The 115,343-nt window shown below is 52.6% G+C and carries 87 protein-coding genes (1 of these 87 running past the window's edge); 38 read left to right on the top strand and 49 right to left on the bottom strand.

Features of this window, described 5'->3' with window-relative positions:
• The first annotated feature begins 32 nt into the window (after positions 1 to 32).
• The 12 genes from G604_RS0105465 (at position 33) to G604_RS0105520 (ending at position 24,536) form a co-directional block, all read left to right on the top strand.
• A complete protein-coding gene (locus tag G604_RS0105465) occupies positions 33 to 3,242 on the top strand; it encodes a SusC/RagA family TonB-linked outer membrane protein (protein WP_028909680.1) in 3,210 nt (1,069 codons plus the stop codon).
• A gap of 24 nt (positions 3,243 to 3,266) precedes the next feature.
• A complete protein-coding gene (locus G604_RS0105470; RefSeq protein ID WP_028909681.1) occupies positions 3,267 to 4,901 on the top strand; it encodes a RagB/SusD family nutrient uptake outer membrane protein in 1,635 nt (544 codons plus the stop codon).
• Positions 4,902 to 5,108: 207 nt separating this feature from the next.
• Positions 5,109 to 7,652 (top strand): AraC family transcriptional regulator, encoded by a 2,544-nt coding sequence (locus G604_RS0105475; RefSeq protein ID WP_028909682.1) that lies wholly within the window; start codon positions 5,109 to 5,111, stop codon positions 7,650 to 7,652.
• Between the two features lie 116 nt (positions 7,653 to 7,768).
• Positions 7,769 to 10,276 (top strand): ATP-dependent chaperone ClpB, encoded by a 2,508-nt coding sequence (clpB, locus tag G604_RS0105480; protein WP_028909683.1) that lies wholly within the window; start codon positions 7,769 to 7,771, stop codon positions 10,274 to 10,276.
• A gap of 272 nt (positions 10,277 to 10,548) precedes the next feature.
• Positions 10,549 to 11,796 carry a GTPase HflX gene (hflX, locus tag G604_RS0105485; protein ID WP_028909684.1) on the top strand — a complete coding sequence of 416 codons (1,248 nt, stop codon included), beginning with the start codon at positions 10,549 to 10,551 and terminating at the stop codon, positions 11,794 to 11,796.
• Entirely contained in the window at positions 11,789 to 13,645 is a 1,857-nt protein-coding gene (locus G604_RS0105490; RefSeq protein WP_028909685.1) for a DUF4954 family protein, read from the top strand. Before hflX ends, G604_RS0105490 begins: the two co-directional genes overlap by 8 nt.
• 40 nt (positions 13,646 to 13,685) lie before the next feature.
• A complete protein-coding gene (locus G604_RS0105495) occupies positions 13,686 to 16,583 on the top strand; it encodes a M16 family metallopeptidase (protein ID WP_028909686.1) in 2,898 nt (965 codons plus the stop codon).
• A gap of 35 nt (positions 16,584 to 16,618) precedes the next feature.
• Positions 16,619 to 18,274: a fumarate hydratase gene (locus G604_RS0105500; protein WP_028909687.1), complete on the top strand. Its 1,656-nt coding sequence runs from the start codon at positions 16,619 to 16,621 to the stop codon at positions 18,272 to 18,274.
• A 431-nt stretch (positions 18,275 to 18,705) separates the two neighbouring features.
• Entirely contained in the window at positions 18,706 to 21,030 is a 2,325-nt protein-coding gene (locus tag G604_RS0105505) for a TonB-dependent receptor (RefSeq protein ID WP_028909688.1), read from the top strand.
• Complete coding sequence (gene pnuC / locus G604_RS0105510) at positions 21,030 to 21,587, top strand: nicotinamide riboside transporter PnuC (protein ID WP_036904707.1); 558 nt, start codon at positions 21,030 to 21,032, stop codon at positions 21,585 to 21,587. The genes G604_RS0105505 and pnuC overlap by 1 nt, the downstream gene beginning before the upstream one ends.
• Complete coding sequence (locus G604_RS0105515) at positions 21,584 to 22,309, top strand: hypothetical protein (RefSeq protein ID WP_051220242.1); 726 nt, start codon at positions 21,584 to 21,586, stop codon at positions 22,307 to 22,309. Before pnuC ends, G604_RS0105515 begins: the two co-directional genes overlap by 4 nt.
• 79 nt (positions 22,310 to 22,388) lie before the next feature.
• The gene (locus G604_RS0105520) at positions 22,389 to 24,536 is read left to right on the top strand and encodes a TonB-dependent receptor plug domain-containing protein (protein WP_028909691.1); all 2,148 of its coding nucleotides are present in this window, start codon (positions 22,389 to 22,391) and stop codon (positions 24,534 to 24,536) included.
• 54 nt (positions 24,537 to 24,590) lie between these two features.
• On the opposite strand, the gene G604_RS0105525 is transcribed toward G604_RS0105520, so the two are convergent.
• From G604_RS0105525 to G604_RS0105550, 6 genes are all read right to left on the bottom strand, one after another.
• Entirely contained in the window at positions 24,591 to 25,484 is an 894-nt protein-coding gene (locus G604_RS0105525) for a DNA/RNA non-specific endonuclease (RefSeq protein WP_028909692.1), read from the bottom strand.
• Between the two features lie 203 nt (positions 25,485 to 25,687).
• The gene (gene dnaA / locus G604_RS0105530) at positions 25,688 to 27,103 is read right to left on the bottom strand and encodes a chromosomal replication initiator protein DnaA (RefSeq protein ID WP_028909693.1); all 1,416 of its coding nucleotides are present in this window, start codon (positions 27,101 to 27,103) and stop codon (positions 25,688 to 25,690) included.
• A 362-nt stretch (positions 27,104 to 27,465) separates the two neighbouring features.
• On the bottom strand, positions 27,466 to 28,380 hold the full coding sequence (locus G604_RS0105535; protein ID WP_316928667.1) for an MlaD family protein: 915 nt from the start codon (positions 28,378 to 28,380) through the stop codon (positions 27,466 to 27,468).
• Between the two features lie 44 nt (positions 28,381 to 28,424).
• The gene (locus tag G604_RS0105540) at positions 28,425 to 29,696 is read right to left on the bottom strand and encodes an N-acetylmuramoyl-L-alanine amidase (RefSeq protein WP_028909695.1); all 1,272 of its coding nucleotides are present in this window, start codon (positions 29,694 to 29,696) and stop codon (positions 28,425 to 28,427) included.
• 56 nt (positions 29,697 to 29,752) lie between these two features.
• On the bottom strand, positions 29,753 to 30,178 hold the full coding sequence (gene folB, locus G604_RS13650; protein WP_051220243.1) for a dihydroneopterin aldolase: 426 nt from the start codon (positions 30,176 to 30,178) through the stop codon (positions 29,753 to 29,755).
• A 104-nt stretch (positions 30,179 to 30,282) separates the two neighbouring features.
• Positions 30,283 to 32,877, bottom strand: coding sequence for an adenosylcobalamin-dependent ribonucleoside-diphosphate reductase (locus tag G604_RS0105550; RefSeq protein ID WP_028909696.1), 2,595 nt, complete (start codon positions 32,875 to 32,877; stop codon positions 30,283 to 30,285).
• 394 nt (positions 32,878 to 33,271) lie between these two features.
• Between G604_RS0105550 and G604_RS0105560 the strand changes: the two genes are divergently transcribed.
• From G604_RS0105560 to G604_RS0105575, 4 genes are all read left to right on the top strand, one after another.
• Complete coding sequence (locus G604_RS0105560; protein WP_028909698.1) at positions 33,272 to 33,943, top strand: DUF2975 domain-containing protein; 672 nt, start codon at positions 33,272 to 33,274, stop codon at positions 33,941 to 33,943.
• 9 nt (positions 33,944 to 33,952) lie between these two features.
• Entirely contained in the window at positions 33,953 to 34,159 is a 207-nt protein-coding gene (locus tag G604_RS0105565; RefSeq protein ID WP_028909699.1) for a helix-turn-helix domain-containing protein, read from the top strand.
• Between the two features lie 117 nt (positions 34,160 to 34,276).
• The gene (locus G604_RS0105570) at positions 34,277 to 36,310 is read left to right on the top strand and encodes a M13 family metallopeptidase (RefSeq protein ID WP_028909700.1); all 2,034 of its coding nucleotides are present in this window, start codon (positions 34,277 to 34,279) and stop codon (positions 36,308 to 36,310) included.
• A gap of 157 nt (positions 36,311 to 36,467) precedes the next feature.
• Positions 36,468 to 37,205 carry a nitroreductase family protein gene (locus tag G604_RS0105575; RefSeq protein ID WP_028909701.1) on the top strand — a complete coding sequence of 246 codons (738 nt, stop codon included), beginning with the start codon at positions 36,468 to 36,470 and terminating at the stop codon, positions 37,203 to 37,205.
• 123 nt (positions 37,206 to 37,328) lie between these two features.
• Here G604_RS0105575 and G604_RS0105580 read toward each other — a convergent pair whose 3' ends face one another.
• The 6 genes from G604_RS0105580 to G604_RS0105605 form a co-directional block, all read right to left on the bottom strand.
• Complete coding sequence (locus tag G604_RS0105580; protein WP_028909702.1) at positions 37,329 to 38,876, bottom strand: MFS transporter; 1,548 nt, start codon at positions 38,874 to 38,876, stop codon at positions 37,329 to 37,331.
• 36 nt (positions 38,877 to 38,912) lie between these two features.
• Positions 38,913 to 39,881 (bottom strand): 5-dehydro-4-deoxy-D-glucuronate isomerase, encoded by a 969-nt coding sequence (kduI, locus tag G604_RS0105585; protein WP_028909703.1) that lies wholly within the window; start codon positions 39,879 to 39,881, stop codon positions 38,913 to 38,915.
• Between the two features lie 43 nt (positions 39,882 to 39,924).
• Positions 39,925 to 41,373, bottom strand: a complete 1,449-nt coding sequence (locus tag G604_RS0105590; protein ID WP_028909704.1) for a PTS galactitol transporter subunit IIC — start codon at positions 41,371 to 41,373, stop codon at positions 39,925 to 39,927.
• 170 nt (positions 41,374 to 41,543) lie between these two features.
• Positions 41,544 to 44,039 carry a bifunctional UDP-N-acetylmuramoyl-tripeptide:D-alanyl-D-alanine ligase/alanine racemase gene (locus tag G604_RS0105595; protein ID WP_028909705.1) on the bottom strand — a complete coding sequence of 832 codons (2,496 nt, stop codon included), beginning with the start codon at positions 44,037 to 44,039 and terminating at the stop codon, positions 41,544 to 41,546.
• Positions 44,040 to 44,043: 4 nt separating this feature from the next.
• Positions 44,044 to 44,904 (bottom strand): GSCFA domain-containing protein, encoded by an 861-nt coding sequence (locus G604_RS0105600; protein WP_028909706.1) that lies wholly within the window; start codon positions 44,902 to 44,904, stop codon positions 44,044 to 44,046.
• 27 nt (positions 44,905 to 44,931) lie between these two features.
• Positions 44,932 to 47,424, bottom strand: a complete 2,493-nt coding sequence (locus G604_RS0105605; RefSeq protein WP_028909707.1) for a YfhO family protein — start codon at positions 47,422 to 47,424, stop codon at positions 44,932 to 44,934.
• A gap of 71 nt (positions 47,425 to 47,495) precedes the next feature.
• Between G604_RS0105605 and G604_RS0105610 the strand changes: the two genes are divergently transcribed.
• Together G604_RS0105610 and G604_RS0105615 are read left to right on the top strand one after the other, a co-directional pair.
• A complete protein-coding gene (locus G604_RS0105610) occupies positions 47,496 to 48,182 on the top strand; it encodes a 5'-methylthioadenosine/adenosylhomocysteine nucleosidase (RefSeq protein ID WP_028909708.1) in 687 nt (228 codons plus the stop codon).
• 31 nt (positions 48,183 to 48,213) lie between these two features.
• Positions 48,214 to 48,696, top strand: a complete 483-nt coding sequence (locus tag G604_RS0105615; RefSeq protein ID WP_028909709.1) for an S-ribosylhomocysteine lyase — start codon at positions 48,214 to 48,216, stop codon at positions 48,694 to 48,696.
• A gap of 75 nt (positions 48,697 to 48,771) precedes the next feature.
• Here G604_RS0105615 and G604_RS0105620 read toward each other — a convergent pair whose 3' ends face one another.
• Together G604_RS0105620 and typA are read right to left on the bottom strand one after the other, a co-directional pair.
• Complete coding sequence (locus G604_RS0105620; RefSeq protein ID WP_028909710.1) at positions 48,772 to 49,491, bottom strand: porin family protein; 720 nt, start codon at positions 49,489 to 49,491, stop codon at positions 48,772 to 48,774.
• 112 nt (positions 49,492 to 49,603) lie between these two features.
• A complete protein-coding gene (gene typA / locus G604_RS0105625) occupies positions 49,604 to 51,406 on the bottom strand; it encodes a translational GTPase TypA (RefSeq protein ID WP_028909711.1) in 1,803 nt (600 codons plus the stop codon).
• 205 nt (positions 51,407 to 51,611) lie between these two features.
• Between typA and rpsO the strand changes: the two genes are divergently transcribed.
• A complete protein-coding gene (rpsO, locus tag G604_RS0105630; protein WP_028909712.1) occupies positions 51,612 to 51,881 on the top strand; it encodes a 30S ribosomal protein S15 in 270 nt (89 codons plus the stop codon).
• 56 nt (positions 51,882 to 51,937) lie between these two features.
• Here the strand turns inward: rpsO and folK are convergent, their stop codons facing one another.
• The 6 genes from folK to G604_RS0105660 form a co-directional block, all read right to left on the bottom strand.
• Positions 51,938 to 52,348: a 2-amino-4-hydroxy-6-hydroxymethyldihydropteridine diphosphokinase gene (folK, locus tag G604_RS0105635; RefSeq protein ID WP_028909713.1), complete on the bottom strand. Its 411-nt coding sequence runs from the start codon at positions 52,346 to 52,348 to the stop codon at positions 51,938 to 51,940.
• A 4-nt stretch (positions 52,349 to 52,352) separates the two neighbouring features.
• Positions 52,353 to 53,519: a tRNA preQ1(34) S-adenosylmethionine ribosyltransferase-isomerase QueA gene (gene queA, locus G604_RS0105640; protein ID WP_028909714.1), complete on the bottom strand. Its 1,167-nt coding sequence runs from the start codon at positions 53,517 to 53,519 to the stop codon at positions 52,353 to 52,355.
• Positions 53,520 to 53,580: 61 nt separating this feature from the next.
• Positions 53,581 to 54,270 (bottom strand): tRNA pseudouridine(55) synthase TruB, encoded by a 690-nt coding sequence (gene truB / locus G604_RS0105645; protein WP_028909715.1) that lies wholly within the window; start codon positions 54,268 to 54,270, stop codon positions 53,581 to 53,583.
• A gap of 4 nt (positions 54,271 to 54,274) precedes the next feature.
• Positions 54,275 to 55,105, bottom strand: a complete 831-nt coding sequence (locus G604_RS0105650) for an undecaprenyl-diphosphate phosphatase (protein ID WP_028909716.1) — start codon at positions 55,103 to 55,105, stop codon at positions 54,275 to 54,277.
• 3 nt (positions 55,106 to 55,108) lie between these two features.
• Complete coding sequence (locus G604_RS0105655; RefSeq protein WP_028909717.1) at positions 55,109 to 55,360, bottom strand: DUF3098 domain-containing protein; 252 nt, start codon at positions 55,358 to 55,360, stop codon at positions 55,109 to 55,111.
• An 84-nt stretch (positions 55,361 to 55,444) separates the two neighbouring features.
• Positions 55,445 to 56,323 (bottom strand): cell division protein FtsX, encoded by an 879-nt coding sequence (locus G604_RS0105660; RefSeq protein WP_028909718.1) that lies wholly within the window; start codon positions 56,321 to 56,323, stop codon positions 55,445 to 55,447.
• A gap of 336 nt (positions 56,324 to 56,659) precedes the next feature.
• Between G604_RS0105660 and G604_RS0105665 the strand changes: the two genes are divergently transcribed.
• Positions 56,660 to 57,442: a radical SAM protein gene (locus tag G604_RS0105665; RefSeq protein ID WP_028909719.1), complete on the top strand. Its 783-nt coding sequence runs from the start codon at positions 56,660 to 56,662 to the stop codon at positions 57,440 to 57,442.
• Between the two features lie 188 nt (positions 57,443 to 57,630).
• Here the strand turns inward: G604_RS0105665 and lpxA are convergent, their stop codons facing one another.
• From lpxA to G604_RS0105690, 5 genes are all read right to left on the bottom strand, one after another.
• Positions 57,631 to 58,413 (bottom strand): acyl-ACP--UDP-N-acetylglucosamine O-acyltransferase, encoded by a 783-nt coding sequence (gene lpxA / locus G604_RS0105670; protein ID WP_028909720.1) that lies wholly within the window; start codon positions 58,411 to 58,413, stop codon positions 57,631 to 57,633.
• Between the two features lie 24 nt (positions 58,414 to 58,437).
• Complete coding sequence (locus G604_RS0105675; protein WP_028909721.1) at positions 58,438 to 59,829, bottom strand: efflux transporter outer membrane subunit; 1,392 nt, start codon at positions 59,827 to 59,829, stop codon at positions 58,438 to 58,440.
• Positions 59,830 to 59,842: 13 nt separating this feature from the next.
• Entirely contained in the window at positions 59,843 to 63,163 is a 3,321-nt protein-coding gene (locus G604_RS13655) for an efflux RND transporter permease subunit (protein ID WP_036904713.1), read from the bottom strand.
• Positions 63,164 to 63,252: 89 nt separating this feature from the next.
• Positions 63,253 to 64,461 (bottom strand): efflux RND transporter periplasmic adaptor subunit, encoded by a 1,209-nt coding sequence (locus tag G604_RS0105685; protein ID WP_028909722.1) that lies wholly within the window; start codon positions 64,459 to 64,461, stop codon positions 63,253 to 63,255.
• Between the two features lie 199 nt (positions 64,462 to 64,660).
• Positions 64,661 to 66,103, bottom strand: a complete 1,443-nt coding sequence (locus G604_RS0105690; protein ID WP_028909723.1) for a CCA tRNA nucleotidyltransferase — start codon at positions 66,101 to 66,103, stop codon at positions 64,661 to 64,663.
• A 179-nt stretch (positions 66,104 to 66,282) separates the two neighbouring features.
• On the opposite strand from G604_RS0105690, the gene G604_RS0105695 reads away from it, so the two are divergent.
• The 8 genes from G604_RS0105695 to G604_RS0105730 all read left to right on the top strand — a co-directional run bounded on the left by G604_RS0105695 (position 66,283) and on the right by G604_RS0105730 (position 74,117).
• Positions 66,283 to 66,780 carry a helix-turn-helix domain-containing protein gene (locus G604_RS0105695; RefSeq protein WP_028909724.1) on the top strand — a complete coding sequence of 166 codons (498 nt, stop codon included), beginning with the start codon at positions 66,283 to 66,285 and terminating at the stop codon, positions 66,778 to 66,780.
• 61 nt (positions 66,781 to 66,841) lie between these two features.
• Positions 66,842 to 68,038: a C10 family peptidase gene (locus G604_RS0105700; RefSeq protein WP_028909725.1), complete on the top strand. Its 1,197-nt coding sequence runs from the start codon at positions 66,842 to 66,844 to the stop codon at positions 68,036 to 68,038.
• 44 nt (positions 68,039 to 68,082) lie between these two features.
• Positions 68,083 to 68,607 (top strand): hypothetical protein, encoded by a 525-nt coding sequence (locus tag G604_RS0105705; protein WP_155941863.1) that lies wholly within the window; start codon positions 68,083 to 68,085, stop codon positions 68,605 to 68,607.
• Between the two features lie 274 nt (positions 68,608 to 68,881).
• The gene (locus G604_RS13660; protein WP_051220245.1) at positions 68,882 to 69,478 is read left to right on the top strand and encodes a DUF1599 domain-containing protein; all 597 of its coding nucleotides are present in this window, start codon (positions 68,882 to 68,884) and stop codon (positions 69,476 to 69,478) included.
• On the top strand, positions 69,475 to 71,523 hold the full coding sequence (locus G604_RS0105715) for a BT_3928 family protein (protein ID WP_081657670.1): 2,049 nt from the start codon (positions 69,475 to 69,477) through the stop codon (positions 71,521 to 71,523). Before G604_RS13660 ends, G604_RS0105715 begins: the two co-directional genes overlap by 4 nt.
• Positions 71,524 to 71,599: 76 nt before the next feature.
• Complete coding sequence (locus G604_RS15705; protein ID WP_028909728.1) at positions 71,600 to 72,562, top strand: SPOR domain-containing protein; 963 nt, start codon at positions 71,600 to 71,602, stop codon at positions 72,560 to 72,562.
• 55 nt (positions 72,563 to 72,617) lie between these two features.
• Positions 72,618 to 73,211 carry a GTP cyclohydrolase I FolE gene (gene folE / locus G604_RS0105725; protein ID WP_028909729.1) on the top strand — a complete coding sequence of 198 codons (594 nt, stop codon included), beginning with the start codon at positions 72,618 to 72,620 and terminating at the stop codon, positions 73,209 to 73,211.
• 156 nt (positions 73,212 to 73,367) lie between these two features.
• Positions 73,368 to 74,117, top strand: a complete 750-nt coding sequence (locus G604_RS0105730; RefSeq protein WP_028909730.1) for an exodeoxyribonuclease III — start codon at positions 73,368 to 73,370, stop codon at positions 74,115 to 74,117.
• Between the two features lie 4 nt (positions 74,118 to 74,121).
• Here G604_RS0105730 and G604_RS0105735 read toward each other — a convergent pair whose 3' ends face one another.
• From G604_RS0105735 to G604_RS0105840, 21 genes are all read right to left on the bottom strand, one after another.
• On the bottom strand, positions 74,122 to 75,570 hold the full coding sequence (locus G604_RS0105735; protein ID WP_028909731.1) for a tetratricopeptide repeat protein: 1,449 nt from the start codon (positions 75,568 to 75,570) through the stop codon (positions 74,122 to 74,124).
• Positions 75,571 to 75,580: 10 nt separating this feature from the next.
• Entirely contained in the window at positions 75,581 to 77,680 is a 2,100-nt protein-coding gene (locus G604_RS0105740; protein ID WP_036904717.1) for a hypothetical protein, read from the bottom strand.
• Entirely contained in the window at positions 77,677 to 80,193 is a 2,517-nt protein-coding gene (locus G604_RS0105745) for a hypothetical protein (RefSeq protein WP_155941864.1), read from the bottom strand. The genes G604_RS0105740 and G604_RS0105745 overlap by 4 nt, the downstream gene beginning before the upstream one ends.
• Positions 80,194 to 80,200: 7 nt before the next feature.
• Positions 80,201 to 80,755 carry a DUF3575 domain-containing protein gene (locus G604_RS0105750; protein ID WP_028909734.1) on the bottom strand — a complete coding sequence of 185 codons (555 nt, stop codon included), beginning with the start codon at positions 80,753 to 80,755 and terminating at the stop codon, positions 80,201 to 80,203.
• A 4-nt stretch (positions 80,756 to 80,759) separates the two neighbouring features.
• The gene (locus tag G604_RS0105755) at positions 80,760 to 81,932 is read right to left on the bottom strand and encodes a fimbrillin family protein (protein WP_196801093.1); all 1,173 of its coding nucleotides are present in this window, start codon (positions 81,930 to 81,932) and stop codon (positions 80,760 to 80,762) included.
• 13 nt (positions 81,933 to 81,945) lie between these two features.
• The gene (locus tag G604_RS0105760; protein ID WP_081657672.1) at positions 81,946 to 83,226 is read right to left on the bottom strand and encodes a fimbrillin family protein; all 1,281 of its coding nucleotides are present in this window, start codon (positions 83,224 to 83,226) and stop codon (positions 81,946 to 81,948) included.
• A 43-nt stretch (positions 83,227 to 83,269) separates the two neighbouring features.
• Entirely contained in the window at positions 83,270 to 84,634 is a 1,365-nt protein-coding gene (locus G604_RS0105765) for a fimbrillin family protein (protein WP_196801094.1), read from the bottom strand.
• A 15-nt stretch (positions 84,635 to 84,649) separates the two neighbouring features.
• The gene (locus tag G604_RS0105770) at positions 84,650 to 85,810 is read right to left on the bottom strand and encodes a hypothetical protein (protein ID WP_155941865.1); all 1,161 of its coding nucleotides are present in this window, start codon (positions 85,808 to 85,810) and stop codon (positions 84,650 to 84,652) included.
• Positions 85,811 to 85,824: 14 nt separating this feature from the next.
• Positions 85,825 to 86,748 carry a DUF3575 domain-containing protein gene (locus tag G604_RS0105775; protein ID WP_410524367.1) on the bottom strand — a complete coding sequence of 308 codons (924 nt, stop codon included), beginning with the start codon at positions 86,746 to 86,748 and terminating at the stop codon, positions 85,825 to 85,827.
• A gap of 330 nt (positions 86,749 to 87,078) precedes the next feature.
• The gene (locus G604_RS0105780; RefSeq protein WP_028909740.1) at positions 87,079 to 87,915 is read right to left on the bottom strand and encodes a PstA family ABC transporter permease; all 837 of its coding nucleotides are present in this window, start codon (positions 87,913 to 87,915) and stop codon (positions 87,079 to 87,081) included.
• 79 nt (positions 87,916 to 87,994) lie between these two features.
• Positions 87,995 to 88,873, bottom strand: coding sequence for a phosphate ABC transporter permease subunit PstC (gene pstC, locus G604_RS0105785; protein WP_028909741.1), 879 nt, complete (start codon positions 88,871 to 88,873; stop codon positions 87,995 to 87,997).
• 46 nt (positions 88,874 to 88,919) lie between these two features.
• The gene (locus tag G604_RS0105790; RefSeq protein ID WP_036904722.1) at positions 88,920 to 89,900 is read right to left on the bottom strand and encodes a PstS family phosphate ABC transporter substrate-binding protein; all 981 of its coding nucleotides are present in this window, start codon (positions 89,898 to 89,900) and stop codon (positions 88,920 to 88,922) included.
• Between the two features lie 119 nt (positions 89,901 to 90,019).
• The gene (locus tag G604_RS0105795) at positions 90,020 to 90,757 is read right to left on the bottom strand and encodes a phosphoadenylyl-sulfate reductase (protein ID WP_051220246.1); all 738 of its coding nucleotides are present in this window, start codon (positions 90,755 to 90,757) and stop codon (positions 90,020 to 90,022) included.
• A 2-nt stretch (positions 90,758 to 90,759) separates the two neighbouring features.
• A complete protein-coding gene (gene cysN / locus G604_RS0105800; protein WP_081657675.1) occupies positions 90,760 to 92,043 on the bottom strand; it encodes a sulfate adenylyltransferase subunit CysN in 1,284 nt (427 codons plus the stop codon).
• 144 nt (positions 92,044 to 92,187) lie between these two features.
• Complete coding sequence (gene cysD / locus G604_RS0105805) at positions 92,188 to 93,117, bottom strand: sulfate adenylyltransferase subunit CysD (RefSeq protein ID WP_316928668.1); 930 nt, start codon at positions 93,115 to 93,117, stop codon at positions 92,188 to 92,190.
• Positions 93,107 to 93,574 carry a bifunctional precorrin-2 dehydrogenase/sirohydrochlorin ferrochelatase gene (locus G604_RS0105810; RefSeq protein WP_028909746.1) on the bottom strand — a complete coding sequence of 156 codons (468 nt, stop codon included), beginning with the start codon at positions 93,572 to 93,574 and terminating at the stop codon, positions 93,107 to 93,109. Before G604_RS0105810 ends, cysD begins: the two co-directional genes overlap by 11 nt.
• Positions 93,575 to 93,622: 48 nt before the next feature.
• A complete protein-coding gene (locus G604_RS0105815; protein WP_028909747.1) occupies positions 93,623 to 96,016 on the bottom strand; it encodes a sulfurtransferase TusA family protein in 2,394 nt (797 codons plus the stop codon).
• An 11-nt stretch (positions 96,017 to 96,027) separates the two neighbouring features.
• On the bottom strand, positions 96,028 to 96,441 hold the full coding sequence (locus G604_RS0105820; protein WP_028909748.1) for a M67 family metallopeptidase: 414 nt from the start codon (positions 96,439 to 96,441) through the stop codon (positions 96,028 to 96,030).
• Positions 96,429 to 97,256 (bottom strand): HesA/MoeB/ThiF family protein, encoded by an 828-nt coding sequence (locus G604_RS0105825; protein ID WP_036904724.1) that lies wholly within the window; start codon positions 97,254 to 97,256, stop codon positions 96,429 to 96,431. Before G604_RS0105825 ends, G604_RS0105820 begins: the two co-directional genes overlap by 13 nt.
• Positions 97,253 to 97,465 carry a sulfur carrier protein ThiS gene (gene thiS / locus G604_RS0105830; protein ID WP_028909750.1) on the bottom strand — a complete coding sequence of 71 codons (213 nt, stop codon included), beginning with the start codon at positions 97,463 to 97,465 and terminating at the stop codon, positions 97,253 to 97,255. Before thiS ends, G604_RS0105825 begins: the two co-directional genes overlap by 4 nt.
• Positions 97,466 to 98,408: 943 nt before the next feature.
• Positions 98,409 to 99,056 carry a response regulator transcription factor gene (locus G604_RS0105840; RefSeq protein WP_028909751.1) on the bottom strand — a complete coding sequence of 216 codons (648 nt, stop codon included), beginning with the start codon at positions 99,054 to 99,056 and terminating at the stop codon, positions 98,409 to 98,411.
• A 223-nt stretch (positions 99,057 to 99,279) separates the two neighbouring features.
• On the opposite strand from G604_RS0105840, the gene G604_RS0105845 reads away from it, so the two are divergent.
• From G604_RS0105845 to G604_RS0105855, 3 genes are all read left to right on the top strand, one after another.
• Entirely contained in the window at positions 99,280 to 100,152 is an 873-nt protein-coding gene (locus G604_RS0105845) for a phosphate ABC transporter ATP-binding protein (RefSeq protein ID WP_081657679.1), read from the top strand.
• 69 nt (positions 100,153 to 100,221) lie between these two features.
• Complete coding sequence (locus tag G604_RS0105850; protein ID WP_081657676.1) at positions 100,222 to 102,330, top strand: TonB-dependent receptor; 2,109 nt, start codon at positions 100,222 to 100,224, stop codon at positions 102,328 to 102,330.
• A gap of 10 nt (positions 102,331 to 102,340) precedes the next feature.
• A complete protein-coding gene (locus tag G604_RS0105855; RefSeq protein ID WP_028909754.1) occupies positions 102,341 to 103,546 on the top strand; it encodes an MFS transporter in 1,206 nt (401 codons plus the stop codon).
• 175 nt (positions 103,547 to 103,721) lie between these two features.
• On the opposite strand, the gene G604_RS0105860 is transcribed toward G604_RS0105855, so the two are convergent.
• The gene (locus G604_RS0105860; RefSeq protein WP_028909755.1) at positions 103,722 to 104,228 is read right to left on the bottom strand and encodes a toxin-antitoxin system YwqK family antitoxin; all 507 of its coding nucleotides are present in this window, start codon (positions 104,226 to 104,228) and stop codon (positions 103,722 to 103,724) included.
• A 498-nt stretch (positions 104,229 to 104,726) separates the two neighbouring features.
• On the opposite strand from G604_RS0105860, the gene G604_RS13665 reads away from it, so the two are divergent.
• From G604_RS13665 to tsaE, 7 genes are read left to right on the top strand one after another with little or no spacing between them, the layout of a single operon-like run.
• Positions 104,727 to 105,938 carry a zinc-dependent metalloproteinase lipoprotein gene (locus tag G604_RS13665; protein WP_051220248.1) on the top strand — a complete coding sequence of 404 codons (1,212 nt, stop codon included), beginning with the start codon at positions 104,727 to 104,729 and terminating at the stop codon, positions 105,936 to 105,938.
• 10 nt (positions 105,939 to 105,948) lie between these two features.
• On the top strand, positions 105,949 to 107,196 hold the full coding sequence (locus G604_RS0105870) for a 3-phosphoshikimate 1-carboxyvinyltransferase (RefSeq protein ID WP_028909756.1): 1,248 nt from the start codon (positions 105,949 to 105,951) through the stop codon (positions 107,194 to 107,196).
• Positions 107,197 to 107,203: 7 nt separating this feature from the next.
• Positions 107,204 to 107,593 (top strand): hypothetical protein, encoded by a 390-nt coding sequence (locus G604_RS0105875; RefSeq protein WP_028909757.1) that lies wholly within the window; start codon positions 107,204 to 107,206, stop codon positions 107,591 to 107,593.
• A 44-nt stretch (positions 107,594 to 107,637) separates the two neighbouring features.
• Positions 107,638 to 108,453 (top strand): metal ABC transporter permease, encoded by an 816-nt coding sequence (locus tag G604_RS0105880; protein WP_028909758.1) that lies wholly within the window; start codon positions 107,638 to 107,640, stop codon positions 108,451 to 108,453.
• The gene (locus G604_RS0105885) at positions 108,446 to 111,454 is read left to right on the top strand and encodes a tetratricopeptide repeat protein (protein ID WP_028909759.1); all 3,009 of its coding nucleotides are present in this window, start codon (positions 108,446 to 108,448) and stop codon (positions 111,452 to 111,454) included. Before G604_RS0105880 ends, G604_RS0105885 begins: the two co-directional genes overlap by 8 nt.
• A gap of 11 nt (positions 111,455 to 111,465) precedes the next feature.
• A complete protein-coding gene (locus G604_RS0105890) occupies positions 111,466 to 113,034 on the top strand; it encodes a bifunctional response regulator/alkaline phosphatase family protein (protein ID WP_028909760.1) in 1,569 nt (522 codons plus the stop codon).
• 34 nt (positions 113,035 to 113,068) lie between these two features.
• Positions 113,069 to 113,479 carry a tRNA (adenosine(37)-N6)-threonylcarbamoyltransferase complex ATPase subunit type 1 TsaE gene (gene tsaE, locus G604_RS0105895; RefSeq protein ID WP_028909761.1) on the top strand — a complete coding sequence of 137 codons (411 nt, stop codon included), beginning with the start codon at positions 113,069 to 113,071 and terminating at the stop codon, positions 113,477 to 113,479.
• 92 nt (positions 113,480 to 113,571) lie between these two features.
• Here tsaE and trxA read toward each other — a convergent pair whose 3' ends face one another.
• On the bottom strand, positions 113,572 to 113,886 hold the full coding sequence (gene trxA, locus G604_RS0105900) for a thioredoxin (protein ID WP_028909762.1): 315 nt from the start codon (positions 113,884 to 113,886) through the stop codon (positions 113,572 to 113,574).
• A 28-nt stretch (positions 113,887 to 113,914) separates the two neighbouring features.
• Positions 113,915 to 115,343, bottom strand: partial view of a DNA polymerase III subunit alpha gene (dnaE, locus tag G604_RS0105905; protein ID WP_028909763.1) — the final stretch only. 2,294 nt of this gene lie beyond the right edge of the window; only the last 1,429 of its 3,723 coding nucleotides appear in the window; the start codon falls outside the window, past its right edge; its stop codon occupies positions 113,915 to 113,917.

Here is a 115,343-nt window from a genome sequence, read left to right on the forward strand (position 1 = left end):
TATTATTATTGTTGTAATAAACGAGAGAATTTATGGAAAAAAGACTAACAATGTTTTTAGCGGGTATTGCTCTCAGTACGGGAGTGACGCTGGCACAAACACAGATTAGCGGTACCGTAACGTCCTCTGATGACGGTCAGCCCGTGGTGGGCGCCTCCGTCATGATCGATGGCACGAAGACAGGTACCGTGACCGACATTGACGGTCACTTCACCCTCGACGCCAAGCCGGGAGCCAAGTTGGTCATCAACTACATCGGCATGCAGCCGAAGACCGTGAAGGCCGGCGGCAACATGAAGATCGTCATGACGCCGGACAACAAGACGTTGGATGAGGTCATGGTCGTCGCTTACGGTACGCAGAAGAAGAGCTCCTTCACGGGTTCCGCCGCCGTGCTGAAGTCGGATGATATCGCTAAGGTCGCCGATTCCAACCCTGTCCAGGCACTTACCGGTAAAGTCTCCGGTGTGCAGATCAACACGGCTACGGGTCAGCCCGGTGCGGAGAGTTTCAACATCCGCATTCGTGGTATCAGTTCTATCAATGCCGGTAACAACCCGTTGATCGTCCTCGATGGCGCTCCCTTCGATGGTGATATGAACGACATCAACCCCAATGATATTGCTTCCATGACCGTATTGAAGGATGCCGCTTCCGCAGCCCTCTATGGTGCCCGTGGTGCCAATGGTGTGGTCATCATCACGACCAAGACGGGCCGTGAGGGTGCTACAAATATCACCTTCGACGCGAAGTGGGGCGGAAACAGCCGTGCCGTTCGCGATTATAAATATGTGAAGAGTCCGGCCACGTATTATGAGACATGGTATAAGGGTCTTTACAATTACGCCGTAAGCAACAAAGGCTATTCTGGAGACCAGGCATACGCATGGGCCAACAAGCATCTCTGCACTAATGATGACTATGGATTGGGCTATCAGGTCTATAGTGTACCCAACGGTGAGTATCTCATTGGTAAAGATGGCAAGTTGAACAGCAATGCTACCCTGGGTCATGTTGTTGACTACAACGGCAGCAGCTATCTCCTCACTCCGGATGACTGGACGGACGCTACCTATCGTACAGGTCTTCGTCAGGAATACGCTTTGACGGCAACGGCAAGTTCTGATCGCGGCAGTTTCTACGGATCCGCCAACTATCTGAGCAATGAAGGTATCACGGCCAATTCCGACTACAAGCGTTTCACGGGTCGTATGAAGGCTGACTACCAGCTGCGTTCTTGGTTGAAGATCGGTGGTAACTTCAGTTACTCTCATACGAACACGAACTACCTGAGCGTTGATGATGATGGCGCATCTACGTCGTCCGGCAACGTCTTCGCCCTGACAACGGTGGCTCCGATCTATCCGTTGTATGTTCGTGATAAGGATGGAAATATTCTCTATAATTCCACCGCACACATTCAGGTATACGACTATGGTGATGGCTCTGTCAACGGTCAGGTCCGTCCTTATATCTCTCAGGCCAACCCGTTGAGTTCAAACCAGTTGGATACGCATAATGCCAACGGCAATACGTTCAACGCCACCGGTTTCGCTGAGATCCGCTTCCTGAAGGACTTCAAGTTCACTTCTACGAACAGCGTACTGGACGCAGAGACACGTACCACGCTGACCACCAACCCCTACTATGGTCAGTATGCTGCTTCCAATGGTCAGGTAACGATTGATCACTCCCGTCGTTGGTCTTACAACTATCAGCAGTTGCTCGACTGGCATCATCTCTTCGGCAAACATGATGTAGACGTCATGTTGGGTCATGAGTATTATCGTACAAGATATTATGATCTTGACGCTTACAAGACCAACATGTATTCTTTCGATGTTCCCGAGTTGGATGCTGCCGTGAAGATGGGTAATGCCGATTCTTACACGAACGATTACAACACAGAGGGTTGGTTCGGTCGTGCACAGTATAACTATGCCGAGAAATACTTCGGCTCTCTGTCCTATCGCCGTGACGCTTCTTCCCGTTTCGCTCCCAAGAACCGCTGGGGTAACTTCTGGTCCTTCGGTGCTGCCTGGCTGATCAACAAGGAAAAGTTCTTCCATGCCTCCTGGGTTGATGAGTTGAAGCTGAAACTCTCCTATGGTGAGCAGGGTAACGATAACATCACTGATCTTTATGGTCGTGACCAGTATCTCTACACCAATACTTATAATGTCGTTACTTCCAATGGTGAACCTGCCCTTACTCCGAAGACCATGGGTAACCGTGACGTCACGTGGGAGAAAGGCGGCAACTTCAATGTCGGTACCGACTTCTCGCTCTTCAAGGGCCGTCTGACCGGTAGCGCTGAGTATTTCTACCGTAAGACTTCGGATATGCTGTTCTACTTCCCGCTTCCGACCTCTTATGGCTATACCGGCTATTACGCCAATATCGGTGATATGCGCAACAGCGGTTTCGAGTTCGATCTCGACGGTGCTCCCATCAAGACCAAGGATCTGGAGTGGCGTATCAACTTGAACCTGACGACTTACGGCAACAAGATCACTCGTCTGCCCGAAGAACGTAGAACGATGACAGTAGATGGCATTAGTGGTTTCTCTTCCGGCAACTACTTCTACGGTGAAGGTAAATCCATCTATACCTGGTACATGCCGAAATATGCCGGCGTAGATCCGGAGACGGGTGAGGCCCTCTATTATAAAGATGTGACCGATGCCAACGGCAATGTGACGGGTCAGGAAAAGACTGCCGATTATTCCGAGGCAACAGAGCACCTCTGTGGCACGGCACTGCCTGATGTCTATGGTGGTTTCGGAACGAGCGTTTCCTGGAAGGGTCTTGACGCTTCCGTCAACTTTACTTACCAGCTCGGTGGTAAAGTGTTTGATTCTTCTTATGCTGAATCCATGGAGCTGACGCGTGGCCGTATCTTCCATGAGGATATGCTCAACGCTTGGAGCGAGACGAACAAGTCCAGCAATATTCCGCGTATCCAGTTTAATGACTCCTATACGGCAGCAACATCTGACCGCTTCCTGACAAGCGGTTCCTATCTCTGCCTGCAGGACTTCACCGTGGGCTATACACTGCCGAAAGACTGGACCTTTAAGATCGGACTGAGCAAGGTTCGCTTCTATGTACAGGGCAACAACCTCTTCCTCTGGTCCAAGCGTCAGGGACTTGATCCCCGTCAGTCCGTGACAGGTGAGACCAACGCTACCTACTATTCTCCGATCCGTACCGTTTCCGGCGGTATTTCAGTGTCCTTCTAAGTTAATTATTAAGGAATATATCTTATGAAAATATTAAAGAATTCTTTCTGTGCTGTCGCCCTCGCCGCCCTCTCCTTGGGATTGGCAAGTTGCGAGGATGAGACAGTACCGAGCTATATGGCTACACAGGAGCAGGTGTCCTCTTCCGCCAGTGCCACTCGTTCTCTGGTCAATGCTCTGCCTGCCTATTTCAACCATTATACGAGCTCCTATGTGGACAACAACGGCTGGCATGCTCCCTTCGGTTATGGCGCTATGATGATCATGCGTGACCTGCAGACCAATGACCGTTGCATTGGTAACAAGTATAACGGCCACTTCGTCAGATATGCCTATGACAAGTATATGGGTAAGCGCTATACGTATGCCGCATATCCTTGGGGATATTACTACGGATTTGTGCTGGCTACGAACAAGGTGCTGGGATCTATTGATATCAATAACTGCACGGATGCCCAGAAGGGTTATTACGGTGAGGCCCTGGCCTTCCGTGCCCTCTGCTATCTGGACCTGGCACGTATGTATGAGTTCCTGCCCAACGACAAGACCTCTTCCACGAACAGCGATGGCAACAAAGTTGAAGGTCTGACGGTTCCTATCGTCACGGATACGCTGAGTGAGAATGCCGCCCGCAACAATCCGCGTGCTACTCGTGCGGAGATGGCTAAGTTCATCCTCAATGACCTTGACGGTGCTGAAAAATATATCGGCAACTTCTCGGATGGTTCTAAGACGTTTGCTCATCTCGACTGTGTCTATGGTCTGAAGGCCCGCCTCTATATGTGGCTGGAGGACTACGACAATGCAGCCAAATACGCAAAACTGGCTATCGACAATTCTGATGTCGCTCCGATGGACAGCGTTGCCTGCCTCGATCCGCAGAAGGGCTTCAATCAGCTTGACAAGTGGATGTGGGGATCACAGATGACGTCCGAGGATGATGTCGTTAGCACGGGTATCATCAACTGGACTTCCTGGGCTTCCAATGAGACGACATTCGGTTACGCCGGCGCCGGCGCCAGCTGCCTGATTGACTCCCTGCTGTACTCTAAGATCAGCGACACGGACTTCCGTAAGAAGGAGTTTGTGGGTCCGAAAGGTCCTTATGAGGGTGATGGCCTTTCCTATAACAAGACCTCTGTTTATTTGGATTATGGTATAACTGATTTCAGTTCTCTGCTTAGTCCCTACAGTTCTCTGAAGTTCCGTCCTGCCAATGGCGACGGTGACTCCTATCAGACGGGTGCTGCTTCTGCCTTCCCGATCATGCGTGTAGAGGAGATGTATTTCATCTATGCTGAGGCACTGGCTCACAAAGACCCGGCTGCCGGTAAAGAGGCCCTCGTCAGCTTCATGCGCAACTATCGTGACAAGCAATACACCTGCAGCGCGACCAGTAAGGATGACGTCATCAACGAGATCATTCTTCAGAAGCGTATCGAGCTCTGGGGTGAGGGTCAGACCTTCTTCGATATCAAGCGTCTGAACATGTCCGTGGACCGTACTTACGCTCATTCCAACTGGCTGGCTCTGGCTCAGTTTAAGACCAATGGTCGTCCGGCTTGGATGAACTGGGTGATTCCTCAGAGTGAGGAGAATAACAACAGTGCTGTTGCGAAGTTCAACAACCCGGATCCGTCCGACGTGTATACCAAGTAAGCACAGCTGATCATATATAATAAGGTGCATCTCACTGATGGCTCAGTGGGGTGCACCTTTTTTGTTGACGTAAAAGACCGTCATTGATACTGAAGGAAAAAGATGGAAATGAAATTTATTTGCAATTATATACAACAAAAATGTTCCGTTTCCATATTTTTTGACTAACTTTGCAAAGAATCTACGAATTTACTGGAACTATTTTGAATGAAGCAGAACTTAATCTTTCATGACTTTTTGTGGGGATTCATTGTACCCGTAGCTTGGGGAGCCTTGTCTCTGTGCACTTCCTGCCAAAGAGACGAGGCCGATGACATCGTGGCCGGCTATAATGACTCCGTGACATGGAAAAATACCAACATCACTACATATACCTTAGCCCGACAACTCGAAAGCCGGTATGACAGTGCCCGACATCTCGGCGACACGAAAAACGCCATCGCTGCGGGACAGCGCCTCATCAACCTCCACAAAAAGATGCTCGACGATCTGGGACGCGAACAGTATGAACGCTACAGCACCCTCTACCATCTTCAGGATAAAGAACAACGGATCCTTAGCCTCTCCACGGCCAACCAATTCAACTTCCTGGCCATCTTCCTGCTCTTCAGCGGATTGGTTACCACGGCCTATCTCACCCCCATCGTCATCCGCTCCAGAAAGTCGACGATAGCTTATAATAAGAAGATGTCCCACTATATCACCAACAGAGTCAAAGAGGACAACCAAAACATCCGACACTTCATCAAGGAGTCACAACTCTACCTGAACAGCGACGCCTCCTACCGCGATATCGCTCAGGGACTGGGCATCACGCAGAAACGTCTGCTCGAGATCATGCCTACCAACGAGATACGTTCCCTCATCTGTAACCTGAGACTGCAACATGCGTGCAGCCTCCTTCATGAATGCCCTGACAAGACCATACAGGCCATCGGCGAAGAAAGCGGATTCGGTAGTCTGCGCACGTTCCAATATGCCTTTAAAAGAAAATATGAGTTGACACCCGATGAATACCGACGCAAGAAAGGGACAGAGAAACTTTCCGGAAAAATACGTCAAAAGGAAACGGTGGGCCTCGCCCTGATCCTCCTCTTCGCCGTTTGCTGCGTCGGATGCCGCAACAGCCATCCTTACGTCCAAAAAATCCGTAACCTCGACTACGACTCCCTGACCTATATCCTGGACCGAGACTCTGCCGTTGTAGAACCCCAGATTAGAAAAGCGGAGACGATGGGAACGATCAGCCACGCCGAGGCTGCACTGCTGGAAGCTAACCGCATCTATCTCAGCGACGGTGACTTCGACAAGGGCATGCAACTCCTGGAGAACAATTACCATAGTGAGACCGTCAAGAAAAATCCTAAACTGAAAATCCATTATATCATAGCACTGGAAAGTATCGCCTTCCTCAACGAAGAATACTCTACCTGTATATACTATTGTAATGAAGGCATCAACTACGCCCGCAAATTCAACAACGATACCCTCTACCAGTATTTCTCCTTCGATATAGGCTCCGCCATGTTTAAGACCAAGATGAGAGACCGCGGCATCGATCTCATGAAACGGTCCCTGATGAATATCTCCCGGAATTATCATGAAGAAAATATCGATAACCTTGTCTATCAGTATGGCGTCCTGGCCAACTGCCTGAAGGAGTGGGGACGGTATCGGGAAGCGCTGGAAATGCGACGCCGGCAGTTCACGACCATTCAAGAACTCACAATTCAGGATGATATTCCCTACCAGACCGCATTCCCCGCCGCGGAGAGAGCAAGTATCGACCTGTCCATGGCCAATATCTATGTCTGTCTGGGCAACCGCAAGGAAGGGAAGAAATACCTGGCGCGCTTCTTCCGTAACCCCGCATCGCAACAGAGCCGCGTGAGATTCGAACTCAACGAATATTATTTCAGGACCGGACAGTATCAAAAGATGTTGGAGAACATACAGCGGATAGAAACGGACAGGTCGATCTCACATATTCCCGACAACACGCTCGCGCAATGGCGCGAATTCTGTTTCCTCGCCGCTCAGAAACTGCATAACGACACGCTGGCCCTGAATTCCGCCGATCAGCTCCTTGCCTTGCAAAAGAATATGATGAAGACCTACCGTACATGCCAATACGCACACTGGGCGTCGCAATACCGGGCTTTCGACAGAGACCTGACCCAACAGAAACTGATCAGACAACAGGCTTCGACACGTTCGGTAGCCATCATTCTGCTCATCGTTCTGCTCATCGCCGGCAGTATTCTGATCGTCAACACCCACTATAGAAGGTTGGAACAGAAACGGGGACGGCTGTTGCAACAATTCATCCATGAGACGGAAGTGTACAAGAATAAACAGACCGAACTGATCAACAACAACAAAACAGAAGGCACTCATCAACCCGTCCTAACGACTGCCGGAACTCTCTCTCACGACAGTATCTTGAAATTCCTGATCGACTCACAGTGCTATCACAACTCAAAAGTAACCACGAAGGAACTGGCTGAACTCATGCAGGTATCCCAAAAATCAATACGGGAGATTCTTCCTCCGAGTGAACTGCGGGATGTCGTCAACAAACTGAGGCTCCGTGACGCCTGTGCCCTACTCTATAACCAGCCCGAATATACCATCCGGGCCGTCAGCGACGAGTGCGGCTTCGGCAGCCTCCGCACGTTCCAGTATGCCTTCAAGAACGAGTACGGCATGAGTCCCGCCGATTACCGCAAGTCGGCGTTGGAGGAATCGTAAAAGGTCATTCTGTCATATTTGCCCGTCATTTTGTCATTTCTCCCCTTCTTGGTCCATCCCTTGCTTTCTCTTGGGCAGAAAACAAGAATATTAACTAATCAGAAAGGAGAACGAATATGACATTCGACAAATTTACGATCAAGGCGCAGGAGGCCGTGCAAGAGGCTGTCAATACCGCTCAACGGGCGGGGCAGCAGACCATCGAGCCGGTTCACCTGCTCAAAGGTATCCTTGTGAAAGGCAAGGATGTCACCAATTATATCTTCCAGAAACTGGGTGTCAACGAGACGTCCGTCAACGCCGCCCTCGACCAGGAGATCGCTCATCTGCCCCGTGTGAAGGGCGGCGAGCCTTACTTCTCCGGCGACAGTAACACGGTGCTGCAGAAGACGCTCGACATCTCCCAGAAGATGGGCGATGAGTTTGTGTCCATAGAGCCCATGCTCATGGCCATCCTCGCCTCCAACACCTCCGCCGGACGGATCCTCAAGGATGCCGGCATGACGGAGAAGGAGACGATGATGGCTATCCAGGAGCTCCGTCAGGGACAGAAGGTGCAGAGCCAGAGTGGTGACGAAAACTACCAGGCTCTCGACAAATACGCCAAGAACCTCGTCGCTGAGGCCCGCGCCGGTAAACTCGACCCGGTCATCGGCCGTGATGAGGAGATCCGCCGCGTATTGCAGATCCTCTCCCGTCGTACGAAGAACAACCCGATCCTTATCGGTGAACCGGGTACGGGTAAGACAGCTATCGTCGAAGGCCTCGCTGAGCGGATCGTCCGTGGCGATGTGCCCGAGAACCTGAAGGACAAACAAGTCTACTCCCTCGATATGGGTGCGCTGATTGCCGGCGCTAAATATAAAGGTGAGTTTGAGGAGCGCCTGAAGAGCGTTATCAAAGAGGTGACGAATGCCAATGGCAACATCATCCTCTTCATCGATGAGATCCATACGCTCGTCGGTGCCGGTGCCGGTGAGGGCGCCATGGATGCCGCCAACATCCTCAAGCCGGCCCTCGCCCGTGGTGAGCTGCGCGCCATCGGTGCCACAACCCTCAACGAGTATCAGAAATACTTCGAGAAGGATAAGGCCCTCGAGCGCCGCTTCCAGACCGTCATGGTCAACGAGCCTGACGAGACGGACGCCATCTCCATCCTTCGTGGTCTGAAGGAGCGCTATGAGAACCATCATAAGGTTCGTATCACCGATGATGCCTGTATCGCTGCCGTCAAACTCTCCGAGCGCTATATCTCCGACCGCTTCCTCCCCGATAAGGCCATCGACCTGATGGATGAGGCTGCCGCTAAACTGCGCATGGAGCGTGACTCCGTGCCGGAGGACCTCGATGAGCTCGACCGTAAGCTCAAACAGCTCGAGATCGAGAAGGAGGCTATCAAACGGGAGGGCGACCAGCAGAAGATCCAGCAACTCGACAAGGAGATTGCCAATCTCCGCGACCAGGACAAGAGCTACCGCGCTAAATGGGAGGCTCAGAAAGCCCTCGTCAATAAGATCCAACAGGACAAGCAGGAGAAAGAGAATCTGAAATTTGAGGCCGAGCGTGCCGAGCGGGAGGGCAACTACCAGCGTGTCGCTGAGATCCGCTACGGTAAGCTGCAGCAGCTCGACGCCGATATCAAGGCCACGCAGGAGAAGCTCGCGAAGACGGCCGACGGTGAGAAACTCGTCCGTGAGGAAGTCACCGCTGACGATATCGCTGAGGTCGTCAGCCGCTGGACGGGAATACCCGTCACCCGTATGATGCAGAGCGAGCGCGAGAAACTCCTCCACATGGAGGATGAGCTCCACAAGCGCGTCATCGGCCAGGATGAGGCCATCCGTGCCGTCAGTGATGCCGTACGCCGCAGCCGTGCCGGTCTGCAGGATCCGAAGCGCCCGATCGCGTCCTTCATCTTCCTCGGCACTACCGGTGTCGGTAAGACGGAGCTGGCAAAGTCACTCGCCGACTACCTCTTCAACGATGAGTCGATGATGACGCGTATCGATATGAGTGAGTACATGGAGAAGTACAGCGTCTCCCGCCTCATCGGTGCACCACCGGGGTACGTCGGCTATGATGAGGGTGGTCAGCTCACCGAGGCCGTACGCCGTAAACCCTACAGCGTCGTGCTCTTCGATGAGATCGAGAAGGCCCATCCCGATGTCTTCAACCTGCTCCTGCAGGTCCTCGACGACGGTCGCTTGACCGACAACAAGGGACGGACGGTAGACTTCAAGAATACCATCATCATCATGACGAGTAACGCCACGCGCGAACAGCTCTCGAAGATCATGCGCCCGGAGTTCCTCAACCGTATCGACGACATCATCACGTTCAAGCCGCTGACGAAGGAACAGATCGGACAGGTCGTGGAACTGCAGATGAACCGCGTGAAGAAGATGACGGAACAGCAGGGTATCCAGTTTACGTGGACACCGGCAGCCATCAGCTACCTCGCCGATAAGGGTTACGATCCTGCCTTCGGTGCCCGTCCGGTCAAGCGTGCCATCCAGGACTATGTCCTCAATGACCTCAGCCGGAAGATCCTCGCCGGCAGCGTCGACCGCAGCAAGCCCATCACCATCGACTGCAAGGATAACCATTTGGAATTTAGAAATTAACTGTAGGGGGCGGCCCTTGTGGCCGTCCTAACAACGAAAAAAAGCGCCTGACATCACGTCGGGCGCTTTTTTAGATTTTGAATGTTTCAGCAGTTTGTGTTTTATGTAGTTATGATCTTTTGAAAATCAGTTTTTTCGTTTAACTGATGCAAAATTACGCAAATCCTTGATATAAATCAAATATTTCTCTAACAAAAGTCCGAAAAATAACGTAAACGTTTACGAATATCTCCGAGATTTTTACTAACTTTGCATCAAATATACAACACTAGATGAAAGAATTTGTCATATCAGAAGCCAAGGCCGAGACCGCCATTCTCGTGGGACTCATCACGAAGGAACAGGACGAGGCCAAGACGAAAGAATATCTCGATGAACTGGAGTTCCTCGCTGATACCGCCGGCGCCGTCACCGTCAAGCGGTTCACGCAGAAATGCGGCGGACCGAACATGACGTCGTATGTCGGCAAGGGTAAACTCGAGGAAATCAAGGAATATATCCGGCAGAAGGAAGACGAGGAAGACCCCATCGGTATGGTCATCTTCGATGATGAGCTCTCCGCCAAACAGTTGAAGAACATCGAGGAGGCCCTCGGCGTGAAGATCCTCGACCGTACTTCCCTCATCCTCGACATCTTCGCCATGCGTGCGCAGACGGCCAACGCCAAGACGCAGGTGGAACTGGCACAGTACCGCTACATGCTCCCGCGCCTGCAGCGCCTGTGGACGCACCTCGAGCGTCAGGGCGGCGGCTCCGGCAGCGGCGGCGGCAAAGGCTCCGTAGGTCTTCGTGGTCCGGGTGAGACACAGCTCGAGATGGACCGCCGTATCATCCTCGGACGGATGAGCCTGTTAAAGAAACGCCTCGAGGAGATCGAGAAACAGAAGAACACGCAGCGCAAGAACCGCGGCCGTCTCATCCGTGTGGCCCTCGTGGGTTATACGAATGTCGGTAAGTCGACGATCATGAATATGCTCGCCAAGAGTCAGGTCTTCGCGGAGAACAAGCTCTTCGCCACCCTTGACACCACCGTGCGCAAGGTGACGATCGAGAACCTGCCGTTCCTCCTCGCCGATACCGTCGGGTTCATCCGTAAGCTCCCCACCGATCTCGTCGACTCGTTCAAGTCTACGCTCGACGAGGTCCGCGAGGCCGACTTACTGCTCCATGTGATCGATATCTCCCACCCCGATTTCGAGGAACAGATCGATGTCGTCAACGACACGCTCAAGGAGCTCGGCTGCGCCGACAAGCCGTCGATGATTGTCTTCAACAAGATCGACAACTATCATTGGACGGAGAAAGAGCCCGACGACCTCACGCCGGAGACGCGTGAGAATATCTCCCTCGAACGGCTGAAAAAGACGTGGATGGCGAAGCTCGGCGGCGACTGCCTCTTTATCTCCGCCAAGAAGAAAGAGAACATTGAGGAGTTCCGCAAAGTACTTTATAAGAAAGTACGGGAACTCCATGTCCAGAAATATCCGTATAACGACTTTTTATACCAGGACTATGAATGATTACAGACCGCTGAGTCAGCAGGAGATTGACATCCTCAGGGCGAACGACTGCTGGGCCGAGGACTGGACGGCCGTGGAAGTCGCCGAAGAGTTTCAGCCCGACTTCATGCACCGTGTGATGCTCTACGGAGATATCCGCATCGGTGCCTTCGAGAAGAATGTGGAGGTGAGCAAAGATTTCTACAAGCATACGGGCATCACCAATGCCACACTGCGTAATGTCACCATCGGCGACAACTGCCTCATCGAGAATGTCGGCAACTTCATCAACAACTATACCATCGGTGACGACTGTTACATCTCCAATATCTCCACCATGGAGACGACGGAGGGAGCAACGTACGGCCAGGGCAACCTCATCTCCGTCCTCAACGAGGTCGGTGAGGGGAATGTCGTACTGTTCAACGATCTCAACGCCCAGCTGGCAGCCTTCATGGTCCGTTATTTCCACGATAAGGACCTGAAGACGGCACTCTGGCGCCTCATCCGCGAGAGTATCCGTACGACACAGCCCGACCGCGGCACACTGGGGAACAACGTGAAGGTCATCAACACCAAGGAGATCACGAACACGCTGATCTACGACAACTGTGAGGTCAACGGCGCTTCCCGCCTCAGCGACTGTACCATCCTCTCCAATCCCGCCGCCAGCGTGTATATCGGCACGGGGGTGATCTGCGAGAACTCGATTATCAACAACGGATCCTCCATCATCAACAGCGTGAAGATGCAGGACTGCTTCGTCGGTGAGGCCTGCCAGATCAGCAACGGCTTCACGGCATCGGCCAGCGTGTTCTTCGCCAACTGTTTCCTCTCCAACGGCGAGGCCTGCGCCGCGTTCTGCGGACCGTTCACGGCAAGCCACCACAAGAGCAGTCTACTCATCGGCGCCGAATTCTCATTCTATAACGCCGGCAGCGCCACGAACTTCTCCAATCACGCCTATAAGATGGGACCGCTCCACTGGGGCATCCTCGAGCGCGGAACGAAGACGGCCAGTGGCGCTTACCTCCTCATGCCCGCCACCATCGGCGCCTTCTCCGTCTGCTTCGGCAAGCTCATGCACCACCCCGACACGCGGTGGATGCCGTTCTCTTACCTCATCGGCAGCAGTGACACGATGTTCCTCGTCCCCGGACGGAATATCACGACGGTGGGCCTCTACCGCGATATCCGCAAATGGCCGAAACGCGACATGCGGCCGGCAGAGTCACAGGCGAGCATCGTCAACTTCGAATGGCTCACGCCGTTCACCGTCGGTGAGATGCTGCAAGGCAAGAAGATCCTCGAGAAGCTCCGCGAGGCCTCCGGCGATAATGTCAGCCTGTACAACTATCACGAATATGTCATCAAGGCCAGTGCCCTGCGAAAAGGCCTTGACAACTACGATATGGCCCTGCGCATCTATATGGGTGCCGTCCTCAAGCGCCGTCTGAAAGATGACCCCGCCCTCACACCGCCGACGGAAGAGACGGGAAAGGGACCGTGGACCGATCTCGCCGGACTGCTCCTCCCGGTCTCCGAGGAACAGCGTGTGGTAGAGGATATCAAGAACGGCACACTCGACACCATCCCCGATATCCTGCGCCGCTTTGAGGAGATCCACCGCCATTACCGTGACTATCAGTGGGCGTGGAGCTATCAGCTCATCCTCGACTACTATGGTCTCGAGACGCTCTCCCTTCAGGACGCCGAGCAGATTCATGCCGACTATGTCGCTGCCCGCCGCCGTTGGATCAGTGAGATCCGCAAGGATGCCGAGAAAGAGTTTGCCATGGGTGACGTCGAGGAAGACGTGCTCACGAACTTTGTCAAGCAGCTCGACGCGGAGAAAGAGTACGAGAATTAAACCGAACAACGATAAAAAACAGAAAACTAATCAGAACTGTATGAGATTAAAGAGATTTTTCTTTGCAGGCTTGATGGCAGCGGGCGTCGCGCTCTCTGTCCAGGCCTACAATTATGAGACCGTACCGGGAGACCCGATGCAGGCACGCATCTACACGCTCCCCAACGGACTGAAAGTGTACATGAGTGTCAACAAGGAGAAGCCGCGCCTGCAGACGTATATCGCCGTGCGCACGGGCTCACGCAACGACCCGAAAGAGACGACGGGCCTGGCCCATTATCTGGAGCATTTGATGTTCAAAGGTACCAAACAGTTTGGTACGTCCAACTACGAGAAGGAGCGCCCGCTCCTCGACTCCATCGAGGCGCGTTTCGAGAAATACCGTTATATCGTCAATGCCCAGGAGCGTAAGCGCTGGTATCACCAGATCGACTCCCTCTCCCAGTTGGCCGCTCAGTATAACATCCCGAATGAGTACGACAAGATGATGACGGCCATCGGCAGCGAGGGCAGCAATGCCTACACGTCGAATGACCAGACCTGTTATCAGGAGGATATCCCGAGCAACGAGATCGAGAACTGGGCGAAGATCCAAAGCGACCGTTTCCAGAATATGGTCATCCGCGGCTTCCACACGGAGCTCGAAGCCGTCTACGAGGAGTATAACATCGGCCTCGCCAATGACGGCCGGAAGGAGTGGAACGCCTTGAACAAGATCCTCTTCCCCACCCATCCGTACGGCACGCAGACCACGATCGGCACGCAGGAGCACCTGAAGAATCCGAGTATCGCGAACATCAAGAATTACTTCCATAAATATTATGTGCCGAACAATGTCGCCATCGTCCTCGCCGGTGACTTCGATCCCGACAAGACCATCGCCCTCATCGACAAATATTTCGGTTCATGGAAGAAGAGCGATAACCTCTCCTATCCGCAGTACGCCCCCGTCGCTGACCTGAAAGCCCATAAGGACACGACGGTCGTCGGTCAGGAGGCCGAGAATATTATCATCGGCTGGAAGTTCGACAAGGCGGCATCCCTGCAGAACGATACGCTGCAGGTCATCGCCGATGTCCTCGCCAACGGCAAGGCCGGTCTCTTTGACGTCGACCTCACGCAGCCGATGAAGATCATGGAAGCCGGCGCTGCCAGCGATGACCTCCGTGACTACTCCGAGTTCTATCTAGAGGGCGTGCCACGCCAGGGACAGAAACTCGAAGAGGTGCGTGACCTCCTCCTCGCCGAGATCGACAAACTGAAGAAGGGCGATTTCGACGATAACCTCGTCAGTGCCGTCGTTGCCAATAAGCGCCTCCAGTTCCTCCGTGGCCTCGACAAGAATGTCAACCGCGTGGAAGTGATGAAGGACGCGTTCATCAATGGTAAGGACTGGCGCCAGGAAGTAGGAGGTCTCGACCGCATGGCAAAGATGACGAAGGCACAGATCGTCGCTTTCGCCAACAAATACATCGGTGACAACTACGCCTGCGTCTACAAGCGCCAGGGCAACGACACGACGATCCATAAGATTGAGAAACCGCAGATCACGCCGATTCCTACGAACAACGACAAGCACAGTGACTTCCTCCAGGCCATCGTCAACAGTAATCCCGCGCCGATCCAGCCGCGCTTCCTCGACTTCAACAAAGACCTGACCAAGGGAAAGATGAAAGATGGCTCTACCGTACTCTACAAGCAGAACACGACGGACGACCTCTTCAACCTCAGCTTCGTCTACCCCGTGGGATCAGAGAACGACAAGCGCACCGAAACTGCCGCCGACTATCTCAACTTTGTCGGTACGGCAACACGCTCTGCCGCTGACATCCAGAAAGCCTTCTATCAGCTCGCCTGCGACTACAACGTATCGGTCAGCGGCGACGAGACACGCATCAACCTCAGCGGTCTGAATCAGAACTTCCCGAAGGCCCTCGCCCTGCTGAAGGACTATATCTACCATGCCAAGGCCGACACCGCCAGCTATCACAAGTTCGTCGGTGTCCTCGAGAAGAGCCGTAAGGACGCGAAGGCCAACCAGCGCATGAACTTCTACGCCCTGCGCCAGTATGGTATCTACGGTCCTTACAACAGTATGCGCAACGCCATGAATAATGACGAGCTCGCCAAGGCGGATCCGCAGCAGCTCCTCGACATGCTGAAAGGACTCGGCAGTTACACCTTATTATATTATGGTCCCTCGACGCTGAAAGCCCTCACGACGACCGTCAGCAAGAACAACTTCAACGGCCGCCGCCTCGCTTGCTTCGACAAGTGTCAGCGTTACACCGAGGAGGCAACACCGAAGACAGAGATCTATCTCGCTCCCTATGACGCGAAGAATATCTATATGATCCAGTATCATAATGATCATAAGACGTGGAAGCCAGAGGAGACGGCTGTCGCTGACCTCTTCAACGAGTATTTCGGTGGCGGCATGAACGCCATCGTCTTCCAGGAGCTCCGTGAGGCCCGCGGCCTCGCCTACTCCGCCGGCGCCTACTATAACCTGCCGTCGCGCAAGGGAGACTACGAGGATTTCTGGACGTATATCATCACGCAGAATGATAAGATGATGGACTGTGTGAATGAGTTCAATAATCTCCTCACGACGATCCCCACACGTCCCGCCGGTTTCGACCTCGCCCGTCAGAGTCTCATGAAGAGTCTCGCTACGGCACGCACGACGAAGTTCAGCATCCTCAACGCTTATCTCCGTGCTCAGAAACGTGGCATCGACTACGATCTCAACAGTCGCGTCTACGAGGAGTTGCCGAAGCTGACGCTCGATGACGTGCTCCGCTTCGGTAAGGAGAATATCTCCGGCAAGCCCTACCGCTATCTCATCCTCGGCAATGAGAAAGACCTCGACATGAAGGCCTTGGAGAAGATAGGTCCGGTGAAGCGCCTCACCACCGACGAGATCTTCGGGTTATAATACAAAAACTAAATATTAGACATTAACTATTGATTATGGCTAAAGCAGTTGATTTTAAGTACGCTCCGATGTTTCAGGTCGGTAAAGACGACACGGAGTATCGCCTGGTCTCCAAGGAAGGAGTTTCCACAGGCATGTTTGAAGGTAAGGAAATCCTGAAGGTATCCCCCGAGGCACTGACGTTGCTCGCTCAGGAAGGCTTCCACGATGTGGAGTTCTGCCTGCGCCGCAAGCATAACGAGCAGGTCGCCGCCATCCTCAAGGACCCCGAGGCTTCCGAGAACGACAAGTATGTCGCCCTGCAGTTCCTCCGCAACGCCGAGACGGCTGTCAAGGGTATCCTCCCCTTCTGCCAGGATACCGGTACGGCCATCATCCACGGTGAGAAAGGCCAGCAGGTTTGGACCGGCTTCGACGATGAAGAAGCTCTGAGCCGTGGCGTCTACAACACGTTCACCACCGACAACCTCCGCTATTCCCAGAACGCTCCGCTGACGATGTATGACGAGGTCAACACGAAGTGTAACCTCCCCGCACAGATCGATATCGAAGCTACCGAGGGCGAGGAGTATCGTTTCATCATGGTCGCCAAGGGCGGTGGCTCTGCCAACAAGACCTATTTCTACCCGATGACAAAGGCTACGATCCAGAACGAGGGCACACTGCTGCCGTTCCTCGTAGAGAAGATGAAGAGCCTCGGCACTGCTGCCTGCCCGCCGTATCATATCGCCATCGTCGTCGGTGGTACGAGTGCAGAGAAGAACCTGCTCACCGTCAAGCTCGCCTCCATCAAGTATTACGACAACCTTCCCACGACCGGTGACGAGACGGGCCGCGCCTTCCGTGACCTCGACCTCGAAGCCAAACTCCTCGACGAAGCCCACAAGATCGGCCTCGGCGCACAGTTCGGTGGTAAGGCCTTCGCTCACGACATCCGTGTCATCCGTCTGCCGCGTCATGGCGCCAGCTGTCCGATTGGTATCGGCGTAAGCTGCTCCGCTGACCGTAACATCAAGGGAAAGATCAACCGCGATGGTATCTGGTTGGAGAAGATGGATACGAATCCCGGAGAGCTCATCCCCGAGGAATACCGCAAGCCGGGTGAAGGCGCTAAAGGCGTAGAGATCGACCTCGACAAGGGTATCGACGCCGTCCGCGCTGAACTGACGAAATATCCGGTCTCTACACGTGTAAGCCTCACCGGTACGATCATCGTTGCCCGTGATATCGCTCACGCCAAACTGAAAGCCCGCCTCGACAAGGGTGAGGATCTGCCGCAGTACTTCAAGGATCATCCTATCCTCTACGCTGGTCCTGCCAAGACACCGGAAGGCTATCCCTGTGGTTCTATGGGACCGACGACAGCCAACCGTATGGATCCCTACGTTGATGAGTTCCAGGATCACGGCGGCTCTCTCGTTATGATCGCCAAGGGTAACCGTACACAGGTTGTTACCGACGCCTGCAAGAAGCATGGCGGCTTCTACCTCGGTACGATCGGTGGCATCGCCGCCGTTCTCTCCAAGGAGTGCATCACGAGCATTGAGTGCGTAGAGTATCCCGAGCTCGGCATGGAGGCTATCTGGAAGATCACCGTCAAGGACTTCCCGGCCTTCATCCTCGTTGATGACAAGGGCCACGACTTCTTCAAGGAGCTGAAGCCCTGGACGCCGTGCAACTGCAAGAAGTAAAAAGCCTCACCCCCATGGAAATTGTAGGTGGCCGCCATGTTGCGGCCACGCAAGGAAAATGGGGAATATATGATGACATGATTACTTTTCCCGCTCATTGTGGGTGCGTGGCCGCAACATGGCGGCCACCTACTCATTGCGGGTACGTAAATACTAAGACACGCCCTTCCTTCCCTATTTTAGAGAAGAAAGGGCGTGTCTTGTTGGAAAGAGTGCGGAACATGATAAATCATGTCCCATACATTTCCTACTTCTTTTTCGTTTATTTCAGAAAAATTGTTTAATTTTGCACGCGGTAACGGGAAACGCCCGCTGCCAGGGGTGCTGAAGCCGTTGCTTCTGCTGAGAACATACCCTCTGTACCTGACACGGACAATGCCGAGACAGGGAAAAGCCAGCCCCCATAATATAAATAATTAGTTATTGTATTCATGGACAAATCGATCATGATGCTCGCAGCCCTCTCGATGGCTGCCGCCGCATCGGACGCCAAAGGTCATGAGCCTTTGGACTCTCTTCGTACTTACCAACTGCAGGGCGTACAGGTCACGTCCACGCGCGCCTCGAAGAAGACGCCGATGGCCTTCGCCACCCTTAACCAACAACAGATCCGTAACGTCAACTTCGGACAGGACATCCCGTATATCCTCTCCCTGACGCCTTCCGTCACCACCACTTCCGACGCCGGCAATGGCATCGGCTACACGTCTATCCGCGTGCGTGGCATTGATCCCTCCCGCATCAACGTCACAGCCAACGGCGTGCCGGTGAATGATGCCGAGAGCGCCCAGCTCTATTTCGTCGATATGGGAGATTTCGCCTCCTCCGTACAGAGCATGCAGATCCAGCGTGGCGCCGGTACGTCAACGAATGGTGCCGGTGCCTTCGGCGCTTCCATCAACATGCTGACGGAGAATATCGGTACGAAGCCGTTCTTCGGCCTCGACTTCAGTGGAGGTTCCTACTACAGTCATAAGGAGACCGTACGTTTCGGTACGGGCCTCATCAAGGATCACTGGGGCCTGCAGGGCCGTCTGTCGAATATCGGCTCAAAGGGTTATCTCGACCGTGCATGGACGAAGCTGAACTCTTATTTCCTCCAGGGCGGCTATTTCTCCGACAACACGATGGTGAAGTTCCTCACGTGGAACAGTGTGGAGAACACCTATCACGCCTGGAACTACACGTCCAAATATGAGCAGAGCCTCTATGGCCGCCGTTATAACTCCTGCGGCGAGTATACCGACGACAATGGCAACAAGGCTTACTATCCCGACCAGACAGATAACTACTGGCAGCAGAACTACCAGGCTATCTGGAACCAGTTCTATGGCACACACTGGAACAGCAATGTCACGCTCCACTATACCCATGGCTATGGCTATTACAACGAGTATAAGGTGAAAAAGGACTACCGTGACTACGGCCTCTCCGACGTGAAGCTGAAGAACGACCTGACACGTAAGAAGATCATGGAGAATGACCTCTACGGTATCGTCGCCAGTCTGAACTACGACAACAAGCGCAACTACCAGGCTACCCTCGGTGGCGGCTGGAACAAGTATGTCGGTGACCACTGGGGTCAGGTGCTGTGGACGAAGGACAAAGCCGTCAAGACGTTCTATCCCGGTTATGAGTATTACCGCAACCGTGCATGGAAGAGCGACTTCAACATCTTCGGCAAGGCTTCCTGGACATTCCTCCCCGGCCTCAACGCCTATGTCGACCTGCAGTACCGCCATGTCGGTTACCGCATGCAGGATCCGCGCGACTATTATATCGATGAGGACCGCACGCTCGGCTACTGGGCTCATGACGACTTCGACTTCTTCAATCCGAAGGCCGGACTGAACTATCAGATCGACAACCACAACCGTGTCTATGCCTCCTATGCCGTAAGCCACAAGGAGCCGACACGTAATGACTATCAGGACAATGAGATTCAGCATCTCAAGGCTGAGAAGTTGCAGGATGTCGAGCTCGGTTACAAATATGAGAGTGAGAAGTTCACGGCCGGTGTCAACCTTTATTATATGTACTATGATCACCAGTTCGTGCTGACGGGCGCGCTGAATGATATCGGTGAGATGATCGCCAGCAATAAAGGCAAGAGCTCTTACCGTGAGGGTATCGAGTTCGAGGGTGCCTGGAAGCCCGTCGACTGGTTCCGTTGGGATCTCAACGCTACGTTCTCCCGCAGCATCAACAAAGACTGGGTGCAGAGCACGGTGAAGGTCGACGACCAGAACAAGCCCGTCTACGATGACAGTTGGAATAATGTTGACGGTGGTGAGGTGAACCTCGGCAACACGCATACCGCTTTCTCTCCTGACGTGATTTTCAACAATATCTTCACGTTCACCTACAAGGGTTTCAACGCCTCCATCCAGAGCCAGTATATCGGTGAGCAGTATCTCACGAACACCGACTTCAAGGAGATGACATGCCACGATGAGAACGGCAACGAGACGCACGAGACGCTGATGTTGAAAGACCATTTCACGACGAACATCGACCTTGCTTATCGCTTCGATCTCAAGCCGTTAGGCATCAAACAGGCAACGGTAGGCATTACGTTCTACAACATCTTCAATACGAAGTATGACAACAACGGCTGGGGCGCACCGCAGATCGCCAAGACGAAGGACGGCAGCGTCATCGCCTTCAACGACTGGGGCAAACGTGACCAGGAAGCCGCCGGTTTCGCGCCGTCCGCTCCGTTCAATGTCATGGCCCATCTGAGTATTGACTTCTAATGCTGGACATCTTAGGAACGATCATCGGCCTTGTGTATATCTATCAGGAATACAAGGCTTCTATCTGGCTGTGGGCCACGGGTATCATCATGCCCGTGGTCTACATGTTCGTGTACCTCGATGCCGGCCTCTATGCCGACTTCGGGATGCAAGTGTATTATGCCCTTGCCGCCATCTACGGTCTGCTCGTATGGAAGTTTGGCCGGAAGCACGGTCAGCAGAATGAGGAGATGCCCATCACCCATGTGCGCCGCAGCCTCCTCCTGCCCTCTCTCATCCTCTTCGTCGTTGCCTGGGGCGTGATCTATCTGATCCTAATCCGATGGACAAACTCCACGGTTCCCGTCCTCGACTCTTTCGGCAATGCCCTAAGCATTATCGGCCTGTGGTGGCTCGCCCGGAAATATCTCGAGCAGTGGTGGCTTTGGGTTATCGTCGATGCCGAATTGGCCATGCTCTATCTCTATAAGGACCTGCCGTTCACGGCCGGCCTCTATGCCCTTTACACCGCCATCGCCATTGCCGGATATTTTAAATGGAAGAAAGATATCAAATGATTGCCCCAACAAAGCCCGATGCCGTCATTCTTGCCGACGGCTCTTTTCCTACACACCCCATCCCCTTACATCTGCTCCATAACGCACGGCAGCTCATCTGTTGTGATGCCGCCCTCTTCACGCTTTGGCAGCACGACCGCCGCCTCGTGGAAGAGAAAGTCCGTGAGGGCCGTCTGCAGGCGATCGGTGACGGCGACAGTCTCCGTGCCCTCCGTGACCGTATCCCACAGGACTTCTTAGCGCTCCTAGCTCCCGTTCTCCATGAAGAGAACGAACAGGAACACAACGACCTGACGAAAGCCACGCGGCTACTCTGCACGCAAGTTCTCCCGGAGAGACCGAACGCCACTGCTGAAGGCGGAAACGAACAGAGAATCACGGTGGCTTATCTCGGCACGACGGGCAAACGGGAGGACCACACCCTCGGAAATATCTTCCTCCTTCCCTGGCACCAGCACCACTACCCCATCACGGGAACAATGTATACCGATTACGGCTATTTCACGGCGTGGCATGGTGATGCCTGTCTGAAGACCTTCGTCCATCAACAGTTGAGTATCTTCAACCTCAGTTGTACGCAAATGACCTCCGATGGTCTCCGTTGGCAGGCTTATCCTTTCACGGAACTCTGGCAGGGCACGCTCAACGACTGTCTCGGCGATGAGGTCCGCATTCATGCCGATGGCGATTATGTCGTTTATCAGACTTACGAGGCAAAATAGATCCAACTGCAGGGGCCTTCCCTTGTGACGGCCCCTGCAAAGGATCAAAGCATATATTTTTTCACCAATAATAATAGTAATGTATAACACAGTAAAGACCCCGGAGAAATTGGTCTTCAAACATTTCTCCAACAAAAGCTACTCCCTCTTTGCCGCCCTCGGCAAGGAAGTGCTCATCGGCGTCCTCGCCATCCCCATGCTCTCCTCCGCACAGGCTGCGGAAGGCAAGGCCATGGACAACGAGACGATGCATGCCGACAGCCTCGTCCACAACGGAAAGGACATCGGGGAGGTAGTCGTCACGGCCTCACGGGCCCCGCTGACGCTCGCGCAGCAAGCCCGTACCGTCACTGTGCTGACACAGCGTGACATCGCTGCCCTGCCGGCGCAGAGTATCAACGACCTGCTGAAATATGCAGCCGGTGTCGATGTCCGTCAGCGCGGTCCTATCGGCGCGCAGACCGATGTCAGTGTCCGTGGCGGCAATGACGAACAGGTAGCCATCCTTCTCAATGGCATCTCCATCAGTGATCCTCAGACGGGCCATAACGCCTTTGATATCCCCGTCAATCCTTCCGACATCGAACGTATCGAAGTCCTCGAAGGACCTGCCGCCCGCGTCTACGGCACTTCTTCTCTCTTAGGCGCCATCAATATCGTTACCAAGAAAAACCTCTCTTCCGACCGCATTTCTACGTCCGCGTCTCCTTCGGCCACACAATGGCAGGGTGACGGCTATCTCGAAGGTGGCAGCCACGGCTATCTCTCCGCCGGCGCCCGTGTCGCCGTCGCCAACAGCCAGTGGCAGCACTCCCTCTCCACCGGATACAGTCGCAGCGATGGCTATACCCGTTCGAAAGGCGGCCATCTGAGTACCGACTACAGTGGTCTGCATTCTTTCTATCAGGGTTCTTACTCCGATCCCAACGTCATCGTCAGCTGGCATGCCGGTCTGAGCACGCGCGGCTGGGGCTCGAGCACGTTTTACAGTAAGAATTTCGATAACCAATACGAACATACCTTCAAGTCCTTCACAGCCATCCAGGCTGAGACACGCCAGGGCCGCATCCATCTCCGTCCCGCCATCTACTGGAACCATCAGTATGACCGCTTCGAACTCTTCCGCGGGGATGACGCCGTAACGGGCATGACACTTGCCAACGGCAACACGTTGAAGATCCCCTTCAACTACCACCGTGCTGATATTTTCGGTGCCAATCTCAACAGTTGGTTCGACTGGGCCCTCGGCCGTACCGCCATGGGCCTGGAACTGCGCAACGAGGATCTCGTGAGTACAAACCTCGGTGAGGCCCTCCACAAAGCGAAGCCTATCCACGGCACCGACCGCTATTATCGTTACGGACTGGACCGCACGAATATCCAACTGGCACTGGAGCATAACATCTTCCTCGGCCCTCTGACGGTATCGGGCGGTATCATTGCCGTGAAGAACTCATGGGCCGACATGCCGATGAAAGTCTATCCGAGTGCCGACCTCAGTCTGCAACTCTCACCAGTATGGAAACTCTACGCTTCTTACAACTCCTCCCTCCGCATGCCCTCAGTGACGGAGCTCTACTATTCCGTCGGTGGCTTCAAGGCCGACGCCCATCTGCAGCCCGAGGAACTGAATGCTTTCGAGGCCGGCATGAAGATGACGGCCAACGGCATCAGCGGGAATATGAGCGCATTCTATAACCATTATAAGAACCTCATCGACTGGATCGTTGACGGTACGAAAGATGAGAACGGCAACCTCGTTGCCAAATCCGTCAACTTCGGAAAGATCAACGCCTATGGTTTCGAAGGAACAATCGCCTTCGACTTCCTGCGTCTGATTCCTTCGCAGCATGTCCTGCGGTCATTCACCACGAGCTACTGCTATATACAACAGAGTGAAGAGCAGAACGAGGGAATCACAAGTAATTATGTTTTGGAATATCTGAAGCATAAATGGGTCAGCCAACTGGGGTTGAACCTCTGCCGAAAACTGTCGCTCGACATCAGTTACCGCCTCCATCACCGTATGGGTGCTTACCGCGACACGGCCGGCGAACTGCAGCGCTACGGCACCTATGGCCTCCTCGATGCCAAACTGTCATGGAACGAGCGCTCCTGGTCTGCCTACGTCGAGGGCAATAACCTCTTCGATAAAAATTATGAAGAAGTTGGTAATGTCCCACAGCCGGGAATCTGGATCATCGGGGGAGTAAAGATTAAACTATAAAAAAGCCTCACCCCCAACCCCTCCCCAAAGGGGAGGGGTTGGGGTAGGCCCCCTTTACGGCAGCACGCGTTCCCGCTCCACTTTATCCTGGACCTTCTTGTCCAGTCCGTGGAAGAAATCCATGCCGGTGACACGCTCCACCTCGTCAACACTGTTCACGTAATAGCTCTTCGGGTGGTTGCCCTCGGTGTTACGATAGATAAAACCGACGGCCCATGGCTTACCACCGCTCAGACAGAGCACGCACTTAAAGAATGCCTCGGGAACGGTGACTTTATGCTGCCCGATCGTCTGATGCTTCTGTCGGAAGAAGATAGGCCCGCAGACAATATAGATGTCACCATATTCTTTCGCCCAATTACGGCACTGGATCTCCATCTCATTCCAGTCACCGCGGTTGAGGTTCGGGATTTGCGGACAGATATTACTCATCAGGAAACTCTCTTCCATCGCCAGTTGACTGAACTTATTATCTCCGGCGGGACACATGTGACCACGGTCGTAACCGGATCGCTGATAGTCGTAAGTATCCACTTTCTCGCCTTCCACTTCCACATCGGGATGGAACGCCACGCCCTTACGCTTGCCAGGACCTTCGAGCCTGTCTGCCGTGAGGTGCCACGCCACCCAGTTGGGGATCTTCAAGTCCTTGTTGTACGACACGATATAACCCGTACGGCGCAGAATTTGCTCACTGCGGTTCTTCAACGGCGCCGGCAACAGGATCTTCTCCTCGTCAGGGTCCTCATGGGCCACGGCATTCGACGGATCATTCAGATCGAGCGACTCCTCGTCACGGTCGTAATCAGCAGAGGTCGCCGACACGGCGGCAGAGACTTTCGCCTCATTGTCTTCTCCCTGCTGCCACTGCGGACGGTTCTGACCACCACAGGCAGACAGGATAAAGGCGACGCTGACGGCCGCCAACATGAATATTCTTTTCTTCATCTTCTTTCGCATTTTAATACCGTCCTTCCCATGGCGTGCCCGTCATGTGCTTGGCTTTGCTGCCGTTTTTGAATGGCCTGCCGTCATGTGCTTGCACTTTGCTGCCGTTTTTGAAGGGCCTGCCGTCATGTGCTTGCGCTTTGCAAGCGCAAGGAAGGGAAATAGATTAGGGCGCCCCAAAGAGGCGCCCTAACGTTGGTATGTTATTTCTTGAGTTTGAATGCTTTCTCGATCTCTGTCATCTCCTGCAGGAACTCTTTCGAGGTCTTGAGCTTCCGCTCAACCGTAGAACAACTATGGATCACCGTGGAGTGGTCGCGGTTGCCGATGAGCTTACCAATACGGCTGGCCGGCATCTTCGTGTATTTCTGCGCGAAATACATGCTCACCTGACGGGCCTGGACGAAGTCACGCTTACGGCTCTTGGAGTTAATATTGGCTGACGTGACATGATAATGATTGCACACGGCATCAAGGATATCATCTACCGTCAATGGCTTGTCGTCGATCTTCACGGCACGCTTGATGCAGCGCTCGGCGAGCTTCAGCGTGATACCACCGCCATAGGTGATGGAATAAGCCAACAGGCCGTTGACAACGCCCTGCAGATCACGGATGGAACAGTCAGCATTCTTGGCTACATAGTCGATGACATCATCGGGAATCTGCAGACCGTCACGACGGATCAAGTTGCGAAGAATATCCTCACAGAGCTCGTAATTCGGCTTCTCCAGTTCTGCGATAAGGCCACAGGAGAAACGCGTAAGTAGGCGCTCAGGCATATCCTTCAGTTCTACGGGAGGACGGTCGGAAGCGAGGATAATCCGCTTGCCGTTCTTGAAGAGGTGGTTGAAGATATGGAAGAACGTGTTGAGCGTTCCCGTCTTACCCATCCACTCCTGGATATCATCGACGATGAGCACATCGATCGTCTGATAAAAGAGGATGAAGTCATTGACCTTGTTCTGCAACGTCGCGGAGGCGAACTGCACCTGGAAGAGACGGGCAGAGATATAAAGGATGCGCTTCTGCGGATAGAGCTTCTTACAGCGCATACCGATGGCATTGATGAGATGCGTCTTGCCACAGCCACTCGGTCCATAAATGAACATCGGGTTGAACTGCTGCTTGTTGGGATGTTCTGCGATAGACATGCCAACAGACCGCGGCAGTTTGTTGCTGTCGCCCTCAATATAATTCTCAAAAGTAAGATGAGGATTGAGTTGACTGTCGATAGGCGCCGGCTGGGCAGCATCGAGCGCAGAGGGGCTCTGGTTCGCCCGCATACGCTGACGCTCCATCTCCTGGACATCGGCATTCGTAGGATCTGACGCGACATTCTGAGCAAGGTTATGCTCTTTGTCGGTCACGACACGGTAGTTCAGACGGATCGTTTTCCCGAAAACACGATGGAGACATTTACCCATCAGGTCGACAAAATGCGCTTCGAGATACTCATAGATAAACGGACTAGGCACCTGCACCAACAGTGTCAGCGTCGACGCATTGTACGACTCAAACACGATGGGCTTGAACCATGTCGCGAAAACCTCCTCGGAGACATTCTCGTTAATGAGCTGAAGGAACTGGTCCCATTGATTTTTAGGACTTACTGCCATATCTCGTTATTTGTAATCAGGATCGATATTTCTATTTTTATCGGGTCAATAGACCGTCTGTCTTCAACCGGAAGAAGGGAGTTCTTCCGATAGCGTCTGCAAAATTAGCAAGAAAAAATGAAACAACCAAATCTTTCTTTACCTCTCTCCTACTGACATGGCCTTCCTTCTCTGTACAAATTCCGTTTCACGGACCTTTGTAACCGTTTTGAAAAAAAGTTGTAATGTTCCCATCCTCAACAGATATGAAAAAACCGCCGGGCGTGAAACATCCGGCGGTTAATGGGGATAAACTTTATTTATTAAAAATTATTAATTAACTTTTCCCTCCTCTTGCAGGGGCTGTCCCTTGTAATGGGAAATTATTTATCTTTTTTCCCAAAGAGTGAGAAATGAACATACCGTTTCGGATGGGCCTTGAGATCCGTCACGAGAGAGTCAGCATGACCGATGGTCTGGTGGAGCGAGCCAATGGAACCATTGAGATTATCATAGAGTGAACGGTCGTTCATCAACAGGCCGAGACTGTTATCACGACTGTTCATGCGGTCATGGAGCTGTGCCGTGAGCTGATGGACATTATCGATCGTGGCATTGACGCGGCTCATCGTGCCCTGTACGTCAACTCCGGCGAGCTTACCCGTCAGCCGGTTCGTGTTCCGCAGGGTGCCGTCGGCCTGTGCCAGCATATCGGGAAGCTTACCCTGCAACTCGTCAGCCATGAGATGGATCTTCTTCGATGTCACGGCGAACTCCGCCGTTGTCGTTTTCAGGTTATGGACGGAAGCACTGAGCGCAGGGTCGTTGACGAGGTTGTTAACCCCGGCAAGGATAGAGTCGAGTTTTGGCAGCATCTTCTGAATCTCCGGGATGAAGGTAGCAGCCTCAGAAAGGGCACTGCCCTGTACACTGCCGGGAATCGTACCGCCGACAGGGATACATTTGCTATGGTCCGGGCCAAGCAAGAGATCCACCTGCATGTTACCCATGAGATCCTTCACAATCTCCGCACGCGTCCCCTCGGGAATATGCATCTTCTTCGACACGCCGATGGACGCCTTGATGGGGGCCTCAAGACTGTAGTCATAGTTGATCTCCTTGATGACACCCACCTGATAGCCGTCGGCGAAGACGGGCGTCGACTTCGGCAGTCCGCCGATCTCGGAGAACGTGATATAATAGGTGTCGTCACTGTCAAAGAGTGACAGTCCCTTCAGAAACTTCAGTCCGAAGAAGAGAATGACCAGTCCCACTGTGGCGACGAGTCCGATTTTCATTTCTTTCGTGATCTTCATAACTCAATCTCTATTTTCTTCAATCTCTATTTTCTTTTGTTTGCTAGAAACTCGCGGATGGCTGCATTGACATCCATCTTCTCACCATTCTTATAGGCAATGATGAAGGCGTCGGGGAACTTCTCCAAGAGGCTCTTGCGGAGCCGGTTGATCTCATTGTAGTTCGTACTGCTGCCCGTAGTATAACGGAACAGGTTGCCTTCCTGTATACATTCAAAATCGGTGATGCCCTGGAAATGCTGATCTCCAGGACGCAACTTGCGGGAGCCCATGAAGAGCTGAACCTTAAAGACGGGAGCATCCTTCACGGCCGTTGCCTTCGGCGTGACGGACTTGGAGAATGTCCTCGTATTTCTTGCGTTGTCAGCCGTTGCCCTTGATATTGCCCGGGAGGAACTCGTCGTACTCATCGCGACAACAGGTTTCGAAACAGAGCGATTCTGGGACGACACCTTCTTCGAATAGTCTGTCGGCACGATCTGAGGAATCTGTGGCTCTTGGGGACTCTGGTCCTTATAAGGAACGGTGATGCGACGGTCGTAACGGTTCTTATACTGTTGGAAAGCCTCAAAGATACCTTGTGCGATACGACTGACACCATCATCGGTATTGAGATATTCCTCCTCATCGGGCGTCGTGATGAAACCGAGTTCAATCAGGCAACTCGGCATCGACGTCTCGCGGAGCACAAGGAAACCGGCCTGATGAACACCTTTATCGGGACGGTTGGCATCACGACAGACGGCAGTCTGAATCATCTGGGCCAACTGTACACTGCGCTCCATATTATGACCCTGGATAAACTCAAACATGATATAACTCTCGGAGCTCTTCGGATCGAAACCTTCATACGTACTCTTATAACCTTTCTCCATGGAGATCACGGAGTTCTCCCGCATAGCGACATCAAGATTATCCTTGGCACGGTGCATACCGAGCGTATAAGTCTCAAAGCCACGTGCGATCTTGCCTTGCGGCAGCGCATTGGTATGGACGGAGATAAAGAGGTCGGCATTATTACGGTTGGCGATATTCGCACGCTCCATCAAAGGGATGAAGACATCGGTCTTTCGGGTATAGATCACTTTTACATCGGGACAGTTGCGCTCGACGAGACGCCCGAAAGCCAGGGCTACAGAAAGATTAATGTTCTTCTCCTGCGAGATAACACCAAGCGCTCCCGTGTCATGACCGCCATGACCGGCATCGATGACAAGGGTGAAGGGCTTGTTCGCGGCAAAAGATACTGCCGAGAAGAACAAGAGAATTATTGTGAGGATGCGATAATGTCTGTTCATAGACTGCAAATATACGATTTTTTTCACAAAAACCGGCTATTCATTTTGGGTTTTTATTATTTATTATCCTTTTCGGTTGCATCCGCAGCCTTTTCAGACAGTTTGTCGAGAATATCATTCTTCAAATGAACCTCCACGCCGGCACCGCCACAGTCAGCGCCCATCGGCGGGTTGAGTTTGAGGATCTTCAGGTCGATAGCCTCGATAGTGGGGAAACGACGGAAGAGGCGCTCGCCGATACGACCGGCGACACGCTCCACGAGTTGACTGGGGACATACATCTCCTGTGCGACGACCTTAAAGACCTCACTGTAGTCGAGGGTATCGAAGAGCTCGTCACTCGTCATGGCCTTCTCGATATTGTATTTAATTCGCAGGTCCACACGGTAGTCATTGCCCGTGGCCCGCTCCTGCGGCAACACGCCATGATAGGCGTGAAACCGCAGGTCGGTGAGATGAATATAACTGGATAGATACTTCATGTCGTTATCTTTTAACCCTTCGTAAGGACGGCCCTTGTGGCCGTTTTTTTCCGGGCCTGCCGTCCCGTGCTTGCGCTTTGCAAGCGCAAGGAAGCGCAGCTGGATTATCCGCAGCGGGAGGCGCCGCAGTTCGTACAGATCAGACAGCCCTCCTGATAGACGAGGCTCTCATGGCCACATACCGGGCACTTCTGTCCCGCTGCCTTCGTGCCGTCGGCGATATACTTCTTCAGCGCACGCTCCACACCATTCTTCCACGTATTGATGCTCTGATCCTTCAACTGCAAGGAACTGACAAGCTTGATGACATGGTCGATCGGCATACGGTAACGGAGAACGCCGGAGATCAGTTTTGCGTAGTTCCAATATTCCGGATTGAACTTCTCCGACAGGCCCTCAACGGTCGTTTTGTAGCCACGCTTGTTCTCAAACTGGAAGTCATAGCGGTGGCTGCCGTCGGGATTCGTCTGCTTGATAATCTTACCCTTCGTGACATTCTTAGGCAGCACAATGCCTTCCTCGTCATCCTGGAGACCGGTGAAGATCTCATAGGGATAACCATCGAGGAGACCAACGAAGGCTACCCATTTCTCCTTGTTATTCTGGAAACGGACAACATCACAGTCAAGCTCCTTCGGACGCGTCTCGACAACGGCAGGACGGACAACGCCATCCTTCTCCTCCATCTTCATAGCCTTTGGCTCGGGGGCTGCCGTGCCCTGCTCCTTGGCGGTCTTCTTCTCCTTCTTGGAAGCAGAGATCATCACGCCGGAACGACTGCCGTCACGATAGATCGTACAGCCCTTGCAGCCGGACTTCCATGCCTCGACATAGAGTTTGTTGACGAGAGCCTCATCGACATTGTTCGGCAGGTTGACGGTCACGGAGATCGAGTGGTCCACCCATTTCTGAATGGCGCCCTGCATCTTCACCTTCATCAGCCAGTCGACATCATTGGCCGTAGCCTTATAGTAAGGCGACTTGCGGACAAGATCATCAATCTCTTCCTGACTATAGCGTTTCGTCGTGTCGTAGCCGTTGACCTGCATCCATTTCAGGAACTTGTTATGATAGACAATATACTCCTCGAAACTGTCGCCAACCTCATCAACGAAGTCCACATGGACATCGGCGTCATTGGGGTTCACCTTACGACGGCGTTTGTAGACGGGCATGAAGACGGGCTCAATACCACTCGTCGTCTGCGTCATCAGCGATGTCGTGCCCGTAGGAGCAATCGTCAGACAAGCGATATTACGGCGACCGTATTTCACCATATCCTCATAGAGTTCGGGATCAGCGTTCTTAATACGGAGGATGAACGGATTCTCTTTCTCACGGTTGGCATCATAGATCTCGAAGGCGCCACGCTCCTTGGCCATCGTGACACTGCTGCGATAGGCATTCAGCGCCAACGTCTTGTGGACTTCCACAGCGAAGTCGGTAGCTTCCTGCGTGCCATAACGGAGTCCCATAGCGGCAATCATATCACCCTCAGCCGTGATACCGACACCGGTACGACGGCCCATGCCACTCTTGCACTTGATCTTCTCCCAGAGATGACGCTCTGCGCCTTTCACCTCCTCGCTCTGCGGGTCGGCGTCGATCTTGGCGAGGATCATGTCGATCTTCTCCATCTCCAGATCAACGATATCGTCCATGATACGCTGGGCAATCTGTACGTGTTTCTTGAACTTCTCAAAATTGAATGTGGCCTCCTTCGTGAAAGGATGCTCCACATAACTGTAGAGATTGATGCTCAGCAGACGGCAGCTGTCGTAAGGACAGAGAGGAATCTCACCACAGGGATTCGTACTGACAGTCTTGAAACCAAGATCAGCATAGCAGTCGGGAATGCTCTCACGGATAATGGTATCCCAGAACAGCACACCGGGCTCGGCACTCTTCCAAGCATTGTGCACGATCTTCTCCCATAGTTTGCGGGCGGAGATATCCTTCTTGACCATCGGATGATCGGAATCGATGGGGAACTGCTGCGTGTAAGGCTTGTCCTCAATGGCGTCACGCATGAACTCATCATCAATCTTCACACTGACATTAGCACCCGTGACCTTGCCTTCCGTCATCTTCGCGTCGATGAACGCCTCGGCATCGGGATGCTTGATACTCACGGAGAGCATCAATGCGCCACGGCGACCGTCCTGGGCTACCTCACGCGTGGAATTGCTATAACGCTCCATGAAGGGTACAAGACCCGTGGAAGTCAGGGCGGAGTTGTTGACCGGACTTCCCTTCGGACGGATATGACTGAGGTCATGACCGACACCGCCACGGCGCTTCATCAGCTGCACCTGCTCCTCGTCGATACGCATGATAGCACCGTAGGAGTCAGCATTACCGTCGAGACCAATGACAAAGCAGTTGCTCAGCGACGCCACCTGGTGGTTGTTGCCGATACCGGTCATCGGACTGCCGGCGGGGACAATGTAACGGAAATGATCGAGGAGATCAAACACCTCCTGCGCCGTCATGGGGTTGGGATACTTCTTTTCGATACGGGCAATCTCATTGGCAATGCGCCAGTGCATGTCCACGGGGGTCTTCTCGAAGATATTGCCGAAGCTGTCCTTCATGGCGTACTTGTTGACCCACACACGGGCAGCCAACTGGTCTCCATCGAAGTACTTCAGCGTAGCCTCAAAGGCTTCTTCGAAAGAATATGTCTTTAAATTTTCCATCATTTAGTGAATAGGAGTTTGCGACTGCAAAGATAGCTTTTATTTCTCAGATTAGGAAACTTTTCTCAGTTATTTTTCTATGATTTTTTATGCTCGAATTTTCTTTTTGGAAAACTTCTACTAAAACAAAACGGCGGAAGTTTCACGAAAAAGAACACTTTCCGCCCCTTGAATGGCCTGCCGTCGGGTGCTTGCGCTTTGCAAGCGCAAGGAAGCGCAAATATGCCCCGCCATCTCCGCCAGCCCTATATATAATAAAAGGTGTAATCAGCTTTTTATTGTTTTTCAATAAAATTTTACCGAAAATATTTGGTGGTTTCAAACAAAACACTTAACTTTGCAATATCGAAAAACGACAAGTATTAAATAAGTAACATAAAATATTCATCGCAATATGAAAACAAAGCGGAAGTTCAACATCTATTGCATCTTGCTACTCTTGGTCGTAAGCCTACAGTTCGGATTCTCGACGCTGGAAGACATCAAGGATAGCTACAATGAGACTAACGAGGAGATGCGCATCGAGGATGACGTGGACAACCAAGGACAGCCCAAATATTATCTCACCGACTTAGACGTACGGTCGAAGACACCTTGGAACTTGGCGGTCAAAAATCTCAAGTCAGGGCAGACAGACTCCTTACGGATCTACTCTGTTAAGGCAAAGGTAAGAGCTACGCCGGAGCTCACCAAGCGTGACACAATCGGAGAGATCGGAAAGACCTTATTCGCCTTAGTCGCAAGCATCGGCATTATCGCTTTCTGGATCGTCTTCTTCCGCCTCGTCCTCGATGTCAACCGTGGCGAAGGCTTCTCGGCCAAGACGACATGGCGGTTGCGGTTCATGGGTTGGATGCTGATCCTCTATTTCTTCTGCCGCATCTTCGCCATGCTCTTCATGGATTATGGCAGAGGACTCATCAGTTATGCCGACTTCGAGATTATTCCGTTCGCTTACCGCTATGCACGCACACTGCGGCTCGTCCTCGGCATCGCCCTGCTGCTCTTTGCTCAGTTCTTTGAGATGGGCCGGAAGATGAAGGAAGACCAGGACTTAACGATTTAGGAGACTGACATGGGAAAGATTATTGTAAACGTAGACGTCATGATGGCCAAACGGAAGATCTCATCGAATGAACTGGCAGAGAAGATCGGCATCACACCGGCCAACCTCTCCATCCTGAAGACAGGAAAGGCCAAAGCCATCCGCTTCTCCACCCTCTCCGCCATCTGCGAGGCCTTGGACTGCCAGCCCGGCGACCTGCTCGAATACGCGCCGTAGGGGGCATGAGTAGCCCCCCTTGTGGTCGCCCTAACATGGCCTGCCGTCAGGTGCTTGCGTTTTGCAAGCGCAAGGAAGCGCAAAATAAGAATATCTATCATTAACATCCAAAATAAGATGAAAACAAGAGTATTATTGGCTGCCCTCGCATTCGTTTCTCTGAATGCTGCAGCACAGACACCGGCCCTGAAGACCGGAATCGACAAGGCGAACATGGACCTCACGGTCAAGCCTGGTGATGACTTCTACGAGTATGCCGATGGCGGCTGGCTCAAGAGTCATCCCCTCGATGCCCAGCACCCGATGAACGGTGCCTTCGTAGACCTCGAGGAACAGAACAACGACCGTATCCGTGACCTCGTCAAGGAATACGCTGAGAAGAAGATGCCACAAGGCACTGTCGGACAGAAGATCGGCAGTCTCTACCGCCTGTACATGGACAGTGTGGCACGCAACAAGATGGGCTATCAGCCCATCAAGCCGATGCTCGACCGCGTAGAGGCTTGCAAGACTCGCCAGCAGCTCTTCCAGCTGATGTACGAGCTCGACCCGATGGGTTACGGCACGCTCCCCGTTGGTTTCGGCCTCGACGTCGATCCGACGAATGCGGACAAATATATGTTCAGTGCCGGCCAGGGCGGTCTGAGCCTCGATCCGGAATACTACACCCATCCCAACGAGCAACAGAAGGCTGTCGTAGAAGCCAACAAGGCCATGAAGAAGGATTTCTTCAAGATGGTAGGTTTCAGTGACGCCGTCGCTGAGAAGAAGATGCAGGCAGTATGGGCCTTCCAGAGCAAGATCGCTCCCGTATTCTACGATCAGAACAAACAGCGTGACCCCATGGCCAACATCCATAAGATGAGTTGGGCTCAGTTCATGAAGACTTTCCCCGAGGTCGACTGGACAACCTACTGCAAGATCAGCGGCTATCCCAATGACATCGATACGATCAATGTCGGTCAGCCCGAACCGATCAGCGCCACACTGAAAGCGCTGAAGACGACGGATCTCTTCACGCTGAAAGCCGTTTTGGAGAACAGTATCATCGGTTCTTCCGCATCTATCCTCAGTGATGCCTTCAACGACCGTGTGTTCAAATATCGCCAGACCGTCTATGGTGTCAAGGAGCAGCAGCCGCGCTGGAAGCGTGGTGTCAACTTCATCCAGGGTCTTCTGGGTGAGAGCATTGGTAAGCTCTATGCCGCCAAGTATTTCCCCGCCAGCGCTAAGGAGCGTGCCACGAAGATGATCAAGGATCTGCAGGACGCTTTCGCAGAGCGTATCGAGGCCAACACCTGGATGACTCCGGCTACGAAAGCCAAGGCTATCGAGAAACTCCGTGCCATGATCATCAATGTCGGTTATCCTGACAAATGGGAAGATCTCGAGAAATATGTAGAGATTGACGAGAACAAGAGCATCCGTGCCAACTACGACATCATCAGCAAGGCCCTCATCAAGGCCAGCATTGAGAAGCACTGGAAGAAGCCGGTCGACAAGACCATCATGGATATGTATCCGCAGACGGTCAACGCCTGCTACGATCCACAGAAGAACTCCATCAACTTCCCTGCTGCCATCCTGCAGCCGCCGTTCTTCGACGCTGACGCTGAGGATGCCGCCAACTATGGTGCCATCGGTACCGTGATCGGTCATGAGATGAGCCACGGCTTCGACGATCAGGGTTGCCAGTTCGATAAGGATGGTAACCTCGCCAACTGGTGGACGGCTGAAGATAAGGCCAACTACGACAAGCGTACGAAAGTCCTCGCTGACTGGTTCAGCCAGCAGGAAGCTGTTCCCGGCCTGAAGGTCGACGGCAACAAGACCCTCGGTGAGAATATCGGTGATAATGGTGGCCTGCATGTCGCCTACCTCGCCTTCCAGAACGCTATGAAGCAGCATCCGCTGGAGACACGCGACGGCTTCACACCGAACCAGCGCTTCTTCCTCGCCTATGGACGTATCTGGGCCAGCAATATCGCTCCGCAGTTCATCGCCTACATCGTCAACAGTGATGTCCACAGCCCGAACCGCCAGCGTGTCAACGCTGCCCTGCCGATGATCGACGAGTGGTATGATGCCTTCAATATCAAGGCCGGCGACAAGCTCTTTGTGCCCGCCGAGAAGCGCGCTCACATTTGGTAATCAAACTATAATCAACTTGCCGGGGCCATTCCAATCAAACCGTTTAAGAAATCATTTCTTAACGATCCCATTGCAGGGGCCGTCCCTTGTGGCGGCCCGCCGTCGGAACGACGGATTTTTGGGATTTTGAAATGGCCCCGCATAAATTACACCTATTATGGAACTCAAAGATCGTAAAACCATCCGCAAATACAGCGACAAGGCCGTCAGCGACGAACTCCTTCACCGCTTGCTGCAGGAAGCCGAGCAGACGCCAACGATGGGTAATCTTCAACTCTACAGTGTTGTCATCACCCGTTCGGAAGAAGGAAAGAAAGCCCTCGCACCGGCACATTTCAACCAGCCGATGATCACCGGCGCTCCCGTCGTATTGACAATCTGTGCCGATTTCCGTCGTACGACACTATGGGCTGAACAGCGGAAGGCTGAGCCGGGCTACGACAATTTCCTCTCTTTCATGAACGCCGCCACCGATGCCCTCCTCTATACGCAGAGTTTCTGTAACCTCGCAGAGGCAGAAGGGCTCGGCACCTGTTTCCTCGGCACGACGGTCTACATGCCACAGATGATTATTGACACGCTCCATCTGCCGCGCCTCGTCTTCCCCGTAGCTACCATCACCCTCGGCTGGCCCGATGAGGATCCCGCACAGAGTGACCGTCTGCCCCTCGACGCGATGATCCACGACGAACAGTACAGTGACTACACGCCCGAGAAGATCGACAAGGCTTACGCTTACAAGGAAGGACTGGAAGAGAACAAGCATTTCGTTGAGATCAACCACAAGGAGACACTCGCCCAGGTCTTCACCGACTGCCGCTATACGAAGAAAGACAATATCGCCATGTCGAAAGGCATGATCGAAGCCCTGAAGCAACAGGGATTCTTGTCTTAAAAGTAAAAAAGTAAAGAAGTAAAAAAGTAAAGCTGCCGCAGGGGATCTATTTCCCTGCCAACGCTTACGTTTTTACTTCTTTACTTTTTTACTCTTTTACTTTTTAATAGCTTTTTTACTTCTTTACTTTACTACGATTGGCTTGTATTTCGGCACAAGGAGTTTCATGATGCACCAACCGATGAGATAGGCGACAGCACAGATACAGAAGATAATCATGTAACCAGCAGGCTTACCCTCGAAGCCCATGAACTGGAAGGCTGCGCCCTGGTCCTGCGCATAGGTGAAGAGGGCACCGGAGCCTTTATTGATGAGGAAGCTGCCGATACCACCGGCCATAGCGCCGATACCCGTGATTGTAGCTACCGTAGACTTCGGGAACATATCACTTACCGTACTGTAGAGGTTAGCCGACCATGCCTGATGACCAGCACCAAGGAGACCGATAATAATTGCCGGCCACCAAGGACTGAAAGCACCCATCGGCTGGGCCAGCAGACCGAGCAATGGGAAACAGGCAAAGATCAGCATGGCACGCATACGACCGATGTATGGATTCATCTTTTTCTTATCGACGAAATAGGTAGGCAGATAACCTCCCATGATACTCAACACCGTGACGATGGCATAAAGCGTAAAGATAAGGGCGATAGCCATCGATGAGTCGGAGGTATAGCCGTACTGATCGGAGAAATAGGCGGGGGCCCAGAAAAGGAAGAACCACCACACACCATCAGTGAGGAATTTACCCGTGATAAACGACCAGGTCTGACGGAATGTGAAGCAACGCCAGAAACCAATCGTCTTCTCCTCGGACTGCTCGTCCTTGGTATCTTCCTCGGCATCCTTCTTATCAGTCTGGACAGCGGCCTCAGCCTGTTCTTCAGTCTCATCCTGATTGATATACTCAAGTTCGGCGGCATTGACGAACTTGTTCTTCGCCGGTTTCTCATAGAGCCAGAGCCACAGGCCCATCCACACGAAACCGAGGACACCGATGATGATAAAGGCCATCTCCCAGCCCATGGCACGTGCCAGCAGAGGAATCGTGGCCGGTGCGGCGAGGGCACCGATGGAGGCACCACTGTTGAAGATAGAGGTTGCGAAAGCACGGTCTTTCTTCGGGAAGAACTCTGCCGTCACCTTGATGGCGGCGGGGAAGTTGCCGGCCTCACCAAGGGCGAGGACCATACGGAAAGCGAGGAAGAACCACACGCTGATGGTGGAGACGGCGAGCATGGCCGTCGGTACTACCCCACTATCGACGACTTTCAATACGGACATCATGCCCGGGCCTACCTGTCCGGCAGCGGTATACTGGTGCAACAGTTCCTTAGCGGTCTCAAAGCCAACGAACCAGTTGCCCGTAAGGACACCACAGGTGAGCACACCACTGAAGGCATGCAGGACGGCACCGGCGGACCATACGCCAATAGCGATGAGATAGCCGCGCTTCGTCCCTACCCAGTCGACGAACTTGCCGGCGAAGAGGTTGGCGATAGCGTAGAAGATCGAGAAGAGACCGGTGATGGTACCGTAATCATTATCGGTCCAGTCGAACTCGGGCGCGATAAAATCCTTCCAGGTCAGCGACAGCACCTGCCGGTCCATGTAGTTGACCGTCGTGGCCAGGAAGAGCAGGCCGCAGATGACCCAGCGAAATTTAGACATTGTTTTAGTAGACATTGTTTTATTTGTTTGTTAGTTTTATTCGAGATCCGGAATCTTGACCACCTGCATATCGGTATAGACAAGGTTCTCACCGGCCATACCCCAGATGAACGTATAGTTGCTTGTGCCGGCAGCGCAGTGGATAGACCATTGCGGAGAGATGACAGCCTGCTCGTTGTTGAGCCAGATTGGCCGCGTCTCCTGCGGCTCGCCCATGACATGGAGGATCTTCTGGCCTTCGGGTACATTATAATATAGGTAAGTCTCCATACGGCGCAGATGGGTGTGGGCGGGCATCGTGTTCCATACACTTCCTTCCTTCAGTTCGGTGATACCCATCTGCAACTGACAAGTATGTACACCGGCGACACCGTCGATGATCATCTGATGAATCACACGGTCATTGCTCTCTTTCATACTGCCGGCCTTGATATTGTTGGCTTCTTTCAGCGTGACCTTCTTCGTGGGATAAGACTGATGGGCACAGGCACTGTTGAGATAGAACTTCGCCGGTTTGGCGGCATCCTTACTGGCTACAACGATATTCTTCGCGCCACGGCCGACATAGAGCGCCTCCTGAAAAGCTAGCGTATAAGTCTTTCCATCAACGGTCACCGTACCCGGTCCCCCGATATTGATAATACCAAGTTCACGGTTGTCAAGGAGGTTACGACCGTTTGTTCCCTTGCTGGCATCAACGTAGAGAGGAGCGATAGATGTCAGCTGCAGCGGTGTGGCAACGGGCTCGGCGCCACCGACGAGGAAGCGGTCAAAGAGGGAGTAAGTCCAATTGACTTCTCCCGGAGCAAAGACTTTCAGAATAGCATACTCCTTACGGAGACGCTCGGTAGTGTAGTGCTTGGCATCATCGGGATGAGAGGCATAACGCACCTGGTAATGGGTATAGGCATTTTCATTCATAACGGGATAGCTGTTGTTATTCTCCTGGGCATGGCCACAGACGACGGCGACCAAGAAAGCCAGGGAAAGGAAGATTTTTTTCATATTTTCAGTGTTTTTGGAGTTGAAAGGTTGATGTATGGATCACTTATTGATTCTGCTTCTCGTCCTTCACGATCTGTCGACGGTTGTAGACGAGCATCGCAGCGGTGACGGCGACGAGGAGGGCGGCACCCACCCACTGTAGATATTTCATGGCCGCATAGATGCCATAGCCAAAGAGCGAGGAGGCAAAGTCCATACTTCCGGCCTGGAAGCCATCGGGCACATGTGCCGCCTTGTCTTGTGTGGCCGCGAAGACCTGATGGGCAGCGAGGGTGAAGTCGGGCGCCATATCCGTGACGAACCACAGACCGATGAGGAGGGCCACAAAACCTACGATGTAAGTCTTCACCACATTACCCTTCGTGTACGGCAGCATTATCGGGAAGAGATAAAACAGTCCGGCGAGGGAGGCCAGCGGCAGGAACTCATTGCCCGGGAGGAAAACAGCGATGAGAATATAGGTCGGGATGAGCAATAGCGTGCAGACAAGCGTTGTGGAGTGGCCGATAACGAGGGCGGGACTCATACCGATATGCACTTTCTTACCGTGGAACTTACGGTCCACGAGTTCCTTCGTCTTCTCAGAGATCGGCATCAGACCGTCGATGAACAGTTTCGTGATACGCGGGATGAGTTCCATCACGGCACCCATCGTGACACCGAGGAAAAGGATGTCGCGGACAATCGCCATCACGCCGTCTGTCGTCGTTGCCTTCGGATTCGTCTGATGGAGCTTATCCATAAAACCAGCAAAATTCGAATAGTCGCCGACATGAGCCACGGCGGCGATAAGGGCACCCACGATGACACCGAGGACAATCGGCTCACCGAGAACACCGAACTTCTTCTTCAGTCCGTCGGCATCGATATCGAGTTTATTAAAACCCGGAATCTTGTCGAGAAGTCCGTTGATGATCCAGGTGAAGGGCGTGAAGCTCTGACAGAACGGCTGCGGGATGGAGATTCCCGGAAGGTTATAATATGTCTGAAACTTATCAGCCGTGATGTCCGCCATGACGAGCGTGATCATATAACAGATGATGGCGGCGAAATAGCCCCAGGCGAGGCTCTGTCCCGAGAGGAAATAGACGACGGCACCGATGAAGGCAAAATGCCAGTAGTTCCACAAGTCGATATTGATCGTGCGCGTTGTCTTCGTGATCAGCATCAGGAAGTTGACGCCGAGGCAGACGGGGATGATGAGGGCGCCAACGGCAGTGTTGTAGGCTACCGACGCTGCTGCCGGCCAGCCCATGTCGAAGACACTGAGGTTCAAGCTGAAGATATCTTCGATGGCCTGCAGCGGATCCTTGAAATTATCCGTGAGCAGGGCCGTGACAATGCCGAGACCGACGAAACCGACACCGACGAAGAGGCCAGACTTCAAGGCTTTGCCGAATTTCATGCCAATGCACAGTCCGATAATCGTGAAGAGAATCGGCATCATCACACTGGCTCCGAAGCTAATGATATAGCTGAATACTTGTTCCATTGCTTAGTGTTCTTTTTTGATCGTTTTCGTAATAATACGGTTTTCTAATGTAGTTTGCGGCAAAGGTACGAAAAAAAGTAAAGATTTAGAAAATTAAAGAATTAAAAAAAGCAAAGATCATAAAATATATACCCCCGTCCTTTTCGGGGCGGGGGTAAACATATAGGATTTTAATCTTGGAAGTACACGCGCTTCACGCGGTTGCTGATACCCGTCAGCACCTCGTAGGGAATGGTGTCAAGGACATTACTGAGGACCGTCACGGGGAGATGATCGCCGAAGATCTCCACGCTGTCGCCTTCCTTGCAGTCGATACCCGTGACATCGATCATGGCGACATCCATACAGATGTTTCCGACATACTCTGCCTTCTTGCCATTGACGAGGCAGTAGCAATGGCGGTTGCCGAGATGACGGTTCAGGCCGTCGGCGTAACCGATAGGAATAGCAGCAATGACACTGTCATGATCAATGACGCCCTTACGGCTGTAGCCGACGGTATCCCCTGCCGGCACATGGCGCATCTGAAGGATCGTCGTCTTCAGGGTCGACACATTATTAATCGTCTCGTTCGTACGCGGGTCAATGCCATAGAGGCCGAGGCCAAGACGGCACATGTCGAGCTGACGGTCGGGGAAATGCTCAATACCGGCGGAGTTGTCGATATGGCGGAGGATCTTATGATCGAAGGCAGTCTGCAGTTTCTTGCTGCCAGCATCGAAGAGGGCGAACTGATGCGCGCTGAAGTCATCGAACTTATCCTCATCGGAGCCGACGAAATGGCTAAAGACAGAGCGCGGGATGATGGCGTTCTGATGCTTCAGACGGTCGATGAGCTTGTCCATATCTTTCTCCGGATCAAAGCCGAGGCGGTGCATGCCCGTATCGAGCTTGATATGTACGGGATAATCGGTGATACCCTCTTTCTCCGCAGCCTTGATGAGCGCTTCAAGGAGTCGGAAAGAGTAGACTTCCGGCTCGAGATCATAGTCGAACATCGTCTTGAACGCCGTCATCTCCGGGTTCATGATCATGATATTACTCGTGATACCGTTACGGCGCAGCGTAGCGCCCTCATCAGCGACGGCCACGGCGAGATAGTCGACACGGTGGTCCTGCAACGTCTTGGCAATCTCCACAGCACCGGCGCCATAGGCATCGGCCTTGATCATGCACACGAGTTTCGTCTCGGGCTTCATGAAACTGCGATAGTAGTTGAGGTTGGCAACGACAGCACTGAGGTTGACCTCGAGGGTCGTCTCATGCACTTTCTCCACGAGAAGTTCAGAGATCTGGTCGAAACCATAGTTACGGGCGCCCTTGAGCAGGATCACCTCATCACGGAGACTATGAAACACTTCGGAATGGATGAACTGCTCCACACCCTTGAAGAAGAACTTCTCGGCAATCTGAATCTCGTCAGCCTGGGCACTGATCTCCGGACCGATACCAATGAATTTCACGACGCCACGCTTACGGGCGAGGTTGGAGACTTCGGCATAGAGCTCACGCGGATCCTCTCCACTCTGTTGGATATCGCTGAGAATCAACGTACGGCGACGGCCCTTGTGATCAGGGCGACGGTTCATGAAATCGAGAGCGATATCGAGAGAGTTGATATCCGAGTTGTAAGAGTCGTTGATGAGCGTGCAGCCATGCTGGCCCTCCTTCACCTCCAGGCGCATGGCGATCGCCTCGAGTTTCTGCATACGCTCGTCGAGGTCATCGGCAGAGACACCGATGCGCAAGGCGACGATAGCACAGATAATGGAGTTCTTGATACTGGCCTCATCGATGAAAGGAATGCTGTACTTGTTCTCCTCACCACCTTTATATATATAGGTGATCGTCGTGGCACTCTCCTTCTTCTCGATCGACTTGATATACATCGGCGCCTTCTTGTCCTTCATCGACCAGCCGAGACGCTCCTGACTGTCGCCATTAGGGAGTTTACTGTCCACATGCTTCAGGCCTTCCTCCACGAGGGGATCATCGGCATCATAGACGACCGTCTGCGCATCGTGGAAGAGCACCATCTTCTCCTCACATTTCTGCAACTTAGAAGAGAAGTTCTTCTGATGGGCCTCACCGATATTCGTCAGCACAGCAATCGTCGGCTGGATGATATCGCGCAGGGCGAGCATCTCACCAGGCTCACTGATACCGGCCTCGAAGACACCTACCTTCGTCTGCTCGTTCATGAGCCATACAGACAGTGGGACACCGATCTGCGAGTTATAGCTGCGCGGGGAACGAGTGACATACATCTGCGGCGAGAGCAACTGATAGAGCCATTCCTTCACCATCGTCTTGCCGTTGGAGCCTGTGATACCGACGATAGGAATGTCAAACTCATCACGATGGCGCTCGGCAAGGCGCTGGAGGGCTTCCAGGGTGTTGACGACCTTCAGGAAGTTTGCCTCTGGGTAATCAGAGGCATAGCCCTTAGGCACCTCGGTGACAACAAAGTTGCGTACTCCCCGGCGATAGAGCTCAGGGATATAGTTATGACCATCATTGCGTCCTGTCTTCAGGGCGAAGAAGAGTGTCTCCTCGGGGAAACACAGAGACCGGCTGTCCGTCAGGATGAACCCGATGTTGGCATCCCGGTCACCATAGCGACGCGCACCAATGAGTGTGGTTACTTTCTCGATTGTATATGTCATCTATTTAAAGGTATTGTTTCTGTAGTGCAAAGTTAGGATATTTTTTTGATAACTCCCCTACTTTTAACATGGTTTTATTCATAAAATCTTTATATTCTTGCGAATCGGGGTGAAAAGGACGATGCTGCAGGGCTGCTTTCAGTGGCTCCCATTCTTTAAGAAAGGCTTTGGCGCCGTCAGAGAGGTAAGCATCCACAAAGCGTTCCCAGATATATTCCACGGCCTTCGAGGACGGATGGAGCATGTCATCGGCATAGAACCGATAGTCACGGAGCTCGTCATTGACGATCTCGTAGGCGGGGAAATAATCTACTTGATGCGGATAACGCCGGCAGACCTCATCGGCGGCGAGGAGCAGCGTGGCCTTGGAGAGTTGGGAACCGTGGTAGCCGTATTTACGGTAACGGATAGGACTGACGGTCAAGAGAAATCTCACCCCTTTGTTCAGCAACTCTATGGCTTCACTCAGGGCGTCAGCACACGCATCGACGGTGAGAGCCTTCTCCTCAAAGAGACGTTGCGGGCGCTTCTGACAGTTGTCTACAATCTCACCCGTCTCCTTCAAAATATACACATGGTTTGTACCGAGCGTCATGACGACGGTCTTCGGCAGCCATTTGTCATTCACGTTGGGGACCTTCCCTCCCTTTTCGATGAGGGGCTGGAGGATCAACTTCTCTATCGTATGTTTCACCGATACAGGGTTATACATCACGCCATAAGGGTTGACGAGAGCATGAAACTGGTTCTCCTGGAACTGATGTCCCAGGTTATCAGCAAAACAAGACCCCACGAAGAGCATGTCTTCGCAGGGTTCTATTTCAAAACTTCCTTTCGGAATATCTACTGTCGTTCGAAAATCCATAAAGATTATGTGAGATCCCTTTGCAGGTTACTTTTTTCTCTTATACTCCACGATGCCGAGCACGACGATGAGGAGCAGGAGGACATAACCGAAGTAAGCCACAGTCTCCGTCGTCTGCACACTCTTCGGATGGAAGTCGAGGACAACCTGGTGATTACCAGCAGGCACACGGAGGGCACGGAGGACATAGTTGACACGTCCAAGCTCAGCGGGCTTCCCATCAATCGTGGCTGTCCACTCCGGATAATAGATCTCCGAGAAGACGACGACACCACCCTTTGAGCTCTGCACGCTGTAGGTGAGATGGTCCGGCTTATAGTCGGTGATCTTGACAACAGACATATCATCCTGCGGCACAGCCTGTCCGAGTTCCACCTCAAACTTCTTGTCGGCCACGGCGGCATGACGGAGATCGATCTTCCCTACTCCATCCAGTTCCTCGTTGGCATTATTGACATAGTTGATCTTGTCAACGAACCACGCGTTACCATAGACATAGGGGTTCTGCAACGGCACTGTCTGACCACCCTGGAGCGGCAGGATAAAGTATTTCGCGTTGAGCATGTTCAGTACGGGCCATACCTTATTACCGTCCACCTTGGTCATATCGCCCTGCGCATTGGCGATAGCGGGCATCGTCTTCTGCATCTCAGGAGAGATATAAGCATCGATGAGCTCCTGGTAGCGGCGCAGCTTGGCAGCATGATATCCGCCAATGCTCTTGTGATAATAAGAAGTCTCATTCTCATTGAATGTGCTGCTGGCGAAATTCAGCACACGGTAGTCGAGGCTCTTGTCGCGGAGAATCTGCTTATCGGTGGCGGTCATAGCCTGCGGGGTGTCGCGCTCGCTCTTCTCGACGAACATATCATCGTAGAGGTAGCGCTTGTCAACCATCCACATATCCACCAAACAGAGAACAGCGATGGCGGCGATCATATACGGCGCACGGAGCTTGCGGTAACGATAGAGCAACAGCAGGGCCGTACCGATGACGATGATCCAGAAGGAGCGCCAGCAGTCAGCGGTGAAGATTGCCTTACGGACCACCGTGAGATTCTGCATCAGGAGGTTGATGAAGGCGGCACTGTCCGCATTCTGTGCGGCAATCTGATGGAACTGCTGCTGTTCGGCTGCGGAGATATAATCGAATATTCCCGGGAAGATCGCGAAGAGGAAGCAGAAGCCGGCGGTGAGACCGAAGGAGGTCCACAGCCACCGCTGTTTGGTCTTCAGGATATCGGGCTCGTCACAGATCTTCTTCAGTGCCATCATGGCCAGCAACGGGATCGTGAACTCAGCGATGACGAGGATGGACGCGACGGTACGGAACTTGTCGTACATCGGCACATAGTCGAGGAAGAAATTCGTGAAGCCCATGAAGTTCTTACCCCAAGAGAGGAAGATCGAGAGGATGGTGGCAGCGAGGAGCGCCCATTTCATCGGGCCCTTCACGATGAAGAGTCCGAGGATGAACAGCATGAGTACGAAGGCACCGACATATACCGGTCCACTCGTTCCTGGCTGGTCGCCCCAGTACTGTCCCAACTGCTGATAAGCCTGCATGAACTGCGGATCACCTTTCTCCTGTACGATCTTGTTCTCACTCATCGGCACAGAGGCACCACCCTTGGCATTCGGGATCAGAAGAGTCCAGGTCTCGTCGATGCCATAGCTCCACTGCGTGATATAGTCGCGGTCGAGGCCGTTGTTCGTCTGGTTGGCCGTGTTCTTCTTCACCAGCTCACTCTTGCCACGCATACTCTCCTGACCATACTGCCAGGTGTGATAGAGGTTACTGATGTTCAGACAGATACCCACGGCAGCACCGACAACGCAGACGGCGGAAGCTTTCCAGAAGCGTTTCATCTCATGCTTACGGATAGCGTCGGCAAGGAAGGCGATGACCATGAAGAGGATGACGAAGAGATAATAATAGGTCATCTGCACATGGTTGGCATTGATCTCAAAGGCCGTAAAGAGGGCCGTGACGAAGAGTCCCCACAGATATTTCCCGCAGTAAGACAATACGATACCGGCAATCATCGGCGGCAGATAGCCCAGGGCGAAGACTTTCCACATATGTCCGGCGGCGATGATGATGAAGAAATAGCTGGAGAAGGCCCACAAGATACTACCGAGGATGGCCAGTTCCCTTCGAAAGTCAAAAGCCCGCAGCAGGATATAGAAGCCCAGGAGATAGACAAACACTTCCCACACATAATCCGGCAGCCAGAGATGGAACACATTCTCCAACTGGTTCAGCACGGTCTGACTCTTATACGACGGTGCCATCTGATAAGTCGGCATACCGGAGAAGATGGAGTTCGTCCACCGGCTTGTCTCACCGGTCTTTTCCTGATACTGAGCTAACTCCTGTCCGGCACCACGGCCCGCACTGCTGTCGTGGCGATAGAGGATACGCCCGTCGATGTCGGCAGGCATGAAATAAACGAAGGAAATGACGGCAAAGATCACGATTGCCAGCACATCCAATAGGTACTTCTTGTTGAGTTTCATTATTTTTTTAATAATTTACCGCAAAGATACGGACTTTTTTTCGTAATTTTGCAACAAAGAATGAAAAATCAATGAAAATAGGAATAATCGTTGCAATGGACAAAGAATTTGCCCAGTTGCGCACACTGTTAGATGACGCTGACACCGAGCGCTATCATCATAAGGACTTCGTTCTGGGAAAATTAGGAAAGCATCAGATCATCATGCAGCAGTGCGGCATCGGAAAGGTCAATGCCGCCATCGGTGCCGTGGAGATGATCGACAACTACGCCCCCGATCTTGTGATCTCCACCGGTGTCGCCGGTGGCGCGAGCACGGAGCTGAACCCGCTCGATGTCGTCGTGGCCGCTGAGACGACCTATCATGATGTATACTGTGGTGAGGAAGTGGAATATGGTCAGCTCATCGGCACGCCGGCCCGTTTCCATGCTCCGAAAGAATATGTTGAGAAAGCCATCAGCCTGAACAGTCCCCAACAGAAAGTCGTCGCCGGCCTTACCGTCAGCGGTGACTGGTTTGTGGATACGAAAGAGAAGATGCAGTCTATCCTCTCCCACTTTCCGCAGGCCATGGCCGTGGATATGGAGAGCTGCAGCATCGCCCAGACCTGTCATATCTACAAGACGCCATTCATCTCCTTCCGCATCATCAGTGATGTGCCGTTGAAAGACGAGAAGGCGGCACAGTATTTTGATTTCTGGAACCGGATGGCAGAGGGCAGCTTCAATGTGACGAAAGATTTCTTGAAGTCATTATAAGTTTACATTATAATATTATACGTGCAAAATCATGAAGAAAATACCGAGTTTTACCATCAATCACCTCAAGCTCCTGCGTGGCATCTATGTCAGCCGCAAGGATGAGGTCGGCGGAGAAGTCATCACGACGTTTGATATCCGCATGAAAGAGCCGAACCGCGAGCCCGTTGTCCACGCCGGCGCCCTCCATACCATCGAGCATCTCGCCGCTACCTATCTGCGCAACGACCCCGAATGGAAAGACCGCGTGATCTACTGGGGCCCCATGGGCTGTCTCACGGGCAACTATCTCTTGCTGCGTGGTGATCTGGAGAGTAAGGATATTGTGGAACTGATGAAGCGCACGTTCCGTTTCATCGCTGACTATGAGGGAGAAGTCCCCGGCGCTGCTCCCCAGGACTGCGGCAACTATCTCCTCCACGACCTGCCCATGGCCAAATGGGAGGCCCGCAAATATCTCACGGAGGTTCTCGAGAACATCAAGCCCGAAAACTTGGTATACCCCACTCTGTAGGGACATGATTTATCATGATCCGCCCGTGAAAGGCCTGCCGTTCAGTGCTTGCGCTTTGCAAGCGCAAGGTAGGCCCTACAACTGATACCCCACAGAGAACCAGAAGGACTTGTTGCGGCTGTTCTGATCCTTCACGGCCTTCGTCAGCGGGAAGTTATAACGGACATCCAGGACGACATGCTCATACTCATACGACACGCCGAGGGGCAGCGTGAGACCAAAGGACTTGAACTCATCCTTATTTTTCGTATCCCACTGATAATTGTTCGCGTCCTGTCCGTCAATCTTATCATACTCGCGCTGGACAGTACCGTCCGAGCTGGTCGTCTCGGTGAAACTCGTCAGCGTCGACTTCCATTTCGCATAGGCCAGAAAGCCCGCCTGCAGACCGGCATTCACCGACAAGCCCGGCGCCACGTAGACATGGGCCATCAGCGGTACTTGGATATAACCTAAGTTCTGTGACAGGTCATAGTAGTCCTGTTCCTTATACTTATTTCCTTCTGTAGATGAGGAAGAATAATCCTTATAATGATAGCCTTGCAACGCATAATAAGCACCGAGCGACACCGCGACATTTTTCGTCCACTGATATTGCAGATCCGCACCGGCTACGAAGCCCGGCTTATACTGTGGTTTGAGGACAGCAACATCCGAAACTGCCAGAGGATCATCCGACATGCTGCTGATTGTCACGCCGACACGCGGAATGATGGAGACTGTGCCCACTTCCGACTGGGCCTGAGCACCAAGAGCGGCTGCCACTAAGGTAAGAGATAAAAAAAGACGTTTCATAAAATAGCGTTTTGATTCTATTCTATGAAACGTCTTGAATGGGAAAATATTGCCTGACCGGCAGGCGTTTTTCCATATGGGCGCCCACAAGGGGTGCCCCTACGAGAAGGAATTATTCCTTGTTGGCGCGCTTACGCTCGAGGTGGTCGAGGATGATCTTGCGCATACGCATGCTCTTCGGCGTCACCTCTACATACTCGTCTTCCTTGATGTACTCCAGGCATTCCTCAAGGCTCATCTCTACCTTCGGGATCACACGAGCCTTCTCATCGGAACCACTGGCACGGACATTCGTAAGCTGCTTGGCCTTTGTGACATTGATCACGAGGTCGTTGTCGTGCACATGTTCGCCGACAACCTCACCGGCGTAGACCTCATCTCCCGGATCGATGAAGAACTTACCACGATCCTGCAGCTTATCGATAGCATAGGCGTAGGCGGTACCAGTCTCCATGGCGATCATGGAACCGTTGGTACGACGCGTGATCTCACCCTTGTAAGGCTGATAGTTCTTGAAACGGTGTGCCATGATGGCCTCACCCTGGGATGCAGTGAGGACATTCGTACGCAGACCGATGATACCACGGGAAGGAATCTCAAACTGGATATTCACGCGGTCACCCTCGCTGTCCATACCGACAAGCTCGCCCTTACGGCGCGTCACCATATCAACCATCTTGGAAGAATAGTCATTCGGCACGTTGATGGTCAACTCCTCAATAGGCTCACACTTCTTGCCGTCGATCTCCTTGTAGATAACCTGCGGCTGACCTACCTGCAGCTCGAAGCCCTCACGACGCATGGTCTCGATGAGGACGGAGAGATGCAGCACGCCACGGCCACTGACGATCCAACGGTCAGTATAGCCTTCCACGGGCTTGACACGGAGGGCGAGATTCTTCTCCAACTCCTTGTCGAGACGCTCCTGGATATGACGGGAAGTACAGAACTTACCCTCACGGCCGAAGAACGGAGAGTCGTTGATCGTGAAGAGCATACTCATCGTAGGCTCATCAACGGCGATCGGCGGCAGCGGCTCCGGATTCTCGAAGTCGGCGATGGTATCACCGATCTCGAATTTCTCCAGACCGACAACGGCGCAGATATCACCACTCTCCACCTCGGGAGTCTGCTTATGGGTGATACCCTCAAAAGTATGGAGCTCCTTGATCTTCGTCTTCTCCTGCGTGCCGTCACGATGGCAGATTGTAATGTTCTGACCATCTTTCAGCACACCACGGTGCACACGGCCCACAGCGATACGGCCGGTATAATTGGAGTAGTCCAGAGAAGTGATCAACATCTGCGGCGTACCGTCGAGGTGCTTCGGAGCAGGGATGACCTTCACGATCAGATCGAGGAGATAGTCGATGTTATCCGTCGGCGTCTTCCAGTCAGGACCCATCCAGCCGTTCTTGGCAGAGCCATAGACAACGGGGAAGTCGAGCTGGTCCTCGGTAGCGTTGAGGTCGCACATCAGGTCGAAGACCATCTCGTAGACCTCTTCCGGCCGACAGTTGGGTTTATCAACCTTATTGACGACGACGATAGGCTTCAGACCGAGCTGCAGGGCTTTCTGCAGCACGAAACGGGTCTGAGGCATCGGGCCCTCAAAAGCGTCAACGAGGAGGAGGCAGCCATCGGCCATGTTCAGCACACGCTCCACCTCACCACCGAAGTCAGAGTGACCCGGTGTATCGAGAATATTGATTTTCGTGCCTTTCCATCTGATGGAAACGTTCTTGGAGAGGATCGTAATACCACGTTCACGCTCCAAGTCATTGGAGTCGAGGACCTCCCCACTGTTATCCTGTCCGTCACGGAAGAGTTTTCCAGCGAGCATCATCTTGTCTACCAACGTTGTCTTTCCGTGGTCGACATGCGCAATAACGGCAATGTTTCTAATGTCTTGCATCTGAATAAATCTTAAATAGCTATTTGTATTTGGCTGCAAAAGTACAAAAAATAAGTGGAATATTTGCACCTTTCTCAAAAAAGTTGTACCTTTGCACCCGCATTTTAGGAAAATCCTATGCATTCGACCTCGTAACCCGTTGTGATGATGGCGGCTGGCGAGGGAAGGATGTAATGATGCGACAACAATTAATCATTCAATTTCAATGTATTTGAACAAGGAAAAGAAGGCTGAGATCTTCGAGAAGAACGGCAAGAATGCCCAGGACACCGGTAGCGCAGAGAGCCAGATCGCTCTCTTCTCTTATCGTATCGCTCATCTGACAGAGCACGTGAAGAAGAACCACAAGGACTATGTCACCACACGTGCCATCACGAAGCTCGTCGGTAAGCGTCGTGCCCTCCTCAACTATCTCTACGACCGTGACGTTAACCGCTATCGTGCTATCGTCAAGGCTCTGGGTCTGAGAAAGTAAATAAGCCTCACCCACAAAAATAAAACTCCCACCTATTTTATAATAGGCGGGAGTTTTTATTTTTGGGATATTTCCCTCAACGGCACCATCACAAAGTCCCGCTCGTGCATCAGCGGGTGAGGAATCTTCAAGTCGGGCTCATCGATATGGAGATCATCGTAGAGAAGGATGTCGATATCAATCAGGCGGTCGTGATACTCACCGTTATGACTCTTCTCCGTACGTCCCATGAGTCGTTCGACCTCCTGTGTCTTCTCCAACACCTGTCGCGGCGACAACATCGTCTCCACACAGACGCAGGCATTCAGGAAGTCATGTTCCGACTGGAATCCCCATGGCTTCGTAGCATAAAGCGATGACCGGCGCGTCACAGCCCCGATCATCGCTTCTATCTTTTCTATGGACAAGGATATATTCCGCTCCTTATCCCCCAGGTTTGTTCCCAGGCCTAAATACACATTGTGCATTTCTTTAATCGTTCACGATCAACAGACTATCGCCGAAGCAACCGAACATATAACCATTCTTCAGCGCCAAGTCGTAACAGTTCATGACATTGTCATAACCGCCAAAGGCTGCCGTCTCCATCATCAGTGTTGAGCCAGGATGATAGAAGTTTACGACCATCGAGTCTGCCAGTCCGAAGTCATACGGTGGAAAAATAAACTTGTTCGTCCAACCGTCAAACTCCTTCAGGCGACCGTCTGTTCCCACGGCGGTCTCCGTAGCCTTCACCACACTGGCACCGACGGCACAGACATGATGCTCGTCATCCTTAGCCTTGTTAACCTTATGGCAGGCGTCAGCGCCGATGAGCATCTGCTCGGAGTCCATCTTATGTTTCGTCAGATCCTCTACCTCAATGGGGTGGAACGTGCCGAGACCACAGTGGAGCGTGACAAAGGCGGCACCGATGCCTTTGATCTCCATCATCTTCATCATACGCTCAGAGAAATGGAGACCCGTAGACGGCGCCGTCACGGCACCCTCATTCTTGGCGTAGACGGTCTGAAACTGTTCTAAGTCATCCTTCGTGGCGTGATGGTCCTCCCGGTTGTCGATGACATAGCGGGGCAGCGGGGCCTCACCAAGAGCGAAGAGATTCCGTTTGAACTCCTCATGGGGACTGTCATAGAGGAAGCGGAGCGTACGGCCGCGCGATGTGGTGTTATCAATGACCTCAGCCACCATCGTCGAGGTATCGTCGAAGAAGAGTTTGTTGCCGATACGGATCTTACGCGCCGGTTCCACGAGGACATCCCACAGGCGCATCTCCTCATTGAGCTCACGCAGGAGGAATACCTCGATCTTTGCGTCTGTCTTCTCCTTCGTACCATAGAGACGGGCGGGGAACACCTTCGTATCGTTGAATACGAACACGTCGCCGTCACCGAAATAGTCGAGCATATCGAGAAACTGCAGATAGTTACCCTCGTCGGGCTTGCCATCGCCGCCCTTGCGGTACATCTCTATCTCACTGCTCTTCTTGTGCAGCACCATCAGACGGGACTCGTCGCGGCGCGTCACCGTGAACGTTTCCTTGCTGCCGTCACTGCGCGTAAGGGTATGTTCGGCACGGTGGGGATAAAGGGCCACCTGCTCCTTAGGCAATTTGAAATCGAATTGTGATAACTTCATATTTTGTCTCCTTATATTTCATTATTATTCATCGGTGCACGGAACATGATGAATCATGTCCCTACAATTGCGCGGCGATCCACTCTTTGATATGATCGAAATCGACACAATCATCAACGGTAATGCCACCGCTGCGCGTGCGACGTAAGGCCGTGAGATAAGCGCCACTGCCGAGAGCACGACCGAGATCACGCGCCAAGGCACGGATATACGTACCCTTACCGCACGTCACATGGATCGTAAGCAACATCCGTGCCACATCGAAGTCCACGATATCGATGGCATCGATATGCACCAGCTTCGGCTTGAGTTTCACCTCCTCGCCGTCCCGCCGCAACTGATAAGCACGGTCGCCATGAATCTTCACGGCACTGTAGGTCGGCGGCACCTGTTCGATGTCTCCGATAAACTGCGGCAGGACAGACTGGATCTTCTCCAAAGTGATCTGCTCCGTGGGGTAAGTGGCATTGACGGGATGCTCCATATCGTAGCTCGCCGTCGTTGCGCCGAGCTGCAGCGTCGCCGTATATTCTTTTTGGTGCTTCTGCAACTCCTCGATATCCTTCGTCTTCTTTCCCGTACAAAGCACGAGAACGCCCGTAGCCAGCGGGTCGAGTGTTCCGGCATGGCCGATCTTCACCTTACGGCCGAGGGCATGACTGAGCTCGTATCTGACATGCGCCAGCGCGCCGAAACTCGTCATCTTATACGGCTTGTCAACGGCGAAGATTTCTCCTTTGATAAAATCCATGCGCTTAATCAACCATGACGAGTGAATGTCCTGTAGCCAACAAGAGCAGGATGACGCCCCCCACAATGATACGGTACCAGCCGAAGAGGCGGAAACCGTATTTCGTCAGGAAGCCGACAAACCATTTCATCGCCAGCATAGCCACGACGAAAGCAATGACACAACCCACGATGAGCAGGAAGATGTTCTGAGACGTAGCCCAGGTTGTTCCTTCCTTGAACATGTCGATGAGGTCAAGGAGCGTGGCGCCGGCCATCGTCGGCACAGCGAGGAAGAAGGAGAACTCAGCGGCATTCTTACGCGTGAGCTTCTGCTGCATGCCACCGACGATCGTCGCCATGCTGCGGCTCGTGCCGGGGATGACGCTCAGACACTGCCAGCATCCGATGATGAAGGCACGGCGCCACGTCACGAGGTTCTCGTTGCGGCCTTTATTGAAGATACGGTCACAGAAAAGCATGAACACGCCACCAATGACGAGCATGATGGCGACAACCATCACACTGTCCAACAGCCAATCGAGCAGGCCACTCTTCTTGGCGGCCAAGCCGACGATGACAGCGGGGATGACGCCCCAAATCAGTTTGCCGTAGAACGTCATCTTCTCATTAAACTCCTCCTGGTTGCGCATCTGGAAGAAATGCTTCCAATAGAGACAGACAACGGAGAGGATGGCACCAAACTGGATGATGAACGTGAAGGCATGCACGAAAGGATCTCCCTGCTGGACGCCGAGGAGATTCTGCGTGATAATCATGTGACCGGTAGAGGAAACGGGGAGGAACTCCGTGAGGCCCTCCACGATGGCGATGATAATCGTCTGAAAAAGATCCATGACTTACTTCTCCTCCTCGTTAGTGTTGTCGTTATCCTTCGGCTTCCGTGCCACGGCGTAAATGATCGACAGGAATCCCACGAGACAGACCACGGGGGCTACCTTGATACGCAGTGTACTGAAAATGTCGGGATTGAACATGTGCTCATTACTCCCGCTGCCGCTCATGAGGATGAATCCCAAGACGACGACGAGCATGCCGACGGCCACCAGAATGTAGTTGACCTTGTCGAATGCGAAATTTCTCTTATCCATTATAATAATTACTATTGTGTTCTATTGAAATCTATTGAGAGCTATCATGTTCTGTTGAGAGCTATAGCTTTCTATCGAGAGCTATCAGATCTTATACAAGTCTGACGCCTTCATCTTCAGGAACTTTGTCACCGATACACTGGCACAGATTCCCGTGATGATGATGCCGAAGGCGAAAACTGTCACACCGACAATGGTCATCTCTTTCCATGTCACGAATGTCTGCATGTCCGGCTCCCAAACATAAAGGCCATAAATACAACCGCCGAGGACGACACTGGCGATGAGGGCCGCCAACAGACCGATACCGATAGCACTGCGAACGAAAGGCCAGCGGATAAAGCCCCAGGAGGCGCCTACGAGTTTCATCGTGTGCATGGTGAAGCGACGGGCATAGATGCCAAGTTTCACCGTGTTGTTGATCAGTGAGAAAGAGACGATCGTCAACAACAGGGCGATGACGAGGAAGACAACACTCAGATTGGCAATATTCTTATTCACCTTCTCAATGAGGTCTTTCTCATAACTCACCTTGACGGCCTGAGGACACGCCCGCAGTTCCTTGCTGATCCACTGCAAAGAGTCGTTATTGGCATAGTCGGCTTTCAGCGTAATATCAATAGAGGCATTGAAAGGGTTACCACCGGCAAACTCCGTGGGATCAACTCCCAACTGTTGCTTACCCTCACGGAGAGCCTCTTGCTGACTGATATAATGGAGCTGGTTGACAAACGGACGAGCACGGAGCGTCGTCATGAGTGACTGAGCCTCGCCGTACGTCATGTCATGGTCAAGGACCATCGTCACGACAAAATTCTCCCGCACCCACGAGGACAGGTTACGTCCCGAAAGTGTGAAAAGGACTACGATTCCCAACAAGACCAACACCATGGCGGTGCTGATGCACAACGTCACTACCTGCAAGCCATGACGGCCGCCGGCTTTTCTACGACTTTTTCCCATTGTCGACAAGATACTTTAAACCTAATTTGGTGCAAAAATACGAAAAAAGAAATGAACAAGCGAGGCTTTAATTTTCATTAACGTTAAATTCTACCCTTTTCGCCCAACTATCAATATTTTTTTCTAACTTTGTAGCGTATCCCTCCACATAGGGGCACAACCAAAGACCCACAGCAGGGGCCGTCCCTTGTGGCGGCCCGTCGGCGGAACGCCGATTTGAAACGTCCTCTGGAATGCCGTTCCGGCATCGGGCCGCCACAAGGGACGGCCCCTGCAAAGGATCAATCTAATGATGTTCCGCCCTGAACACGAATAAATAATTAAAAACAACACGATATGAGCACAGTCATTTACCCCTCCCCGATCTACGGCCCCGTCCACAGCCGCCGTCTCGGCCTCTCCCTCGGAGTTAACCTCATGCCTGCCGATGGCAAGGTCTGTACCTTCGACTGCATCTACTGCGAATGCGGCTACAACAAAGACCATACGCCCCACGCCAAGCGCCCCACGCGTGAGGAGGTCGCCCAAGCGCTCGAAGAGACGCTTGTGAAGATGCAGAAAGACGGCCAAGTACCCGATGTCATCACTTTCGCCGGTAATGGTGAGCCCACCGGCCATCCCGATTTCCCGGATATCATCGACGATACGCTCCGCATCCGTGACCAATACTGTCCGAAGGCGAAAGTCTCCGTATTGAGCAACTCCACCTTCACGAATCAGCCTCTCGTTCATGCTGCCCTCATGCGCGTAGACAACAACATACTCAAACTCGACACCATCGATCCTGACTATATCCGCCGTGTCGACCGCCCCGTGAGTCCACACTACGACGTGAAGAAGATCATCGAACAGCTCGCCGCCTTCTCCGGCCATTGCATCATCCAGACCATGTTTCTCAAAGGCAAAGGCGCTGACGGATCCGATGTCGACAACACCTCCGATGAGTATGTACAGCCGTGGATCCGCGCCCTCATCAAGATTCAACCCCGGGAAGTCATGATCTACACTATCGACCGTGAGACTCCTGACCGTGAGCTTCAGAAAGCCTCTCACGAAGAGCTCGACCGCATTGCCCGTGAGGTCCGCGCCAACGGCTTCCTCTGCCAGGTCAGCTACTAAGCTAAAGGGCTGCGCCATGTATGAATGGCTTGCCGTCAAGTGCTTGCGCTTTACAAGCGCAAGGAAGCGCAAAACTCCTAACTCCTAACTCCTAACTCCTAACTCAACCAATAAAGGGATCCTGCCTCACGGCCGGATCCCTTCTTTATTATCAGAGTAAATTCATATAGGTATGAATAAAAAGAATCTTACCATTCCTTGGAGATGATTCCCGCTTTCGTCGCCTCAATGAAAGAGGTGATGTTGCGGATCTCCGGCCCATCGGGCACCTGGTCTTTAATTTGCAGAACGGCATCGAAGACACTGTTCTGTCCGTGGAAGACGAGGCGGTAGGCATTGGCGACATGACGCTGGACTTTCTCATCGATATGCCACGTATCCATCATCGGATTGTTCGGCCCTTCATACTCGATGGGGTTTCCACCAACGATAGCATACGGCGGCACGTCCTTGGAGAAACGTGTACCAGCCTGGAGCATGGCGAGATCGCCGACGCGCGTGCCGGCATTCTCGATGACTGAGGAGGAGAAGATCACACCCTTACCGATCTGACAGTCACCGGCGATCTTCGTACCATAGCCAAAGACATTATAGTCACCCACAACGGTATCATGGGAGATATGTACACTCTCCATGAGGAAGTTGTTGTTGCCGATAACGGTCTTGTGACCCTCGTGGGTGGCACGGTTGATGATGACATTCTCACGGATGACATTATTATCACCGATGACCACCTCACTGCGCTCACCACGGAAATCAAAGTCCTGCGGCAGAGCACCGATCACCGATCCCTGGTGGATCTTGTTGCCTTTTCCAATCTTCGTGCCGTTAAGGATACTCACGAAAGGAAAGATGACGGTGTTGTCACCAATCTCCACGTAGTCCTCAATGAAGACGAAGGGGAATATCCTGACGTTGTCGCCGATCTTGGCTTTCGGCGAGACAACGGCTTTATCACTGATTTGATTCATAGTCTTTTCTTTTTAAATCAAATATTATTTCGCACCACCACCAAGGGCATAATAGAGGTTGACGACAGCCTGCATCTTCGAGAACTGATCCTGTACCTGGTTGAGCTCGGCATTGAGGAGGTTCGTCTCAGCGGTGATCACTTCGAGATAAGTACTCCCGGAGCTGGCCATCAAGGAACGGGTATCCTCGACATTCTGCTTCAGCACGGCGATACGGCGCTCCTCGGTCTTGATCTTCGCATCGGAAGTGTTATAGAGGACGAGGGCGTTACTCACCTCACTGCCGGCAGTGAGCACACTGTTCTGCCACGTGTTGTAAGCCTGTTGATACTGGATCTGCGATGCCTTCAAATTGGCAGTCAGCTGTCCCTTCATGAAGATCGGCTGGGTCAGTGAGGCTACGGCATTGAGGAGAATCTTACCGGGATTCGTCACCATCATGCCACCACTGTTCGTGAAAGCTCCCGTTCCCGTGATGGTCAGTGAGGGATAGAACTTGCTGCGCGCTTCCTCTACATTATAGAAGCACTGCACAAGCTTCATCTCATTGGCATGGACATCGGCACGGTTACTGAGGAGTTGGATACCAACTCCGGTGGAGAAGTTCGACGGCAGACTCTGGTCGGCGAGTTTGCCACGGGCGATGGACTGAACAGGCTGACCGACGAGGAGTGACAGAGAGTTCTCCGTCTGACGGATCTGACGGCGGATATCCTCCTTCTGCGTCATGACACTCAGATAGGCAGCCTCAGCACTCTGCACGGCTGTAGAACGGACACCGGCGATGGTCTGCTTCTCGAGTTTCATAATGTCCCACGTATTCTTCGTCAACTCAGCCATATTCTCCACAATCTCCATCTCGCGGTCAAGCATGAGGAGCGTATAGTAAGAGTTGGCGATATTGGCGATGAGCTGCGTCTGAACAGCGACCTTATAGTCCTGCATCTGCAACAATGCTGCCTGGGCGCCACGTTTCTGAGCACGGAGATTGCCCCAGAGGTCAGCATCCCAGCTGGCAGTCAGCGGGAAGGAGTAGGTCTTCGTTGCCTTGCCCCAGTCCCAGGAAGAGATCTGTCCCTGCGGAGAGAACACGACCTGAGGAAGGAAGGCAAGCTTGGCAGCCTTCAACTGGGCCTCTGCGAGATCGATGTTCAAGGCAGCATTCTGCAGGTCGGGGTTATTCTCCAGCGCCTTACTGATGAGCTGCTGCAGATGGGGATCGGTGAACACGGAGCGCCAGGGGATGTTGGCAAAGGACGTCGTGTCCTTCACCGCCAGCGTGTCCTGGTCGTTGACGGCGTCACGCACGATACCCTTGGTGTTCACCGCAGGACGCTCATAGGCACCGTAGAGGCTCTTACAGCCCGTGAGGGCCACGGCTGCAAGGGCTATGATGATTAAATGATTCTTCTTCATTGTTCTCTTTTCCTTAGTTGTCTAAATACTGGTCATGCCACTGGATAGGCTTGTTCGGATGACCACTGGCCTTCATCTCGTCTTCCGTCTCCTTGCCGGCACGGGCATACTGACGGAGTTCGGCAGCGACTTCCTCGTTGGCCTCATCCTCAAACTTCATCGGCTTGATCTTCTCCTGCAGCCACTGGAAGATACAGAAGAGGGCCGGGACGACGAAGATCTGGATCATCGTACCAATCAACATACCACCGACGGCGGCAGCACCCAGCGTCTGGTTACCATTCTTTCCTACACCGGAGGCGAACATCAACGGCAACAGACCGATGACCATAGCCAACGACGTCATCAAGATAGGACGCAGACGGGCGGCGGCACCGAGGATAGCCGAATACTTGATGGCCATACCCGTTTCACGGCGCTCAAGGGCGAACTGGACGATCAAGATGGCGTTCTTGGCCAACAGACCGACAAGCATGATCAGTGAGATCTGCATGTAGATATCATTACTGTGGCCGAAGAGGTTCGTGAAGAGGAAGGCTCCTGCCAGACCGAACGGCACGGAGAGGATCACGGACAACGGCAGGATATAACTCTCATACTGTGCGCTCAGGATCAAGTAGACGAAGACGAAGCACAGGATGAAGATCATGGCCGTAGAGTTGGACGACTCGGCCTCGGAACGGCTCAGACCACTGTATTCATAGCCATAACCTGTCGGCAGGTTATCCTTGGACACTTCCTCAATGGCCTTCATGACCTGACCGGTGGAATAACCGGTGTTCGTATTCACACTCACATTAATAGAGGTGAAGAGGTTGAAACGACCGATATTGGAAGGACCGTAGACACGGCGCAGAGAAACGAACTCACTCACCGGAGCCATCTCGCCGGTAGAGGTACGTACATAGATACGGCTCAGACCGTCGGGACGCATACGACTGGCGACATCACCCTGAATCATGACACGGAAGAGCTTTCCGTAAGCATTGAAGTTGGAGGCGTAGAGACCACCATAGTACCCCTGCAGCACACTCAGCACGGCAGCCGGAGAGATACCGGCCTGCTTCGTCTTGGCAACATTGACATCCACCATATACTGCGGATAGTTCGGGTTGTAAGACGTCATAGCCTGCTGGACCTCGGGGCGCTTGTTCAGCTCGGCGATGAAGTTCTTCGTCACATTATAGAACTTGTTCAGATCACCACCGGTCTTATCCTCCATGGTCAGCGTGACACCATTCTGCACGGAGAAACCAGGGATCATAGGCGGACCGAAGGCCAGAATCTGCGCATCCTTGATAGATGCCGTCTGCTTATAGATCATGCCGAGCACGGAGTTCTGCTCGTAAGGATTGACGATGAGCGCCATAGGATCCTTCGTGGAGATGGCACGCTTGATGCGGGCGAAGAAACCACCGGAACGCTCCTCGAAAGGCTTCAGTTTGATGATGAACGTAGCCTGGTCGGATCCCTGGCCGGCAATGAAGTTGTAACCGACGATGGCATTACGGTGCAGAATAGCCGGGTTGTTGGCCAACATCTTGTCGACATCATTGACAATCTGCAACGTACGCTCCTGAGAGGTTCCCGGATTAGCAGAGATGGTCACGAAGATCGTACCCGTATCCTCATCAGGCACCAGACCGGTCTTCGTGGTCTGCATACCGATGACGAGGGCAATGATACCCACGACAACGAGAGCGGCCGTAATGATGCGGTGATTGATGATATGCTCTACACCTTTCTTATATTTAGTAACCGTCTTATCGAAGATACGGTTGAAACCGGCATGGAAGCGGGCCACAAACGTCTTGTTCTGCTCGGTCTCTTCCTTCTTATGCGGTTTGAGGAACATCGCACAGAGGGCCGGAGAGAGCGTCAGGGCGTTCAAAGCGGAAATGACGATACTCGTGGCCATCGTCACACCGAACTCACGGTAGAATGTACCACTCGTACCACCCATGAAGGACACTGGGACGAACACGGCAGCCATCACCAACGTAATAGAGATGATAGCACCCGAGATCTCGTTCATGGCATCGATGGCGGCCTTCAACGAACTGTCATAACCTTGGTCGAGCTTAGCATGGACGGCCTCGACGACCACGATGGCATCATCGACCACGATGGCGATAGCCAGCAACAGAGCCGAGAGCGTCAGCAGGTTGATGGAGAAGCCGAAGATCCAGAGGAAGAGGAACGTACCGATCAAAGCCACCGGCACGGCAATCATAGGAATCAACGTAGAACGGAAGTCCTGCAAGAAGATGTACACCACGACGAACACGAGGAACAGCGTGATGAACAGCGTCTCCACAACCTCGGAGATTGAGGCGAAGAGGAAGTCGGTGACATCATACATCGTCACGATCTTCATCCCCGGCGGCATGCTCTTCTGAGCATCCTGAAGGGCGGCCTTCACGTCCGTGGCAATCTGCGTAGCGTTGGAACCGGCAATCTGCTGGACCATACCCATACAAGCCGGCTTACCGTCATTCTTCAGATGGACATTATACATCAGCGAGCCGAGCTCGATCTTCGCCACATCCTTCAGATGGAGCGTCTGTCCCGTGGTCTTGCTCTGCAGGATGATATTCTCATACTCTACCGGCGTCGACAGACGACCTTTGTAGCGCAGCGTGTACTCATAAGCCATGTCGGAGTTCTCACCGAACTTACCCGGGGCAGCCTCGATATTCTGCTCCGCGAGTGCGCCAGTGATATCCGACGGGATGAGCCCATACTCCTTCATCTTATCCGGCTTCAGCCAGATACGCATGGAGTAGTTGGACGTAGACGGTGAACTGACATCACCGACACCGTTGATACGTTTCAACAGTGGGACAATATTAATATTGTTGTAGTTGGTAACGAACTGGTCGTCATACTGGCCCTTGTCGGACGTCACGGCATACATGATGACGTTGGACGTCTGACGCTTCGTCACCGTCACACCGACCTGCGTAACCTCGGAAGGCAGCAAGGCCTGCGCCTGCGACACACGGTTCTGCACGTTGACGGCAGCCATATCCGGGTCAGAGCCCTGCTTGAAATAGACCGTGATCATAGCCATACCGTCATTGGTGGCAGAAGAGGTCATATAGGTCATGTTCTCCACACCGTTGATGCTCTCCTCCAGAGGGACGACAACGGATTTCATCACCGTCTCAGCATCAGCACCCTGGTAAGTGGTGGACACCATAATGGTAGGCGGCGCAATATCCGGATACTGCTCAATAGGCAGCGAGACGAGGCCGATGACACCCAGCAACACCAGGAAGATGGAGATCACCGTCGACAGTACCGGTCGCTTGATAAATCTTGTAAAAGTCATAAAATGATTGATTTTCCAGCCGTTGGCGGAACATGATGAATCATGTCCCTACGGCAGTTTTAATTTTTTACTTCTTTACCTTTTTACTTTTACTTCCCGCTCATCGCACTGACAAAGCCTTTGGCCGTGCCCTGCTTCTCGGCGAGCTTGGCAGCCTTGTCAATGTTCTGCTGGTACTGTGCCTCGGTGATTGGCGTGATCTCCTGACCATCGGTGAGCTTAGAGATACCCTTCGTCACGATGCGGTCGCCGACGTGGAGACCACTGGTAACGATATAGTGCTGACCGTCATTCTGAGGATTGACGGTGATCTCAGTATACTTCACCGTCGTCTTGTTGCCCTTGCTGTTGCTGGCGACATAGACGAACATCTTATCCTGCACCTGGACAACAGCCTCCTGCGGAATCATAATAGCATTGTTGTCGAACTGCGGGATGATGATCTGACCGGCACCACCACTCTTCAGCAAGCCCTGAGGATTAGCGAAATGGGCAATGAGGGTGTAAGCACCGGTATTCTGGTCGATAACGCCACTGACCTTCACGATCTTTCCGGGAAGGTTGTAGTCGGTACCGTCAGCCATCTGCAGCTTCACCGTAGGCATCTGCGCGATAGCGGCCTGAACACTGCCGGCACTCTTGATGAGATCCATCATCTTACCCTCGTTGACGGAGAAGAAGACCTCTACCGTGGAGATATCGGAGACTGTCGTCAACGCAGCGCTCGGAGAAGCATAAGCTCCGGCCTTATAAGGCAGGTCACCGACGACACCATTGGCGGGAGACTTCACGACACAATAGGACAGCTGTTCCTTGGCGGAAGCCAGGGAGGCAGAAGCCTGCGCGACAGCGGCCTCGGCATTGGCGAGGTTGTTGGCAGCCGTGGAGAGCTCATACTGGCCGATGACATTCTTAGCAAAGAGCTTACGGTTGTTGTTATAGGTCAGACGGGCCGTGTTCAACTGGGCACGGGCCGTACCTACAGCAGCAGCAGCCTGACGGACAGCGGCACGCTGTGTTCCGTCATCTATCGTGAAGAGTACCTGACCGGCACTCACGCGCTGACCTTCCTGAACGAGGACACGCGTGATGATTCCGGAGGTCTTCGGACGCACCTCTACATCATGGATACCCTTGATGGTTGCAGGGTAGGTTGTCTGCAACGTCGTGCTCTGGGAGCCGATGGTCACCACGGGGTATTCATCATCCCCGAAGTTCGGCATACCACTGCTCTTGCTGCCACAAGAAACAACTGTAGCGGCTACGGCAATCATCAAAATAAACTTGCTTAGTTTCATACCTAACTTTATATGTTTAACCTAATTATATATATTTCTCTAATTTACTCTTAATTCTCATCCGCAGATGTTTTTAGAAGCGGTTTATCAGAAAACTATAATCTATTCTGTAGTTTTTTCGTGTGCAAAGTTAGTAAATATTATTGTGCAAAAAAAATATCAGCCCGTCTTTTAACAAAATTTGTGGAGAAGGAGGGCGCTACGCTATCCCCATCTCTTCAGCTTTCTTCTTCAGCAGCTGCATCAGCGGCTCGCGCTCGTTCTCCACGGTACCGTCGAGGACAGCATCCTTGAGACACTGTTTCAGTTCGCCTACTTCGCGCGAGGGCTTGAGATGGAAGAGTTCCATGATCTCATTACCGTCGATGCACGGCTGCAATAAGCGCTTGTAGTCACGTTCCTTGAGGTCGGCGAGTTTCTCCCTGACAAGTTTGAAATTATCGAGGAACCGCTGTTTGCGCTGCGCGTTCTTACTCGTAATATCGGCCTCACAGAGCGTCATGAGGTCATCGATGTCATCGCCGGCATCATTCAACAGACGACGGACAGCAGAATCCGTCACCTGCTCATCGGCAATGACAATGGGCCGCATGTGGAGGTCAACGAGTTTCTGCACATATTTCATCTTACTGTCCAACGGCAGATCGAGACGACGGAAGATGACAGGCACCATCTTCGCGCCGACATAGTTATGATTGTGGAATGTCCAGCCCTGCGGCTCTTCCCATCGCTTCGTCTTCGTCTTTCCGACATCGTGAAGGAGAGCGGCCCAGCGCAGCCAGAGATTCGGTTCCTTTCCGGCATTCTTCTCGGCAGTAACGACATGCTCCAAGACCTCGAGCGTATGATAGAAATTATTCTTGTGGGCACGGCCGTTGCGCTTCTCCACGATATCAAGGACGGAGAGCTCGGGGAGAATGAGGGCCAGAAGACCGGAGCGCTGGAGATAGTCGAAGCCGATGCTCGGATGGGGCGCGAGGACGATCTTGTTGAGCTCGTCCTTCACGCGTTCCCCACTGACAATCTTAATACGGTCTTTCATGTCGCAGAGCGCCTTCCACGTCTCATCCTCAATCTGAAAATTCAACTGGGTGGCGAAACGCACGCAGCGCATCATACGCAATGGGTCATCGGAGAAAGTAATACCGGGCTCCAGAGGCGTGGCGATGATGCCGTCCTCCAGATCCTCGATGCCATAGAACGGATCGACGAGTTCGCCGAAACGGCCCTTGTTCAGACAGATCGCCATGGCATTAATGGTGAAGTCGCGGCGGTTCTGATCATCTTCCAATGTGCCGTCCTCAACATGCGGCTTACGGGAGTCGTGACTGTAACTTTCCTTGCGGGCACCGACAAACTCCACCTCCAAGCCTTTGTATTTCACCTGGGCAGTACCGAAATTACGGAAGACGCTGACATGAGCCTTACGGCCGAGGCGCTTGCGGAGACCTTCGGCTACGGTGATGCCACTGCCGACGACAACGACATCAATGTCGTTGCTCGGACGATCGAGGAAGAGGTCACGGACATAACCGCCCACGACATAACACTCTACGCCGAGACCATCGGCGACATCCCCTATCATGTGAAAGATTTCCTTATCCAACAACTGCGCCAGCTGCGCGTCTGTATATAGCTTCATTCCGTTTTCCGTTTGAACGTGCAAAATTAAACATTATCTCCCGAATATCTCCCCTCCTCTGCGTTAAATTTTAATAATCCTTGTCGACTTTAAACGTTATATCGGAAAATATTCTTACCTTTGTCGAGATAATAAACACTCGGACATGACACGTCATGTTCCGCCTAACTCCAATATCTATGCAACATTTCCTTCTCCGCAGCTACCGTCGTATCCGTGAGAACAACCACGCCCTCTATGAGAAAAACATGCAACTGCTCCAAAATGCCGAAGACAAGCGGAAGGAATCTATAGAAAAATATGCTGGCAGTACGCTCAAAGATGAAGAGAAAGATCAGCTCATGCAACAAATCAGCCATATCATGAACGAGACAGAGCATCCCTTCTCGCCCGACTTCTCCATCGAAGTGCTCGCTACGCTCTGTCACTCCAAATATAAATATGTGTCACAAGTCATTCACGAACAGACAGGTTGCCATTTCAGTCAATATCTTAACACTTTTCGTATTCAAGAAGCCTGCCGAAGAATGAAAGACCAAGACCATTACAGCCGCTACACCCTCGAAGCCCTCGCCAACAGCATCGGCTTCAAGTCGCGGTCCGCCTTCATCGCCTCTTTTAAGAAAAACACAGGACTCTCTCCCTCCGAATTTCTGAAGATTGTCAGAGAATCGTAATCAGATAATCGATAATCCATAAGCGCTTCAAGCCAAGGTTATCATTCATCAAGGAAAACTGATGATCGTCAATCGCGGTGAGAATGACGGCTTCGTCATCATCCGCAGTGAGGGCGACAGTCATACCATCCTTGGCTACTCCGAGCACGGACACATCAACACAGAAGCCATGCCTGAGAACCTTAGATACTGGTTACAGTGCTATGTAGCAGAAAACGAACAGACAATTCTCTCATATAAAAACGACCATGTAAAATACAAAGCACACGCTCCACTTCTAACTACCATCGCCTGGGACCAAAATGATCCCTACAACCTCATGACGCCATACTACGTGGGAACGACGCATGCCGCAACAGGCTGCGCCGCCACCGCTATGGCACAAATTCTTTATTTTCATCACTGGCCCCTTCAGGGGAAAGGGACGGCATCCTATAAATGTTCCACCCTCAATAATGCCACACTGACGGCAGACTTCTCCAAAGACACTTACAACTGGGCATCCATGAAACCACAATATAACATCCCCGGAGACAATGATCAGGAAAGTTCCCGTGAAGCCGTGGCGTTGCTCATGCGCGACTGCGGCTACGCCATCCACATGCTCTATGGCGCACAGAGCGGTGCCGACACCGGCTTGTGGCCTGCAGCCCTCGTCGACAATTTCTCTTACGACAAAGGCATAGGCCTGCTCAACCGGCAGTACTACACCCAACAGGAGTGGGACGACATTATCCACAAGGAGATTGACAACAACCGGCCCGTCCTCGCCGCTCCCTCTGAGGCAGCAGCAATCACGACGACTCATCAACTGTCGGCTGGAAATGTCCTGCCTATAGACAGCATAGCCGTTACAGCTTCCCTCACGGGAAATGCGGGAGTCTATGCGGGAGATATCACTGCTTATATCTATGACGCAACGGGGAAGACCATCATGGGGAGTTTCAATCCGCAATTCGTCATGATCGAGAAAGGACAGACGGTGACAATTCCACTTCACGGTACTTTCGAGAATGGCATTCCCGGCACTACTTACATGCTCCGCCTCGTTGATCTCACGAACAGTTCATTCATCACGCCCAAAGACCTCGCGTCCTGCACCTTCGTCCTCTCTTCTCCCACCACGGACATCAACGCTAACAGCGCTCCAGCAATAAAACATCCCCACAGCGCAGTCAGCTATGATCTTCGCGGTATAAGAATCTACGACCACCATCACGGCGCCGTCATCGTTGGCAAGAAGAAAATGATCAAATAATTCCCGAAAATACTCCCCTCAAACACAATAAAAAGAGAAAAATTATGAGAAAGGAAAACATGATTTTAATGACCCTGCTGCTGGCATGTTCTCCCGCCGCCTTCGCGCAAGTACCACGAAGACCCCTTCCAATCAAGAAGGTGAATATGGGAAAGAACATGACCATCCACCGATTGCGTAAATCGGTGACGCAGGCAGACCCGTCACTCTCCGTATGGCAGAATACAGATGACGGAGAATATCAGCAGATTGGCGACACGATTGATGTAACGAAAGCTGACACTGCCGGATGGTACCAGGTCACCATTCCTTTGACGGTCAGCGCCGACGCTCATTATGCTACGCTGCGCTTCATCGCTAAGGGATATAATTATCCCGACATGATACTCATCGACAATATAACCGTTGGTGATGATACTGCCACGGGTATCTCTGCAGTTCATCAGCAGAAGATCACCGGTGTTGAGCACTACCGCCTCAACGGTACACGCGAGACGCGCCAGTGCCCAACCAACGGCATCTATATTGAGAGAACGAATAAGCAAGCTCATAAAATATTGGTTAAGTAATCGTTTTTTGAGTTTTGTTGTTGTAGGCGGTACGGATTCGTCCGTGCCGCCGTTTTTTATATCCAGTGGATGTCGCTCATATCTATGTCATTTACCGATGCTATCTTCGTTAGATAATTTTTTATCTTCGTTAGATAAAAAATTATCTAACACATTTAGATTCATCATTCACGAGCCTAATCGTCTGCTTGTTTTTTGTTTTTTATGTTTTTGTCTGTTTTCTTGGTCATCTCGCTGAAATTCCGTAAATTTGCAGCGTATTTCAACGAGAATCATGTCTGAGAAGAATATAACGACCAATGAGCAGTTTGAACAGGTGCTGGCGGAATGCCGTGACCTCTTCAAGAAAAAGCTCTACGACTATAAGGCATCGTGGCGCATGCTGCGGCCCTCATCCCTCACGGACCAGCTCTTCATCAAGGCCAAGCGCATCCGCAGCCTCGAGATCAAAGGCGAGAGTTGGGTCGGCGAAGGGATAAGGCCCGAATTCGTGGCCCTCATCAACTACGGTCTCATCGGTATCATCCAGCTCCGCAAAGGATTCGTGGACCATGTCGATATCAGTAATGACGAGGCGTTGCAGCTCTACGACGAATGTGCCCAGGAAGCGCTGGCGCTCATGAAGCGCAAGAACCACGACTACGACGAGGCATGGCGCGACATGCGCGTGACGAGCTATACCGACTTCATCCTCACGAAGATCGAGCGTATCAAGGAGATTGAGGACCATGCCGGTAAGACGGTGGCCTCCGAGGGAATCGACGCCAACTATCTCGACATCGTCAACTATGCCGTCTTCGGTGTCATCAAACTCACGGAGCAGCAAGAGGAAGAAGAGGAAACGGAAAAGAAGGAGGACCCTAAAGCGTGAAGACCGTTAAGATCATCCTCGTCAATCTCTGCCGCCTCGCCCTGGCGCTGACGTTTGTCTTCTCAGGCTTCGTCAAGGCCATCGATCCGCAAGGCACGCAGTATAAACTCCAGGATTATCTCACAGCGCTCAGTCTGCAGGGCTTCGTCCCCGATGCCGTCACGCTCCTCGCCGCCGTCGCCCTCGCCGCCATTGAGCTGACGATGGGCATCATGATTCTCTTCGCCATCGAGCGCCGCCGCATCTCGAAATTCGTCGTCGCCTTCATGGCCGTGATGACCCTCATCACCGTATGGATCTTCTTCGCCAACCCCGTGAAGGACTGCGGCTGCTTCGGCGATGCCATCCATCTGACCAACGGGCAGACGCTTGCGAAGAATATCGTCCTCATGGCCTGTGCCCTCATCGTCGTGCGATGGCCGCTGCTCATGCCCCGGCTCATCTCGAAGACGAATCAGTGGATCATCACGAACTACACCCTCCTCTATATCCTCGCCACGAGCGCGTGGTGTCTCTGGGACTTGCCGACGTTCGACTTCCGTCCCTACCATCTCGGCGCTAACATCCTCAAGGGGATGACGATTCCGAAGGGCGCGCCGCAGCCGAAGTTCACCACGACATTCATCCTCGAGAAACACGGAGTCAAGAAAGAGTTCACGCTCGACAACTACCCCGACTCGACATGGACGTTCATCGACAGTAAGACGGTGCAGACGGCTCCCGGCTATGTGCCGCCGATCCATGACTTCTCCATCGAGGACCAGCAAGGCAACGATATCACGCAGCAGGCGCTCCACCACAAAGGCTACACGTTCCTGCTGATTATGCCGCATCTCGAGCAGGCCGACCAGAGTCAGTTTGGCGATATCAACGAGATCTACGACTATGCCGTCGATCACCACTATCCCTTCTACTGTCTCACGGCCAGCGACGAGAAGGCACGACAGAAATGGGAGGATATGACGGGTGCGGAATACCCATTCTACACGTGCGACGAGACGACGCTGAAGACGATCGTCCGCAGCAATCCCGGCCTCGTCCTCCTCAAGGACGCCACGGTCATCGGCAAATGGAGCCATAATCGGTTGCCGAAGGAGATCATGAGCGACAAGCCCCTCAACGAGCTCTCCATCGGACAGCTCAATCCCGACAGCGTCGCCAAGCGCGTCACGGAGATCTTCCTGTGGTATGTGCTGCCCCTGTTTCTTCTGTCGCTCGTCGACCGCATTATCGTCAATATAAAACGCAGAAAAGATATTTTTGTTTCACATAAAAACAATAGAACAATGAGAAAGAAAATTGTAGCAGGCAACTGGAAAATGAACATGAACCTGCAGGATGGCGTCGCTCTCGCCAAGGAAATCAATGCAGCCTGTGCTGCCGACAAGCCCAACTGTGGCGTGATCGTCTGCACACCGTTCATCCACCTGGCTTCCGTAGCTCAGGTCCTCGATCAGAATGTCGTTGCCCTCGGTGCTGAGAACTGCGCCGACAAGGCTAAGGGTGCTTACACCGGTGAGGTCAGCGCTGAGATGGTCAAGAGCACAGGTGCTCAGTATGTCATCCTCGGCCACAGCGAGCGCCGTCAGTACTATCACGAGACTCCGGAGATCCTGAAGGAGAAGGTCCAGCTGGCTCTCGCCAACGGTCTGAAGGTTATCTTCTGCTGCGGTGAGACCCTCGAGGAGCGTGAGGCCAACAAGCAGAACGAGGTCGTCAAGGCAGAGCTCGACGGCAGCGTCTTCAACCTCTCCGCTGACGAGTGGAAGAACATCGTACTGGCTTACGAGCCGATCTGGGCCATCGGTACCGGCAAGACCGCTACCTCTGACCAGGCTGAGGAGATGCTCGCTTACATCCGTTCCATCGTCGCTGAGAAGTATGGCAAGCAGGCCGCTGAGGACACCACAATCCTCTATGGTGGCAGCTGCAAGCCGGGCAACGCTAAGGAGCTCTTCGCTAAGCCCGACATCGACGGCGGTCTCATCGGTGGCGCTTCTCTGAAAGCTGCTGACTTCAAGGCCATCATCGACGCTTGGAAGTAATTCCGTCACAACCCCATGCCCCCTCCCCCGCCAATGGCGGGAGGGGCCTTTTCATGAATGTTTTAGCCCTGAGAAAATGAAATATTGGTTTACGTTACTCGTTCTGGTCTGTTGTCCCCTCACTGCCATCCATGCGCAGTCTTTCCTCGACCATCTCCGTCAGAAAGTACAGGGACAGGGTACGATTACGATAACCGAAAATACAGCCATCGACAACCTCGTCAATGGCAAACCTCAGTCCAACACCTATACCCCGTCGACGACTGGAAAGCCGTCATCGACAGAGACCCGCCGCAACACCACAACAACCGGAAAGAATACAACCACCCCATCCTACTCTTCTGTTCCGCAGACACCAAAGAACCCGCAGAAGGCAACGACACAGAGCGGACAGGACAAACAGAAGAAACTCAGCAAGGCTGAGCGAAAAAAATTAGAACAACAAGAGTTGCAGCGTGCTCAGGAAATGGCACGCCAGCAAGAGATCCAACGCCAACAAGAACAGGAGCGTCAGGCTGCCTTGGAGAAAGAGCGTCAGGCTGCCTTGGAGAAAGAGCGCCAGGCCGCGTTGGAAAGAGAGCGCCAGGCTACGATGGAAAGAGAGCGCCAGGCTGCTCAGCAACAGATCGCTGAACATGAGCGTGCCGAACGTGCTGCTGCAGAGCGTAAGGCGGCCGCAGAGAAGAAAGCGGCCGCAGAGCGTAAGGCGGCGGAAAATGATGAAAACTTCGATATCCCTACCGTCGACATGCGTAAGAAAGTCATGCGCGGCTCACATAAAGTCACAGGTTACCGTGTCCAGGCTTTCGCCGGTGGCAACAGTCGTGCGGACCGTGTCAAGGCTGAGAAGATCGGCAACATGATCAAGATGCGGTTCCCCGACCTGCCCGTTTACGTCCATTTCTATTCTCCCCGCTGGATCTGCCGTGTCGGAAACTTCCGTTCCCAGAGTGAGGCCATGCGCGTGCTCCGTCAGGTGAGAGCCATGGGCTGTAAGGGCGCCTGCTTGGTAAAGGGAAAGATAACCGTACAATATTAATAAGGTATATATAATAAGGTGTCCGCCGTATGCGGGACACAGAAACAGAAAAAAGATGAATCCAGAAACCGATTTTCGTGACGGCCTCGACAAACTTGCCGCCGACTATAAAGATATCCTTCAGACGCTCGGTGAAGATCCTGAGCGCGAGGGACTGTTGAAGACGCCGATGCGTGTGGCCAAAGCCATGCAGATCCTTACACGTGGCTATTTCCAGGACCCGCATAAGGTCCTCACCGATGCCCTCTTCGAGGAGAAATACGATCAGATGGTCATCGTCAAGGATATTGACGTCTTCTCCCTCTGTGAGCATCACATGCTGCCGTTCTATGGCAAGTGCCATGTGGCTTATATCCCCAATGGAAAGATCACGGGACTGAGCAAGATCGCACGCGTCGTAGATATCTACAGCCATCGTCTGCAGGTACAGGAGCGGCTCACCCAACAGATCAAAGACTGTATCCAAGATACGCTGAAACCCCAGGGCGTCATGGTTGTCATCGAAGCCAAACACATGTGCATGCAGATGCGCGGCGTGGAGAAGCAAAACTCCATCACCACCACATCCGACTACAGTGGTGTCTTCAACAGCCTCAACACGCGCATGGAGTTCATGAGCCTCCTCCGCGGCGAGAGCAAGAGAATATAATATAAAAATCCAACATCCTATTGCAGGGGCCGTCCCTTGTGGCGGCCCGCCGTCGGAACGACGGATTTCTTCATAATTTGCACACATCCGACCTAACGGTCGGCGGGCCGCCACAAGGGACGGCCCCTGCAAATCGATCAAAGAATATTAGAATGTATGAAATTTATTAGTTGGAATGTCAACGGGCTGCGCGCCTGTGTCAATAAAGGCTTCAAAGAAAGTTTTGAAAGCCTCGATGCCGATTTCTTCTGCCTTCAGGAGACCAAGATGCAGGAAGGACAACTAGACCTGCAGTTCTCCGGCTATGAGAGTTACTGGAATTATGCTGAGAAGAAAGGCTATAGTGGCACAGCCATTTATGCCAAACACAAGCCACTCAGCGTGACAAAAGGCATCGGTATTGAAGAGCACGACCACGAGGGTCGTGTCATCACGCTTGAATATCCCGATTTCTATCTCGTCACCGTCTATACACCAAACAGCCAGGACGGTCTTCGCCGCCTCGACTACCGTATGACGTGGGAGCGTGATTTCCAGGCCTATCTCCATCAGCTCGATCAGAAGAAGCCCGTCATCGTCTGCGGAGATATGAATGTCGCCCACGAGGAGATTGATATCAAGAATCCGAAGACAAACCATAAGAATGCCGGCTTCACCGATGAGGAACGTGAGCAGATGACGACACTCCTCGGCAATGGTTTCACGGATACTTTCCGTTATAAATATCCGGAAGAGATAACTTATAGTTGGTGGAGCTATCGTTTCCACGCCCGTGAGAAGAATGCCGGCTGGCGTATTGACTACTTCCTCATCTCCGACCGTCTCCGCGACCGCCTTGAGGACGCGAAAATCCACACGGAAATCATGGGCAGTGATCACTGCCCCATAGAACTGGACTTGAAATAATTCATTATCTCAAGCTGATCATCTTTCTGGCATTCACATTATTCGGATCTACCGTCAACACTTTCCGTGCGTAATAAACCGTATCTTTGATGCGGTTTTGGTGGTAACTGTAGAAAGCCATATAGGACCAGGCATCACGAAGCATATTCTTCCAACGATCCTGATGATCCTTCCGCTTCTGGATATAATCGATGAGTTTCTGATACAAGGGGACAGCCGTGCCCGCCTTCGCTTCCGGGTCCAGGACTTGTGTGCAATAAGCCGCATGGTAATAATAGAGGATATCGATCTGATCCCAATAACCATATTTCGCATCAAACTCATTATACGCTTTGTCGAGATCGGCATAGGCCTCTTTCTCTCCCTGATGCAGATCAATGGCATCTTGTAATTTTGTCAGATAAATCTGGGTCAACAAATACCAGTCATAAGGCTGCGTATGACTTCTCAAAGTAAGAAACAACCGGTATTCCTTTGCGGCTAAGTCATACTCACCACCGGCCTTCATACCGTCGAGGGTTGCCGTGAGCTGTTTGTTCATCGTCTTGCGGTCCTCACTATCCCAGGTACTGTCATTATTCAGAAATTCAGCGAACGTCCGCATGCTCTCATCATAATTACGTATGCCATTGGATGCCGATACCTGATAGACATAATCCAAGACATTCAACTTCAATCCGTCCGCCTTCTGCTGTAACGCACGGAACTGACAGCCATGGTCATAGGCCTCCTGATATTTCTTCAACTGCACACCATCATAGAGGAGCACACGGTGCAAACGGGGCTGACTGGGATATTTCTTCAATCCCTGCAGCGCCACCCGTGAGCTCTCCTCATAACGATTATCGAAATACAGGGCGAAGGCATAACGCCATAGATTATCTTCATCCATCTTGGCGGAGTCGACACGCGCGTACTGCTCCGCTGCCTGATGGAACTGACTGTTGGAGAAGAGGATGAAAGCCTGTGAGAGCTCCGTGTTGACACCCGGCAGGGCTTTTCCCATCTTCTCGAGCATCGCTATGGCCTCCTTGGGATGGCTGTGAGCTGCCGTCTCCACATAGCGCTGATAAGCCTCTATGTTCTTTCCGTCAGCTTCTATGGCCTGCTGATAACAAGTCAAAGCCTTCATGGTATCCCGGTCGAATGCCGCCATGTCACCCTGTAAGAGGAAAGCGGGCGCAAAATGGCTATTGAGCTTCAGCGCCTTTCCGAGAAAGACATTGGCCTTCGAACGATTCTGGTTGCGATAATAACTACGGGCAATGGCCACCTGATAGTCGGGACGCTTACTGAATTTCTCCGACAACCGATTGGCTACCGTGTCGGCTTGAACGGAATACTTATGCAACACCTCCGCCAAGGCCTGCTCCATGGCCTTCAAATTGGTCTGGCCATAGACTACCGACAGGGGTGAGAGGAGGAACAACAATATCGTGATATATTTCTTCATATACTTGGGCTTAATGATGGAAGGAAAGGCTATACTGCACACCCACATTGAGGGTCTCCACCAGTGAACAGCCGCCGATACGCGGCAGATCCAGACCTGAAAGGGTCAGGTCATGGAGGAGATACCAAGAGGGCGAGAGGGTCACGGCGATATGGGGCGACACACGGGCCTGCAGCTTAAAACCGAGGACACCGCCGGCCTTGACACCATCGATGACATCCACGGGACGGGCCTCATGGCCTTCCTGCAGGGAGATGGAGCTGTCGAGATGTCCGCTGTCCTTGATGCCGAAGGCCGCCGCCGGTCCTATAAAGGCAGAAAGGGTGAAGGGCCGCCGTGCCTGCACACCGCTCAACGCCGCCGTGAGGTCCATCTGATATCCTAGGGACAAGAGATTGAGAGTCCAGTTGTGCTTCCACAAGCCCTGACGGACGACGGCAGCCTCCACGCCCGACGCTGCGTCATAAGTGACGTCATGATAGGTCGTGACGGCGTCGGCATGATGCGACAGGCGCTCAAAGGCAGCCCGAATACCATGGACATGAGAGAAATGGCATTCCACATATCCACCATAGTTCATATTCATCAGAGAGGTGCCCTCCAGATAGGGCGACTCTGCCTGCACGAAGTTCATGCCGCCCCACAGACCTACCGTGAGCGGCTGCAGATGACGGCCAAAGAAGTCGGCATTCTCCTCCTGACGATATCTCTTGCCACGCATCATCACACTCACGCCGACGGCAATACTCCATCCGTTCTCGGAGAATCGCTTGTACCAGTCGACATTGGAATAAGGGATGCGATACTGCAGCCATTCATACTTCGGCTCGATAAAGGCCTGCAGATCCTCCGAAAGGGTATAGCCCAAATGGACACCAGCGGTGAGGCCCAACGCCCGGCAACTCAGTTTGCCGCCCGTTTGGAACTTCTGCAACTGCCCGTATTCCACGCCCAAAGGAACAAAGAAACTGAACGGCCGGTTCCATAGATAATTCTTCGACAATCCCATGGGATTCAACAGCAGATCCACGGCGCCACCACTGTAAAGGCTGTGCTGGTCACGACTCAGCGCAGGCCAGGAAGAGGTGGCAGCGACCTCTTCCTTCCGCCACAGGGCAGAACGGGAGAAGGCAGAGAGACGGAGTCCCAGGGCCGGGGAGATCCATTTACCGACGGCAATGCGCCAGTCGGAGCCCATGGACTTCATCAAACCCAGATCCGACTGATTGGCGAGATGGATACCATTGGAGACCTCCAGGAAGAAAGGCATACGCCACGACTGCGCCACACTGTCGGCCGTGAGGTAATTGGCCTGCGAACGCTGCCGCATAAAGCGCCACCGTGCTTCCGGGGAGAGGTTGTTGCGCAGGTAGTATACCACCGACAGGTTAGCACCGTAGAAGATATCGTAACCACGCCAGTTGTTGTTTGATGAGACATCCATCTGATCAGAGCCGACGCCCAGATAGGGCTCCACGGCCAGATAGCCCTGAGGCCCCGTAAAAAATTTAAACTGGGCACCGAGGTGAAACTCGGGACTGACACTGGAGCGCTGGAAATGAGAGGCGCGGCCATACTGCAGCCCCAATCCAAAGATGGCTTGTACCTCCATTCTCCGGGCGGGGTTATAGCCGCCGAAATAGTTGGAGATGCTATACAGATAGTCCAAGCGTCCACCTATCTTATAAAAGGAATAGTCGTACTGTCGCTGATAGCCATAATGGCCTACAAGCGACAGACGCAGTGTGGAGAGCTTGCTCCACTGCTTGCCTATGGCGATATGGGCACCGCCCAGAACGTCATAGCTATAATCGTCATCAGGAGGAAGGATACGCTCTATCCCTACACCGCCCTGGAGAAACAGATGATCGAGGAAGCGGTGGGAGAAACGGTCTCCGTAGTTGCGGTAACGGTCCTCCATAACATAACGGGACGCATTGAGTCCGCGGGCATGATTCAGATGATGCTGGCGTAAGGAGTCACGATGCATCTTCTCGGCCTCATCCTGCAGATAAGGGAGAAGGACAGAATCCGGCACCACGGTCTGTGCTACTGAATGCTGGGAAACCAGCAAACCCAGAAACAAACATATCAAAAAGTTCTGCTTCATTTTCTTCTTTGCATGATGAGTTGGAACATTTTACGGTAATTGCCGATATCCTTCGGGCGATAGGGATATTGCCGACGCTGGTCGTCACTGACATTTCCCTCATTGAAATAGAGACGGGCATACTTCGGCTCCAGATCAAAGCTGTGCTGGAAAAAAGCCAGATACCATGGCACATGGAGACCGCGTACCTTTGCCTCCTCAATATCGTAGGCCTTTTCAGCTTCTTCGTAGCGTTTCAGAGAATCAGGATTACTCTGTTGGAGTTCAATAATCTGGAAATCTGTCAGTCGCTGGAAAGTACTGTTGCCGGTGAGCGATGGCTCCTGCCCGGCGGCATCACTCCACAGGATTCCCTTCAGATACCATTTCTTCGCACTGTTGTCGGGCATACGGTCCACGTATTCCTCTGCCTCCGCACGCGTCTTACCCAACTGGTTACGAAGTTCGGAATAGAGCACGGCCTTGTTGTCAGGACTGGAGTTGAGGACATAGTCATATGCAGCATTAAACTCCGGTGACTTGTTAACAGCGAAGAACTCCCTGACAAAGGTCACGAATTTCTCCACGCGTTCAACACGTGCATCCCCTGTCGCCTTTAACCGGTCGATGAGGAACTGTGCCGTATCCAACTTCTGATCCTGGAAATAAGTAATGGCCTGGTTGATCATCAGTGCCTTGCGGTTACGGATCATCCCCGTTGAGGCATCACGGGAATCGGTCTGGTTCAAGGAGAAATCAATGAAAGGCCGGAGAACGGAAGGGTCATAGATTCCTTTTCGGATGTTCAACAAGGCCTTCCGGTTGGCCACATAAGGAGCAATTTTCAAGAGCCAATAGGCGGGCTGCCGGACAACATGCCGATAGGCGGTCTCCGTGAGTTGGTCTTGTTCGGCACTGTCTGTCAAGGCCTCGAAGAGATGGTAATAGTCGCCGTCGGAAAGGTCTCGGCGCCCCTTGACATAGTCATCACGATGACTCATATACTCCTCCACGGCTTCAGAAGCGTCCATGACATGGTCGATCTCATACTGATAGGAACATTTCATGACACGCTCTGACTCCAGCACGGGAATGACAGCAGAACTGTAATAAGGGCGTTGGCGCACGACAGCATAAGTACCCTCTTCGCCTTTGGAGGCGATGATGCTCCGAAGGTCAGCGGCCACGGCGGCAGAGTCCTTCTGTTCCAACGTTCCCGCGACATCCCCCCAGGTATAGACCCGTACGGAGGGAGAAGGCAGGCGGACATAATCGGCATGATGCCCGAGGCGCTCCCGTAGCATACGTTGTGCCGTGGCGGCACGCTTTCGGGCCAGGATAAGGTTGAGATCGGAACGGCCATCAGGAGAGGCGGCACCCTCGATGCTGATCTGTGTCAGCCGGTCACCGTAGCTGCGCATCTCCTTCGTAAGATTGTTCAGTACGATATCATTCAAAGAGTCACGCGTCAACTGATCTGTTCCCACGACGAAACGTAACAACAGGTCACGAGGGACATCCCGGACCCTTGACTCGGCCTGATCGTAGAACTCCGCCGTCAAGGGCAGTTCGGCAGCGGCGACCTTGAAATCAAGAAATTTAAAGGGGCGATAAGCCAGACAAGAGCCCGTGCCCTCGCCTCCGTTATCAAAAATCTTATGGGTATAATCCTCTACCGTGAGGAAATAAGAACATTTATAACTCTTGTCTTTATCGGGCTTACGGAAGACAACATTCGTATCGAGTTGGAAGGGACGGTCATCACTTAACAGCGGCGTAGGATGATAGCCCACGGCGACAGGATCGTTCTTCAGATAGTCAAAGCCCATACGACGGTCCTGAAGGTCGTGATAGCGAAGCCCTTCATAGACCAGCGGTTTCAGGTAAGCAATGGTGTCATCGGTCTGACAGTCGACAACAACAGGCTGGGCCATCAAACGACAATGGGTATTACAGATTCCTTTTTCCAGATAGGCATTGATATTGAAACTAACCTCATAACCGGTATCCGTGGAGGGGATCTTACGGAAGACGGGGATTTTCCGCTTCCCGTAGACATCCACCTCCGAGATCTCGATGGAAGCCACGCCATGCACGAGGACCCGATAGTCTGTCTGACCGGCCTTGACGGCTACCGCCTCCGCGCCGTCATCACCCAAGATCAAGACACCCATTCCATCTTCCACATGAACCGTAAAGGTTCCATTAGACCGGCTGTCTCTTAAGGCATGAGGCAGATGGGCTACGGCTTTCTCCAATGCGTTTCCACTCGTTCCCGGCTCATTATCTTTTTTGATGGCTGCCTTCAGCTGCTCGGCATAATCTGCTGCCATCTTGTAGGTATTCAGGACTTCATATTTCACTTGTCCGTATTTCGGTGCACTGTTCTTACCGAATGTTTTCTGAGAGACATAGAAATTCGCGTCAAACCGAGTGCTCTGCCCCCACGAGGACAGTGCACCCGACAGGATGAGAAAGCATGCCATCAGAGATGACAACGATATTTTTTTGCATACGCGTTCTATGTTCATCATATCTTTTCTATCTAATAATGTAAGAGAGGGTAATACCAAAATCTACGGGCAACAGCCAAGAACCTTTGGCGTTGGCCACAACCTTCCCGTCCACGGTATAGTCATCGTAATTGTCGCCTTCGAAATACTCTTTCTGCTTATAGGTCAAGAAGCCGAAACCGCTATGGAAGTCGATATTAACCCGTTTGCTGAGATTGAGGACATATCCCAGGAGCATGCCACCACCAATAGCATTTCCATCATAATATTTTCTTTTGATTTTCAAGTCATAGACAACCGCCATTCCGCCAACACCGACATAGAGGCCATGGAGCGGACGTCCGGAGAGATAATATTTCCATTCGGGACGGATACCCCAGAGATGTCCTCCGTCAGTCAGCATGGGCTGCCGACCATAGAAACCATTGATTCCCACCGTCGTGCGGTTGCCTGTCGTCATCTCGATGCCGAGGTTGGGCACCTTTCCGGCATCGAGAAGGAGGTTGTTGCTGACGGTGATCATCTGAGCCTCTACGGTAGAGGCACAGAGCACCGTCAGTATACTGAGCATGATTTTCTTCATACGCTTAATTCACTTCACCGATCGTCTGCTTGAACGCTGAGTCATCAATGACCCACTGCTCCAAACGGCCTTCCAGTATGATCTTCTTCAGCGCATAGACGGTCAACTTGATGTCGTAGGAATGGCCGGCCTGGAATTTCTTACCATCAGCAAGGACCACGGGAACGGATATCGGCTGTACGATGTCCGTCTTACCTCCCAGGGTATCCAGCAGAGTGACGGTGAGGCCATAGTTATGGCCGTCCTCGGGGACAGGCACGATGAAAGCTCCGTCAATATCGGAGTAACTGCCGTCGGCTTTCGGATAATAGGCAGAATCGACCTTCGCATCCTTACTGTCGTGAAGGAAGTAACTCTGAGTAGTGTCGATCTGACTCACCACCGTACCTTGGAGACTATGATCGCCCTTGTCGGCGATATCCGTTACCACGGAGTCGGCGACACCCGTGAGTTGGATACGCTTAATAGCGATCTTCGTAGCCGGGACGTAGCTCTGCGTCAGGGAGTCGAAACCCGCCTTATAAGAGAAGGTGAGCCGCATGAAGAGGTGCTTGAAATCGATCTGTGCCACGCCTTTTGTCTTCGGGTGCTCACGGAAGTATTTAGCACTGTAAGCGTCAGCATTCACCGTATCTTCGGCAGCTCCCCAGAGGAAGTCGGTATGTCCGTCAACCTTCGTGCGTGCCAGGACGCGGTTGGCCTGATGCGACAGCACGTCAGCCTTCGGGAAGATACCATAGAAGGCATAGGCATGGGCATTACCCGTAGGATAATAATAGGTCTCACCCTCGGCCCAGTTGATGGCCGTATAGAGTTTGTCGTCACTTCCCGTCTTCATCACGGCATTGGCAGCGATATTGTCAAGCCACACGGAGTAGGAATTGTCAGACAGGTCATTCCAATAGATCGGGAACGTCTTTCCGTTCTCCATCTGTTTCGTAGCCAGACAGAAGATACGGAGTCCGTTGACCTCGAAATTTCCGGAGTCATCACTCTCGATGCTCGCACGCGTGTCCACGTGGGGTGCCTCCGCGATGGAAGACAGCACCACAGGGACATCACTGGCCTTGAAATCGGCCTGTGATGACGGGCGGTCAGAGAGGGTGTCGTCCGAAGAACAGCCCGCCAGGGCTATGGTCATGGCGGCTGTCATTAGGATCAATACATTCTTCCACATAGACAAATTCTTTTTATTCAAGGTCGAGATCAATATCCTCACCTTCGATCCATGCGCCGAGCTTCGTGACGACATCGATCTTCTCAAGGCCATGGAGCGTGATATAGACATTGTAGGACACGCCCTTCACAAACTTCTGAGAGGGATCGGAACGATGGATCGTTGCCGGGACAATAACTGTCTTCCAATCATATTCAGCAGCATGAGCCGTACCATCGGCATCCGTATAGGCCCCACGCGTCATGACATATTGCTTGATAGCGACAAAGATATTATAAGACTCCTGGGGAGCCACCAGAAGAGCCTCGCCGACATTTACGGTATCCGACTGGTTCGTTGTAGAGTTCCACTTAGGGCTAACAGGGGTCAGATCCACCAACTGCTGGTTACGCATGACCTTACCATCCACAACGGGACGCTGCTTCAGGCAAAGGGAATCGGAGTCCTTCGTCGTGAAAAGGGCTAAGTTGCTGCTCTGCGTATAGTCGGTATAATCATTATAAGCAATAATCAGATTACCTTTGTTCTTAGATCTTACGGCGATACCCGTGACCTGTACGCCATTGACCGGATCGGCGGTAAGGGAATCAGCGGCCTTGATATGGAATTTCAGACGGGTGAGCTGATGGTTGAAGGTCATGATCGGCTGGACACCATCGGGCACGAGATCATTCTTCCGGCGGGCGGAGAAAGCGGAATAGTAACGGTTGCTGTTGCTGCCCTGGTCATCCATCAATGCCTTCTGTGCCGGCGTCAGCTCGGCCTTGGCGGTCATCAGATCCTGAGAGCCGTCAATCTGGAAGGGAAGTACCATATAGTTGCCATAGGTGTTATCGATGGCAGGGGCACCCGTGGCGGCATCGTCTGCATAATAGCCCCAGAAATCATAATTACCTAAGACCGGATAATATTTCACGTAGTGATCGGAACGTGTGGCCAGACCGGAGTCAACAGCCTCGGGGGTGTTCATCGATGCCCATTCATAGATAGGCTCCGTGGTGGCGTTGCCGTTAGCGTCAAGCTCCTTGGCATACGTGAGTTTTCCTTTATCCATCATGGCGATATGAACGACCTCACCGGCCCAAACATTGTTGGTGCCCTCTATATCGCCAACCGTACCTACGGCACGGGAGGAGGAGACGGACTTGGTGACCACCTTCGGCATGCTCAGGTTGAGGTTAATCTGCGCACGATCCTGAGACTCAGGGATAGGTGTAGTAGTGGAATCATCACTCGTAGAGCACGCTGTCAACAATACTGCTGCGGAGAAAAGGAATAAAAATCCGTGTTTCATAACTGTAAATGTTTAGTTATTGATAATATGTTTGATATTTCTGTTATTTCGTGTAGTCCTCGTCATTGATGTCAATGGTCTCGTCGCTCTCCTTCCAGGCACCGGCATCAACGGCAACGCGTATCTGTTTTAAGCCATAGACGGCAAACTTCACGACATATTCGTAGCCAGCCTTGAAGATATACGACTTACTGGCAGCGTCATAGCTGATGGCGTCATGAGGGGCCTCAATGGAGAAATCCTGACGGATGAGCTCGTTGTAGTCCTTCGGCAACGGTCCGCTGGCGTCGGTCTTCTTCACGTTATATTCGAGATGGAGCGTATATTTTGCCCCCGGGAGAAGCATGATACTCTCACCGATACGCGTGCTCGCACGATCGGCCAGGGAGATGTTACTCATGGAGTCTGCCCAGTGGACCTGGTAGACTTGATCACTTCCTGCCACCGCTCCCGGTGTGACACCATCGGCGGAGGACTCCCGCAACACCAGGTCCGCAGTACTATCCACGGCCTGAAGCCCCACCTGCGACACATCGGAGGCGGCGACGACAAGACGGCCCTGGTTGGGTCCCGTGACGGAGACCTTGCGGATCGTCACCTCGTCGGCCGTGGAGTCGCCTGGGACGGCATAGAACTTCAGTTTCGTCAGCACATGCTTCAGATCAAAGATCGGATAGACATCATACCGGCCGGAGTAAGCACTGTAGCCCCCGATATTCACGATTTTGCTCTTCACCTCATCGGAAAGATTCAACGACTTATAACGATCGGCCAAGACATCAAAGGTGAGATCGGGAGCCATGCCAACCATGATATCCTGCGAGCCGTCGACCTTCAGGTCATAATAGATCTCCGATGATGAACGGTGATAAGTGGCTGTTGTAGGCTGGAAGTCGTCAAGATAGTAAGCAAAGAAATGATAGGGCACCTCCTGGTATTTCTTGCTATAATAGAGGTTGACGGTCTTCGTCGTGTCACTGTTATCCACGAAATACATCATACCCGTGGAGTCATTCTCCAACCGGGCGCTATGTCCGAAGAGGGTCGTGCCTCCATCGATCAGGCAATCGCCATGATCGCCGTCAGAGGACATCGTGGCTGCCAAGGAGGCATCACTCGTCAGCCCTCCCTGAGTATAGCGGGCAGACCGGAAAGCGAAGACATGGAAGAGACTATGCGTTGCTTTCATATCCATCGTCTCTTCATGGAAAGAGCCGGTGCCACGGGATGCTGCACCCGTGGTAATGGTAGAGAAGAGATCCTGTGGTTTCAAGGCCACCGTGATCGGCGTGACATATTCCTGCTCCTGATTGCCGTTGGTTTCCGTATACTCCAAACCGGGATAGGCATTCGTACAGGCAGCCAACAGGAATGTCAGTAGCCCACTAAACAGACGATATCGTTTCAATAGTTTTCTCACCATTTATAATTCTACAATTACTTCACTACCCTCCGGAACCCAATAATCGATACCCCAATCATCAGATCCTACCTTCAGGATATTCTCGCCATCGATCTCCAGAGGCGTAGCAATAGCCAATGTACCTGATTTGGCCAGTTGACGAACTTTGGACTCATCATCACTATACTCCAGCAGGCCGGAATCACGGAGCGTGTGATAGAGGTTGATTTTACCCTGAACACGATGGAGGGACTCTTGGCCGTCTTTCCGCACGGTAGTATAGAGGATGACCTGCAAAATACCCGGTCCTGAGGGGATATCAGCCTGACTGCCGGAAATAATTCCCGTAACATCAAAAGCTGTGGAACAGTGAATGTCGCCTGTTCCGAAATCATCAGTACCGTCCATCTGCATGACGGAGGCTATCTTATAGGTCTTATGGGTGTCCATCCAACCGGTATAGAGCTGGTAAGCGGCCGGAACACCCGCCAGATCAACCTTCACGGAATCAATACGGAAAGAGAGGGCACCAGCATTCGAGGCGGCCACTTTCCGGATGTCAAAAGACAGCATGACATGCTGGGTTACCGGAGAAGGATGAAAAGTCAATTGATTATTCCCCTCATGAAACTTCACGATCTCCAGAGTATCATAAGCCATCATCTCGGGTGTCGTCAGCACATAGTCGGTATAGGCATTATAATCCTTCCAAGTACCCAGAATTTTCTTCACCGAATCACTTGTCGCCGGATAGGCACGATAGTTCAGTCCGAGTGAGTTGAAATTCCAACGGCTGTGTTCCACATTGCCGATGCTGTCGAGATTGGAATAGTCGAAAATCTTATCGTTCTTACTAAATGTCAGCAATTTATAAGTACCACTGCTCATTTGAAAGGAGCTCAGACTGTCGGGATGGGCCTGATCAAGACTGTCGGCAAAAAGATCCGGCGCGCCAAGCAAGAAACTCCCCAAGCCGGACTTCACATCTTCCTGCATCTCGTACTTCTTGACATTGATGACCCGCTCTGCAAGGATCAACATCGTATCCGGATGAGAGTAAGGATAAGAGCTAAAGTCATAGTTCATCGTCACCTTCGTCAGATGGGGATGGACAGGCTGTTCACAGAGTTCTATGTCGGTCTGGCAAGAGGTTGTGCAGACGATCAGAACAAATATCAACAAATGTATATAATATCTCATCGCTCTTCCTCCTTCTTCTTGTTTCTCGCCTTCCCTTCCGGTTTTTCGGCAACTTTATGTTCTGCCTTAACAGACTTCTTTGAAACAGCCTTTAAAGGTTCTGACATACCTACGAAGGTGACTCCCGTCGACGGTGCCGCTGTCATGGCATGACTGATAGAGTCATAGTAATGCTCGAAATCATCAAAGATCTGACGATACACACTGTCACGGTAGTGGCGCTCAAAACGACGATTTTTTCGGAGAAGATTGATGGAGTCCTTCGCCTCCGCATAAGCAAGGTCAACGTCATAACGACGACGGTACAATTCCGGAAGGGTATGTCTGCCCATGCGGAAGATAATTCCCGCACGCACATCCGCCAGCACGGGATATTTCAACCAATGCCATGAGCCACGTTCATCAACAGGATAGCAATCACTCTCCGTGTCATGATGATAACGGTCCTTCTGCACATAGCAAGCGCCAACACTCAGTCCTAAATCAAAATCAATACTGTTACCATTCGGATAGACATACAGAGAGCGCTGGAATCCGCCCGTGAGTCCCGGCACCATAGCCTTACCCTGAATGCCATGACGAGATCCGAAGAGATAGGAGAAAGTGGAATATTGAACAAATAATCCCCGATATAAGGTCCATTTGGGATGCTTTACGGGCCGCCAGTAATTTCTCACTTCCAGACGGGCCGCACTGTGGTTGAAGACGATACCCGGAGTAAACGAATGATGGGTCCGCCATTTATTCATATAGTCGGCCCCCACCGTCCATCGGCTCCAGTTCTTACCTCCCAAGTTCCATTCCATACCAATATTTGGTGAGGCCAGAACCCAATAGAATAAATTTGTTCGAAATGCAAGTCGGTCACGGAAGGATAGCGTATCCACTTCCCTTCGTAGCTCCGGGGTTTGGGCCTTCACGGAGGTACCCAACAACCAGAGGCAAGCGCCTAAGAAAAAAAATATTTTTTTCAATTCGGTTTTATCTCTCCCTTACCAACAGGAAGTATTTATCCATCTGTAGACGGGACACTGTTAATATTAAGCCAAAAGGGAAAGAGCCGTCCTACTACTTTCAACAGCTATGGGTCATAGTGCCGAATGGCAGATGTGGTGTATTTCCCGGACACAGAAGTCTATGCAGAAACCTCTATATATGCTGTGCAAAATTAAGAAATTTTCATTATACATGATCTGTTTTCCATGTTAATCAAAGTTAACGGAACAGCTTTTCCCCGGGAGAAAGACGTCTCACCTATTTTTACCGAACTTCCCCATAATGAATCTTCCACTAAGGCTAAGGATGAGTACGATCATGGTCAGAATGACGGCTGCCGCATAAGCGCGGTCCTGCACACTCGTCTGTGGCGCGCTGAGCTGGAAGAACACGCTCAACGGCAGTGTTGCTGCGGGATCGGAGAGATGCGTAGGAATACGGTCGGAGAAACCGGCCGTGAACATCACGCCGGCGGCGTCGCCGATACTACGGCCTACAGCCAACAGCGTTGCCGTGGCGATGGCCGGCGCAATCTCCCGCACGACGACGCCAATGGTATCAAGCTTAGTAGCGCCGAGGCTATAAGAAGACTCCAACAGGCCACGGGGGATATTCCGCGCCACCTCATCGATGCTACGGATAAGAACGGGGACGACGAGCAATGTCTCCACGATGATACCGCCGAGAAGGGACGCACGGAGTCCGAGCCACACCATGATGGTAAATCCAAAGGCGCCATAAACAATGGAAGGGATACCGAAAAGCACGTCATACGCCAGCCTTGCCACCCGCGCCAGCCAGTTTGTCGGTTTGAGATAAACATTCAGATAGAAGACGACGGGAATGGCAATGAACAGTCCGATCACCGTGGACGCCACAACAATCTCCAGACTACCCACGATGGCATTGAGGAATCCGCCTTCGCCACCGATGTAGAAACCGCCCTGAGGTACCTCTGTGATCATCTGCCACGTCAGTTCGGGCAGGCCACGCCAAAGGATACTGCCGATAACGGAGAACACGAAGAAGGCGACGAGGAGGACACTGAGGATCATCAGTACCTTGAATATTTTCTCTTCCAAATATCTCATCTTTCAAATACTTTGATTCTTTCTATCTGCCATCAGTAGGTGGCCGCCATGTTGCGGCCACGCAAGGAAAGATGCCGTTTTATGACTGAATTTTTTTCAATACGATTCTTGCCCCGAGATTGAACACAAAGACGAGGACGAAGAGGATAAGGGCGGCGAGCATGAGGGCACTCTCATAGAGTGGCATCGACATCATCTCACCATAGTTGTTGGCAATGAGCGCCGGCAACGGATAGCAGGCGTCGAGAATGCTCTTGGGAACGATCGGCAAGTTACCGCAGACCATCATCACGGCAATCGTCTCACCGAGGGCACGGCTGACGGCGAGGACTACGGTGGCGATGATTCCCGGCAGACTCTTCCGGAGAACGACGAACTTGATCGTCTGCCAGTGGGTGGCGCCGAGGGCCAGCGATGATTCTTTCAACAAGGTAGGTACGCCGCGGAAGATCTCCACGAAGAGACTCACCATCAATGGGATAATCATCACACCGAGAACGATACCACCGGCCAATACAGTATAACCGCTTGTTGTGACACCGAGTTTTGGCGCCAACGTGTCAGCGATCCACGGAATAATGATCAGTGATCCCCACACGCCGTAAAGCACCGACGGCAGTGAGGCCAGGATATCGAGCAAGGCGGTGGAGAACTTTTGCACGCGCTTCCCCGCGTATTCCGCGAGATAGATAGCCATCAAGAGCGACAATGGCAGCGACATGACGACGGCCAGGAGGGTTACGGCGCCTGTACCGGCGAGGAAAGGCAGAAAACCGAACTGGCCCTTCATCGGCTTCCATGTCGTCGTCGTCAACAACGACCACAATCCCTGCTCATGAAGAATCGGCGATGCCTTCAAGTACAAGCCAATGGCCAGTGCCACCACAAGGAGTACGGCGCAAAGGGCCATCAATCCAAAGAGGTATCCGGCGATTTTATCTTTCCTATAATGTTGCATACCAATATGAGGATTACACCTTATTATATATAGGGAACATCATAAATTATGTCCCTACGCTTTGCTGTTCCTTTTTGATCACAGCCTTCGGCTGCGGGATAAAGCCCTGAGGGAGGACGAGTTTCTGTCCTTTCGAGAGGATATAACGGAGGAAGGCGACGACAACGGGATTTGTCGGTTTGCCACGAGTCACGAGGTAGAGGTTTCGGGCTGGTGGCAGAGGATAACGGCCATCGGCAATCGCCTTGGCGAGATCGCGCTGCGTATCATAGAACCGCTCATCGGCGTCTATGCGACCGTTGTTGTTGAAATCGATGGGGATAACAATCAGATGGGGATTCGGGCGAAGGGTCTTACTGTCGTAGACATACCCGATATTATTCATGCCGATAGCACGGACATCACGCTGGATAGCCGTTGCCACACCGGGATCACCATAAGCGGCGATACCCAACAGATCCTCCTGTTTCATGCCGAGCCATTGCGCCCACGTACCGGCAGCGCCGCAGGCATCACTGCGCGTATAGACATTGATGGGGGTCTGATCGCCATTGCCGGCCAACTGTCCCCACGTCTTCAATGTTCCCGTTGCCCAAAGGGCGAGGGCGGCCTGCCGACTGAGGCCACGGCGGAGGACGGCCTTCAGATTGGGATTACGGTCATTGATCGTTGGAATGACGGCATCACGGGCTACGGCGATAGGATAAGCGCCGCGCTGCAGCTCCGCCGGCTCCAGTTCCCTGCTAACCATACCGAGATCGACGACACCCGAAAGGACATCGGTGATTCCCTTTCCCGCGCCACCGGCAGAGATATCGATATTGACGCCGGGGTGCTGTTGCTGGAACTCATCGGCCCAGGCAACGGCGAGGGGATAGAGGGCGAAGGCACCGGAGAGAGAGATCGTTCCCGTGAGGCCGTCGCTCCCCGCCTCCACCGGCTTCCTCTGCGTACAGGAAGTCAGCAAAAAGACGACGGCGAGAAGCAGGGCCGTCAGGCTATGGAATTCTAATCTCTCTTTCTTCATATTTATCGTTTAATGAGTTGAGGGCATTGGCGCTTCCTTGCGCTTGCAAAGCGCAAGCACACGACGGCAGGCCATTCAACAATCCCCTCCTCTTTGGGGAGGGGACGGTGGTGAGACTTCTAATACCTCTGGTGCAGTCCGCACTCGCGCTTATCGGGATCTTCCCACCACCAACGGCCGGAACGGACATCCTCACCGGGTTTGACGGCACGTGTACAGGGCTCGCAACCTATACTCGGATAACCCTTGTCGTGGAGTTTATTATAAGGTACGTGATGCTGATGGATATAATCCCAGACCTCTTGTTCCGTCCAGTTGATGAGCGGATTTACCTTGATGAGTCCGTGCATGTCATCCCATTCCACGAGTTGCATGTTCTTGCGCGTCACGCTCTGCTGATGGCGGAGCCCGCAGATCCACACGTCGAGGCCTTTGAAGGCACGGCGCAGCGGCTCGAGCTTACGGATGGCACAGCAGCGATGCCGACTCTCGATACTATTGTAGAAGAGATTGATACCTTCCTCACGGACCATACGCTGCACCTCATGGTAATCGGGGAAGAATACCTCGATCTTAATATTATAGGTGAGGTTCGTACGGTCGATGAGCTGGTACGTCTCCGGGAAGAGACGGCCGGTGTCGAGGGTGAAGATGCGCGCCGTCGGGTCTTTCTCCACGATGAGATGCGTGAGCACCTGATCCTCAATGGAGAGCGAGGACGACAGGGCGATCTTTCCCTTGTATTCCTCCAGGAACCAGTCGATGACCTCTTCTGCCGTGGCGTCCTTGAAGCGCTCGTTGAGTTCGGCAATCTTCGCCTCTATCTCGGCTGTTTTCTGTTTATTTTCTTCTGCCATAATTATTTCGTTTTTATCATTCCCGCTCCGACGGTCTCGTTGGTATCGGGATCGATAAAGATGAGACTACCGGTGACACGGTTGTGGTCGTAAGCGTCGAAGACGAGCGGAGAGGCCGTATGGACGGTGATCTCTGCGATGTCGTTCATCTTCAGTTCCGTCACGCCCGTCTCTTTCTCCAGCGTATTGATATTCCGGCGGAAATTGATGTTGCGCACGAGGCCCACGGTCTCGAATGTTGTCTGGCGGATAACGTATTTCTTCCGCAACTGCAGCGGCTGTTCATTGAACCAGCAGACATTCATCGTCAGATCCTGGGATACCTGTGGCTGCGGCTCGTCGGCCCGCACTAGGGTGTCGCCACGGCTGATATCGATCTCATCGTCCAACTGGATGGTGATGCTCAGCGGCGCGAAAGCCTCCTGCAGCTCATCCTTGGCCTGGGAGAGACGCTTCACGGTACTCTCGAGACCGGAGGGCAGGACACGCACACGGTCGCCGACATGGATCGTACCGCCGGATACACGACCGGCATAACCGCGGAAGTCACGATACTGGTCAGAGATCGGACGGATAACGTACTGTACGGGGAAACGGAACTCGGGAGAGATAGACTTATGTCCCACGGGAACGGTCTCGAGGTATTCGAGCAACGGCTTTCCCGTATACCACGGCATACGGTCGGATTTGTTGACGACATTGTCACCATCCTTAGCGCTGATGGGGATGAACACGACATTCTTGATATTCAGTGTCTCCGACATCTTATTATAATCGGCCTTGATCTTCTCATAGACTTCCTCGGAGAAATCAACGAGGTCCATCTTGTTGATGGCCACGACGATATTCGGAATACCGAGGAGCGAAGAGATATAACTGTGGCGGACGGTCTGTTCGAGCACGCCATGACGGGCATCGACGAGGATAATACTCAGTCCGGCCGTAGAGGCACCAGTGACCATGTTACGCGTATACTGTACATGTCCCGGCGTGTCGGCAATGATGAACTTACGGCGCGGGGTAGCGAAATAGCGGTAGGCGACATCGATGGTAATGCCCTGCTCACGCTCGGCACGGAGGCCATCGGTGAGGAGCGCGAGGTTCACCTCCTCGTTACCACGCGACTTCGACGCAGCCTCCACGGCTTCGAGCTGGTCCTCGAAGATCGACTTACTATCATAGAGCAGTCGACCGATGAGCGTGCTCTTTCCATCATCTACGCTTCCGGCTGTGGAGAAGCGCAACAGTTGCATATCGAGATATCCTCTTGTATTCGTTTGAGTCATAATAGGAATTTTGTTGTGATCAATAAATATTTTCCGGCATTTGCGCTTCCTTGCGCTTGCAAAGCGCAAGCACAGAACGGCAGGCCATTCAACATGGACGCAAGTAGCGGACGGCCACAAGGGCCGCGCCCAGCGGTGGGACGTTTAGAAGTATCCGGCCTTCTTGCGGTCCTCCATAGCTGTCTCGGAGCGCTTGTCGTCAGCACGACCACCACGCTCCGTGACACGGCTTGCGGCAATCTCCTCGATGATGTCCTCTACGGTGTGCGCCTTCGAGAGCGTCAGACCGGTACAGGTGATATCGCCGATGGTACGGCAGCGCACCTGCTTCTTGACGACGACCTCGTCGGGCTTGCGCTTGATGACGGGGGAAGCGGCGAGCCACTGGCCGTCACGCTGGAACACCTCGCGCTCATGAGTGAAGTAAAGGCTCGGCATGGGGATCTTCTCCAAGAGAATATACTGCCAGACGTCCATCTCCGTCCAGTTGGAGATGGGGAAGACACGGAAGTGCTCGCCCATGTTCTTGCGGCCGTTGAAGATATTCCACAGCTCCGGACGCTGGTTCTTCGGATTCCACTGACCAAACTCATCACGATGACTGAAGAAACGCTCCTTGGCGCGGCTCTTCTCCTCATCACGGCGGGCACCACCGATGGCAGCGTCGAACTTATACTTGTCGATGGTGTCGAGCAGCGTTGTCGTCTGCAGCTTGTTACGGCTGGCGTAATAACCTGTCTCTTCCTTCACACGACCGGTATCAATACTCTCCTGGACACTGCCGACGATCAGATCGGCGCCAAGTTCCTTGACCAGCTGGTCACGGTAATCGATCGTCTCCTTGAAGTTATGACCGGTATCGATATGTACCAGGGGAAACGGGATCTTTGCGGGGAAGAACGCCTTATAGGCGAGATGGGTGACGACGATAGAGTCCTTGCCACCGGAGAAGAGGATACAGGGGCGCTCAAACTGAGCGGCGACCTCACGGAGTACATAGATAGACTCCGACTCCAGTTCTTTGAGATGTGTGATCGTATGTGAATCCATATTTACTTGTTTTTTATTCGATATTTAACTGATGGTTGTCAATAAGCTCCTGAATGCGGTTGCGCACGCGGATGGAACGGTGGACATCACGGGCATCGGAGCCGACACTGATGGTGAGGTTGTCACCTTCCTGATAGCTGATGGCGGGAGAGACAAAGTCACAGAGCTCGGGATCATCACAGACACTGGAGAGGATGCCGCGGGCCCGTGCCTTGTCGCGGATCTCACGGTTCAGCGCCCGGTCACCCGTACAGATGAAGAGGAGCTGAACACCGTCGAGATCGTTGTCCTGAAAGGGTCGTTCGAAGAGATGGAACGGCAGTTGCCTCAGGCCCTCGGAAATTTCCGGAGCCACCACGGTAGCCTCATCGGTGAAGCGGTGGAGGATCGTGGCTTTATGTGTGGCGACACGGCCACCGCCGACGATAAGGATCTTCACGTCACGGATACGGACGGAGATGGGCAGAAAATCGAGAGCCATAAGCGGATTGACGGTTGATATGATTTTATAAAAGCTGGCGAAGCGCCGTTATTTCTTCTTGATGACCACCTTCCAGTAGTCATCCACTTTCTCGGTCTTGAGGATGGTATGTCCCTCGTTCTTCATGCTGCCGGGCACGTTCTGTATCGGCTGTCCGTCATCGAGGAGAATCTCGAGGACCTGTCCGCTCTTCATCGGTGTCAGCGCGATCTTCGTCTTCACGAAGTTCATCGGGCACGCCACGCCCCGGAAGTCCTTCTTCACATCGGGAACGATGTCGTCGGAAGCAGCGGGCTTAGCAGCGGAGCTTGCAGCGTCAGCACTTGTCTGTGCTTGTGCAGCCCCTTCCTTTTCGGGGAAAGGTTGGGGAGATGCCTCAACTTTGAACTGCAGGTTATCATCCATATTCTTATACAGATCATTGAGCAGATCAGCGAGTTCGAAGATCAACGCCTTGTCAGCCACGAGGTTCTCATTCCGGCGGCGCTTGTCGACAAGGACCTGGAATTTCTGCGGTACGATACCGGCCTGGATAAACTCCTTGGTGAATCCGTTGTAGACATCATCATCAGTACGGGGATCGAGTCCACGGGTGACGAGGAGCATACGGGCCTCAGAGAAGACGATATCGCTGAGGAGCTGCTGTGTCTCAGCCTCATCGGTGACGGTCTCGAGCTGCTTGCGCTTCTCGCGGATCGTATCCTGATCGATGTCGATGATATCGAAGAGGCCGGCGGAGCACTCTGCCTGTCCGTATTTGATGAGACTGAACTTCTCGTCGTCACTGTAATCGTAGTAAACATCGGGTTGCTCAGCGTAAGCCGGTATCTGCTTATATTTATTCTTCAACAGATCGATAACGACATCCTCGCCGCGCTTCTCAACATACTCGTAGTAATCCTTATAGTCATGCTGATGGGCGATGACATCACGGAAATAGTCCTCCACGAAAGCCGGCACGAACTTGGCGGCGATGAAGCCCTCTGAATGGTCGATAGCGTTGCGGCCCTCCGTGGGGAGCCATACGGTATAGGCGGGATACGGATCATCACCGACACGGCCTACACGACCACTGAAACCGAGGTCTGCCCATGTGGCGTTGGCGCAGATATTCGTACAACCGTTCATCTTCAATTCGAAATAGTCGAGCTGGTCGAGGTCGAGGTCACTCTCCAACAGACGTTTGGTAATCGCGTCAATGGCACCCTTCGGCATACAGATACCGAGGCGGCAGGTGTCGGCACCCGTGCAGGACGTGAGACTGGTGATGACCTGCGGCTGGTCGATCTGATAGACGCCGATCTTCTTGAAGAACTGATAGATGTTGGGCAGATAGCGCTCGGAGATGTTGCGCACCTGGATCTGTTCACGCTTCGTGAAACGCAGGACATCATCACCGTAATGACCGAGATATTCCGCAATCTCAGCAAAGAATACCGTGGAACCATTGCCGTGGGGGATGGGGATATAGGCATACCACAGTCCGGGCTGTTTCTGCGCGTGGGCATAGCGGCGTTTCCACGTCTTGAAAGCCTCACTGTCGTCGGTGACAGCGGCGAAGTCGGGATCATGGAAGTCGGGAGCCATCAGACTCTTGGGCGCATGGAAGTCGAGTGACGGGTCTTTCTTCAGTTCGTTGAACTCATCGAGATACATCCGCTTGGCCTCTTCCTCTCCATAACGGTAGAAGACATAGCGCATACGGGCCTTATGACGGTTACGACGGTTACCATACTTATTAAACCAGTTCTTCAACGCCTTGGCAGCACGAAGGAGATCAATCTCGGGAAGGAAGTCGAAGACCTCCCAACCGGTATGGGGATTCGGAGCGGTGGAACCGGCGATGAGCACGCGAAAGCCACGCTGGCCGTTGACGACGCGGGCCTGGAGTCCAAAGTCGGCGACGTAGGAATAATGGGCATCCTCTACATTGTAATCCATCGCCACCTTATATTTACGGGGCATCGTAAAGGAGTCACGCTCGGCAATGAGGTCGGAGGTGAGTTCCTCAACATAAGGATAGACATCGAAAGCCTCACGGTCGGTGAGACCGCTGCGGTCGTTGACCATCATGTTGCGGACGGTATTGCCACCACCACCGGCAGTAGAGAGACCGACGGTCTCCAGCTTGCGGAGAGCGGGCGTGGTATCGAGGAGGTCGACATTATGGATCTGGATCTCCTGACGCGTGGTGATATGCAGATGCGACGTGGAGACCTGATGGCCTACAAAGGCTACCTTCGCCAGCTGCCGCGGCGTGATCAAGCCACCCGTACAGCGGACACGCAGCATGTGGTGGTGATTCTTGCGCTGCTCATAGATGCCCATGGGGACACGCTTCGACTTCAACTCTCCGGCGGAGATCTCACCGGCCTTGTATTTCTTGATCAATGACTCGGTGTAGTCGATATCACCGGGCAGGGTCTGAGGTATTCTGTACATATAGCCTTATTCTATTTCTTTTCGTCTTCTGAATAATGAATTTCCTTGTCGACAACCTGATTATCACGGATGCCGAAGGAATTGAGGTGCACACCCTCATAGAGCGAGAGGATGGCATAACGGATCGTGGGATCATTGGCCAGACGAAGGTCTTCCTGTGAAGGACGCGACGGCGAGGCGGGATGGCTGTGCCAGTTGGCCAGGATCTTCAGGCCGTTCTTGCGGGCGTAGCGGAGGGCAGCGAACTGGTCCTTCGGAGCGAAGGAGAAATGTTCCGAACTGTGGTCGATGTTCTCCATCCAGTAGTTCTCCGTCACCTCATCGTCCTTTCCCAAGAGGTATCCGCAAGTCTCCTCGGGAGCATCCTTGCGGGCCTGGGCAATGAGTTCTTGTATGACGTTAGGGTCTATTTTCATAAACTGCATGATTTTTTATGACTGGCGAGGTCGCAGGCGGCCTGCTCATAGTCAATGAGGTGATCGATGGTGGGATGGGAGCCGCAGATGGGGCAGCTGTCACGCTGCTTCACGGGGATCGTGCGGAAGTCCATCGTCTTGGCATCGAAAGTCAGCAGACGGTTCGTCAGCAACTCCCCTACTCCGGTGATATATTTCAGCGCCTCGGCAGCCTGGATCGTTCCCAGCATGCCGGCGATGGCTCCGAGGACTCCGGCCTGCGAACAGGTGGGGACGGCGCCTGCGGGTGGCGGTTCCTTGAACATACAACGGTAGCAGGCGGAACCGGGGACATGGGTGAAAGTCTGACCCTTGAAACGGAGGATACCGCCGTGGCTGAAGGGTTTGCCGAGCATCACACAGGCATCGTTGATGAGGAACTTCACGGGGAAGTTGTCGGTGCCGTCGATGACGAAGTCGTAATCCTTAATGATGTCGAGGGCGTTGCCACTGTAAAGGAATTCCTTATAAGTATTGACCTTGACGTCGGGGTTGATGGCCTGCATCTTCTCCTTGGCACTCTCCACCTTCGGCTTGCCGACATCCTTGGTGAAATGGATCACCTGGCGCTGCAGGTTACTCAGGTCGACATTGTCGGCGTCGATGATACCAATCGTGCCGACACCGGCGGCAGCGAGGTAGAGGGCTACGGGAGAACCGAGACCACCGGCGCCGACGATCAGAACCTTCGCGTTCATAATCTTCTCCTGGCCTTCCAGACCTACGTCAGCCAGAAGGATGTGGCGGCTGTAGCGCTCTATCTGTTCTTCTGTCAAATCTATCATCGCGCTCCTCCTCCCATAAAGTAAAGGAAGTCGACACGGTCGCCATCCTGAATATTTGTCTTTTCCCAGTCTTCACGCTCTACGAACTCCTCGTTGACCTGTACGGTCACCATCTCGGGTTGGAAGACCTTGTTGAGCTTGATGAGCTCGGCAAGGGTAAGCGGAAGATTCACTTCCTGTTTCTCGTCGTTAACAATGATCTGTGCCATATTTTTCCTTTTCTTTTATAAATTTCTAATTCTTGTTTACCTTTTTGTATGATTTCGTTTGCAAAGGTACGGACTTTCCTTATACCCTGTAATACCTCGTCAGTGGTATTTTATCTACCCTATTTATGGGATGAAATACCTAACGTTTGGTATTTTTCTCATGGCTGCGGCCCTATTCCACCGTAGGGGCACCCCTTGTGGGCGTTACGGAACATGATGAATCATGTCCCTACATCTTCGCGGTTAGGACGGCCACAAGGGCCGCACCCTACGGTGGATGAAACCACACCAGTTCCATAGCTACAAACAGTTAAACCATACAGTCTTCTATCAAGAAAAATTGATATTTTTCGAAAATCTTGACAAACGCGACTTTCATTCCAGGAGAATATTTCGCCGGAAACCAGCCAGGGAAAGCTCCGCAACGTGTTTTTGGGTCGTAAACAGCATAGATATTTTTCTATCTCACGTAGATATTTTGCTCTGCACGTTGTTTACGAGGGCTTTCTTACTGCGTTTTTCTGCATAAATCCATCATTTTCGGTCGCAAAATAATGGTTTTATGCGCATATTTATGCTATATATTATCGTACAGTTTAAAGAAGCATTGATAATCAACGAGTTACAAAAGCCGCCAAAATTCGCGAATTTCCCACCAAACATCCACCCGCTGAAAAATCCGCGAATTTTGAGCCCCGAAAAACGAGTGGCATTTCGTCGATAGATTTCCCATGAATCCTCCGTAGGGTGCGGCCCTTGTGGCCGTCCTAATGTGGACGTTACGGAACATGATGAATCATGTCCCTACATCTTTGCTGTTAGGACGGCCACAAGGGCCGCCCCTACGGAGGCAGAGAATGGCCTGCCGTCGTGTGCTTGCGCTTTGCAAGCGCAAGGAAGGCGCAGCCCTCTCCTTTGCAAGCGCAAGGAAGGCGCAGCCCCTTTAAATATAGAACTCCGACGTGTCGATCAGCCCCGCACGGAAAGCATACTTCACGGCTTCGTGCGCCGTGTTGACGCCCAACTTGCGGAAGATATTCTTGCGGTGCGTATTGATGGTATGGATACTCGAGCAGCGCTCGGCGGCAATCTCCTTCGTCGTACGGCCTTGGGCGATAGCTTTCAGGATCTCCAACTCCGTCGCCGTGAGCTCCGCCGCCGGCTCCGTCTCCTCCTCTTGGATATTGGCCAGCAGCGTCTCCGTGGCATGCTGGCAGATATAACGGCTGCCCGTCTGCGCCACCTTGATGGCCTCCCTTAATATATAAAGAGGTGTATCCTTGAAAACAATACTGATGCGCTTCGACTCATAGATGAACTTCTTGATCGTCGCATGGTTGAGGTCATCACTGATGAGCAACCAGATGGCATCGGGGAAACGCTGCGTGACGATGAGCAGACTGTCCTCGTCGGCAAAGTCAAAGAGCGTATAGTCGAGGATCACGACAACATGACTGTCGGCTTTGAGCTTCTCCAACAGAGCCGACTTGTCCTCCACGATCGTCACCTCGCTGCCTTTCTCCTCCACCAACAAGGTCTTCAGACCGAGCCGCGTGAGTTCCTGATTATCTGCCAATATGAAATCTCTCATACGCTGTTCCTTTCTTGATTTCTGATTTTGACTGCAAAGGTAAGGAGAAAAACGGCAAATGCTTATCAGAAAAGATGGGTATTTCGCATACCATCTTTATGGTAATTATGCTTTCAGTTCTATAGAATATACCTAACTTATGGTATAAGATTACTGCTTTTATGGTATTTCCGGTTCTGAAATATTGCCTTACCTTTGCAAACGTAAAAAGAAAGGTATCAAGATGAGTATAGCAGCAACCATATCACAGAGCATCAGCAGCCACTTCCGTACGGCTGTCGCACACGAGTGGAGCCACAGCACGTCTTTCCGCGCTGACCGCAAGTTCAAGCCCCTCAACAACGCACAGTTGGAAGTCAAGGATCTGAAGATCTCCATCCAGGGCAACCCGATCCTCAAGGGCGTGGATATCCAGATTCCACGCAACAAGGTGACGTGTATCATCGGCCCCTCCGGCTGCGGTAAGTCTACGCTCTTGCGGACGTTCAACCGCCTCATCGACGGAACAGAAGGCGTGCAGATCGACGGCAGCGTGACGCTCGGCGACATCAACGTCACGGGAGCACGCGGCAAAGAGATCACGGAGCTGCGCCGTAACATCGGCCTCGTTCCCCAGCGCCCCTGCCCACTGCCGATGAGCATCTACGATAATGTTGCCTATGGCTGCCGCATCCACGGTATCCGTAACCGCCATCAGCTCAACGCAGTCGTTCGCCATTATCTCCAGGCCGTAGGACTCTGGGATGAGGTGAAAGACCGTCTCCACGAACCGGCAACAGCGCTCAGCGGTGGTCAGCAGCAGCGCCTCTGCCTCGCCCGCAGCCTCGCCGTGGAGCCCAGCGTGATCCTCGCCGATGAGGCGACGAGTGCCCTCGATCCCATCAGCAGCAAAAAGGTGGAAGGCCTCTTCACCCATCTCAAAGACCGCTATACCATCGTCATGGTCACCCACACGCTCCGTCAGGCGCTGCGCATCGCCGATTATGTCGTATTCATGTACGAAGGAAAGGTCGTCGAGGCCGGTCCCGCTCAGCAGGTCTTCCATAACCCGCAGCATGAGCTAACGCGCGACTATCTCAACGGTGCTTTCAGCTAACCCGTAGGGACTTGATTCATCATGATCCGCCAATGCCCCGTAATAAATGAAAAAATCAGAGAGAAATAGATGAGAAATTTTACCCTTACGGCACTCCTCCTCAGCGCGTCACTGAACACGCTCGCGGGGAACAACGCCGCAACCACAAAAGAGAACACACCCGATCTTTCCGACCCTAAGGACACGACGATTCACCATTCCTATGAACTCAGTGAAGTCGTCGTCAAGGACTTCCGCGTCAACCGCCATGACCTCGTGCCCGTCGCCTCCACAGAGCTGACGGCACACGACCTCGACAACGGTGAGGTGACGAGTCTGAAAGAACTTAGTGCCGTTATCCCGAACTTCTTCATGCCCGACTTCGGCCCTCGCACGACGGCGCCGATCTACATCCGTGGCGTCGGCATGAAGTCGGACGGTACGTCGGCAGCCTTCTATGTCGACGGTGTTCCTTATTATGAGCCCCTAACTTTCGACATCGACATGGGCGACATCGCTTCCGTGGAGATGCTGCGCGGTCCGCAGGGCACCCTCTTCGGACGTAACGCCATCGGTGGTATCATCAACATCCATACACAAAACCCGTTCGACTATCAGGGCACGCGCTTCAACATCGGCTACGGCAACTACAATGATTTCCGTGTGCGCGGCTCTAACTATTCCCGTCTCTCCGACCGCTGGGCCCTGAACGTCGGCGCCGTCTATCATCACAACGACGGTTTCTTCCGCAATGCTTTCGACGGGAAGAAGACGGACCAGATGGAGGAGACGGAGGAACATTTCGGGCTCTATTTCAAGCCCGCCGACCGCTGGCTGCTGCGACTGACAAGTTCTTTTGTTTATAGTGACCAGGGCGGTTATTCCTATTCGCCCATCGACAAAGAGACAGGAGTGCTCGCGCCCATCGACTACAACCGGCCCAGCGGTTTCCGCCGCCTCGTCTCCACCAACGGCTTTATGGCTCGCTATGACGGTGAACACGTGAGCTTCAACAGTCAGACGTCTTTCCAGTTCCTCAAGACACATCAGTTTGTCGACCAGGACTATACGAGCGTTGATAAGACTTATCTCACGAGCGACCGCCATCAGAACATGCTCTCCGAGGAACTGACGCTGAAGTCGAATGACAACCGCCGTTACCAGTGGATCGTCGGCGCATTCGGCATGTATCAGCATACGAACCGCGCCATCGTCAACGATCACCCGTCGACACTCTCCACGAGCTTCTCCAACTACCACGAGCCGACAAGCACGTTTGCCCTTTACCATCAGAGCAGCTATAACATCTGGCGCGGTCTCTCCCTTTCCGCCGGTATCCGCTTCGACTACGAGCATACCCACAGCCGCTATACGCGTCAGACCGTCAGCGGCAAGACGGGGAAGACGACACAGAACAACGACTTCGACAAAGGCCTCGACTTCACACAGGTAACGCCGAAATTCGCCATACAGTATCTCACCACGACCGGTAACCGCTATTATGCCACCATCACCCGTGGCTATAAGCCTGGTGGCTTCAACCGCAGTATCGCCGACGAGGACAATCAGCGTTATGATCCCGAATATAGTTGGAACTACGAGATCGGCACACAGCTGAACTTCCTCGACAATAAGCTGTCCCTCAATGCCGATCTCTTCTACATCGACTGGCGCCACATGCAGCTCACCTACACCATCATCGGCGTGGGAACACTGACGACGAATGCCGGACACACCGACAGCAAGGGCGCTGAGGTATCGCTGACCGTACGACCCACTGACGGCCTGCGCTTCGATGTCAGCTATGGCTACACCTACGCCCGCTTCCTCTCCTACCACAAGAGCGAGAAACTCGACTACACGGGTAATCGGCTGCCGATGGTGCCGACAAACACCCTCGGCGTTAACGCCAACTACACGCGTTATCACCTCGGATGGCTCGACCGCTTGATGGTCAACGTCGGCGTCAACGCCCTCGGTAAGATCTTCTGGGCTGAGGATAACAAGGTGACGCAGAACTTCTACGCCGTGGCCAACGCGAAGGTCGCGCTCTCCAAAGGAATCTTCACCTGGGAACTGTGGACGAAGAACTTCACCAATACCCATTACCTCGCCAACGTGATGACCGTCTCCACCGGCTCCTACGCGCAGAAAGGCAAGCCCTTCACCATCGGCACCTCGCTCACCATAACTTTGTAACCACACAAATATGCAAAATAAAATCTGGGATAACGACAGGGCACTGAACCTCACGACGTTCTTCACCCTCTATCTCGCCCGTGCGATACCTGCAACATTCATCATGACGGCGTTGCAGGTATCGATGCGTGAGGCCCACTTCGGGCTCGCCACCATCGGACTGCTCAGCCTCGTCCGACTGCCGTGGTCGTTCAAGTTTCTGTGGGCGCCGCTCATCGACCGCCACTGCGTCACCGTCGGCGACTACAAGAAAGTGATCATCGCCACAGAGACCGTCTTCGCTCTGGCCATCCTCCTCACAGGCTTCTTCAACGTGAAGACAGACCTGAACCTCATCATCGCCCTCGTGCTCCTCTCCACCTTCGCCGCCTCCGTGCAGAATGTCACCAACGACGCTATGGCCGTGAAAGCATTTGGCAAAGGCGACCACAGCGCCGTCAATGCCGTGAAGTCCATGGGCCGCTATGCCGGCACGATCCTCGGCAGCGGCATCCTCATCATGATTCTCCACCAGTACGGCTGGCATACCGTCGTGCCCTTCCTCGGCTTCTTCGCCATCCTGCTCATGATCCCGTTGATCCTCAACAAGAGTATCAAGATCACACCGCGGGAACCGAAGCAACGGGCGAAGATCACCGACTTCATCTGGTTCTTCAGCCAACGGAAGATCTATCCGCAGATCGGCTTCCTCTTCCTCTTCTTCGCTGGCTTCGTCGGCGTGATGTCCATGCTCAAGCCGTGGCTCGTGGACCAAGGCTACAATATGAAGCAGATTGGTCTGCTCGCCGGCATCATCGGTACGTCGTGCTCCTTCGTCATGGCAGCCTTCGCCGGATGGTGGGTGAAACGTATCGGACTATTCCATTCCCGCCGCCTCGTGGCACTCTTGATCATCGGCGTACCACTCTACTTCTACGCCCTGACATTCACAAAACCATCGCTGACACTGATCATCATCGGCATCCTCTATATCAAGACCTGTGAGGCCTCTGCCGCCACCATCCTCTATACCACAGCCATGGAGCGCGTACGCCCCGGACGTGAAGGCACAGACTTCACCGTGCAAATCGTCCTCACACATTTCAGCGGCGCCATCATCGGCGTTCTCTCCGGTGGCGTCGGCCAATGGCTCGACTACCGCGGCCTCTTCCTCATCGAGAGCATCATCGCCGTGATCAGCCTCGCGTATATCCTCGCCGTCTTCCGCCGAAGTTAGTATCTGGGCCTGCCGTCGTGTGCTTGCGCTTTGCAAGCTCAAGGAGGCGCTTTTCCTAAGCCTATATATACGAGAAAAGGGACTTCTCACGAAGTCCCTTTCCTTAGTGGTATCAACAAAAATTTAATTTATAAGAGAGATTTTATTTTACTTATGAGATGAGAAATTTTTCTTATTACATCAGTGCACGAATCTCGGAGAGATGATGCTTCTCGATTGTGCCGTCTTTCTTCGTCACCGTGAAGTAGTCGTGGGCGGACTTACCGTCCTTGAACTGTACGACAGCAACGCCGCCGTCACGGAGCTGAAGGGTGAAATAGCCTTGGCGCTTGCCATTGACATAGTTGCCATGCCATTTCTCTTTGCCATTAGGATAGTAGGTCGTGACCTCACCGTTGAACACGGTGTTCTTGTCATTACCCAGGTCGATGAAGCTATAACCGCCCTCGGCCTTCAAGTTGCCGTTCATATAGAAGTCCTGGAAGACATCCTCCTTCGTCAAGCCCTGACCCGTGGTCATCAGCAGACGATAGTAACTTGCCTGATCAGCACTCTTCACATTCATCATGTTTTCTGCATAATAAATGGTGTCGGCTACTACTGTAGCATTCTCAACATGCTTGCGACCAAAGCTTGCGATGGTCAACATGCACATAACGGATAACAGAATGATACGTTTCATATCTTTAGGTCTTTTAAATGTTATACTTATTGTTCGTTTCTTGAACTCAGAACTTCGTGTCCCTCGTTCTTTTCATTTGCAAATTTAGTGTATAAAATTGAAACTTCCAAATCCTTTAACATAATTTTTCACATAATTTTTGGCTCAAAAAAAGCTGAAATTCTGTGTGCGACTTTCAATTTAAAACTTAAATATTTTCTGCATAAAACTTACAAATTGATATCGTCATATTTCAGCCATCTGCATGAACAACCCGTTTAGCCTACCATTTTGCCTAATCTTCTGTGGACAGTTCTCACAATGGCAAGCCGACATCTGTAACAATTTCGCCATACAGTTACAATTCGTAAGCTTTTTTCTGGTTGACAGGCGTATTTAAAGACAAAAATTCATAAAAAAACTGCGAATGCGTGTTCAAGAGGCGCTCATTACCTAAAAATTCTTAGCAAGGGAAGGATATGTCAGGAATATTTTGTATTTTTGCACCATATAATATATATGAGGAAAAAAAATCATTCTCTCCGACTCACCGCCCTGCTGGGTTGTCTCGCACTCCTAAGCACGGCTTGTCAGCATACCGTTGCTGACTATATCCCCGTCGACAACGACCAGGACGAGGACAGTGTGACAAACATCACAGACAACTACCGCTATCAGATCCCCGTCGTCTTCCATGTGCTCTATCAGCAGGGCGACGATATCAGTACAATAACGGAAGCGAGAATCAAGACGATCCTCTCACAGGTCAACGAACTGTGGAAGGGCAACGTCTACTACCAGGCCGGACGCTATACCGGCACCAGCGGACAGACGACAAGCGAGGATATGGACGTCGACTTTGTTCTCGCCTCACGGGACGAGAAGGGTAACGCCACTTCGGGCATCGACTACGAGGTATATAAAGGCTCGTGGCCCCTCTCGCCGTCCGACTTTCTCACCTCGAAGAGCAATATCCAGTATATCTGGGATCCAAACGAATATGTCAACATCATGCTCTTTGACTTCAAGGATTCCAATAGCGACGGTAGTCTGACTCTCGGACAGACCAGTATGCCTCTGACAACGAATGACAATGCGCTCGACGGACTGAACAAGACGACGACACGCTATATCGCCAAGAATAAAATATCCTACACCCCCGCCGTCTGTATCAACAGTGCCTATAATGCCATTGCGGGGAAAAGAATTCTCTACTGCGAATGGCCGCGTTATTCTACCACGGAGACGTCCGGATATCTCAACAGTACGGATATCTCCATGGATATCAATGTCACCCTCGCCCATGAGCTCGGACATTATTTTGGTCTGCATCATACATTTGCGGAGAAAGTCAACGGATCGAACATGGACATCGTCGACAGTTGCGACGATACGGACTACTGCGACGACACGCCGTCGTATAACCGAAAAGAATATCAGCAGGAACTCAAAGAGCTCATCGCCAAAGCTGAATCCGCCAACAAGATCCTTAGCGTGGCTGAGCTTATGCAACGGACCAACTGCGATAACCTCACCTTCACGTCGGAAAACTTCATGGACTATAACTACACCTACGGCTTTCGCTTCACGCCCGAACAACGGGAACGTGTCAGACACGTACTCTACTATAGTCCGATGATCCCGGGACCGAAGAAAAACGGGGTCAATCACAGCTCCGGTTCACGGGCTGAAGAAGAGACGGTGGAGACACCGCTCCTGATGTCGAAATAATAATTTGAATATGTACTATACTCTCACTGCACCCCAGCATCTTCAGGCAGACATCCATCTGCCGGCATCGAAAAGCATCAGCAACCGCGCGCTCATCATCCATGCCCTCGCCCACGGCTCCTGCCTGCCGCAGAACCTCAGCGATTGCGACGATACAGAAGTGATGATCAACGCGCTGACAAATATGCCCGAGGTGATTAATATCAAAGCCGCCGGCACCGCCATGCGCTTCCTCACGGCGTATCTCGCCGTCAATGAGGGTGAACATGTCATCACGGGAACTGAGCGGATGAAACACCGCCCTATCTCTATCCTCGTCGACGCCTTGCGCTATCTAGGCGCCGACATCTCCTACGAGGGTGAGGAAGGCTTTCCTCCCCTGCGGATCCGCGGACATCAGCTCGACGGCGGCGCAATAGAGGTGGACGGCAATATCAGCTCGCAGTTTATTTCCGCCCTGCTCATGATCGGGCCGGTTCTGAAGAACGGCCTCGAATTAAAACTGAAGAGTGAGATTATCTCACGACCCTATATTGACCTCACGCTGTGGACGATGCATGAGTTCGGCGCCGACGCTGAATGGAGCGATGTCGACACCATCACCGTCAAGCCGAAACCATATGAGGATCATCCCTACCTCATTGAGAACGACTGGAGTGCCGCTTCTTATTGGTATGAGATGGCGGCGCTGTGCCCCGAAGAGGAGCCGAAGATTCAACTGGAAGGACTCATGGACGCCTCCAAGCAAGGCGACTCCGTCGTGAAATATCTCTTCTCGCTCCTGGGCGTAAAGACTGCCTTCACGACAAGCGACGGGAAACCGACGGCCGTCAAACTCCTCAAACACCGCTGTCTGTTGCCGCGTCTGGACTACGACTTCAGCGGATCGCCCGATCTGGCACAGACCTTTGTGGTTTGCTGTTGCGAGATGGGACTGCCTTTCCGCTTCACGGGCCTGCAGACGCTGAAGATCAAAGAGACGGACCGTATTGAGGCGCTGAAGGCCGAACTGCGGAAACTCGGCTTCGTCATCTACGACGAGAACGGAGAGACGCTCTTCTGGACCGGCGAGCGCTGCCAGCAATCCGAAGCGCCTATCGATACGTATGAGGATCATCGTATGGCACTGGCTTTCGCTCCCGCCTCGTTCCGGCATCCCGGACTGAAGATCAACAATCCGCACGTCGTCACCAAGTCTTATCCCCATTACTGGGAAGATCTCAAGCGTGTCGGCTTCAATATCACCGAAAATAAATAAACAAAACATGTATATCCTCCTTCTGGCGCTCGTCGCCCTCGGACTCTTTGCGGCCCTTCTCGCCCTGATCTCCCATCACCGTGGCGAAAAGGATGAGGTCGTCATTCCTCCACCCTCTTCCTGTGCCACCTGCGATGGTGTCAACGCAAAATGCGAACAGGAATGTGTCATGGAAGCAGCCACGCAACCGATAGAATATTTCGATGATGAGGAACTGGATACTTTCAAGGGAAGACCGTCCGACCAATATACAGACGAAGAAGCTGACCAGTTTGCCGAAGTGATGTACACCATGAAACCGGAAGAGGTGAAAGACTGGAACAGAAGTCTCATCCTTCGTGGCATCAATGTGCCCGACCAAATCAAGGATGAACTCATCACGCTCATCAATGGTTGATCATAACCGTAGGATAACAGACAAAAAACGACGGAATAACGCATATGGAACTGCTGCATTATACTTTCTTTCAGAATGCCCTGTGGGGCGCCCTACTGGCGAGTATCCTTTGTGGATGCATCGGCACCTATATCGTCACACGACGACTCGTGCTCATCAGTGGCGGTATCACACATGCCTCCTTCGGAGGTATCGGCATCGGCGTGCTCTGCGGATGGAGTCCGATTCTCTCCGCCATGGTCTACGCCGTCCTGAGCGCCTTCGGCATACAGTGGCTCTCGCATCGCACCGATGTCAGGGAAGACTCGGCAATAGCCCTCTTCTGGACCTTCGGCATGAGCATCGGAATCATCTGCTGTTTCCTCACGCCGGGCTTCATGCCCGACATGCCGTCATTCCTCTTCGGCAGCATCCTGACCATCAGCGCGCCGGACCTCTGGCTGTTGGCTGTTCTCACCATCATCGTCACGGCTATCTTCTTCTTTTTCCTGCAGCCCATCATCAGCGTGGCCTTCGACAACACCTTCGCACGATCACAACACCTGCCCGTAGATCTGATCGAATATGGTATGATGGCACTCATCGCTATGACGATTGTGGCAACACTGCGCCTCGTGGGCATCGTACTCGCCATCAGCCTGCTGACGATACCACAGATCACAGCAAACCTCTTCACCTATTCCTATCGGAAGATGATCCTCGGAAGTATCGCCATCGGATTCGCCGACTGCCTCCTCGGACTCCTCGTAAGCTACCAACTCAACGTGCCCTCCGGCGCAGCCATCATCTTTATGGGCATCATCGTATATCTCCTCGCCAGAGGAACTAAAATGTTGATTATACGCTCTCACCGTGAATAAATTCAGTTTCGTCCTTTTCGGTATCTTTGTCCTCTGCCTCGCCGCCTGTGGTACGCACAAGACAAACACCGCCACCTCCAGGTGGTGGCAGGCCTTCAACACGCGTTATAATGTTTACTATAACGGCGCACAGGCCTATATCGAAGGCTCTCTGGAGAAGGAACAAGGCAACAAAGACAACTATACGGAGATGCTGCCCCTCTATACCGTTGGCAACAAAAATAGTAAGGAGTTGGGAAAAGGCAATTTCGACAAGGCCATTGAGAAAGCGAAGAAAGCTATCCAACTACACTCCATCAAGAAACGCCCGGTATGGGATAAGAGCCGCAGAAAGACAGAGAAAGATATTGAATGGCTCAACCGACGGGAATATAATCCGTTTATGTGGAAAGTATGGATGCTCATGGGACGCTCACAGTTCCATGAGGGCGCTTTCGAGGATGCTGCCTCTACCTTCGCCTACATGAGCCGCCTCTATGCCACGCAGCCGGCGATCTACGGACGCGCTCGGGCTTGGCTCGCCAAATGTTATATTGAGCAGGGCTGGCTCTACGATGCCGAGGATGTCATCCGCAATATGCAGCGTGACTCCATCGACTGGCGCGCACGCAAGGAATGGGACTATACCCTCGCTGACTATTATGTGCATACAGGCGAATATGCCAAGGCCGTGCCCTATCTGCAGAAAGTGATCCGTCACGAAATGCGCCACCGGCAGAAAGCACGGGAATATTACCTTCTCGGACAAGTACTGGCGGCGCTCAACCGTCGGCAAGAGGCTTACAGCGCTTTCCGCCACGTCATCCGTATGAATCCGCCCTATGAGCTCGAGTTCAACGCTCGTATCTCCATGACAGAAGTGTTGGCGAAAGGACAGTCGAAGAAAATGATCGGGAAGCTGAAACGTATGGCACGGTCTGACAAGAACAAGGATTACCTCGATCAGGTCTACTATGCCATCGGAAACATCTATCTCGCCGATAAAGACACGCTGCAGGCGATCAACGCTTACGAACAAGGTAATAAGAAAGCCACACAGAGTGGTATAGAGAAAGGTGTCCTTCTCCTACACCTCGGCGACCTCTACTGGGCAAAAGAGAAATACGGTGACGCCCGCAGATGCTATGACGAGGCTATCGGCCTCCTTGACAAGGACCGTAAGGATTACGAACAACTCTCACAACGTTCGAAGGTCCTTGACAAGCTGGCGCCCTACACGGATGCTGTGGAGCTTCAAGACTCTCTTCAGGCACTTGCGAAGATGAATGAGAAAGACCGTAACGCCGCCATCGACCGTGTCATCGAGGCGCTGAAGAAGAAAGAGAAAGAGGAGAAACGCAACCAGGCTCAGGGGGAAGTGGCACAACGTGAGGCTCAATATGGCGGAAACAGGATGAATCAACGGAATACTTCTTCAAACACTCCGTCGGCATCTTCGTCAACAGGTTCCTCACAGACCTGGTATTTCTATAATCCCATGACTATTCAACAGGGCAAACAGTCCTTTCAACGTCAATGGGGCAAACGCGAGAATGTCGACAACTGGCAGCGTGTGAACACTACTGTCGTCGCCGGACTGCAGAACGGCGAGATGACGGATGAGATGCGTGACTCCCTCGCACAAGTTGTAGCACATGAGGATTCGCTCCAACAGATCACGGACTCTGCACAGAATGATCCCCACAAGCGGGAATACTATCTCAAACAAATTCCGATGACGGCCGAACAGATGACGGCGAGCAACAAGCTTCTCGAAGACGGCCTCTATAACGCGGGCGTCATCTTCAAGGATGATCTCGACAATTTGACGCTGAGCGAGAAGTTCCTTCGCCGGCTCTCTGACCAGCATCCCGATTACGAACATATGGATGATGCCTACTATCATCTATACCTATTATATATGCGCAAGGGCGACGAGGCTACAGCGAACAGTTATCTGGATAAGTTGAAGAGCGACTATCCCAAGAGTACTTGGACGGTGATGCTCTCCGATCCTTACTACTTCGCCAACGCCCGTAATGGCGTTCATCTCGAGGACTCACTCTATGCCGCCACCTACGACGCCTTCAAGGCCGACCGTTACGCTGAAGTGGCCCAGAACGAGGCACTCTCGAAAAGCCGTTTCCCACTCGGCGCCAACCGTGACAAATTCCTCTTTATCGGTGGCCTCAGCAAACTTAACGACGGGGATGCCAACGGATGTATCGCTAACATGAAAGAGGTGGTGGAGAAATATCCAAACAGCCGTATCAGCGAGCTCGCCGGTATGATCGTCAACGGCGTGAAAGCCGGAAGAAGGCTACATGGCGGTAAGTTCAACCTCGAAGACGTATGGACCAGGCGGTCAGAGGTCCTCAACGACAGTGACAAACTGAAGAAAGCACAGTTCTCCGTCGACCGTAACGCGAACTTCCTCTTCATGGCGGTATACAACCCCGACAGTATCAACGAGAACCAACTGCTCTTCCAATTGGCGAAATATAATTTCACCACCTATCTCGTGCGTAACTTCGAGATCGCCATAGAAGAGGACGGCGACCTGCACCGGATGGTTATCCGTGGCTTCCGCTCCTACGACGAGGCCTGGCAGTATGCCCATAGCGTCTATCTGCAACGTCCGCTGTTACCATTGCTCCGACGCACAAGGGCGCTCATCATCAGTGAACAGAACCTGGCACTCATCGGCTCACGCTTCAGCTATGCGGACTACGACAAGTTCTACTCCCGTCACTTTGCGGCCATCAAAGTCCGCAACGTGAACCTCTTCGATGAGCCCATCGAGCCTACAGCGCCCACAAAGCCAACAGCGCCTACTTCGCCTACCAAGCCCGCCGAACCCGCGAATCCCCGCCCCGACGACACCGACATCTATTTCGATGACGGTTTCGGCAGCGAGCCCACAGACACTCCACAGCAGGACACTCAGAAAAAGAAACAAAATAATAATAACAATAACGACTATGACCTCGAGGACGAATATTACGACCTCGATGGTTTCTAAAGGATATAGCTATGAACAACGGATTATTACTTTGGGTCGATGATGAGATAGAACTCCTCAAGGCCCATATCCTCTTTCTCCAAAAGAAAGGGTATGAAGTGGTCACGGCATCCAATGGTCCCGATGCCATCGACCTCTGTCGACAGCAGACATTCGATCTCATCCTTCTCGACGAGATGATGCCGGGCCTCAGCGGCCTCGAGACGCTTCAACAGATCAAAGAGATACAACCGGCCACGCCCGTCGTCATGTGTACGAAGAGTGAGGAGGAGCATATCATGGACCAGGCTATCGGTAGTAAGATCGCAGACTATCTCATCAAGCCCGTCAATCCCATGCAGATTCTTCTGTCGCTGAAAAAGAATATCCACCGCAAGGAGATTATCTCTGAGGTTACGCAGAGCGGCTATCAACAGAGCTATATGAACATCGCCACACAGATTGCCGACTGCCATGATTACCACGACTGGATGGAGGTGTACAAGCGGCTCGTTCACTGGGAACTCGAGCTCTCCAGCGCTGACAGTCAGATGACGGATATGCTGGCCATGCAGAAAGAAGAAGCCAACAACGGTTTCGCGAAATATATCAGCAAGAACTATCTCCATTGGGTAGAGCCACAGCGTGTGCCGCATGACATCGAGGGACGGCCGTTGATGAGTCCGGATATCTTCAAGAAGAAAATCTTTCCGGCTCTTGATAACGGCGAGAAGATATATCTTCTTGTCATCGACAACTTCCGCTACGACCAGTGGCGCGTGCTCTCGCAGGAGATCAGCACGCTCTTCGATATTCGCGAAGACATGTATATGAGTATTCTCCCTACAGCGACACAGTATGCCCGCAACGCGATTTTCAGCGGACTCATGCCCGACAAGATCGCAAAGATGTTCCCTGATCTGTGGGTGGACGAGGATGAAGAGGAAGGCAAGAACCTCAACGAGGAGCCGCTCATACAGACGCAGCTCGACCGCTACCGCCGTCACAACACTTTCAGCTATCATAAGATCAATGACAGTACGGGTGCCGAACGTTTCCTGGAACATTTCAACGAACTGAAGAAGAACGACTTCAATGTCCTCGTTATCAACTTCATCGACATGCTCTCCCACGCCCGCACGGAGTCGAAGATGGTACGCGAGCTCGCCAACAACGAGAGTGCTTACCGCTCCATCACACTGAGTTGGCTGCGCCATTCCGGCATGAGCGATATCTTCCGCTTGCTGGCACAACAGGACTGTACGGTAATCCTCACCACCGATCACGGCAGTATCCGAGCCTCAAAACCTGTAAAGATCATCGGAGACCGTAATACGAATACGAATCTGCGCTATAAGCTCGGCAAGAACCTCGCCTACAATGCCAAAGAGGTCTTCACGATCAAGAATCCCGCCGAGGCACAGCTGCCGGCGCCGAACCTCAGCACGAGTTATGTCTTCGCCACGGGCAACTCCTTCTTCGCCTATCCGAACAACTACAACTACTACGTGTCCTATTATAAGGATACGTTCCAACATGGCGGCATCAGCATGGAAGAGATGTTGATTCCTCTCATCACCATGACACCGAGAAAGAAATAAATGATTTGAAAACATTAGAATATTAAGTAATCATATGAAAATTACAATTGACAGTCTGGATCATATCCAGCAGGCAGCCCAGGAGTTCATCAAGAAAATGGGCAATGGTAAAGTATTTGCGTTCTATGGCAAGATGGGAGCCGGCAAGACGACATTCATCAAAGCCATCTGCGAGGCTTTCGGCGTGGAAGATGTCATCACCTCTCCTACCTTCTCCCTCGTCAACGAATATACCGCCAGTGACGGCAGCAGCATTTACCATTTCGACTTCTACCGTATCAAGAAGATCGAGGAAGTCTACGATATGGGTTATGAGGACTATTTCGACAGTGGTAACCTCTGCTTCCTCGAGTGGCCCGAACTCATTGAGGACCTTCTCCCCGAAGATGCCACAAAGGTCACTATCACCGTTCAGGATGATGGCAGTCGCGTAGTGGAATTCTGATAAAAGTAAAAAAGTAAAGAAGTAAAAAAGTAAAAAGAGGCAGATCACGCTGCCAACGTTTACTTTTTTACTTCTTTACTTTTTTACTTCTCTTAGAGCAGTGCCTGGAACTTCTCCTCGAGGGTTGCCTTCGTAGCAGCGCCGACGAACTTATCAACGAGTTTGCCACCCTTGAAGAAGAGGATCGTAGGGATGTTACGAACACCGAACTCAGAGACGATGTCGTCATTCTCCTCGACATCGCACTTTCCTACTGTGATCTTGCCGTCATACTCCTTGGCAAGGTCGGAGATGATCGGAGCGATGGAACGGCACGGACCGCACCAGGTTGCCCACAAGTCTACTACCAACGGCAGTTCACCATTCTTGTACTGCTCGAAATTCTCAGTTGTGATTGTTACTTCCATTGTTCTCTATGATTGAATTGATAATATTCTAATTAATCTTGAATGTCATTGTGCCCGTACCCTCCAAATACTGTACCAAACTCTTGTTCACCGTTACCTGACGGCCACGGGAGCGCAGGGTGAGCGTTGTCTGATGCTCGGTATCCTTAATCTGCAGAAAGACCTGAGTATGACCGGGATTCTCGTTCATCACCGTTGTAAGATCATTGACAATCGTGTCATCAATGTCCTTACTGTCTACAGCGATTGTCAATTTGTCAATGCGGTTGTCCTTGACATCACTCAGATACTCGATGTTCTGCACCTTCAGCTCATAACTGTTACTGTTGCGGAAGCGCTGGACACTCTTGGCCGTGACATATACCGTACAGCCCTGCGTCAGCTTTCCCTGCCACATGGCCCAATCATCACCGAAGAGGGCCAACTCACCACTGCCGTCGAAATCCTCAATCGTCACAAAGCCGAAAGGTTTGCCGGTCTTTGAGGAGAAGCGCGACTGCACGGCAGTGACGATACCGCCGAAAGTCAGTTCATCACGCTCCGACAAGGCTTTCTTGTCAGCATCACGGCCGATCTCCGAACAATGCGTGTTACACATATTCTTCAGCACGACACTAAAGTCATCAAGCGGATGGGCAGAGAGATAGATGCCTACGAGATCACGCTCCTTATTGAGTTTCTCGATCGTGCTCCAGCTCTCGACCTTTGGGACCGGCGGTGTAGCGATAGCCACATCGCTCATCATATCGCCGAAGAGAGAGTTGCTCTGTTCCCGTTTGTCCTGTTGGTAGCGCTGACCGTATCTGACGAGAAGATCGAGGAACACCTCTTTCTTACTGTTTACGCCGAAGTAGCTCTCACGGGGAATGCCGAAGCCGTCGAAGCCGCCACTGAGGGCGAGACTCTCAAACGCCTTGCGGTTGACACTACTGAAATCGACACGCTCCGCGAAATCAAAGATATTCTTATAAGGACCATGCTCCTGACGCTCCTTGACGATAGCCTCAGCAGCAGCGGCACCCATACCTTTGATGGCAGAGAGGCCGAAACGAATCTCACCGGCTTTGTTGACACCGAACTGGGCATAGCTCTCGTTGACATCAGGGCCGAGAGTCTTGATGTTCATCGATTTGCACTCCTCCATGAGCTTTGTGATCTCCGTGATCTGCGAGAAGCGGCGCGTCATCAAGGCAGCCATATATTCTGCCGGATAATGCGCTTTCAGATAGGCCGTCTGATAAGCTACCCACGAATAACACGTAGCGTGAGATTTATTGAACGCATAGGAAGCGAACTTCTCCCAGTCGCTCCAGATCTTCTCGAGGATCTTCGGGTCGTGGCCGTTCTTCTTACCGCCCTCCAGGAAGAGCGGCTTCATCTTGTCGACGATCGCCTTTTTCTTCTTACCCATGGCCTTACGGAGCGCGTCACTCTGGCCTCGCGTGAAGTTGGCCAGC

This window comes from Prevotella sp. AGR2160 (genome assembly GCF_000424185.1).
Lineage (GTDB): Bacteria > Bacteroidota > Bacteroidia > Bacteroidales > Bacteroidaceae > Prevotella.

Excerpts from the sequence above, each read along its gene's own strand:
- tsaE (WP_028909761.1), top strand. The coding sequence starts at position 113,069 with ATGAAAATTACAATTGACAGTCTGGATCATATCCAGCAGGCAGCCCAG.
- G604_RS0105535 (WP_316928667.1), bottom strand. The coding sequence starts at position 28,380 with ATGAAAATCGGACTCGTCGCCACAGTGGGACTGGTCATTCTCTTCTTC.
- G604_RS13665 (WP_051220248.1), top strand. The coding sequence starts at position 104,727 with ATGAGGAAAAAAAATCATTCTCTCCGACTCACCGCCCTGCTGGGTTGT.
- G604_RS13655 (WP_036904713.1), bottom strand. The coding sequence starts at position 63,163 with ATGACTTTTACAAGATTTATCAAGCGACCGGTACTGTCGACGGTGATC.
- G604_RS0105845 (WP_081657679.1), top strand. The coding sequence starts at position 99,280 with ATGAGTATAGCAGCAACCATATCACAGAGCATCAGCAGCCACTTCCGT.
- G604_RS0105820 (WP_028909748.1), bottom strand. The coding sequence starts at position 96,441 with ATGCAGTTTATGAAAATAGACCCTAACGTCATACAAGAACTCATTGCC.
- G604_RS0105610 (WP_028909708.1), top strand. The coding sequence starts at position 47,496 with ATGAAAATAGGAATAATCGTTGCAATGGACAAAGAATTTGCCCAGTTG.
- G604_RS0105860 (WP_028909755.1), bottom strand. The coding sequence starts at position 104,228 with ATGAAACGTATCATTCTGTTATCCGTTATGTGCATGTTGACCATCGCA.
- G604_RS0105790 (WP_036904722.1), bottom strand. The coding sequence starts at position 89,900 with ATGAAGAAAGAGAGATTAGAATTCCATAGCCTGACGGCCCTGCTTCTC.
- G604_RS0105525 (WP_028909692.1), bottom strand. The coding sequence starts at position 25,484 with ATGAAGAAAAGAATATTCATGTTGGCGGCCGTCAGCGTCGCCTTTATC.
- trxA (WP_028909762.1), bottom strand. The coding sequence starts at position 113,886 with ATGGAAGTAACAATCACAACTGAGAATTTCGAGCAGTACAAGAATGGT.
- G604_RS0105665 (WP_028909719.1), top strand. The coding sequence starts at position 56,660 with ATGAGCACAGTCATTTACCCCTCCCCGATCTACGGCCCCGTCCACAGC.
- G604_RS0105500 (WP_028909687.1), top strand. The coding sequence starts at position 16,619 with ATGGCTAAAGCAGTTGATTTTAAGTACGCTCCGATGTTTCAGGTCGGT.
- thiS (WP_028909750.1), bottom strand. The coding sequence starts at position 97,465 with ATGGCACAGATCATTGTTAACGACGAGAAACAGGAAGTGAATCTTCCG.
- G604_RS0105825 (WP_036904724.1), bottom strand. The coding sequence starts at position 97,256 with ATGATAGATTTGACAGAAGAACAGATAGAGCGCTACAGCCGCCACATC.
- G604_RS0105650 (WP_028909716.1), bottom strand. The coding sequence starts at position 55,105 with ATGGATCTTTTTCAGACGATTATCATCGCCATCGTGGAGGGCCTCACG.
- lpxA (WP_028909720.1), bottom strand. The coding sequence starts at position 58,413 with ATGAATCAAATCAGTGATAAAGCCGTTGTCTCGCCGAAAGCCAAGATC.
- cysN (WP_081657675.1), bottom strand. The coding sequence starts at position 92,043 with ATGACTCAAACGAATACAAGAGGATATCTCGATATGCAACTGTTGCGC.
- G604_RS0105470 (WP_028909681.1), top strand. The coding sequence starts at position 3,267 with ATGAAAATATTAAAGAATTCTTTCTGTGCTGTCGCCCTCGCCGCCCTC.
- G604_RS0105590 (WP_028909704.1), bottom strand. The coding sequence starts at position 41,373 with ATGGAACAAGTATTCAGCTATATCATTAGCTTCGGAGCCAGTGTGATG.
- G604_RS0105490 (WP_028909685.1), top strand. The coding sequence starts at position 11,789 with ATGAATGATTACAGACCGCTGAGTCAGCAGGAGATTGACATCCTCAGG.
- G604_RS0105755 (WP_196801093.1), bottom strand. The coding sequence starts at position 81,932 with ATGTGGAAGAATGTATTGATCCTAATGACAGCCGCCATGACCATAGCC.
- G604_RS0105475 (WP_028909682.1), top strand. The coding sequence starts at position 5,109 with ATGAAGCAGAACTTAATCTTTCATGACTTTTTGTGGGGATTCATTGTA.
- G604_RS0105565 (WP_028909699.1), top strand. The coding sequence starts at position 33,953 with ATGGGAAAGATTATTGTAAACGTAGACGTCATGATGGCCAAACGGAAG.
- clpB (WP_028909683.1), top strand. The coding sequence starts at position 7,769 with ATGACATTCGACAAATTTACGATCAAGGCGCAGGAGGCCGTGCAAGAG.
- G604_RS0105465 (WP_028909680.1), top strand. The coding sequence starts at position 33 with ATGGAAAAAAGACTAACAATGTTTTTAGCGGGTATTGCTCTCAGTACG.
- G604_RS0105890 (WP_028909760.1), top strand. The coding sequence starts at position 111,466 with ATGAACAACGGATTATTACTTTGGGTCGATGATGAGATAGAACTCCTC.
- G604_RS0105695 (WP_028909724.1), top strand. The coding sequence starts at position 66,283 with ATGCAACATTTCCTTCTCCGCAGCTACCGTCGTATCCGTGAGAACAAC.
- G604_RS0105700 (WP_028909725.1), top strand. The coding sequence starts at position 66,842 with ATGATCGTCAATCGCGGTGAGAATGACGGCTTCGTCATCATCCGCAGT.
- G604_RS0105780 (WP_028909740.1), bottom strand. The coding sequence starts at position 87,915 with ATGAGATATTTGGAAGAGAAAATATTCAAGGTACTGATGATCCTCAGT.
- G604_RS0105750 (WP_028909734.1), bottom strand. The coding sequence starts at position 80,755 with ATGAAGAAAATCATGCTCAGTATACTGACGGTGCTCTGTGCCTCTACC.
- G604_RS0105795 (WP_051220246.1), bottom strand. The coding sequence starts at position 90,757 with ATGGCAGAAGAAAATAAACAGAAAACAGCCGAGATAGAGGCGAAGATT.
- queA (WP_028909714.1), bottom strand. The coding sequence starts at position 53,519 with ATGAAGTTATCACAATTCGATTTCAAATTGCCTAAGGAGCAGGTGGCC.
- G604_RS0105605 (WP_028909707.1), bottom strand. The coding sequence starts at position 47,424 with ATGAAACTCAACAAGAAGTACCTATTGGATGTGCTGGCAATCGTGATC.
- truB (WP_028909715.1), bottom strand. The coding sequence starts at position 54,270 with ATGGATTTTATCAAAGGAGAAATCTTCGCCGTTGACAAGCCGTATAAG.
- hflX (WP_028909684.1), top strand. The coding sequence starts at position 10,549 with ATGAAAGAATTTGTCATATCAGAAGCCAAGGCCGAGACCGCCATTCTC.
- G604_RS0105575 (WP_028909701.1), top strand. The coding sequence starts at position 36,468 with ATGGAACTCAAAGATCGTAAAACCATCCGCAAATACAGCGACAAGGCC.
- folB (WP_051220243.1), bottom strand. The coding sequence starts at position 30,178 with ATGAAGTATCTATCCAGTTATATTCATCTCACCGACCTGCGGTTTCAC.
- G604_RS0105740 (WP_036904717.1), bottom strand. The coding sequence starts at position 77,680 with ATGAAGCAGAACTTTTTGATATGTTTGTTTCTGGGTTTGCTGGTTTCC.
- G604_RS13660 (WP_051220245.1), top strand. The coding sequence starts at position 68,882 with ATGTCTGAGAAGAATATAACGACCAATGAGCAGTTTGAACAGGTGCTG.
- G604_RS0105655 (WP_028909717.1), bottom strand. The coding sequence starts at position 55,360 with ATGGATAAGAGAAATTTCGCATTCGACAAGGTCAACTACATTCTGGTG.
- G604_RS0105745 (WP_155941864.1), bottom strand. The coding sequence starts at position 80,193 with ATGATGAACATAGAACGCGTATGCAAAAAAATATCGTTGTCATCTCTG.
- G604_RS0105505 (WP_028909688.1), top strand. The coding sequence starts at position 18,706 with ATGGACAAATCGATCATGATGCTCGCAGCCCTCTCGATGGCTGCCGCC.
- folE (WP_028909729.1), top strand. The coding sequence starts at position 72,618 with ATGAATCCAGAAACCGATTTTCGTGACGGCCTCGACAAACTTGCCGCC.
- G604_RS0105620 (WP_028909710.1), bottom strand. The coding sequence starts at position 49,491 with ATGAAACGTCTTTTTTTATCTCTTACCTTAGTGGCAGCCGCTCTTGGT.
- G604_RS0105675 (WP_028909721.1), bottom strand. The coding sequence starts at position 59,829 with ATGAAGAAGAATCATTTAATCATCATAGCCCTTGCAGCCGTGGCCCTC.
- G604_RS0105520 (WP_028909691.1), top strand. The coding sequence starts at position 22,389 with ATGTATAACACAGTAAAGACCCCGGAGAAATTGGTCTTCAAACATTTC.
- G604_RS0105810 (WP_028909746.1), bottom strand. The coding sequence starts at position 93,574 with ATGGCTCTCGATTTTCTGCCCATCTCCGTCCGTATCCGTGACGTGAAG.
- G604_RS0105515 (WP_051220242.1), top strand. The coding sequence starts at position 21,584 with ATGATTGCCCCAACAAAGCCCGATGCCGTCATTCTTGCCGACGGCTCT.
- G604_RS0105580 (WP_028909702.1), bottom strand. The coding sequence starts at position 38,876 with ATGTCTAAATTTCGCTGGGTCATCTGCGGCCTGCTCTTCCTGGCCACG.
- G604_RS0105690 (WP_028909723.1), bottom strand. The coding sequence starts at position 66,103 with ATGAAGCTATATACAGACGCGCAGCTGGCGCAGTTGTTGGATAAGGAA.
- G604_RS0105570 (WP_028909700.1), top strand. The coding sequence starts at position 34,277 with ATGAAAACAAGAGTATTATTGGCTGCCCTCGCATTCGTTTCTCTGAAT.
- G604_RS0105660 (WP_028909718.1), bottom strand. The coding sequence starts at position 56,323 with ATGGGAAAAAGTCGTAGAAAAGCCGGCGGCCGTCATGGCTTGCAGGTA.
- G604_RS0105730 (WP_028909730.1), top strand. The coding sequence starts at position 73,368 with ATGAAATTTATTAGTTGGAATGTCAACGGGCTGCGCGCCTGTGTCAAT.
- G604_RS0105615 (WP_028909709.1), top strand. The coding sequence starts at position 48,214 with ATGAAGAAAATACCGAGTTTTACCATCAATCACCTCAAGCTCCTGCGT.
- G604_RS0105760 (WP_081657672.1), bottom strand. The coding sequence starts at position 83,226 with ATGAAACACGGATTTTTATTCCTTTTCTCCGCAGCAGTATTGTTGACA.
- G604_RS0105595 (WP_028909705.1), bottom strand. The coding sequence starts at position 44,039 with ATGACATATACAATCGAGAAAGTAACCACACTCATTGGTGCGCGTCGC.
- G604_RS0105685 (WP_028909722.1), bottom strand. The coding sequence starts at position 64,461 with ATGAAACTAAGCAAGTTTATTTTGATGATTGCCGTAGCCGCTACAGTT.
- pstC (WP_028909741.1), bottom strand. The coding sequence starts at position 88,873 with ATGCAACATTATAGGAAAGATAAAATCGCCGGATACCTCTTTGGATTG.
- G604_RS0105840 (WP_028909751.1), bottom strand. The coding sequence starts at position 99,056 with ATGAGAGATTTCATATTGGCAGATAATCAGGAACTCACGCGGCTCGGT.
- G604_RS0105705 (WP_155941863.1), top strand. The coding sequence starts at position 68,083 with ATGAGAAAGGAAAACATGATTTTAATGACCCTGCTGCTGGCATGTTCT.
- G604_RS0105540 (WP_028909695.1), bottom strand. The coding sequence starts at position 29,696 with ATGAACAGACATTATCGCATCCTCACAATAATTCTCTTGTTCTTCTCG.
- G604_RS0105495 (WP_028909686.1), top strand. The coding sequence starts at position 13,686 with ATGAGATTAAAGAGATTTTTCTTTGCAGGCTTGATGGCAGCGGGCGTC.
- G604_RS0105600 (WP_028909706.1), bottom strand. The coding sequence starts at position 44,904 with ATGGATTTTCGAACGACAGTAGATATTCCGAAAGGAAGTTTTGAAATA.
- folK (WP_028909713.1), bottom strand. The coding sequence starts at position 52,348 with ATGCACAATGTGTATTTAGGCCTGGGAACAAACCTGGGGGATAAGGAG.
- G604_RS0105875 (WP_028909757.1), top strand. The coding sequence starts at position 107,204 with ATGTATATCCTCCTTCTGGCGCTCGTCGCCCTCGGACTCTTTGCGGCC.
- G604_RS0105815 (WP_028909747.1), bottom strand. The coding sequence starts at position 96,016 with ATGTACAGAATACCTCAGACCCTGCCCGGTGATATCGACTACACCGAG.
- G604_RS15705 (WP_028909728.1), top strand. The coding sequence starts at position 71,600 with ATGAAATATTGGTTTACGTTACTCGTTCTGGTCTGTTGTCCCCTCACT.
- typA (WP_028909711.1), bottom strand. The coding sequence starts at position 51,406 with ATGCAAGACATTAGAAACATTGCCGTTATTGCGCATGTCGACCACGGA.
- G604_RS0105560 (WP_028909698.1), top strand. The coding sequence starts at position 33,272 with ATGAAAACAAAGCGGAAGTTCAACATCTATTGCATCTTGCTACTCTTG.
- kduI (WP_028909703.1), bottom strand. The coding sequence starts at position 39,881 with ATGAAAAAAATCTTCCTTTCCCTGGCTTTCTTGGTCGCCGTCGTCTGT.
- G604_RS0105550 (WP_028909696.1), bottom strand. The coding sequence starts at position 32,877 with ATGGAAAATTTAAAGACATATTCTTTCGAAGAAGCCTTTGAGGCTACG.
- pnuC (WP_036904707.1), top strand. The coding sequence starts at position 21,030 with ATGCTGGACATCTTAGGAACGATCATCGGCCTTGTGTATATCTATCAG.
- G604_RS0105880 (WP_028909758.1), top strand. The coding sequence starts at position 107,638 with ATGGAACTGCTGCATTATACTTTCTTTCAGAATGCCCTGTGGGGCGCC.
- dnaA (WP_028909693.1), bottom strand. The coding sequence starts at position 27,103 with ATGGCAGTAAGTCCTAAAAATCAATGGGACCAGTTCCTTCAGCTCATT.
- G604_RS0105735 (WP_028909731.1), bottom strand. The coding sequence starts at position 75,570 with ATGAAGAAATATATCACGATATTGTTGTTCCTCCTCTCACCCCTGTCG.
- G604_RS0105850 (WP_081657676.1), top strand. The coding sequence starts at position 100,222 with ATGAGAAATTTTACCCTTACGGCACTCCTCCTCAGCGCGTCACTGAAC.
- G604_RS0105870 (WP_028909756.1), top strand. The coding sequence starts at position 105,949 with ATGTACTATACTCTCACTGCACCCCAGCATCTTCAGGCAGACATCCAT.
- G604_RS0105855 (WP_028909754.1), top strand. The coding sequence starts at position 102,341 with ATGCAAAATAAAATCTGGGATAACGACAGGGCACTGAACCTCACGACG.
- rpsO (WP_028909712.1), top strand. The coding sequence starts at position 51,612 with ATGTATTTGAACAAGGAAAAGAAGGCTGAGATCTTCGAGAAGAACGGC.